Annotated in this window: 99 protein-coding genes, 2 riboswitches and 2 other annotated features (2 of these 103 cut by a window edge); of the genes, 33 read left to right on the forward strand and 66 right to left on the reverse strand. The window is 34.6% G+C overall.

From position 1 onward, the window contains the following. The 6 genes in view from SUCMO_RS0105870 to SUCMO_RS0105895 are tightly spaced (at most 36 nt apart) and all read left to right on the forward strand, a layout consistent with a single transcriptional unit that may run on beyond the window. On the forward strand, window positions 1-536 hold the 3' portion of the coding sequence (locus tag SUCMO_RS0105870) for a PHP domain-containing protein (RefSeq protein WP_019879647.1). Its footprint begins 307 nt before the window's first position; only the last 536 of its 843 coding nucleotides appear in the window; its start codon lies off the left edge, out of view; its stop codon occupies window positions 534-536. 15 nt (window positions 537-551) lie between these two features. Further along, complete coding sequence (locus tag SUCMO_RS0105875; RefSeq protein WP_019879648.1) at window positions 552-1,397, forward strand: Asp23/Gls24 family envelope stress response protein; 846 nt, start codon at window positions 552-554, stop codon at window positions 1,395-1,397. Between the two features lies 1 nt (window position 1,398). Further along, window positions 1,399-1,737, forward strand: a complete 339-nt coding sequence (locus SUCMO_RS0105880; RefSeq protein ID WP_019879649.1) for a DUF3870 domain-containing protein — start codon at window positions 1,399-1,401, stop codon at window positions 1,735-1,737. A gap of 19 nt (window positions 1,738-1,756) precedes the next feature. Further along, window positions 1,757-2,833: a M42 family metallopeptidase gene (locus tag SUCMO_RS0105885; protein WP_019879650.1), complete on the forward strand. Its 1,077-nt coding sequence runs from the start codon at window positions 1,757-1,759 to the stop codon at window positions 2,831-2,833. 36 nt (window positions 2,834-2,869) lie between these two features. After that, entirely contained in the window at window positions 2,870-3,286 is a 417-nt protein-coding gene (gene ndk, locus SUCMO_RS0105890) for a nucleoside-diphosphate kinase (RefSeq protein WP_019879651.1), read from the forward strand. Between the two features lie 21 nt (window positions 3,287-3,307). After that, window positions 3,308-3,811 (forward strand): cob(I)yrinic acid a,c-diamide adenosyltransferase, encoded by a 504-nt coding sequence (locus SUCMO_RS0105895; protein ID WP_019879652.1) that lies wholly within the window; start codon window positions 3,308-3,310, stop codon window positions 3,809-3,811. 66 nt (window positions 3,812-3,877) lie between these two features. Here SUCMO_RS0105895 and htpG read toward each other — a convergent pair whose 3' ends face one another. Then, on the reverse strand, window positions 3,878-5,788 hold the full coding sequence (gene htpG / locus SUCMO_RS0105900; protein ID WP_019879654.1) for a molecular chaperone HtpG: 1,911 nt from the start codon (window positions 5,786-5,788) through the stop codon (window positions 3,878-3,880). A gap of 97 nt (window positions 5,789-5,885) precedes the next feature. Next, window positions 5,886-6,176, reverse strand: a complete 291-nt coding sequence (locus tag SUCMO_RS0105905; RefSeq protein ID WP_019879655.1) for a YerC/YecD family TrpR-related protein — start codon at window positions 6,174-6,176, stop codon at window positions 5,886-5,888. Window positions 6,177-6,382: 206 nt separating this feature from the next. Beyond that, window positions 6,383-6,491, forward strand: a riboswitch (SAM riboswitch). Between the two features lie 83 nt (window positions 6,492-6,574). On the opposite strand from SUCMO_RS0105905, the gene SUCMO_RS0105910 reads away from it, so the two are divergent. The 15 genes from SUCMO_RS0105910 to SUCMO_RS0105980 all read left to right on the forward strand — a co-directional run bounded on the left by SUCMO_RS0105910 (window position 6,575) and on the right by SUCMO_RS0105980 (window position 20,146). Next, entirely contained in the window at window positions 6,575-7,633 is a 1,059-nt protein-coding gene (locus SUCMO_RS0105910) for a methionine ABC transporter ATP-binding protein (protein ID WP_019879656.1), read from the forward strand. After that, window positions 7,602-8,261, forward strand: coding sequence for a methionine ABC transporter permease (locus tag SUCMO_RS0105915; protein WP_019879657.1), 660 nt, complete (start codon window positions 7,602-7,604; stop codon window positions 8,259-8,261). The genes SUCMO_RS0105910 and SUCMO_RS0105915 overlap by 32 nt, the downstream gene beginning before the upstream one ends. Window positions 8,262-8,274: 13 nt before the next feature. After that, the gene (locus SUCMO_RS0105920) at window positions 8,275-9,084 is read left to right on the forward strand and encodes a MetQ/NlpA family ABC transporter substrate-binding protein (protein WP_019879658.1); all 810 of its coding nucleotides are present in this window, start codon (window positions 8,275-8,277) and stop codon (window positions 9,082-9,084) included. Window positions 9,085-9,155: 71 nt separating this feature from the next. After that, window positions 9,156-9,262, forward strand: a riboswitch (TPP riboswitch). Between the two features lie 76 nt (window positions 9,263-9,338). Continuing rightward, complete coding sequence (gene thiW, locus SUCMO_RS0105925; RefSeq protein WP_028953910.1) at window positions 9,339-9,833, forward strand: energy coupling factor transporter S component ThiW; 495 nt, start codon at window positions 9,339-9,341, stop codon at window positions 9,831-9,833. Between the two features lie 8 nt (window positions 9,834-9,841). Then, window positions 9,842-10,687 (forward strand): hydroxyethylthiazole kinase, encoded by an 846-nt coding sequence (gene thiM / locus SUCMO_RS0105930; RefSeq protein WP_019879660.1) that lies wholly within the window; start codon window positions 9,842-9,844, stop codon window positions 10,685-10,687. Then, complete coding sequence (gene thiE, locus SUCMO_RS0105935) at window positions 10,675-11,316, forward strand: thiamine phosphate synthase (protein ID WP_019879661.1); 642 nt, start codon at window positions 10,675-10,677, stop codon at window positions 11,314-11,316. The genes thiM and thiE overlap by 13 nt, the downstream gene beginning before the upstream one ends. A 133-nt stretch (window positions 11,317-11,449) precedes the next feature. Next, a complete protein-coding gene (locus SUCMO_RS0105940; RefSeq protein ID WP_019879662.1) occupies window positions 11,450-12,016 on the forward strand; it encodes a hypothetical protein in 567 nt (188 codons plus the stop codon). 16 nt (window positions 12,017-12,032) lie between these two features. Continuing rightward, a complete protein-coding gene (locus SUCMO_RS0105945; RefSeq protein WP_019879663.1) occupies window positions 12,033-13,637 on the forward strand; it encodes a peptide chain release factor 3 in 1,605 nt (534 codons plus the stop codon). A 19-nt stretch (window positions 13,638-13,656) separates the two neighbouring features. Further along, window positions 13,657-15,261, forward strand: a complete 1,605-nt coding sequence (locus SUCMO_RS0105950; protein ID WP_019879664.1) for an ATP-binding protein — start codon at window positions 13,657-13,659, stop codon at window positions 15,259-15,261. Between the two features lie 17 nt (window positions 15,262-15,278). Then, window positions 15,279-15,983: a response regulator gene (locus SUCMO_RS0105955; RefSeq protein ID WP_019879665.1), complete on the forward strand. Its 705-nt coding sequence runs from the start codon at window positions 15,279-15,281 to the stop codon at window positions 15,981-15,983. Between the two features lie 11 nt (window positions 15,984-15,994). Next, window positions 15,995-16,729, forward strand: coding sequence for a WecB/TagA/CpsF family glycosyltransferase (locus SUCMO_RS0105960; protein WP_019879667.1), 735 nt, complete (start codon window positions 15,995-15,997; stop codon window positions 16,727-16,729). A gap of 66 nt (window positions 16,730-16,795) precedes the next feature. Further along, window positions 16,796-17,431: a phosphatidylserine decarboxylase family protein gene (locus tag SUCMO_RS0105965; protein ID WP_019879669.1), complete on the forward strand. Its 636-nt coding sequence runs from the start codon at window positions 16,796-16,798 to the stop codon at window positions 17,429-17,431. A 2-nt stretch (window positions 17,432-17,433) separates the two neighbouring features. Beyond that, on the forward strand, window positions 17,434-18,123 hold the full coding sequence (pssA, locus tag SUCMO_RS0105970; RefSeq protein ID WP_019879671.1) for a CDP-diacylglycerol--serine O-phosphatidyltransferase: 690 nt from the start codon (window positions 17,434-17,436) through the stop codon (window positions 18,121-18,123). Window positions 18,124-18,198: 75 nt separating this feature from the next. Continuing rightward, on the forward strand, window positions 18,199-19,482 hold the full coding sequence (locus tag SUCMO_RS0105975; RefSeq protein WP_019879673.1) for a glycosyltransferase family 2 protein: 1,284 nt from the start codon (window positions 18,199-18,201) through the stop codon (window positions 19,480-19,482). A gap of 85 nt (window positions 19,483-19,567) precedes the next feature. Further along, the gene (locus SUCMO_RS0105980) at window positions 19,568-20,146 is read left to right on the forward strand and encodes a hypothetical protein (protein WP_019879674.1); all 579 of its coding nucleotides are present in this window, start codon (window positions 19,568-19,570) and stop codon (window positions 20,144-20,146) included. Here SUCMO_RS0105980 and SUCMO_RS0105985 read toward each other — a convergent pair. Further along, the gene (locus SUCMO_RS0105985; RefSeq protein WP_019879676.1) at window positions 20,133-21,137 is read right to left on the reverse strand and encodes a tyrosine-type recombinase/integrase; all 1,005 of its coding nucleotides are present in this window, start codon (window positions 21,135-21,137) and stop codon (window positions 20,133-20,135) included. The two genes, SUCMO_RS0105980 and SUCMO_RS0105985, sit on opposite strands and share 14 nt — an antisense overlap. A gap of 339 nt (window positions 21,138-21,476) precedes the next feature. Here SUCMO_RS0105985 and SUCMO_RS0105990 point away from each other — a divergent pair, with 339 nt between their 5' ends. The 3 genes from SUCMO_RS0105990 (at window position 21,477) to SUCMO_RS0106000 (ending at window position 28,724) form a co-directional block, all read left to right on the forward strand. Further along, the gene (locus SUCMO_RS0105990; RefSeq protein WP_019879677.1) at window positions 21,477-22,349 is read left to right on the forward strand and encodes a coiled-coil domain-containing protein; all 873 of its coding nucleotides are present in this window, start codon (window positions 21,477-21,479) and stop codon (window positions 22,347-22,349) included. 304 nt (window positions 22,350-22,653) lie between these two features. Further along, window positions 22,654-27,249 (forward strand): glutamate synthase large subunit, encoded by a 4,596-nt coding sequence (gltB, locus tag SUCMO_RS0105995; RefSeq protein WP_019879679.1) that lies wholly within the window; start codon window positions 22,654-22,656, stop codon window positions 27,247-27,249. After that, the gene (locus SUCMO_RS0106000; RefSeq protein ID WP_019879681.1) at window positions 27,249-28,724 is read left to right on the forward strand and encodes a glutamate synthase subunit beta; all 1,476 of its coding nucleotides are present in this window, start codon (window positions 27,249-27,251) and stop codon (window positions 28,722-28,724) included. Before gltB ends, SUCMO_RS0106000 begins: the two co-directional genes overlap by 1 nt. 80 nt (window positions 28,725-28,804) lie before the next feature. Here the strand turns inward: SUCMO_RS0106000 and SUCMO_RS0106005 are convergent, their stop codons facing one another. From SUCMO_RS0106005 to SUCMO_RS10450, 13 genes are all read right to left on the reverse strand, one after another. Beyond that, complete coding sequence (locus tag SUCMO_RS0106005; protein WP_019879682.1) at window positions 28,805-29,134, reverse strand: histidine triad nucleotide-binding protein; 330 nt, start codon at window positions 29,132-29,134, stop codon at window positions 28,805-28,807. 22 nt (window positions 29,135-29,156) lie between these two features. Continuing rightward, window positions 29,157-30,458 (reverse strand): tRNA (N(6)-L-threonylcarbamoyladenosine(37)-C(2))-methylthiotransferase MtaB, encoded by a 1,302-nt coding sequence (mtaB, locus tag SUCMO_RS0106010; protein WP_019879683.1) that lies wholly within the window; start codon window positions 30,456-30,458, stop codon window positions 29,157-29,159. Window positions 30,459-30,470: 12 nt separating this feature from the next. Then, entirely contained in the window at window positions 30,471-31,196 is a 726-nt protein-coding gene (locus SUCMO_RS0106015) for an RsmE family RNA methyltransferase (RefSeq protein ID WP_019879684.1), read from the reverse strand. Window position 31,197: 1 nt separating this feature from the next. After that, complete coding sequence (prmA, locus tag SUCMO_RS0106020) at window positions 31,198-32,136, reverse strand: 50S ribosomal protein L11 methyltransferase (RefSeq protein ID WP_019879685.1); 939 nt, start codon at window positions 32,134-32,136, stop codon at window positions 31,198-31,200. Window positions 32,137-32,247: 111 nt separating this feature from the next. Beyond that, a complete protein-coding gene (gene dnaJ, locus SUCMO_RS0106025) occupies window positions 32,248-33,381 on the reverse strand; it encodes a molecular chaperone DnaJ (RefSeq protein WP_019879686.1) in 1,134 nt (377 codons plus the stop codon). A gap of 25 nt (window positions 33,382-33,406) precedes the next feature. After that, window positions 33,407-35,242, reverse strand: coding sequence for a molecular chaperone DnaK (gene dnaK, locus SUCMO_RS0106030; RefSeq protein ID WP_019879687.1), 1,836 nt, complete (start codon window positions 35,240-35,242; stop codon window positions 33,407-33,409). Between the two features lie 39 nt (window positions 35,243-35,281). Beyond that, window positions 35,282-35,833, reverse strand: a complete 552-nt coding sequence (locus tag SUCMO_RS0106035; protein ID WP_019879689.1) for a nucleotide exchange factor GrpE — start codon at window positions 35,831-35,833, stop codon at window positions 35,282-35,284. 22 nt (window positions 35,834-35,855) lie between these two features. Next, window positions 35,856-36,875 (reverse strand): heat-inducible transcriptional repressor HrcA, encoded by a 1,020-nt coding sequence (hrcA, locus tag SUCMO_RS0106040; RefSeq protein ID WP_019879690.1) that lies wholly within the window; start codon window positions 36,873-36,875, stop codon window positions 35,856-35,858. Between the two features lie 101 nt (window positions 36,876-36,976). Then, window positions 36,977-38,104 carry a radical SAM family heme chaperone HemW gene (hemW, locus tag SUCMO_RS0106045; protein WP_028953912.1) on the reverse strand — a complete coding sequence of 376 codons (1,128 nt, stop codon included), beginning with the start codon at window positions 38,102-38,104 and terminating at the stop codon, window positions 36,977-36,979. 1 nt (window position 38,105) lies between these two features. Next, window positions 38,106-39,902 carry a translation elongation factor 4 gene (gene lepA / locus SUCMO_RS0106050; RefSeq protein ID WP_019879692.1) on the reverse strand — a complete coding sequence of 599 codons (1,797 nt, stop codon included), beginning with the start codon at window positions 39,900-39,902 and terminating at the stop codon, window positions 38,106-38,108. Window positions 39,903-39,993: 91 nt separating this feature from the next. Continuing rightward, window positions 39,994-41,055 (reverse strand): DNA polymerase III subunit delta, encoded by a 1,062-nt coding sequence (holA, locus tag SUCMO_RS0106055; protein ID WP_019879693.1) that lies wholly within the window; start codon window positions 41,053-41,055, stop codon window positions 39,994-39,996. A gap of 63 nt (window positions 41,056-41,118) precedes the next feature. After that, entirely contained in the window at window positions 41,119-43,452 is a 2,334-nt protein-coding gene (locus tag SUCMO_RS0106060) for a DNA internalization-related competence protein ComEC/Rec2 (protein ID WP_019879694.1), read from the reverse strand. Continuing rightward, entirely contained in the window at window positions 43,446-44,042 is a 597-nt protein-coding gene (locus SUCMO_RS10450) for a ComEA family DNA-binding protein (RefSeq protein ID WP_019879695.1), read from the reverse strand. The genes SUCMO_RS0106060 and SUCMO_RS10450 overlap by 7 nt, the downstream gene beginning before the upstream one ends. Before the next feature lie 122 nt (window positions 44,043-44,164). Here SUCMO_RS10450 and SUCMO_RS0106070 point away from each other — a divergent pair, with 122 nt between their 5' ends. The 4 genes from SUCMO_RS0106070 to SUCMO_RS0106085 all read left to right on the forward strand — a co-directional run bounded on the left by SUCMO_RS0106070 (window position 44,165) and on the right by SUCMO_RS0106085 (window position 48,713). After that, window positions 44,165-44,722, forward strand: a complete 558-nt coding sequence (locus SUCMO_RS0106070) for a nitroreductase family protein (protein ID WP_019879696.1) — start codon at window positions 44,165-44,167, stop codon at window positions 44,720-44,722. A 93-nt stretch (window positions 44,723-44,815) separates the two neighbouring features. Next, window positions 44,816-45,835 carry an ABC transporter substrate-binding protein gene (locus tag SUCMO_RS0106075; protein WP_019879698.1) on the forward strand — a complete coding sequence of 340 codons (1,020 nt, stop codon included), beginning with the start codon at window positions 44,816-44,818 and terminating at the stop codon, window positions 45,833-45,835. A gap of 110 nt (window positions 45,836-45,945) precedes the next feature. After that, a complete protein-coding gene (locus SUCMO_RS0106080; protein WP_019879700.1) occupies window positions 45,946-47,616 on the forward strand; it encodes an ABC transporter permease in 1,671 nt (556 codons plus the stop codon). Window positions 47,617-47,627: 11 nt separating this feature from the next. Then, on the forward strand, window positions 47,628-48,713 hold the full coding sequence (locus SUCMO_RS0106085; protein ID WP_019879701.1) for an ABC transporter ATP-binding protein: 1,086 nt from the start codon (window positions 47,628-47,630) through the stop codon (window positions 48,711-48,713). A 103-nt stretch (window positions 48,714-48,816) separates the two neighbouring features. Here the strand turns inward: SUCMO_RS0106085 and SUCMO_RS0106090 are convergent, their stop codons facing one another. Together SUCMO_RS0106090 and SUCMO_RS0106095 are read right to left on the reverse strand one after the other, a co-directional pair. Continuing rightward, the gene (locus tag SUCMO_RS0106090) at window positions 48,817-49,674 is read right to left on the reverse strand and encodes a 2-oxoacid:ferredoxin oxidoreductase subunit beta (protein WP_019879702.1); all 858 of its coding nucleotides are present in this window, start codon (window positions 49,672-49,674) and stop codon (window positions 48,817-48,819) included. After that, the gene (locus SUCMO_RS0106095; RefSeq protein WP_019879703.1) at window positions 49,664-51,409 is read right to left on the reverse strand and encodes a 2-oxoacid:acceptor oxidoreductase subunit alpha; all 1,746 of its coding nucleotides are present in this window, start codon (window positions 51,407-51,409) and stop codon (window positions 49,664-49,666) included. The genes SUCMO_RS0106090 and SUCMO_RS0106095 overlap by 11 nt, the downstream gene beginning before the upstream one ends. Window positions 51,410-51,610: 201 nt before the next feature. Here SUCMO_RS0106095 and SUCMO_RS0106100 point away from each other — a divergent pair, with 201 nt between their 5' ends. Next, window positions 51,611-52,387 carry an EFR1 family ferrodoxin gene (locus SUCMO_RS0106100; RefSeq protein WP_019879704.1) on the forward strand — a complete coding sequence of 259 codons (777 nt, stop codon included), beginning with the start codon at window positions 51,611-51,613 and terminating at the stop codon, window positions 52,385-52,387. A 66-nt stretch (window positions 52,388-52,453) separates the two neighbouring features. Here SUCMO_RS0106100 and SUCMO_RS0106105 read toward each other — a convergent pair whose 3' ends face one another. The 19 genes from SUCMO_RS0106105 to zapA form a co-directional block, all read right to left on the reverse strand. Continuing rightward, on the reverse strand, window positions 52,454-54,028 hold the full coding sequence (locus SUCMO_RS0106105; RefSeq protein WP_019879705.1) for an ABC transporter permease/substrate-binding protein: 1,575 nt from the start codon (window positions 54,026-54,028) through the stop codon (window positions 52,454-52,456). A gap of 1 nt (window position 54,029) precedes the next feature. Next, window positions 54,030-55,157 (reverse strand): ABC transporter ATP-binding protein, encoded by a 1,128-nt coding sequence (locus SUCMO_RS0106110; RefSeq protein WP_019879706.1) that lies wholly within the window; start codon window positions 55,155-55,157, stop codon window positions 54,030-54,032. A 112-nt stretch (window positions 55,158-55,269) separates the two neighbouring features. Next, window positions 55,270-55,887 (reverse strand): GntR family transcriptional regulator, encoded by a 618-nt coding sequence (locus tag SUCMO_RS0106115; RefSeq protein ID WP_019879708.1) that lies wholly within the window; start codon window positions 55,885-55,887, stop codon window positions 55,270-55,272. A 79-nt stretch (window positions 55,888-55,966) separates the two neighbouring features. Further along, a complete protein-coding gene (ftsZ, locus tag SUCMO_RS0106120) occupies window positions 55,967-57,076 on the reverse strand; it encodes a cell division protein FtsZ (RefSeq protein WP_019879710.1) in 1,110 nt (369 codons plus the stop codon). 63 nt (window positions 57,077-57,139) lie between these two features. After that, a complete protein-coding gene (locus SUCMO_RS0106125) occupies window positions 57,140-57,469 on the reverse strand; it encodes a DUF1290 domain-containing protein (RefSeq protein WP_028953915.1) in 330 nt (109 codons plus the stop codon). Between the two features lie 2 nt (window positions 57,470-57,471). Continuing rightward, a complete protein-coding gene (locus tag SUCMO_RS0106130) occupies window positions 57,472-58,170 on the reverse strand; it encodes a DUF881 domain-containing protein (protein WP_028953916.1) in 699 nt (232 codons plus the stop codon). 32 nt (window positions 58,171-58,202) lie between these two features. Then, the gene (locus SUCMO_RS10455) at window positions 58,203-58,949 is read right to left on the reverse strand and encodes a cell division protein FtsQ/DivIB (RefSeq protein ID WP_019879713.1); all 747 of its coding nucleotides are present in this window, start codon (window positions 58,947-58,949) and stop codon (window positions 58,203-58,205) included. 24 nt (window positions 58,950-58,973) lie between these two features. Beyond that, window positions 58,974-59,900 (reverse strand): D-alanine--D-alanine ligase family protein, encoded by a 927-nt coding sequence (locus SUCMO_RS0106140; protein WP_019879714.1) that lies wholly within the window; start codon window positions 59,898-59,900, stop codon window positions 58,974-58,976. Beyond that, window positions 59,897-61,288 (reverse strand): UDP-N-acetylmuramate--L-alanine ligase, encoded by a 1,392-nt coding sequence (gene murC / locus SUCMO_RS0106145; protein ID WP_019879715.1) that lies wholly within the window; start codon window positions 61,286-61,288, stop codon window positions 59,897-59,899. The genes SUCMO_RS0106140 and murC overlap by 4 nt, the downstream gene beginning before the upstream one ends. A gap of 16 nt (window positions 61,289-61,304) precedes the next feature. Then, window positions 61,305-62,408, reverse strand: a complete 1,104-nt coding sequence (gene murG, locus SUCMO_RS0106150; RefSeq protein ID WP_019879716.1) for an undecaprenyldiphospho-muramoylpentapeptide beta-N-acetylglucosaminyltransferase — start codon at window positions 62,406-62,408, stop codon at window positions 61,305-61,307. A 17-nt stretch (window positions 62,409-62,425) separates the two neighbouring features. Further along, window positions 62,426-63,790, reverse strand: a complete 1,365-nt coding sequence (murD, locus tag SUCMO_RS0106155) for a UDP-N-acetylmuramoyl-L-alanine--D-glutamate ligase (RefSeq protein WP_019879717.1) — start codon at window positions 63,788-63,790, stop codon at window positions 62,426-62,428. 70 nt (window positions 63,791-63,860) lie between these two features. Further along, window positions 63,861-64,817 (reverse strand): phospho-N-acetylmuramoyl-pentapeptide-transferase, encoded by a 957-nt coding sequence (mraY, locus tag SUCMO_RS0106160; protein WP_019879718.1) that lies wholly within the window; start codon window positions 64,815-64,817, stop codon window positions 63,861-63,863. 13 nt (window positions 64,818-64,830) lie between these two features. Beyond that, window positions 64,831-66,192: a UDP-N-acetylmuramoyl-tripeptide--D-alanyl-D-alanine ligase gene (locus SUCMO_RS10460; protein WP_019879719.1), complete on the reverse strand. Its 1,362-nt coding sequence runs from the start codon at window positions 66,190-66,192 to the stop codon at window positions 64,831-64,833. Further along, window positions 66,179-67,657: a UDP-N-acetylmuramoyl-L-alanyl-D-glutamate--2,6-diaminopimelate ligase gene (locus SUCMO_RS0106170; RefSeq protein WP_019879720.1), complete on the reverse strand. Its 1,479-nt coding sequence runs from the start codon at window positions 67,655-67,657 to the stop codon at window positions 66,179-66,181. Before SUCMO_RS0106170 ends, SUCMO_RS10460 begins: the two co-directional genes overlap by 14 nt. An 86-nt stretch (window positions 67,658-67,743) precedes the next feature. After that, window positions 67,744-68,148, reverse strand: a complete 405-nt coding sequence (locus tag SUCMO_RS0106175; protein ID WP_019879721.1) for a septum formation initiator family protein — start codon at window positions 68,146-68,148, stop codon at window positions 67,744-67,746. Window positions 68,149-68,172: 24 nt separating this feature from the next. Further along, complete coding sequence (gene rsmH / locus SUCMO_RS0106180; protein WP_019879722.1) at window positions 68,173-69,102, reverse strand: 16S rRNA (cytosine(1402)-N(4))-methyltransferase RsmH; 930 nt, start codon at window positions 69,100-69,102, stop codon at window positions 68,173-68,175. Between the two features lie 107 nt (window positions 69,103-69,209). Then, window positions 69,210-71,567: an endonuclease MutS2 gene (locus SUCMO_RS0106185; RefSeq protein ID WP_019879723.1), complete on the reverse strand. Its 2,358-nt coding sequence runs from the start codon at window positions 71,565-71,567 to the stop codon at window positions 69,210-69,212. After that, window positions 71,567-74,017 (reverse strand): U32 family peptidase, encoded by a 2,451-nt coding sequence (locus SUCMO_RS0106190; RefSeq protein ID WP_019879725.1) that lies wholly within the window; start codon window positions 74,015-74,017, stop codon window positions 71,567-71,569. Before SUCMO_RS0106190 ends, SUCMO_RS0106185 begins: the two co-directional genes overlap by 1 nt. A 19-nt stretch (window positions 74,018-74,036) precedes the next feature. Continuing rightward, entirely contained in the window at window positions 74,037-74,291 is a 255-nt protein-coding gene (gene zapA, locus SUCMO_RS0106195) for a cell division protein ZapA (RefSeq protein ID WP_019879726.1), read from the reverse strand. Window positions 74,292-74,477: 186 nt separating this feature from the next. Between zapA and lexA the strand changes: the two genes are divergently transcribed. Together lexA and SUCMO_RS10465 are read left to right on the forward strand one after the other, a co-directional pair. Continuing rightward, the gene (gene lexA / locus SUCMO_RS0106200) at window positions 74,478-75,137 is read left to right on the forward strand and encodes a transcriptional repressor LexA (RefSeq protein ID WP_019879728.1); all 660 of its coding nucleotides are present in this window, start codon (window positions 74,478-74,480) and stop codon (window positions 75,135-75,137) included. Between the two features lie 81 nt (window positions 75,138-75,218). After that, a complete protein-coding gene (locus SUCMO_RS10465) occupies window positions 75,219-75,581 on the forward strand; it encodes a hypothetical protein (RefSeq protein WP_019879730.1) in 363 nt (120 codons plus the stop codon). Between the two features lie 74 nt (window positions 75,582-75,655). On the opposite strand, the gene SUCMO_RS0106210 is transcribed toward SUCMO_RS10465, so the two are convergent. The 4 genes from SUCMO_RS0106210 to dcuC are packed head-to-tail and all read right to left on the reverse strand — an operon-like array spanning window position 75,656 to window position 79,253. Beyond that, the gene (locus tag SUCMO_RS0106210; RefSeq protein WP_019879731.1) at window positions 75,656-76,030 is read right to left on the reverse strand and encodes a RidA family protein; all 375 of its coding nucleotides are present in this window, start codon (window positions 76,028-76,030) and stop codon (window positions 75,656-75,658) included. A 19-nt stretch (window positions 76,031-76,049) separates the two neighbouring features. Beyond that, a complete protein-coding gene (locus SUCMO_RS0106215; RefSeq protein ID WP_019879732.1) occupies window positions 76,050-77,222 on the reverse strand; it encodes a MalY/PatB family protein in 1,173 nt (390 codons plus the stop codon). A gap of 24 nt (window positions 77,223-77,246) precedes the next feature. Further along, entirely contained in the window at window positions 77,247-77,846 is a 600-nt protein-coding gene (locus SUCMO_RS0106220; protein ID WP_019879733.1) for a DUF1847 domain-containing protein, read from the reverse strand. Window positions 77,847-77,888: 42 nt separating this feature from the next. Then, window positions 77,889-79,253, reverse strand: coding sequence for a C4-dicarboxylate transporter DcuC (gene dcuC / locus SUCMO_RS0106225; RefSeq protein ID WP_019879734.1), 1,365 nt, complete (start codon window positions 79,251-79,253; stop codon window positions 77,889-77,891). Between the two features lie 230 nt (window positions 79,254-79,483). Here dcuC and SUCMO_RS0106230 point away from each other — a divergent pair, with 230 nt between their 5' ends. Then, complete coding sequence (locus tag SUCMO_RS0106230; protein WP_019879735.1) at window positions 79,484-80,176, forward strand: helix-turn-helix transcriptional regulator; 693 nt, start codon at window positions 79,484-79,486, stop codon at window positions 80,174-80,176. 227 nt (window positions 80,177-80,403) lie between these two features. On the opposite strand, the gene rplT is transcribed toward SUCMO_RS0106230, so the two are convergent. From rplT to SUCMO_RS0106295, 13 genes are all read right to left on the reverse strand, one after another. Next, entirely contained in the window at window positions 80,404-80,757 is a 354-nt protein-coding gene (rplT, locus tag SUCMO_RS0106235) for a 50S ribosomal protein L20 (RefSeq protein WP_019879736.1), read from the reverse strand. Between the two features lie 25 nt (window positions 80,758-80,782). Beyond that, on the reverse strand, window positions 80,783-80,980 hold the full coding sequence (gene rpmI / locus SUCMO_RS0106240) for a 50S ribosomal protein L35 (RefSeq protein WP_019879738.1): 198 nt from the start codon (window positions 80,978-80,980) through the stop codon (window positions 80,783-80,785). Between the two features lie 14 nt (window positions 80,981-80,994). Further along, the gene (gene infC, locus SUCMO_RS0106245) at window positions 80,995-81,498 is read right to left on the reverse strand and encodes a translation initiation factor IF-3 (protein WP_019879740.1); all 504 of its coding nucleotides are present in this window, start codon (window positions 81,496-81,498) and stop codon (window positions 80,995-80,997) included. 29 nt (window positions 81,499-81,527) lie between these two features. Beyond that, window positions 81,528-81,640: a sequence feature (ribosomal protein L20 leader region), on the reverse strand. Window positions 81,641-81,682: 42 nt separating this feature from the next. Beyond that, entirely contained in the window at window positions 81,683-82,264 is a 582-nt protein-coding gene (locus tag SUCMO_RS0106250; protein WP_019879741.1) for a peptidylprolyl isomerase, read from the reverse strand. Window positions 82,265-82,269: 5 nt separating this feature from the next. Then, complete coding sequence (thrS, locus tag SUCMO_RS0106255; RefSeq protein WP_019879743.1) at window positions 82,270-84,180, reverse strand: threonine--tRNA ligase; 1,911 nt, start codon at window positions 84,178-84,180, stop codon at window positions 82,270-82,272. A 53-nt stretch (window positions 84,181-84,233) separates the two neighbouring features. After that, window positions 84,234-84,457, reverse strand: a binding site (T-box leader). Between the two features lie 54 nt (window positions 84,458-84,511). Continuing rightward, a complete protein-coding gene (locus SUCMO_RS0106260; RefSeq protein WP_019879744.1) occupies window positions 84,512-84,961 on the reverse strand; it encodes a hypothetical protein in 450 nt (149 codons plus the stop codon). Window positions 84,962-84,976: 15 nt separating this feature from the next. Next, window positions 84,977-86,740, reverse strand: a complete 1,764-nt coding sequence (locus SUCMO_RS0106265) for a tetratricopeptide repeat protein (RefSeq protein ID WP_019879745.1) — start codon at window positions 86,738-86,740, stop codon at window positions 84,977-84,979. 107 nt (window positions 86,741-86,847) lie between these two features. Next, on the reverse strand, window positions 86,848-88,038 hold the full coding sequence (locus SUCMO_RS0106270; protein ID WP_019879746.1) for a coenzyme F420-0:L-glutamate ligase: 1,191 nt from the start codon (window positions 88,036-88,038) through the stop codon (window positions 86,848-86,850). Between the two features lie 92 nt (window positions 88,039-88,130). Beyond that, window positions 88,131-89,351, reverse strand: coding sequence for a Zn-dependent hydrolase (locus SUCMO_RS0106275; RefSeq protein ID WP_019879747.1), 1,221 nt, complete (start codon window positions 89,349-89,351; stop codon window positions 88,131-88,133). Between the two features lie 63 nt (window positions 89,352-89,414). Beyond that, the gene (locus SUCMO_RS0106280; protein ID WP_019879748.1) at window positions 89,415-90,596 is read right to left on the reverse strand and encodes an LL-diaminopimelate aminotransferase; all 1,182 of its coding nucleotides are present in this window, start codon (window positions 90,594-90,596) and stop codon (window positions 89,415-89,417) included. A gap of 32 nt (window positions 90,597-90,628) precedes the next feature. Then, entirely contained in the window at window positions 90,629-91,465 is an 837-nt protein-coding gene (gene dapF / locus SUCMO_RS0106285; protein WP_019879749.1) for a diaminopimelate epimerase, read from the reverse strand. A gap of 95 nt (window positions 91,466-91,560) precedes the next feature. After that, window positions 91,561-94,887, reverse strand: a complete 3,327-nt coding sequence (locus SUCMO_RS0106290; RefSeq protein ID WP_019879751.1) for a UvrD-helicase domain-containing protein — start codon at window positions 94,885-94,887, stop codon at window positions 91,561-91,563. Between the two features lie 4 nt (window positions 94,888-94,891). Next, window positions 94,892-97,873, reverse strand: coding sequence for a PD-(D/E)XK nuclease family protein (locus SUCMO_RS0106295; protein ID WP_019879753.1), 2,982 nt, complete (start codon window positions 97,871-97,873; stop codon window positions 94,892-94,894). A gap of 710 nt (window positions 97,874-98,583) precedes the next feature. On the opposite strand from SUCMO_RS0106295, the gene SUCMO_RS0106305 reads away from it, so the two are divergent. Then, window positions 98,584-100,236: a glutamine--tRNA ligase/YqeY domain fusion protein gene (locus SUCMO_RS0106305; RefSeq protein ID WP_019879754.1), complete on the forward strand. Its 1,653-nt coding sequence runs from the start codon at window positions 98,584-98,586 to the stop codon at window positions 100,234-100,236. A 57-nt stretch (window positions 100,237-100,293) separates the two neighbouring features. On the opposite strand, the gene SUCMO_RS0106310 is transcribed toward SUCMO_RS0106305, so the two are convergent. The 12 genes from SUCMO_RS0106310 to SUCMO_RS0106365 form a co-directional block, all read right to left on the reverse strand. Next, window positions 100,294-103,473, reverse strand: a complete 3,180-nt coding sequence (locus SUCMO_RS0106310) for a type I restriction endonuclease subunit R (protein ID WP_019879755.1) — start codon at window positions 103,471-103,473, stop codon at window positions 100,294-100,296. Then, complete coding sequence (locus SUCMO_RS11195) at window positions 103,473-104,705, reverse strand: restriction endonuclease subunit S (RefSeq protein ID WP_019879756.1); 1,233 nt, start codon at window positions 104,703-104,705, stop codon at window positions 103,473-103,475. Before SUCMO_RS11195 ends, SUCMO_RS0106310 begins: the two co-directional genes overlap by 1 nt. After that, a complete protein-coding gene (locus SUCMO_RS0106320) occupies window positions 104,695-106,176 on the reverse strand; it encodes a type I restriction-modification system subunit M (RefSeq protein WP_019879757.1) in 1,482 nt (493 codons plus the stop codon). The genes SUCMO_RS11195 and SUCMO_RS0106320 overlap by 11 nt, the downstream gene beginning before the upstream one ends. 12 nt (window positions 106,177-106,188) lie before the next feature. After that, a complete protein-coding gene (locus SUCMO_RS0106325; protein ID WP_019879758.1) occupies window positions 106,189-107,769 on the reverse strand; it encodes a restriction endonuclease subunit S in 1,581 nt (526 codons plus the stop codon). A 175-nt stretch (window positions 107,770-107,944) separates the two neighbouring features. Beyond that, window positions 107,945-109,333 (reverse strand): adenosylmethionine--8-amino-7-oxononanoate transaminase, encoded by a 1,389-nt coding sequence (gene bioA / locus SUCMO_RS0106330; RefSeq protein ID WP_019879759.1) that lies wholly within the window; start codon window positions 109,331-109,333, stop codon window positions 107,945-107,947. Next, window positions 109,330-110,058 carry a dethiobiotin synthase gene (bioD, locus tag SUCMO_RS0106335; RefSeq protein ID WP_019879760.1) on the reverse strand — a complete coding sequence of 243 codons (729 nt, stop codon included), beginning with the start codon at window positions 110,056-110,058 and terminating at the stop codon, window positions 109,330-109,332. The genes bioA and bioD overlap by 4 nt, the downstream gene beginning before the upstream one ends. Further along, window positions 110,055-111,251, reverse strand: a complete 1,197-nt coding sequence (gene bioF, locus SUCMO_RS0106340; RefSeq protein WP_019879761.1) for an 8-amino-7-oxononanoate synthase — start codon at window positions 111,249-111,251, stop codon at window positions 110,055-110,057. Before bioF ends, bioD begins: the two co-directional genes overlap by 4 nt. Further along, entirely contained in the window at window positions 111,232-112,017 is a 786-nt protein-coding gene (locus SUCMO_RS0106345) for a 6-carboxyhexanoate--CoA ligase (protein ID WP_019879762.1), read from the reverse strand. The genes bioF and SUCMO_RS0106345 overlap by 20 nt, the downstream gene beginning before the upstream one ends. Beyond that, window positions 112,007-112,501 (reverse strand): hypothetical protein, encoded by a 495-nt coding sequence (locus SUCMO_RS0106350; RefSeq protein ID WP_019879763.1) that lies wholly within the window; start codon window positions 112,499-112,501, stop codon window positions 112,007-112,009. Before SUCMO_RS0106350 ends, SUCMO_RS0106345 begins: the two co-directional genes overlap by 11 nt. Window positions 112,502-112,525: 24 nt before the next feature. Then, window positions 112,526-113,497, reverse strand: a complete 972-nt coding sequence (bioB, locus tag SUCMO_RS0106355; protein ID WP_019879764.1) for a biotin synthase BioB — start codon at window positions 113,495-113,497, stop codon at window positions 112,526-112,528. Window positions 113,498-113,651: 154 nt separating this feature from the next. Further along, on the reverse strand, window positions 113,652-114,788 hold the full coding sequence (locus SUCMO_RS0106360; RefSeq protein ID WP_019879765.1) for a DUF362 domain-containing protein: 1,137 nt from the start codon (window positions 114,786-114,788) through the stop codon (window positions 113,652-113,654). A 299-nt stretch (window positions 114,789-115,087) separates the two neighbouring features. Then, window positions 115,088-115,343, reverse strand: the end of a protein-coding gene (locus SUCMO_RS0106365; protein WP_019879766.1) for an aspartate ammonia-lyase. 1,160 nt of this gene lie beyond the right edge of the window; 256 of the gene's 1,416 nt are visible here — the last part of the coding sequence; the start codon falls outside the window, past its right edge; the stop codon is at window positions 115,088-115,090.

Genomic DNA, 115,343 nt, shown 5'->3' on the forward strand with positions numbered 1-115,343 from the left:
GAGTCGAAAAAATTCTTCTTAAGCTTAAGCAATTAGGTTATGGACTAGATAAGGCCGATATTTTAAGCGTAACACGTGAAGTTATTTCTTTGGGACGTCCCCATATCGCCAAAGCCTTAATTAATAAAGGGTATTTCGCAAATAAAGCAGAAGTTTTTGACAAGCTATTAGCCAACGGGGCACCAGCTTATGTACCCCATGTTAAATTGGAGGTGGGTGAAGCCGTGAATCTAATAAATAACGCGGGCGGAATAGCTGTTTTAGCTCACCCAGGTTTAATAAAAGATGATATGCTAGTTGAAAACCTATTGGATAATTATAATTTTCAAGGCTTGGAAGTATATTATCCCCAACATACACCAATGCAAATAGCCAAATATCTAGCTTGGGCTAACATTAGGAATTTATTAGTTTCTGGAGGATCGGATTTTCATGGTGTTTCAGGTCGCTATCCCAGTAAATTGGGTGTATTTTCAATATCAAATGAAATAAACAAAGATTTGATTGCCTGGAAAACGCCTAAACTAACATCTTGAAATTAGGAGGGATATATGGATGTTTATGCTTTAGTAGGTCAAAGTGGAACAGGCAAAAGTCATCGTGCATTGATGGTAGCCTACGAAAATTATGCCGATGGTATTATTGATGACGGGCTTTTGATAAAAGATACTAAAATTTTAGCAGGATATTCTGCTAAAAATGAACAAAACAAAATACAAGCAGTTAAAAGAGCTATATTTTCAGAAGAAAACCACGTACAAGAAGTAAAGTATGCTCTTGAGACAGGAAATTTTAAGCGAATATTAATTTTAGGTACTTCCATAAATATGGTAAATAGAATTGCAAATCGTTTAAATTTACCTAAACCAAGTAAATATATATTTATAGAAGATGTTGCATCCTCGAAGGAAATAAGTAAAGCAAGACATGCTCGTCTTAAAGAAGGAAAACATATAATTCCTGTACCAACAATGGAACTGAAACCACATTTTTCAGGGTACTTAATTGACCCGTTGATTGTGTTATTTAAAAAAAATAAACTTAATAGAAAAAAGCTAGGAGAAAAATCAATTGTACGACCTGCTTTTAGTTATTATGGGAAAATTTTAGTTGAAGATGCTGCTCTAGAAGATATAATAAAACTTGAATTAAGAGAAAATTCAGCAGTTGATACAGTTAGCAGTTTAGAAATTATGCGTTGGGACGAAAACAGTTCTTTGGCAATCAAAATTACTTTGAATATAATCTATGGTAAGTATTTACCTGCGGTTGGAAAAGAGATACAATATACGATAAAGGACAAACTTGAATATTTTACGGGCATGTATGTACATAACGTTGATATCGTTGTGGACCGTTTAATTAAAGAGTCTAATAATACAATGGAGGAAATTTAAAATGCAAGACAAGAAAGTACTTTTTTCAGGATATGCTAAGTTGCCTACAGGAATTACAGCGAGTGAGATGTATAAAGTAATAGGCATTATAGTAGTTGTCGATATGAAAACTGGATTTATTGAAAATGCTGATTGTACACTCGCTACAAAAACAGCAAGAGATCATGTATGTAGACACATTGTGGGTTATAATCTATCTAATGGACCAGAGGGTTTACAAGAAATTTTAGAAGATGTTTATCAAGGCAGTGCAAAGAAAGCAGTAACAACTGCTATTAGAATTATTTATGACAAATATAAAAGCTATAAAAATGGTGATACACAAGAGCAATTGTCTTAGTAACAAGAAAGGTTGAAATATGAATTTACAATTAAAAAGATTAAAAGAACTATCTGAAGTTGCTGGAGTTTCTGGGAATGAACATCGTATAAAAAATTTACTGAAAGACAGATTGCTTCCAGTAAGTGAAGAAATTTTTTATGATAAATTAGGCAGTGTTATTTTTAAATCTAAAAATAATTCTGACGAGTTGAAAATAATGTTAGCCGCACATATGGATGAAGTTGGCTTTATGGTTAAAACAATTACTGCTGAAGGGTTTTTGAGATTCACCTGCCTAGGTGGTTGGTGGGAACAAGTAATGTTAGGTCAAAGAGTCATTGTGCATGCAAAAACTAAAGATATTACAGGCGTAATAGGTTGTAAGGCACCACATATATTAACACCTGAAGAAAGAAAGAAAATAGTTGAAAAAAAAGATATGTATATTGATATTGGGGTAGAATCACAAAAAGAAGCTGAAGCACTAGGTATCTATCCCGGAACGTTTATAACTCCATCTGTCCAATTTGAAGTTATGGCTGATGAAAACTACTTGCTAGGAAAAGCGTGGGATGATAGGATAGGTTGTGCTATTATGGCTGATGTAGTAGAGGCTTTGTCAGAAAAAGAACATCCAAATACTATTTATGCAACTGCTACGGTTCAAGAAGAGGTTGGTTTGCGCGGGGCTCTAACAAGTGCGAATAAAATATCTCCTGATGTAGCTATTATTATTGATACTTGTGTTGCTGGAGGTGTGCCTGGAGTTACTAAGGAACAAGCGAGTGCAGAAATCGGCAAAGGTGTTGCCATTACAATTTACGATGCTAGCATGATTCCTAATACAAAATTAAGAGATCTTGTTTTAGATATAGCTAAAGCAGAAAAAATAGATCATCAAATAAGTTTTTCAGAGGGAGGAGGCACAGATGCAGGGCGTATTCATATGCAAGACATAGGTGTTCCTAGTATTGTTTTAAGCATTCCAACTCGCTATATACACAGCCATCAGGGAGTTATTCATAAGCATGACTACGAAACTGCGATTCAATTAATACTAGCTGTGATTGGCAAACTAGATAACATTTGCTATAATACTATAGTACAGTACTAGCTGTACTGATATCGATAATATAGGAGGATGTATTTAATGCAAAAAACTTTAGTACTTGTTAAACCTGATGGTGTAAAAAAATCTTTGATTGGCGAAGTGGTAGCACGTTTTGAACGTCGGGGTTTAAAAGTTTGTGCCTTAAAATTAATGCAATTAACTGAAGCTCAAGCTAAAGCTCATTACGCAGAGCATGCAGAAAAACCATTTTTTGGTGAATTGGTAGATTTTATTACTTCTGGACCAGTAGCAGCGATGGTAATTGGTGGCGAAAACGCTATTAAGGCTGTACGTACTATGATGGGAACTACTAATCCGGTTGATGCTGTCCCTGGATCTATCCGTGGCGATTATGCTCTTTCTATTGCTGAAAACATAGTTCATGGATCAGATAGTGAAGAAAGTGCTGCAAAAGAAGTATCAAACTTCTTTAAACCAGATGAGATTTTATTTTAAATAAATAAAAGTGGTGATGAAATGAAGGTTTATACAAAAACGGGTGATAAAGGTACGACCAGTCTATTAAGTGGTGAGCGTGTAGAAAAAGATACTTTGCGTGTTGATGCTTATGGAACTGTGGACGAACTAGATTCTGTTTTAGGTATGGCTAGAGCTTTTGTAAAACGTGAAGATGTGCGTGAAACTATTTATAGCTTACAAAAACTTTTGGGAATGCTAATGGCTGATGTTGCTAGTTTAAAGCTAGAGCAGCCATATATTACTACTGAACATGTAAATATTTTAGAACAAACCATCGATAAATTTGATGCATTACTACAGCCTCTAACGAAGTTTTTAGTGCCAGGAGATACACAAGGAGCGGCAATGTTAGATTTAGCAAGAACTGTAACCCGCAGAGCAGAAAGACGTTTAATAACTCTTTCAAAACAAGAAGCGGTTAATCATAATGTGCTTGTTTGTCTAAATCGCATATCTGATCTTTGCTTTATTCTTGCACGTGTAGAAGTTGAAGTAAAATAAAAAGGAATTGTCGTAAGAAAGCTTTTGGGCTCTCTTAATGACAATTCCTTTTTTCGTTATTCTGTTTTACTTCATTAACTTTGCTATTAATTTAGCAAAATCTACGGGATTTTCTACCGTTAACCCTTCTAATAATGTTGCTTGTCCATAAAGTAATTTGCAATAATCTACGAATTGTTCTGATTGCGCATCAACTTCAAAGGTTCTTTTTAAAGTCTTAAATATTTCATGGTTAGGATTTAATTCTAAAATTTTTGTAGCTTTTATTTTGCTATCTTGAACATCAGCCAAAATTTGTTCCATCGAAATGCTAATACCCGAATCAGAACTAATAAGGCAAACAGGACTTGATTTTAGACGATTGCTAATTCTAACTTCATCAACTTTTTCTGTTAGAGCATTTTTTATTGCTTCTAATAAATCTTTATTTTCATTAATAAGTTTGTCTTGACTAGCTTTATCTTGTTCTGTTTCAAATTTTGAAAGATCCAATTGACCGCGGCTTATAGACTGAAACTTTTTACCAGCATATTCAGCAAGCATGTCAATTGCAAATTCATCTACTCGATCTAAGAAATACAATATCTCTAAGCCCTTTTCTTTTAAAACTTCAATTTGTGGTAAACTGTCAATTGCTTGGCGATCTTTTCCAGTAGCATAATAGATAACATCTTGTTCTGGTTTCATATTAGCCACATATTCAGCTAAAGTGATCAACGAGTCTTCAGTGACACTTCTCGAACTAGGAAATAGAAGAAGTTCTCTTAATTTTTCGTGACTAGAATAGTCTGCATAAATTCCATGCTTAATAGCTTTGCCAAATTCTTTGAAAAATTTAAGATACTTATCCCGTGAATTTTTTAGCATGACCTCTAGATTTTTTAAAATTGTTTTTTCCAAATTTTTTCCGATTTTCTTCAAAGTCTGATTTTGTTGTAAAATTTCTCTAGAAATGTTTAATGAAACATCTGGAGTATCAATTATACCTTTTACAAAACGTAGGTATTCTGGCAAAAGTTCTCGACAATCATCCATAATAAAAACATTCTTAGAATATAATTTTATGCCAGTAGTATGTTCTTTTTGATAAAAATCATATGGGGCATGTTCTGGAATATATAGTAAAGTTATATATTCAAAAACCCCCTCAGCCCGAGTATGAATTACATCCAAAGGATCTTGCCAATCTAAAAAAAGATGTTTATAAAGCTGGTTATACTCATCCGGTTTTATATCATTTTTATTTTTAGTCCATAAAGGTGCCATCGAATTTAGTATTTTTAATTCCTGTTTAGTTTCAACTGAATCAGATTCTTGAACAGGGATGTCAAACAACATTTTTATTGGAAAGCGAATATAATCAGAGTATTTTTTTACTAAAGTTTGCAAAGTTTGTTGATTGAGATAATTTTGTTCGTTGTTACTATCTAACGTATGTTCTTCTTTTAAATGTAAAGTGATAGTTGTTCCGCAACTCTCTTTACTAGCTGGTTCAATATTATATTTGCCATCGCCAGTTGATTCCCATTTAAAGGCTAAATCGGTTCCAGCTTTTTTAGTTAAAAGCGTAATTTTATCTGCAACCATAAATGCAGAATAAAAACCAACCCCAAATTGCCCGATTAATTCAGTCGCATTAAGATGTTCATGATTTTGCAATTTGTCAATAAATTCTTTGGTTCCCGATTTGGCTATTGTACCAATATTCGCAATTAATTCTTCTTGGGTCATTCCAATGCCGTTATCGCTAATAGTAAGGGCTTTGTTTTTTTGATCTGGGACTAAGAATATCTCATAATTAGCATCCTCCGGAACTAAATTAGTCTCCGTTAATGCTGCAAATCTAAGCTTATCAATAGCATCGGAGGCGTTAGATATTAATTCTCTGAGGAAAATCTCACGATTGGTGTAAATAGAATTAATCATTAATTGCAACATTCTTTTTGTTTCAGCTTGAAATTCATAAGTAGTTGACACAGTATCACCTCAAATAAAATATAACTAGCACTCTAACTCCGCGAGTGCTAGTTATATGATACACACATTAACGAAAAAGGTCAAGAGGTAAGTTTGTTTATGAATCTTTAAGGCGTTCTAATACTAACTTATAACCATCTGCACCATAATTTAAACAGCGCTTAACTCTGGAAATTGTCGCTGTACTGGCGCCAGTTTGCCTTATTATTTCTTCGTAAATATAGCCTTCTTGTAGCATTTTGGCTACTTGCAAGCGTTGCGCTAGAGATTTTAATTCTCCTACCGTACCAACATCTTCAAAAAATTTATAGCACTCTTCTACATTTTTTAAAAGTAAAATACTTTTAAAAAGCTGATCTATTAATTCATCTTTTAATCTACTATCCATAATAATCATCCTTTATAATTTATCTAAATAAATTTTATATTAAATCCGTAATTTAAGCAATCCTTTAACTGTTTAAAATGCAAAACAATTTATAAAAAATATTTAACTTTTATATTGACAAAAATAAAAAAAAACTATACAATAAACAACATAGCAAAATAAATGCAACGATTGTTTGTAAACATTGTAGTTGTATTTTATAAAGAAATTCATCCAGAGTAGCTGAGGGAATGGCCCGATGAAGCTACGGCAACCATCCAATAAGGAACGGTGCCAATTCCAACGGAATACAGTATGTGTTTCGGCAGATGAAGATGATTAACGTAATAGTTAGCAATCTCTTCATCTGTATGAAGAGATTTTTGTTTTTTTAGTCAATAAAAAAAGAGGTGAGGATTTTGATTAAGATTAAAAATTTAAAAAAGACTTATGAAAGCAAATCAGGCAATATTTATGCTCTTAAAGATATTTCCCTGGAAATAAAGAAAGGTGAAATATTTGGAATTATAGGTCAAAGTGGTGCGGGAAAGAGCACATTAATCAGATGCATCAACAGGTTAGAAGAACCAACATCGGGGAATGTAGTGGTTGCTGGACAAGATATTACCCAACTCAGTGAGTTCGAATTACGCAAAGCTCGATATGAAATAGGAATGATTTTTCAGCATTTCAACTTACTAGCTTCACGAACTATCTATGAAAATGTTGCTTTCCCTTTAGAAATACAAGGTGTAAGCAAAAGAGAAATTGAAGAAAGAGTCAAGCCGCTCTTAGAACTAGTTGGTTTGGGGGAAAGGGCTAACTATTACCCTTCGCAACTCTCCGGTGGTCAAAAACAACGGGTTGGTATAGCAAGAGCTTTAGCTTCTAATCCGAAAGTTTTATTGTGTGATGAAGCTACTTCAGCATTGGATCCACAGACAACAAAATCAATTTTAGAGCTCTTAAAAGACATTAACAAGAAATTTAATTTAACCATTGTGCTAATAACTCATGAAATGCAAGTAATTAAGGAAATTTGTGATAAGGTAGCAGTGATTGAGGGAGGAACAATTATTGAACAGGGTGAAATACTTGAAGTTTTTACTAACCCACAACAACAAACTACTAAAGAATTTATTAGTGTAATTAATAATCAAGAATTACCTGCAGTTGTTAAGCATTTAAAATTATCGCCTACACCAATCGAAAATGGCAATTTAATTTTGCGCTTAGCTTTTATCGGCTCATCTACTGAAGAACCGATAATCTCTGGAATAATCCGTCGTTTTGATGTCAATACAAGTATTTTATATGGTAATATTGATTATATCAAAGACGTTCCCTATGGAACACTTGTGGTTGAACTTGCTGGTGAAGGAACTAATATACAAAAAGCCCTAATTTATTTGAAAGAACAAAACTTGAAAACGGAGGTAGTTGGTTATGCCAGAAGAACTAATACAGCTACTGCTTGAATCTTTAGCAGAAACATGTTACATGGTTGCAATATCTACATTCTTATCAACTATGTTTGGAGCACCCTTGGGAATCATTTTAACTGTTACAGATAAAGGGCATATTTTAGAAAATAAAGCATTTAATAATATTTTAGGAAATATAGTTAATGCGACTCGCTCGGTTCCTTTTATAATCTTAATGGTAGCAATTATTCCACTAACTCGAATGATAGTTGGCACTTCTATCGGAACTACAGCGGCAATAGTCCCCTTAACCATATCTGCAACGCCCTTTATTGCTAGAATAATAGAGGGCGCTTTAAAAGAGGTACAATATGGAGTTATTGAAGCAGCTCAAGCTATGGGAGCAACACCATTACAAATAATTATCAAAGTGTTAATTCCTGAAGCAATGCCGGCTATTATTTTGGGGATTACTTTAGCGATTATTAGTCTAATCGGCTACTCTGCAATGGCTGGTGCTTTAGGTGGCGGCGGTTTAGGTGACCTGGCAATAAGATACGGTTATCAACGTTTCCGTATAGATATTATGATTATCACGGTTTTGATTTTAATTGTTCAAGTCCAATTAGTACAATCTTGTGGTGATTATTTAGCAAAAAAATTCAATAAAAATAAATTATAAGGGAGATATTTAAATGAAAAAATATTTTATAATCTTTTTGGTTTTAGTTGCCAGCCTATCTTTAACAGCTTGCGGAAATAATTCTTCAGAAAAAAAATCCAATGCTCAGCCTTTAAAAATAGGAGTTACAGCTGGACCACATGCTGAAATCATGGAAGTTGTCAAAAAAGAAGCTGAAAAAAACGGTTTAAAAATAACTGTAGTTGAATTCAATGACTATATCCAGCCCAATGTTGCGCTAAGTCAAGGTGATATTGATGTGAATAGTTTTCAACACAAACCATATATGGATTATATAGTTAAAGACCGAAAATATGATTTACACTCTGTAGCTAACACAGTTATTTTCCCGATGGGCTTGTATTCAAAAAAAATAACTGACTTAAAAAACATTCCGGAAAACGCGGTAGTTGGAATACCTAATGACCCTACTAACGGAGCGCGCGGTTTATTGCTTTTAGAAAAAATCGGCTTAATAAAACTAAAAGAAGGAACTGGAATTAAAGCTTCTCCAGCAGATATTATAGCGAATCCCAAAAACATAAAAATTAAAGAATTAGATGCAGCAATAATTCCTCGTTCTTTAACGGACCTAGATCTTGCAGCCGTGAATACCAATTATGCAATGCCAGCTGGTTTGAATCCAGCCAAGGACGCTCTTTTTTTAGAAGACAGTAATTCACCTTATGTAAATATTATAGCTACTAGTGGCAAAACCAAAAACGACCCAAGAGTTCAAGAATTAATAAAAGCTTATCATTCTCCGGAAGTTAAAAAATTTATTGAAACAAAATATCAAAAATCAATTATTGCCGCTTGGTAATATCTTAATAACTTGACATAAGTATCCATCTATGCTATTTTTAAGTTGTTTAAAAGTTTTAAAAAATTAAATAAAAAGACTAGGGGATCTGGTGTACCAGCTGAGATGAAATTTAAAATTTCGAACCCTTTGAACCTGTGCTATTAGTATAGCCGTAGGAAAGTCTAAATATTTTATGAATTGTAAAATATTAGAGAGTTGCCTACATGGCAGCTCTCTTTGTTTTATATTATTTTTTAGAAAGAAGGATTTATATGAATGTACGGAAATTTATTTTACTCTCTTTGTTAGTTGCTATTGGCTTTGTTTTATCACCGATTTTAAGAGTTCCAGGAATGGCTCCCATGCAGCATTTTATCAATGTCGTTACCGCCGTATTGCTTGGTCCGAGCTACGCTTTTTTGGGCGCTATAGCCATATCTGTTTTGCGAATGATGCTTCTAGGTATTAACATTTTGGCTCTTACTGGTTCAGTTTTCGGAGCTGTTTTAGCAGGTCTTATTTATAGACGTACAACTAAAGTTTGGGGTGCTGTTATTGGTGAAATTATTGGCACTGGAATTATTGGCGCGATAGTTTCTTTTTATGCAGTTAGCTTTTTATATGGAAGTAAAGAAGTAGCCTTATTCACTTTTGTACCTTCTTTTATTCTAGGAACGCTTATTGGTACAACAGTTGCCTACGTTTTTCTAGAAAAATTGTTATCTAGTGATATGCTTGAAAATATACATAAACAATTAGAAAGGTAGGGTACAAAATGTTTTTGGGAAATTCTACTTATAAATTCGCTGAAATAAAAGAGCTAGTTGATAAATCAAAACCTCTAGTCCATTGCTTGACTAACAATATTGTAATTAATGATACAGCTAATATCATCTTAGCTGTAGGCGCTAGTCCCATTATGGCTGAAAATCCAGCAGAAGTATTCGAAATTGTTAGCCAAGCAGACTCTTTACTAATTAATATTGGTAATATCAACGAAAGTCGTATAGAGAGCATTTTTATTGCTGGTTTAGCGGCCAAACAAAGTGGAGTTCCTATTGTTTTTGATCCAGTAGGTGTCGCTTGTAGTAAATTTCGCATTGAACTAGCAGAAAGAATCATTCATGAACTACAACCTCAGATTATTAAAGGAAATATGTCCGAAATAAAAAAATTAGCTCTAATGGAATCGCAAAGTCGCGGCGTAGACGTTGCCTTATGCGATACTATAAATTCATCTACAATTGAAGTTAACCTACATATAGTTTCAAAACTTGCCGAAAAACATAATTGCACTGTTGTAGCTACTGGAATGCATGATCTTATTGCTAACAGTACAGAACAATATGTTCTTTCTAATGGTTCTAAACTCTTAGAATCTGTAACAGGAACTGGCTGCATATGTGGAGCTCTAATAAGTGTTTATGCAAGTACGCGCGAGTATACTGCGGCTAGTTTATTAGCAATATCAATACTAAATATTGCCGCTGAACTGGCAGAACATGATGTAAGGCGTGACAATTTAGGTATTGGTAGCTTTAAAATAAAACTTTTTGATTATATTTCAAAGATAACATTAGATACTATAAATAGTAGGAGGAAAATAAATTGGATAAAATAGACTATAGCTTGTACTTAGTAACAGATAGCAATCTATTTGTTGATGATACTGCTTTGCTTTTTGCAACAGAGCAAGCACTTAAATCTGGTGTAACTTTAGTACAGTTACGCGAGAAAAATTTAACAAGTATAGAATTTTATAGATTAGCTATTAAAATGCGAGATTTAACTGCTAAATATAGCCGGCCTTTAATAATTAATGATCGCCTGGATATAGCGTTAGCAACTGCTGCAGATGGGGTTCACTTGGGACAAAGCGATTTACCGGCAGATGCAACTAGGAAAATTGTCTCTAAAGATTTTATAATTGGAGTTTCAGCAAAAACTCTAGAACAAGCATTAATAGCAGAAGCTGCCGGAGCTGATTATTTAGGAGTTGGGGCTATTTTTCCTACAACTACCAAAGTAATCACTAAACCAACGTCGATTGCTACTTTAAAAAACATTGTTCAGACTGTGAAAATTCCTGTTGTTGCAATCGGCGGAATAAATGTTGCAAATCTGGATAGTTTAATAGCGAGCGAAATTTCTGGAATTGCAGTTGTTTCAGCTATTTTGACTGCGAAAAATATTGGGCAAACAGTAACCCAACTGAAAAGTAAAGTAGCACTAATAAAAAACAATCTCTAAGCTTGTTGACACTATAATCAGGTAATGTTAAAATTAACAATGAATTTATTTTATTAAAATTAAAGTATTAGCCTTTGCGGATTGCCGTAAAGGCTAATAGCATTATTAGATTATTTTAATAAGGAGTAACTTTATGATTTGCACATTGAATTTGCGTTGTAGTGATTGCAAAAAGCTTTTCACAGCCAAAAAACATCTATATTATCGAAACAATTTTGCTACACAAAATTTTGCAGACATTCAATTGATTTGCGATAGTTGTTACAACAACTGGGAATCTTTCTGGGAAATTACTAGTGCCAGTTTTAGAGAAGAAAACTGCTACTATTATGTTGATATTCTATTAGCTAATGGAGAAGAGTATGTCAATCTTGATTGTACACCATTAGATGATATTATAGTTACCAATATTGATATGCCTTTAGCGGCTAAAAAACATTTATTTGCTCTTTATCAGTTATGGCTAGATGAAAAAAGAAAGGATCTTTTAAAAGAATGTATTTTTAATGAAGAATTTATGAAAACAACATTTACTTGTACAACTTATGGTGGAATTGAGTTTAAAGATATTGCTTTTCGATTTAATCGTAAAGGTGAATTAGAAGTTGAACGTGAAGTAGATACGAAAATATTAGAGCAAGTTGCTGAAGCCTGGCAATTATACGAAATAACTGGTAATAATCATTTTAAAAGTAAATAAAAAAGCGGAGGAATAAATGACAGAACTAATAAATGAGGTAAATAGACGAAGAACTTTTGCAATTATTTCACATCCTGATGCCGGTAAAACCACCTTGACAGAAAAGCTACTTCTGTACGGAGGCGCGATTCATTTGGCTGGAACTGTAAAATCGCGAAAATCTCAAAAACATGCCGTTTCTGATTGGATGGAGATAGAAAAGCAACGTGGAATTTCAGTCACATCAAGTGTTTTGCAATTTGATTATTCTGGTTTTAGAATTAATATTCTTGACACTCCTGGACATCAAGATTTTAGTGAAGATACTTACCGTACATTAATGGCAGCAGACAGTGCTGTAATGTTAATTGATATTGCAAAAGGTGTGGAAGAACAAACAAAAAAATTATTTTGGGTTTGTAAAAAACGTAAATTACCGATATTCACATTTGTAAACAAAATTGATAGGTTTGGCAGAACACCATTTGATCTAATGGATGAATTGGAGAAAGTACTTACTATAAATGCCTACCCAGTTACTTGGCCAATTGGCATTGAAGGAAATTATATTGGAATATATAATCGCCTTACTAAAGAAGTTGAACTATTTGCAACTGATAATCGGCGCGGACAAAAACAATTACTTTCAACTAAAGGGTCTTTAGAAGATGTAAAGATGAAAGATTTAATTGGACCAGAGTATTATGAGAATTTGCTTGCCGAAATAGAGCTTTTAGATATGGCTGGAGACTCTTTTGATGTTGAGAAAATTAAAGCTGGAGAGCTAACCCCGATGTTTTTCGGCAGTGCAATGACTAATTTTGGTGTTCAAGCATTTTTGGATAAATTTCTCGAACTCTCACAACCGCCATTGCCACGAGTAACAAAAAATGGTTTTATAGAACCAACTGATGAAAACTTTTCTGCATTTATTTTTAAAATCCAAGCAAATATGAATCCAGCACATCGCGATCGTATAGCCTTTATGAGAATTTGCTCAGGAAAATTTGAAAAAGGCATGAGCGTGTATCATGTCCAAAGTGGTAAAGAAATAAAACTTTCGCAACCGCAACAATTTTTAGCGCAAGAACGAACTATAGTTGAAGATGCTTATTCTGGTGATATAATTGGTGTTTTTGATCCGGGAATTTTTGGTATAGGTGATACTTTGTGCTTAAGTAAAGAAAAACTTCAATTTGAAGATTTTCCTGTTTTTCCCCCTGAACAGTTTGCACGTGTCCAACCCAAAGATACAATGAAAAGAAAACAATTTGTTAAAGGCATGATACAGCTGGCGCAGGAAGGTGCTGTTCAAGTATTTCGTCAACCTGACATAGGAATAGAGAGTTTTGTAGTTGGTACAGTTGGCAGTCTTCAACTAGATGTGCTTGAATATCGCTTGAAAAACGAATATGGAGCAACGTTATTAATAAATAATCTTAGCTATAGTCTATCACGTTGGATTTTAGGGGAAAAGAAAGATATCGATGCGATTAAAGGTATTGATAATGGTATGCTTCTCGTAGATACAAAAGACCGTCCGGTTATTTTAGTTAATAACGAATGGAGTCTTAATTGGCTTATCGAAAGAAACCCTAATTTAGAATTTTTAGTAGTTCCAACTGATGCAAGAAAAATATAAGATTTAGGTGTTGACAATTATGCTTACACAATCACGTGGAATAAGTTTATTTAAAAGAATTACGATGTTGGTAACTTTTATGATTTTATGTTCTCTATTAGTAAGCAGCACTTTAATTACGAAGCGTGTCCCCGATGTTTTTCAAGAAAAGCTAGGAAGCAGTGCCATGAGTGTAGCTGCAGTTGTATCTAATAACCAAAAAATTATCGAACTAATAAATTCTACACGCATCGAAGATTATATTCTAATGGAAGAGATAGTAAATGCTACTTCTAAAGCTACTAATTCTAATATAGCTGTTTTAAATATAAATAAACAAGTTATTTTAGAAAAAACCGCAACTGCTAACAAAGCAGAGTTTAATAAACAAATAATAGAAGCATTTAAACGTGATGATTTTTATGATAATATTGTAGATAGCAAGCAACGTTTGTTTTTTGCCGATCAAGTAAAAAACACAGTATATGGACCTCATGGTGAGAAGCTTGGTTATGTTTTTGTGGCATTCCCTAAAAATGTACTTTCGGACTTAACTAATGAAACAATTATATTGATAATAATTTCAAGTATAATTGGTTTATTTGTAGGTGTTGCTGGGGCTGTATATACTGCCAAAAGCATTAAAGATGTATTGTTAGGGCTAGAACCAGAAACTGTTGCTCAGATAGTTCAGGAACAACGGGCTATTTTAAATTCAGTTCGCGAAGGAGTTATAGCGAGTGATCGACATGGCAGAATAACTCTTTTAAATGCTGTAGCACAAGATATATTTGCGCAAACTGGAATTAAAGAAAAAAATTATCTAGGAAAGAACATTAATATATTTTTTAATGATAGCTCTTTTTTGGAAGTATTAAGTAAGGGGAAAAGTATTTACAATGTAGATGAAAATATCTATGGTACATTACTGATTCTAAATATCTTACCCGTTAAGGTTAATAATGTAGTAGTGGGTGTAGTTGCAACATTTAGAAAGAAAACTGAAATCGAAGAGTTAGCCGCACAACTTACAGGTGTTAAAACCTATGCTGAGGCATTACGCGCAAATACGCACGAGTTTATGAATAAACTACATGTAATTTTAGGCTTAATACAACTACAAGCTTATGATGATTTAAAGAACTATATAAAAGAAATTGCGGACTATCAGCATGGTGAAATAACAAGAATTAATAAACATATAAAAAATGCTATATTAAGTGGTTTTATTTTAGGCAAAAGTAATCGAGCAAAAGAATTGGGTATTGAATTTATATTAGCTGATGATAGTGAATTGCATGCAAATATTCCCCACGATTTGACCCATAAGATAATTTTAATCCTAGGAAACCTTATAACCAATGCTTTTGATTCAATAACGCTTAATAAAACTTCGGAACAAATAGTATTTTTAACTATTAAAAACTATCAAAATGAGATTTTTATTATGATAGAAGACTCCGGTCCAGGAATGACGGAAGAAGTCTTGCAAAAAGCTTTTGACAAAGATTTTTCAACTAAAGGCCAAGAGCGAGGCATTGGTTTATATCTTGTTAAACAAACAATTAAAGAATTAGGTGGCAATATTGAAATAGATTCTAAACTTGGACAAGGTACAATTTTCACAATAAAATTGCCTCTATAAATAAAGGAGTGTTAAGTGTGATTAGAATTTTAGTAGTAGAAGACGACCCGATGGTAGGTAAATTTCACGAGCATTATATTAAGCAATTAAAAGATTTTGAATTAATTGATACAGCAAGAACTAGTGAACAGGCACTGAAATTTTTAGAAAAACAGTCATATGACTTAGTTTTGTTAGATATTTTTATGCCTGGAATTGATGGTCTTCAATTATTGAAAGAAATTCGTAATAAAAATTTCAATGTTGATGTAATTGTCATTTCGGCAGCTAATGAAAAAGAGCAGATTCAAACTGCTATGCGCTTTGGCGCAGTTGATTATATTATTAAGCCATTTGAGTTTGAAAGATTTAATTTAGCGCTAAATAATTATAAACTCCGAAGGACCAATTTGGAAAATTTAACTCAAGTGAAGCAAGAAGATTTAGACAAAAATTTAACAATTAAGGAAACCCCTTCCGATACAAATGTTCCTAAAGGACTAGATAAAAACACCTTAAAATTAATTTGGGAAATAATTTTAAAACAAGAAAACATGTTTACTACTGATGAAATAGCCTCTTCGGCTGGAATTTCCCGTGTTTCTATAAGAAAGTACTTAGAATTCTTCAAATCTTTAAATGTTCTGTCTTTAGAACTACATCGAGGTTCTGTAGGCCGACCAATCTATAAATACAAGTGTTTAGATAAATCTTCTTCAATAATTAATCATTATGTAGAGTAAGGAAAAAAATTATGTTAGCTAAAATATTAGGTATAAGTGTTGCTTGTTATACCATGCAAGAAACTATTGATTTTTTATTAAAAAGACTTTTGAATCAGCAAAAGACTTTCGTGGTAACAGCTAATGCTGAAATTATAATGCTCGCCCAAAACAATAAAGAGTTTAATAGAATAATAACAAAAGAAGCAGAACTAGTATTACCAGATGGGGCAGGAGTGGTCTTAGCTGCACGTTATTTAGGATATCATATGCCAGAACGTGTTGCAGGGTGTGATTTAGTATCTGAAATTTTAAAAGTAGCCGCGGACCAAAATTTAAAAGTTTATTTTTTGGGTGCTGCACCAAAAATTGCACAAAAAGCTAGTGAATTATCCATTGAAAAAAATCCCGGTTTAAAAATTGCGGGAGTTCGCGATGGATTTTTTTCTGATGCAGATGTTCAGGATATAATAGATGCCATCAATGCTAGTGAAGCTGATATCTTGCTAGTAGCATTGGGGGTACCTAAACAAGAAATTTTTCTTAATCAGTATCGTGAACAATTAAAACCCAACTTACTGATTGGAGTTGGTGGCACATTCGATGTAATGGCTGGAAATGTAAAACGTGCACCAGTTTTTATGCAAAAAAACAATTTAGAGTGGCTATATCGTTTTTTAATGCAGCCTAGCAGATTCTTAAGAATTTTAGCAATTCCTAAATTTATTTTTAAAGTATTTTGCAGTAAATTATTAGACAAACAATAATATATATACTATAATAATATCTTGATATAAATATTTTAAAAGTAATATGAAAGGTAAGGTGAGTGAATGGTAAAAGCTCCCATTGTTAAAGACGGTCATTTTATTATAGCTTTTTTCTTGGTTTTAACAACAATAACTGCTATTTTTGGCGATATATATTGGAGCATTATCCCCGGTGTATTGGTATTATTCTTTATGTTTTTCTTTAGAAACCCAAATCGAAAGGTAATTTTAGATGATAAACTATTATTGTCGCCCGCAGATGGGATGGTTATGGGTGTCGAGGATATTTATGATGAAGAATTTCTTCAAGAACCAGCTACAAAAGTAACAATATTCTTGTCTGTGTTTGATGTTCATATTAATAGAAGTCCTATGCGTGGCGAAATTAAATATCAACGTTACACTTGTGGCGGATTTCGTCCAGCATACAAAAAATCTGCTTCCTTTGAAAATGAGCGTCATGCCATTGGAATTGATAATGGAAAAATAAAAATTCTAGTAATTCAAGTAGCTGGTTTATTAGCTCGAAGAATTGTTTCTTGGGTAACTTTGGGACATAATATCGAACAAGGACAGAGATATGGGATGATCAAATTTGGTTCAAGTACAGAATTAATATTGCCTAAAAATGTTACAGTTTTAGTAAAAAAAGGAAAAAGAGTTATTGGTGGTAAAACTGTAATTGGAAGGATTGATTAAATTTGCGAAGTGTAATTCCTAATGCGTTAACCTCATTAAATTTGATTTTCGGAGTGTTATCAATTTTATCAACTATTAAAGCTGACTATTGTTTGGCTGGTATTTATATTATTTTGGCTATGATTGCTGATGCTTTAGACGGGAGAGCTGCGCGTTACTTCGGTGTAAGTGGTGATTTTGGTAAAGAACTTGATTCACTGTGTGATTTAGGCTCTTTCGGAGTAGCACCGGCAATTTTAATTTATCAGCATTCTTTATCTACCAATGGTAATATTGCCATTGGAGTAATACTAATGTTTGCTGTTTGTGGAGCGATGCGTTTAGCACGTTTTAATGTTAACGTTTCAACTGTACAAGGCTTTTTTATGGGGATGCCAATCCCTGCAGCAGGATGTATGATAGCTACATTTGTAATTGCAGATTTGCAAGGTCTAAGTCCTACTATAATTTTGTATTCAGTCTTAGTTTTAGGATATTTAATGGTAAGCAATATAAAATACCCTGATTTTAAGGGCAAAGGAAATCCTATTAAGCCTGTATCAACAATAATTACAACTTTTAGTATGCTTTACATTGTTTATTTGCTTGGCATAGAAAATATTTATCGAACAATTCCTTTTTTAGTGTTTCTGTCATATTCGCTATTAGGGATATTTAATAGTGTCTATTGCTTAGTATTTGCAAAGCGCTAAATTTTCTTTGTAAATAAAAAAAGAAAACGTATGGAATACCATAACGTTTGCCAAATTAAAGGGGAGTTTATTTTAATGGTACATTTTTTTGACTTGATAATGTTGCCACTGCAGTTTTTAATTGTTTTTTTCACTTTGTATTATTTCACAATATCTTTCTTTGGAATGTTTAAAAAACAGGAAGAAAAAATAAAAACACCTAAAACTACTTTTGCGGTTATTGTAGCTGCACATAATGAAGAGACTGTTATTGGACAGTTGGTAGAAAATTTGCATGTGTTAAATTATCCAAATGAACTGTACGATATCTTTGTTATTGCTGATAATTGTAAAGATAATACAGCAAAAATAGCTTCAAGAGCAGGCGCTTTAGTTCATGAGCGGTTTAACGATCAAGAAAAAGGCAAGGGTTTTGCTATGGAGTGGATGTTTGATCGATTGTTTAAAATGGAGAAAAAATATGATGCTGTAGTTGTTTTCGATGCAGATAATTTAGTTCATCCAGATTTTTTAAAGGAAATGAATAATCGTTATCTCAAAGGTGAGAGAGTTATTCAAGGTTATTTAGATTCCAAAAATCCGAATGATACCTGGATAGCAGGGGTTTTTTCTATTTCTTTTTGGGTTGTAAATCACGTATGGCATTTAGCAAAATATAATCTTGGCCTGACAAGTGTTTTAGGCGGTACGGGTATGTGTATTTCTACTGAAGTTCTACGTGAACACGGTTGGGGTGCAACTTGTTTAACCGAGGATATGGAGTTTACCATGAAAGCTTTGCTTAAAGGAATTCCTACAACTTGGGCACATGATGCTATTGTGTATGATGAGAAACCTTTAACTTTTATTCAATCCTGGAAACAAAGAAAACGTTGGGCTCAAGGGCATTTTGACGTTGCGGGTCGTTACTTTTTTAAAATTTTAAAAGCGGGACTTTTAAAAAGAGATATTGTTTTATTAGATGCTTTAGTGCATTTATTCCAGCCGTATTTTCTTTTTATCTCAACAACATTTGTTTTATGTAGTTATATATATAACTTTATTCCTTTTTATACAAATGTTTTATATCAAATATTACCATGGGAAGTTTGGACTATCATTGCCGTTGGACAATATATTTTCCCAATGATTATTTTAGCTAAAATTCACGCTTCATTGCGTTCTTGGTTATATTTAGCCTTATACCCGCTATTTATTTATAGTTGGATTCCAATTACGGTATTAGGATTCATTCATCGACATGATCATGAATGGAGTCATACAGAGCATACACGTGGGATATCATATCAAGACGTGCTAATCCCCTCTTCTTCCGAAATTGGACCTAAACAAGTTGTATTTAGTAAAAAAGAAGTTTAGCAATTTATAAAAAAACGAGCCTTTTTGTAAAAACACAAATTACAAAATTAAAGGCTCGTTTTTAAATTAATTTAAGGAGTTCAAAATGCAAATTTATAACACTATTTTACAAACAGGAATTTTGCAAGGCTATAATTTACTTGTTATTGATTTAACGAATTGCAAATTAAGTAGAATAAAAAAACAAGATCTAAAAAATATGATAACTGCACGATTGCAATTGGAAACTTGCGCATTTTTTTTGATAAAACTAAACAAGCACAACTTAGAAGATAAATTTTGTTGCAAAAATCTAGAAATAATCAAAGAATATAATTACCACGTAGTTATAGAAACTGTTTATACAAATGTAGTAAATTTAGCGACTATTTTGCCTTATGCACAAACTTTAATAATGAGATTAAGTATTAATAATCAGGAACATTTTCATAAGGAATATCTGGAATATCATCGGTTGCTCTTCTTGTTAGAAACTAGAAATTCTAATTTAGAAATTGAACTCGATTTACCTTTAGAATTGCTAGAAGATAGAAGTTTTCTAACTTTTTTGGGGGAATGTCAGGAAAAAGTGTCAACACGTGTTTATGTACCTAGCTATACGAATGCAGTACAAGTTTTAAGTCGACTTTTTTTGAGAATTAGATTTTTACTTAAAGAGTTTTGATGGGTATATTTTGTGTATATCGCTTGCTTAAAATATCTTGGATATGGGCATATTTACTAGTAGTCTTGGGATCAACATGTCCCAATTCTTTTTGTACTACAATTAAATCATGTGTAGCTTGATATAACAGCGCACCAGTAGTATGCCGGAGTAGGTGACAAGAACGCCCACTATGATCGCCTTTCTCTTTTATTCCGGCACAAATAAACCAATAATCAATAACATCTCTAATAGCACAACGGCTAAGCCGTTTACCAGTATTATTATTACTTAGTGATGTGAATACAGGGGTTCCTAGAGTATCTTTTGCCTCACAACTAAGTTGACGTAAATCTAAATATGTTTTTAATAGATTTAAAACATCTTCTCGTGGTGCAATATAGCGATCTCGCCCCTTACCTTTTACTAACACTAAGCCTTTAGAAAAATCAATATCTTCACAGCTTAGTCGATGGGTTTCAACTGTGCGCAAACCTTGCAGACCCATAAGTGCGATTAGACTTTTAGCCCGTAAAAATTCTTCTTGTTCTTTCGCGATTTCACTATGCTCTGGAATTATATGAAAAAGATTCTCCAATTGCTCGACACTAATATATTTAGCTCCCTCAATATTAGCGGCTTTGCGTTGTTTCGGAGCTTTAACACCCAAAACAGGATTTTCTGGAATTATTTTTCGAGATAATGCAATTTCATAAAATCTTCTTAAAGCTGATAATTTTAAAGCTATAGTAGGGATTTCTAGTTTCAAACTTACTAGATAGTTACGATATTCAATTAAAATGTTTTTATCAACATTTAAAGGTTGCAACCCTTCGATCAAACACCATTCTAAATACTGACTAATATGTGAATAATATGTAATCAAAGTATCTTCCCGAGCAGATCCATCAGCTATATAACGTTTTAAATATGTTTTGTAGTTAGCAAGAAAATTTTCACGAACTAATAATTCTTGCTTAAAAATTTGTACTTCACGAGTTTCAATATTCATTTCCTTTTCTCCTTCATTTTTTCACAGGATAAAACATAAGCGCCTCTTTTATAGAGGCTTTTATAAGAGAAATTCAACTCCTTAGAATTCCCATTATGAGGAGTTAAATATATTATAAAACAGAACTCGATATTTTAGCAAGTTCTGTTTTATAATATATTTAACTTTAAAATTAAGTGGAATATATAATTTTTTTTGACCCGCATACACATTAGCGCTCCATATACCTGGTGTATTCATCGTATACGATGTGTACATAGATATTTAAAATAATTTACTTGTTTACATAACGTATACGGTGGTATACTAATGTAAAGACGACATGTAAGGAGATTTGAAATGCAAAAAAATGAAATTATAACTATCCGCACTAATAGTGATGTAAAAAAGATGGTGGAAGAAGCTAAATTAAACAGTGGCCAAACCGCAGGTGAGTGGTTAGAACAAGCTGTAATAGCTTGGGCTGAAAAGCACAATAATTCGGTTGAAGAAAAACCTCTCGACAGTATGCACATTTTGGCTGGACGAAAAGCAATTGCCGAAGTAAGTAAAGTTTTGGAAGCTTTAGAAATAGCAGGTAAACAAACCCTTGAACTTTGTAGGCAAGAAAATATTATTTGGCAAGCCAAATACCAAGAATTAGAAGAAGCGTTAGCTGCTAAAGAAATCGAAAAAGCAAATTTAATTACTGATTTGAATAACAAAGAAATCGAACAGAAAAAAGAATTTGCCGCACAAGCGAAGCTGATTACCAAACTCCAAGAAGAATTGCAAAATCAAAAAGCACAAAAAAGCGCCTTGCAAGAAGTCACCCAATGTTTGGAGCAAGAACGTTCTATAAGCCTAAGGCTACACAAAAGTAAAGAAGAGTTGGAAAAAAAATTCCAAGATATTGAGAGCAAGTATAATAAATTAGTGTTGGAAAATGAAAATCAGATAAACAATCTAGAAAAACTTCAAGAAAAAACTACTGTTCTTGAGCAAGAATTAAAAAAACTACAGCTCGATTTGAGTAATAAAGAACGCGAAAACATAACTTTAAACCTAAATAATAAATACCAGGAAAATACATTAGCACAATTACGTGCTAGTATTGATACTCAAAATTTGCAAATTAAAGATTTACAAGCAGAAAATTTTAATTTGATAACTAAAAAAAGTGAACTAATTGGCGAAATTACTAGTCTAAAAACACAATTAAATAAATCCTAACTCTCGAAAATACCGTACAACTGTATGGTATTTTTTATTTTAACTCAATTTGTCACAGTATTATATTACAGTATTTGCTGTTTATTTACAAGTTTTCATAAACTTAAAGAGAAAACTTTTCGAAAATTCAATAAGGTTTTATTTGGAAACCTACAGACTGTTAAATATTAAAGTTTTTACAGTATATATAATGTATACAACTTGACCAATTATTTCTTATTAATTATAATATAAATGTTATATTTTCTAGAAATAGTTTCGAACGTTATCTTTGAAAAACCATTTATAATTCGGGAGGCTTATAATGTATAAATTAAACAGAAGTCCAGAAAAACAAGGTCTCTATGATCCCTGGTTCGAGCATGATGCTTGTGGTTTAGGGGTTGTAGCCAACATCAAGGGTAAAAAGTCAAATAAAATTTTGAAACAAGCTCTCACAGTACTATGTAATTTAGACCATCGCGGCGGTCAAGGAGCAGATAAAAATACTGGCGATGGTGCCGGAATCTTGTTTCAAATTCCGCATATGTTTTTCCATAAGGAATGTGCCAAACTAGAAATAGAATTACCAAAATCTGAAGAGTACGCTGTAGGTATGCTTTTTCTTCCACCTGATATAGTTGAACGCGAAAATTGCCAACGCCATTTCGAAAGAATTGTTAAAGAAAATGGGCAAATCATTTTAGGTTGGCGTCAAGTTCCAGTTAACTCTACTGTTTTAGGTGAAAAATCGCGAGATAGTCAACCTTATATTGCCCAAGTATTCATTAAAGCAAACGACAGTATTCTAGGAAAATTGCCTATTGACAATAATATTTTTGAAAGAAAACTATACATGATACGACGCGAAGCTGAAAATTATATAAAAAAGGGAAATCTTCGCGGGGGAAATTATTTTTATATAGCAAGTTTATCTTCAAGAACGATTGTCTATAAAGGAATGCTAACCACTCGGCAGTTAGATGAATTTTATATCGATCTATCGGATAATAGTATTTTAACAGCTATGGCACTAGTACACTCTCGTTTCAGCACGAATACTTTTCCAAGTTGGGAGAGAGCACACCCTTATCGCTACCTAATGCATAATGGCGAAATCAACACATTACGGGGTAATATAAATTGGATGCGGGCACGTCAAAGCTTATGTGGTAATAAACTTTGGGGTAAAAATATTAAAAAAATTATGCCCATAATCGATGAAAGCGGTAGCGACTCTGGAATGTTTGATAATTGCTTGGAATTTTTAGTTATGTCAGGCAGAAGTTTACCCCATGCAGTTATGATGATGATTCCTGAACCATGGGTAAATAATCCCCACATCGACGAAGACTTAAAGGCCTTCTTTAACTACCATGATTGTCTAATGGAACCTTGGGATGGCCCAGCAGCTATGGCTTATACTGATGGTAAGACAATTTGCGCAGCCCTTGACCGCAATGGCTTAAGACCTTCTCGTTACTATATTACTAATGATGACATGATTATTCTTGCTTCCGAAGTAGGTGTTGTTGATATCGCTCCTGAAAACATTGTATCTAAAGAGCGACTTCAGCCTGGTAAAATGTTAGTTATCGATACAGTGTTAGGTAAAATTGTTAGCAATGAAGAAATAAAAAAACAGTTAGCAAATGAACAACCCTATAAAAAATGGATTGATGAAAATATGATTCAGCTAGAAGATATTAAGGCTGATACACAATTGCCAAAACCATGTATTGAAACTTTACGGAAAAGACAAATCGCCTTCGGATATACATTGGAAGAAATAAACAAAATTTTAAAACCTATGGCTTTAGAAGCCAATGATCCTACAGCTTCTATGGGTAGTGATATGCCGCTTGCAGTTTTATCACCTAAACCACAACTTCTTTATGATTATTTCAAACAACTTTTTGCACAAGTAACTAATCCACCTATCGATGCTATTCGCGAGAAAATTTACACAGATACCAGCACAACTATTGGGCCCGAAAAAAATCCAATAGATCCCAAACCAGATAGCTGTCGCCAAATAGCTGTGGAATCACCAATTCTTTGTAATGAACAAATGGCAAAATTTAAAAATATTAATGATGTCAACTTAGATGGTTTTAAGTCGATAGTTATACCAACACTTTATAAAGTTGATGGTGGTGGTAAATCCCTAGAGACTGCTTTGCTTGAATTGTGTCAAAAAGCCGACAAATCAATCGCGCTTGGCAAAACTATATTAATACTTTCTGATCGTGGTGTTGATGCTGAACATGCTTCCATTCCTGCTTTATTAGCGGTAGCCTGTTTACATCATCACTTGATAAATAATGCTACAAGACTTCACGCTAGTATTCTTTTAGAGTCTGCAGAACCTAGAGAAGTGCATCATTTTGCACTATTGCTCGGTTATGGAGTTAGTGGTATTAATCCTTATCTAGTATTTGAAACTTTAGACAATATGTGTCAAGCAAATATATTAAAAAATATCGAGTACGAAATAGCTGTTAAAAATTATATTAAAGCTAGTACCAAAGGAATTGCTAAAGTTTTATCAAAAATGGGTATTTCCACCATTCAAAGTTATCGCGGCGCACAAATCTTTGAAGCAATCGGCATCAGTACAAAGGTTATCAATAAATATTTCCATGGGACTCCTTCCAGAATTGAGGGTATCGGTTTGGATGAAATAGCCAAAGAGGTTGCTTTACGTCACGAAAAAGCCTTCAAGAGCGAAGATTACCAAGATTATCTTTATGACTCTGGATCTGCCCATCAATGGCGTAACAACGGTGAAAAACATATTTTCAATCCAGAAACTATTCTTACTTTGCAAGAAGCCTGCCGCACAAATGACTATACTTTATTTAAAAAATTCTCAAGTATGATTAATGAAAGAACTAACAACACGCAGACCTTAAGAAGTTTGCTCGAGTTTTCTCCACAACGTTTACCGATCGATATTGCTGAGGTAGAAAGCATCTCTTCTATTTGCAAAAGATTTAAAAGTGGTGCGATGTCTTATGGTTCATTAAGCCAAGAAGCACATGAGTGTCTAGCACTAGCAATGAACGCTATCGGAGGCAAAAGCAACACAGGCGAAGGCGGCGAACATCCTTCACGTTATCAAAACATTCCAGGCAACAATCGCCGTAGCGCTATTAAACAAGTAGCATCCGGACGTTTTGGAGTAACAAGCAGTTATTTAGTAAATGCCGATGAAATTCAAATAAAAATTGCCCAAGGCGCTAAACCTGGGGAAGGTGGTCAATTACCCGGAACAAAAGTTTATCCATGGATAGCGGAAGCTAGAGGTACAACGGCTGGGGTAGAATTAATTTCACCACCCCCACACCACGATATTTATTCTATAGAAGATTTGGCGGAACTCATTTTCGATTTGAAAAACGCAAATCCTTCGGCCAAAATAAGCGTTAAATTAGTTTCAGAAGTTGGAATCGGCACAATAGCCGCAGGGGTTGCAAAAGCTAATGCTGATACAATTTTAATAAGCGGTTATGATGGCGGCACTGGAGCTTCGCCGCGTACTAGTATTCGTCATGCTGGTTTACCTTGGGAAATAGGTTTAGCAGAAACGCACCAAACTTTATTGTTAAATAATTTGCGCAGTCGTGTACGGCTTGAAACAGACGGAAAACTAATGACAGGCCGCGATGTAATAATTGCCAGTTTATTAGGTGCAGAAGAATTTGGGTTCGCTACCGCTCCACTGATTGTTATGGGCTGCATAATGATGCGCGTTTGCAACTTAAACACTTGTCCGGTAGGAGTGGCCACTCAAGATCCTAAATTAAGAGCAAATTTTAAGGGAAAACCAGAACACGTAATAACCTTTATGCATTTTATTGCCCAAGAGGTACGTGAGTATATGGCAGAACTAGGCTTTAAATCAATAGATGAAATGATTGGAAGAACCGAAGTTTTAGAAGCCAACACCAATAAACATTGGAAAAGTAAAGGTTTAGATCTAAGTTTACTTTTGCATAAACCAGATATTGATAGACATACTATTCAATATTGTGTTTTTGAACAGGACCACGGATTAGAAAAAACTCTCGATTCTCGAGAACTTCTGAATATTTGTAATCCAGCTTTGAAAAACGGTAAAAAAATCAACGTTACTTTGCCAATCAAAAATACTGACCGTGTAGTAGGCACAATGTTAGGTAGTGCTGTAACAAAAAAATATGGTTCTGAAGGCCTGCCCGAAGATACAATACAACTAAAATTCATCGGTTCTGCTGGACAAAGTTTTGGTGCATTTTTACCTAAAGGAATAACGCTTGCCTTAGAAGGAGACGCCAATGATCACGTTGGTAAAGGTCTGTCCGGTGGGAAAATAGCAATTTACCCACCTACTGATGCTAAGTTTATTGCCCGGGAAAACATTATTATCGGCAATGTTGCTTTTTATGGTGCTACTTCAGGTAGAGCTTATATTGCTGGAATAGCTGGCGAGCGCTTTGCTATTCGCAATAGTGGTGCAACTGCAGTAGTTGAAGGAGTCGGCGATCATGGTTGTGAATACATGACTGGCGGCACGGTTGTGATTTTAGGAAAAACAGGTAGAAATTTTGCCGCAGGCATGTCGGGCGGAGTCGCTTACATCTATGATGAAGATAATAGTTTTTCAAATTTATGTAATACTGAGTTGGTTTTACTTGAAAAACTAGAAGATCCTACCGAAAAACTATTAGTACAAAAGCACATTTATCGTCACCAATATTATACTTGTAGCAAAGTTGCCGATGAGCTTTTAGCAAATTGGAGCGAGTGCTCGCAAAAATTTATAAAAGTTATTCCTAAGCGTTATAAAATTATAACAGAAAAAATCGCAACCTATATGGAGGCTGGATTAAGTGAAGAATTGGCAACTATCAGAGTTTTCGAGGAGGCTGGTAAGTAATGGGTAAAGCAACAGGTTTTATAGATACCAAAAGAGAAGATTTAAACAATCGCCCTGTTAAGGAGCGAGTTAAAGATTGGCAAGAAGTCAAACAAGACCATTACAGCAAAGAAATTCTTCAAGCTCAAGCAGGTAGATGCATGGATTGTAGCATTCCTTTTTGTCATACAGGTAGCATAATCAATGATGCTTTAGTTGGTTGTCCGCTACATAATTTAACCCCAGAGTTTAATGAATTCGTCTATCAAGATATCCCAGAGTTTGCTTACATTAGACTTTGTAAAAATAATAACTTCCCTGAGTTTACAGGAAGAGTTTGTCCTGCTCCATGTGAGAGTTCTTGTAGTGCTGGCTTAATTACTGATCCAGTTAGCATAAGAAATATTGAGTTACACATTATCGAAGATGCTTTCAAAAGCGGTTTGGTAAAAGCAACACCGCCACAAGTTCGGACCGGTAAAAAAATTGCTGTAATCGGCTCTGGTCCAGCTGGATTAGCCTGTGCAGATCAGCTAAACAAAAAAGGACATACAGTAACTGTATTTGAACGTGATGATCGCGCTGGCGGTTTATTAATGTACGGAATTCCAAATATGAAGTTAGATAAAAGTATAATCCAAAGACGAATTAATTTGTTAACCGACGAAGGAATAGAATTTGAATTTAATACCGAAATCGGTATTAATATTCCGACAGAAACAATATTGCGCACTTTTGATGCTGTAATAATATGTACCGGCAGTACTATTCCAAGAAAAATGGAGATCCCTGGCTGTGATGCCACAGGTGTATATTTTGCGAAAGATTATTTACACAAAGCCACTAAAAGCTTGCTGGATAGCAATTTCACCGATGGCAACTTCATTGATGCTCGCGATAAAGACGTGATTGTCATCGGTGGTGGCGATACTGGTACAGATTGTGTTGCAACAGCAATTCGCCAAGGTTGCAAAAGCATTAAGCAATTAGAAATCATGCCTTGCCTCCCCAACAGTAGAGCTGCCGATAATCCATGGCCACAGTTTCCTAAAATTCATAAAATCGACTATGGACAACAAGAAGCTTTAGAACTATTCAACAATGATCCTCGAGAATATTGTGTTTTAACTAAAGAATTTATAAAAGATGAAAAAAATATACTCGCCGGAGTAAGAGTTGCGCGAGTAAACTGGATTAAAGAGGCTTGTAAAATGAATTTACAAGAAATAGAAGATACTGAGAAAATATTGCCCGCGCAATTAGTTTTATTGGCAATGGGTTTTATCGGTCCAGAACAAACTATTTTAGATGCCTTTAATCTTGAAAAAACAGTAAGCGGGACTATTGCAACTAAGGAGAATTCTCATCAGACCAGTCATGATAAAATTTTTGTAGCTGGCGATGCTAAAAGAGGTCAAAGTTTAGTTGCTTGGGCAATTATCGAAGGTAGACAAGCAGCACAAGAGTGCCATGAATATCTAAAAACCATAAAATAATTTAAAAAATAATAGAAAAAGCAACAAAGTAAAATTATCTTTGTTGCTTTTTTTATGCTCAAAATGTAAGTAGCTTAATTTCAACCAGCTGGCCAAAGTAGTTCTCTTCCTGCTAATAGGTGTATATGCAAATGCTCTACTGTTTGTCCACCATCTTTCCCTGTGTTAATAACTATTCTAAAACCATTTTCTTCAATGTTAAATTTTTTCGCTATTTCCCTTATTTTAGAAAAAATATTTCCTGCTAACTCGGGAGATATCTCCATAATATTATCTAAATGCAATTTTGGTATTAATAATAAATGCACTGGCGCTTCTGGATTAATATCTGGAATAACGATAATGTTTTCATCCTCATACAACACATTACTCGGAATTTCCCCTGCTACAATTTTACAAAAAACACACATTTAAATCACCTCACAAAATATTTTATTTTAAAACAGCCATTAACCCATCTTTAAAAACATCTTGAGTTATAACTGAATACAACTTGTTTTCTAAATTAACAGAGTCCGAATTTACATATACTCTAATGTAGTTAGAAGTATAACCAGTAAAATATCCATACTTCTGTTGTTCAAACAACACAAATTCCTCTTTATTCTTATTCATGTTTAAAAAACTTTCATGAGACTTTTGGTCTAAAAAAGTTAATTGCTTAACTCTTTGCTGTTTGATTTCTTTAAGAACCTGTTGCGGGTATTTTTCAGCAGGTGTATTTTTACGCCTAGAGAAAGGGAAAATATGAGTCTTAGAAAACTGAAGCTCTTCCATAAATTTATAAGTTTCTTGAAATAAATTTTCTGTTTCCCCTGGAAATCCCGCTATTACATCAGTCGTAATTGCAATTTCTGGCACTTTTTTTCTGATTTTTTCTATTAATATTCGATATTCATCGACTGTATAGGGGCGATTCATTTTTCTCAAAATGCTATCACTGCCAGATTGCAAAGGTAGATGTAAATGTTTGGCTAAACGGCTTTCTGTAGCTAATAGTTCTAACATTTCATCTTCAATTTCTATGCATTCTAATGAACCAAGACGTAGTCTTTCTAGTCCAGGTACAGCTAAAGCAGTTTTCACAGCGTTGACAAGACTTATTTTTTCGCTAAAATCTTTTCCATAGGCCCCTAGATGAATTCCCAATAATACAACTTCTTTATAACCACTAGCTACTAAATTTTCTATTTCTTTTTTTATACTAGTTAGGCTACGAGAGCGTAGTCGTCCCCGCGCATAGGGAATAATACAATAGGTACAAAATTGATTACAACCTTCTTGAATTTTTAAAAATGCTCTAGTTTTTTCCGAATGCATTCCTGTTGGAATATCCTCAAAATTGTGAATCATATTTATGTCACTTACTATATTTAAGGGTTCCGTAGAATTTTCTTGCTGATATTCAACTATAAGCTCAGCTATTTTATGTCTATCCTTATTACCAATAATAAGTGCCACACCAGGAATTCCCTCGACCTCACCAATTGCAGTTTGAGGATAACAACCTGTTACAATTATCATTGCGTTAGGATTTTCACGAATAAATTTTCTAATAGTTTGTCGCGATTTTTGTTGCCCAACATTAGTTACGACACAGGTATTAATAATATAAATATCTGCGCCAGCTTCGGGAGCCACAAACTCATAGCCAGCTTTAATTAAAATTTCCTGCATACTTTGGCTATCCGCTTGATTGACTTTACATCCTAAAGTATAAATTGCAAATTTCAAAATATCTACCTCTTAAAATTCTTTTTCGTATTTCAATGCTGCAAGCAACATCAATGGCGCTGTTTCCGTGCGTAATATTTGCTTGCCCAGTGTTACACATTTAAACCCTTGAGCAACCGCCTGTTCAACCTCTTTGGGTGCAAAACCGCCTTCGGCACCTACCAAAAAAGTTATATCTTGATTTAAAGCATTACTTTGCAAACAAGCCTTTAAAGAATAACTTTGTTCTTCCTCATACGCCAAAATATCCAAGTTATTTACTGTGTGCTCTGTTAAGAATTCTGACAAACTTTTAATCTCGTGTACTCGCGGAACAACCTCGTGTTTACTTTGTTTAGCAGCCTCATAAGCAATTCTCTGCCAGCGTTCGACTTTTTTAATCGCTTTATCTAAATCATAATCAACGATACAGCGTGATAATTTAAGTAAATAAATATCCGTCACACCAAGTTCAACAGCTTTTTGAACCACGTAATCCATTTTATCACCTTTGATTAAACCTTGTGCTAAAACGACTCTATTTAGCTTAACAAACTTATCTAATATTTCCAGCGATTTTAATTCTATAATACCTGCCTTGATGCTACTAATTTCAGCTAAGGCTAAATATCTGTCGCTCGTAACTATCTGCATCTTTTCACCAGTCTGCATTCTAAGAACATTGGCAATATGATAGGCGTCAGTACCCTGTAAAAATATTTTTTCACTATATTCTTGTTGGCTGAAAAATCTATACAAACTAATCTTCCTTCCTGGACATTTCTACTACCGCCCATCCCGATTGTTCGATAATTCGATGGATGTTAAAGCCCAAATTTGTTGCTTTAGTAGTTACGTCTTCTAATCTCTCTATTATTATACCACTAGCTAAGAATTTTCCTGCTGGTTTTAGCTTTAATAGAATATCGGGTAAAACCATAATAATTATATCGGCGATAATATTAGCTACAATAACATCTGCTTGCCCCTGAACATTATTTAATAAATCACCCTCAACAACTTCAACAATATCAGCAACATTATTTAAGGCGACATTCTCTTTTGCAACCCTAACAGCCGTCGAATCAATATCTACCGCTATAACTTTAGCTGCACCAAGTTTAGCTGAAACCACTGCTAATATTCCGGAACCTGTGCCGACATCAAATACCGTATCATTGGGTTGTAAAACATCTTCTAATGCTTTTATGCACAAACAAGTTGTGTGATGAGTTCCAGTACCAAAAGCCATTCCCGGATCCAGTTCAATTATTAAATCCTTATCTAGAGCTTCATAATCTTCCCAGGTTGGTTTTATTATTATCTGTTGCCCAACTCTTATTGGATGAAAATACTGTTTCCACGCATTAGCCCAATCTTCTTCACAAATTTCTCTAAAACAAGTATTACCTCTTTTACAATTGCAAAAATGTGTTTCAATTTCGTGCAAAGCAATTTCTAACTGTTTCATTTTTTCAAAGAAATTTTCATCAGCTGGTAAGTAAGCCTTTATTGTTACTGTTTCAATATCTTCTTGTTCTGGAATATCACATAATTCCCATGATGTTGACTTTCTTAGATTATTAATTAAAACGGGGTCTTCTACAACTACACCACCAACACGCATTTCATGAAAAATATTAGCAACCGCTTCGCTTGCTTCATGCGTAGTTAAAACACTTATTTCCATCCAATTCATTTACATCCACCAGCCTTATTAATTATGTAGGGTTATTATATCACAGTTTATATCTTGGTAAAAATAGAAAGGGCTGCAAGAAAATAGTAGTTTTCTTATACAGCCCCTTTATTAATCTAGTAAATCTTTAATTTTTTTCCAAAAACCTTTTTCCTCTGGATTTAAAGCTTCACCATCACTAGCAGCAAACTCATTTAATAGTTTTTTCTGTTTATCAGATAGCCCTTTAGGAACAATTACTTTAATTCTTACCATTTGATCACCACGATTTCCACCACGCCTCAAGCTCGGAATACCTTTTCCTTTTATTCTTAATACCGAATCAGGTTGTGTGCCTTCAGGAATTTTTAAGGTTACTTTGCCATCCAAGGTTGGAACCGTTATTTCAGCACCTAAACTAGCTTGAACAATATTGATCGGTACTTCACACCAAACATTTTGCTCTTCACGTTTGAAAAATTTATGGGCTTTAACAAATAAGTAAACGTATAGATCACCACTTGCTGCACCACGTTCTCCGGCTTCGCCTTCACCAGAAACTCTCAAACGGGTCCCTGTATCTACCCCAGCAGGAATTTTAACTGTAATATCTTTCCCTTTACGTAATCTTCCTTTACCTTGACATCTTTTACAAGGATCTTTAATTGTTTTTCCTTCACCGCGACATTTTGGGCAAGTTGTAACAGTAGCCATTCTTCCAAAAAGTGTATTTTGCATTACCTTAACTTGACCAGTCCCATTACACTCACTACAAGTCTCTACCTTGCTATTTTCATTGGCACCAGTACCATTGCAAGAATCACATTTTTCTTGTTTGTTTACAGAAATTTTCTTTTCTACCCCAAAAGCTGCTTCTTCAAATGTTATTTCCAAATCATAACGCAGATCTGCTCCTGGTTCTGGGCCGCGATGGCGCGAACGCCCTCCACCGCCACCAAAGAAATTTTCGAAAATATCTTCAAATCCCCCGCCAAAACCACTGAAATCAAAACCCTCTGCACCAGAGAATCCTGAACCACCCTCAAAAGCTGCGTGACCCATTTGATCATAACGGCTCTTTTTTTCAGGATCAGACAATATGGCATATGCTTCAGATAGTTCTTTAAATTTTTCTGCAGCTTCAGGATTATCTTTGTTTACATCAGGATGATATTGTCTAGCCAATTTTCTGTAGGCTTTCTTTAATTCATCATCAGAAGCACCCTTGTTTAAACCAAGGACTTCATAGTAATCTCTTTTACTCACAACTACACCATCCTAAATTTAAAAGTTATTTCTTTTTATCCTCATCTACAACCTCAGCATCTACAATATTATCATCTGATTTTTTATCGTCTGCTGAACTTGTCGCATCAGTAGGACCAGCTTGCTCTTCATTTTGTTTATAAAGAGCCGCTGATAACTCATATAGTGGTTTAGTTAACTCTTCAGTATCTTTTTTAATTGCTTCAACATCGTCAGATTCTAAAGTTTTCTTTAAAGTTTCGACTGCAGTCTTCACTTTTTCAACTAAAGCCTCTTCTCCTTTGCCTTCCATATCTTTGATTGTTTTTTCAGCTTGATACACAAGTGAATCTGCTTGATTTCGAGCTTCTATTACTTCTTTACGTTTTTTATCTTCTGCAGCGTTAGCTTCAGCTTCTTTTACCATTCTTTCAACTTCTTCATTAGATAATCCGCCAGAAGACGTAATTGTAATTTTTTGTTCTTTACCAGTTCCTAAATCTTTCGCTTTAACGTTAACAATACCATTTGCATCAATATCAAATTCTACTTCAATTTTAGGTACTCCACGAGGTGCTGGTGGAATTCCTGATAACTCAAATCTTCCTAAAGTCTTATTATTTGCAGCCATTTCGCGCTCACCTTGTAGAACATGAATATCTACAGCTGGTTGGTTGTCTGCAGCAGTAGAAAACACTTGTTTGCGGGAAGTTGGAATAGTTGTATTTCTTTCAATAATCTTAGTAAATACCCCGCCTAGAGTTTCAATTCCTAAAGAAAGCGGTGTAACATCAAGCAATAAAACATCTTTTACATCGCCAGAAAGAACTCCGGCTTGAATAGCCGCACCGAGAGCTACACATTCGTCTGGATTTACACCGCGATGCGGTTCTTTGCCAATAAACCTTTTAATTGCTTCTTGAACTGCAGGGATTCTTGTTGAACCACCTACTAAAATTACACGATTTATATCTTTAGGTGATAATTTAGCGTCATCTAAAGCCTTGCGAGTTGGCTCCATTGTTTTCTCAACAAGATCTGCGGTCAACTCATCAAATTTCGCTCTAGTAATACTAATATCCATGTGTTTAGGACCACTTGCATCGGCTGTAATAAATGGTAGATTAACATTAGTAGTTAATACTCCCGAAAGTTCAATTTTAGCTTTCTCTGCCGCTTCTTTCAAACGTTGCATAGCCATTTTATCCTTGGATAAATCAATACTTTCTGCTTTTTTAAATTCCGCAACCAAGTAATCCATAATTCTTTGGTCGAAATCGTCACCACCAAGTAAATTATTACCATTTGTCGCTAATACTTCAAATACACCATCGCCTAATTCCAAAATCGATACATCAAAAGTACCACCACCTAAGTCATAAACTAAGATAGTATGGTCATCTGATTTATCTATTCCATAGGCTAAAGCCGCAGCTGTAGGCTCGTTGATTATTCTTAGAACTTCTAAACCTGCTATTTTACCTGCATCTTTAGTAGCTTGTCTTTGACTGTCCGTAAAATAAGCTGGTACTGTGATTACAGCTTGTGTTACTTTTTCTCCAAGGTATTTTTCAGCATCTTCTTTTAATTTTTGCAATATCATTGCCGAAAGCTCTTGTGGCGTATATTCTTTACCTGCTTTATTTTCTTTATAAGTAGTGCCCATATGTCTTTTGATAGAAATAACTGTTCCCTCTGGATTTGAAACAGCTTGTCTTTTAGCTAATTGCCCAATTAAAGTTTCTCCCGTTTTAGAAAAACCAATTACGGATGGAGTAGTTCTTGCTCCTTCCGGATTAGGAATTACTACCGCTTCTCCACCTTCCATTACAGCAACACATGAATTTGTTGTCCCTAAGTCTATACCTATTACTTTTGCCATTTTAAATATCCCCCTCTAAATACTCATAAATAAAATTTTTTAACCTACTACTTTAACTTTAGAATGACGCACTACTTTATTTTTATAGCGATAGCCTTCTTCGAAAACCATTTCAATACTTCCTTCTTCTAAATCTGGATTATCACCTCGCATCATAGCTTCATGAAGTTCTGGATCAAATTTTCCCTCAGTAACAATTTTCTCAACACCAATATTGGTAAATGCTTGCTCAAATTGCTTCAAAATCATATCCAAACCGGTTTTGATATTTTCATCAACAGTATTTGGTAAACTATCTTGAGCTCTCTTAAAACTGTCTAAAACTGGTAAGATTTTACTAATTACATCAGCAGTAACAAAAGTGGCTAATTGCTCTCTTTCTTCCTGTGTTCTTCTCTTATAATTATCAAAATCTGCTTTTAGGCGCATAATACTATTTTGTAATTCTTCGACTTTAGAATTATCTTCATCTAGAGCAAAACTTAAATTTTGTTCTTCTGTAGTGGTTTCATTCATTTCTGAATCAGCTATAATTTCTTCTGAAATTTCAGTATTAGCAATGTTTTCTTTGATATCATTTTTTTCTTGCATATCTTCACCCTTAACTTTTTATTTATCGTAAAATTTTCCGTAGATAATTTTCCAGAAAATTCATCACTGCAATTATCTTCGCGTATTCCATCCTCGTCGGGCCTAATACTGCTAATGTACCGGCAAATTGTCCATTTATATTGTAAGTTGCACGAACTACACTACAGTCTTGTATTCCAGAAAATTTATTTTCTGCACCGATGCTAATTTGAATACCAAAGTTTTCGTTAGATGAATTTAAAATATCCTTTAAAAGTCTACGCTCTTCTACGATTTGCAACAACTCACGCACTCGATTAACACTATTAAATTCTGGGTTTTTCAGCATTTGTGTTGTTCCACCAAGATAAACTTTTCCCTCATGGCGTTGCTCATGAATTTGTTTCACCAAATCCAAAAGCCCCTGATGCAAACCTTCATCAAAGACTATATCACGGTATGTCTCTCGAATTGACTGTTGTTGAATGTCTTGCAATGGAATACCTGCAAGCTTAGTAGTAATACGTTGTGCAACACTATCAAGATCACTAAAAGCTACACCTTCAGGCAATTTTACAATACTATTTTCAACTACACCATCTTCTGTTACTAAAAGTAAAATCGCTCGTTGCGAATCTAATGGTAGAAATTTTATGTAGTTAAATTTTATATGATTTTCCTGATATGCGGTGACCACGGACAAATTATTCGTCATTCTAGAAAGTATTTTAGCCGTCAATTGAAAAATTTCATCCATTTGCAGTAATCTTGACTTATACCATTGCTCAATAAGAATTTGTTCATTTTCATTAATTAAGTCTGGTTCCCCTAGTGAATCTACATATAAACGATAACCTTTTGAGGAAGGTATTCTTCCCGCAGATGTATGAGGTTGTTCTAAATATCCCAGGGCTTCCAAATCAGACATTTCATTTCTTATTGTAGCAGGACTAATGCCTAGGGCAAAATTACGTGCAATAGTTCGTGAACCAACAGGTTCTGCAGTAGCTACATAATAATCTACAATCATCTGTAAGATTCTTTTTTTTCTTTCTGTAAGCATCGCATAACACCTCTTACTTTGTTAGCACTCATTTTGTTAGAGTGCTAACACCTGTGTATAAAATAACATTGTTAAATAAAATTGTCAAGAGCAAATTTTATTTAATTAATAAAATCTCTAAAAACTAAATTACTATATTTAAAACCGCGCTCTGTCAGAGCTAAAATGTTTTTTTCAGGAAAAAACAAGAGGCCTGCTTTAAGATGCCTTTCAATTATTTCAGCGTATCTTACTAGTATATCTTCTGAGAACTTGTTGGCATAAGTAATACAGTTTAAGCCTTCAACTAGACGTAAATTCATAAAAATATATTCACTTTGGTAATCGGCAGCAGTTATATTTTCTACTTCACGAATAGTATTGTGAAGATTTGTTTTCAACATAAGATATTCTTCCAATACAAAGGTATTAGTTGCTCTTTTGTGCCCATAAAAAGAGCAAGCACCTAAACCAAACGCAAAGTAATTTCGATAATGCCAGTATACCTTATTGTGCCGGCATTCATAATTTGGTTTAGCAAAATTAGAAATTTCGTATCTTTTAAATCCATTATTCTCTAAAACTCTAGGAATTAAATCATACATTCGCTCTTGGATTAGATCATTTGGCTGGAAATTATCATCTCCAGCCGCTAATTTATAGAAAATAGTGTTTTCTTCTATTTTTAGAGCATAAGCGGAAACATGGGTTGGTTCTAGTTCAATTGCTAGCAGTAAATCTTCATATACATCATAAATACTTTGTTTGGGCAGAGAATTCATTAGATCAATATTAATATTCTTAAAACCTGCTTCTTGTGCCCACAAAATTGCCTGAATAGCTTCCTCTCTGTTATGAATTCTGCCTATATTTCGCAAAAGTTTATTATTAAAACTTTGAACTCCAAAACTAAGACGATTTATGCCTATCTCTTTAAAACCACGTAATTTATCTTTTGAAACAGTACCAGGATTTGCTTCTAAACTAACTTCGCTAAAAGACCACCCGTTGTTTAATAAAGCGCTAAAAATGCTTTCTAGTTGTGTGAGCGACAATAAAGAAGGTGTGCCACCTCCAAAATACAAAGTGGCACCCTCCTCTAAATTTATTTTCGTACTATTTATTTCACAGATAAGACTTTGAACGTATTGCTCAATCAGTTCTTCCTCTTTGTATGTAAAAGATGGAAAATCACAGTAAAAACATTTTTTTAAACAAAAAGGAATATGAATATATATTGCTTGAATCATATTAATCCATTTTTAAAATTGCCATAAAAGCTTCTTGTGGTAGTTCTACACTTCCCACTTGCTTCATGCGTTTTTTCCCTTCTTTTTGTTTTTCTAATAATTTGCGTTTACGACTAATATCGCCACCATAACATTTTGCTAAAACATCTTTGCGCATTGCCTTTACAGTTTCACGAGCAATTACCTTATTGCCAATTGCAGCTTGAATTGGAATTTCAAACATTTGGCGTGGAATTAAAGCTCTAAGTTTTTCAGCTAATTGTCGTCCACGATACTGCGCACTATCACGATGTACAATTGCGGACAAAGCATCCACCGGTTCACCGTTTAATAAAATATCAAGTTTTGCTAATGCTGAAGGCTTGTAGCCAGTTAATTCATAATCTAAAGATGCATAGCCTCTAGTAGCCGATTTCATTCTATCAAAATAATCATAAATAATTTCGCTTAAAGGCAGTAGGTAATGTAACATTACTCTGGCTGTATCAACATAAGTCATATTTTGATATTCCCCACGTTTTTCCTGTGACAACTCCATTACTGCACCTACGTATTCTGAGGGCACAATTATTGTTGCATTTACATAAGGTTCTTCAATGCGATCTATAACTGTAGGGTCAGGCATTTTAGATGGATTATCAATTACCTCCATCTCACCATTAGTTCGATAAACATTATAGATAACGTTTGGTGCTGTTGTTATTAAGCTTAAATTATATTCGCGCTCTAACCGTTCTTTAATAACATCCATATGCAATAACCCCAAAAATCCGCAACGGAAACCAAAACCTAAGGCAATAGAAGTTTCTGGTTCAAAAGATAGGGATGCATCGTTTAATTGTAGTTTTTCTAAAGCGTCTCGTAATGAATCATACTCAGAATTTTCTACAGGATATAGGCCACAAAACACCATTGAGGTGGCTTTTTTATATCCTGGAAGCATTTGAGGTGCGGGGTTATTATTGTCTGTAACAGTATCCCCAACACGGGCATCTTTGACATTTTTTATGCTAGCAGCAAAAAATCCTACTTGACCAACACTTAATTTTTCAACATTAACTAAATTAGGCTTAAACACCCCAACTTCAGTTACTTCAAAAACTTTTTCTGTTGCCATCATTTTGATCTGCATACCTTTTTTTATTTCACCATCCATGACTCTAACATAAAGAATTACTCCTTTATATGCGTCAAAATGTGAATCAAAAACAAGAGCCGTAAGTGGCTGCTGCAAATTCCCTTTGGGTGGCGGTACTCTTTTTACTATAGCTTCAAGAACATCTGCTGTACCCATTCCAGTTTTAGCACTAACTAAAATTGCTTCACTTGCATCAATTCCAATAACTTCTTCAATTTCTTTTTTAACGCGCTCGGGGTCTGCACTTGGCAAATCTATCTTGTTTATTACAGGAATTATTTCCAAGTCATGTTCTAAAGCTAAATATACATTCGCTAAGGTTTGCGCTTCTATCCCTTGTGTTGCATCAACAACTAGCAAAGCTCCTTCACAGGCAGCTAAAGCCCTAGAAACTTCATAGGTGAAATCAACATGCCCAGGAGTGTCTATTAAGTTCAACATATATTCTTGATTATCATTTGCTTTATAGTTAATTCGAACAGCTTGCGCTTTAATGGTAATACCTCTTTCGCGTTCTAAGTCTAGCTTATCTAAAACCTGCGATTCCATCTCTCTACTAGATAGTGTACCAGTACTCTCAATAAGGCGATCCGCTAAAGTTGATTTCCCATGATCAATATGGGCGATAATAGAGAAATTACGAATTTGTTCTTGTTGCATTAAATTTATCCTCTCCTATGTTATAAGACAATATATCATTTCCATTATATATCCTTATATTATATCATTTTTTAACTGTTTTAGCCAATATTTAGCGATTACAGAATTTTATTAGTATAAATTGAAAATCAAGATACTCTTTAAATCCGCTCCGCAAGGAAAATAAAAATTCTACCATTTCATTATGTAGCTCTTTAAGTTCTTCAATACTTAAATAAACACTTTCTGTTATTAATTTATTCACTATATAGCTAGAAAGTTTATATTCCTTAGCAAAATCGTTAAGGTTCATTCCGTTTTCCTGAGCCCTTTTTAAATGAATAATTTTTTTTATTTGAGCCGCTAAAGGCGATATTATAGCTTCAATAGGAAAATTTTCCCTAGCGAGTTCATGCCAAATTCCCAAGACATTATTAGTCTCTTTTTTTTGCAAATACTCTACTAATCTATATACCGAAACTTGCATACTTAGCTGTGATATTTCTAGAAGTTTTTTACGAGTTATTGTTTCTGTCGGATTTGTATACAAGGCAATTTTGTCAAATTCATTATCTAAAATACTCAAAGCTATATTATCTGTATAGTTGCAATATTGCCAAATACTTTCATATGCTTCTTTTGTAAAATTTAACTTTCTTCGTTTTATTTCTTGTGTTAACCAACCCTTTATTTCATAATATCTAGGTTTAATACAGCTAAAGCAAGTAGCTCGCTGTTCCAAATCCTTATATACTTTATTTTTTTGATAGTCTTTAAAATTTTTTAAACCTTTTTCTAAGTTATCGATTATAAAAATAACATAGCAATCTTCCGGAATATCATTTATTATAACTAAAAATTTTTCGAGCAACTCTTCAGAATGTTTTTTAACTGTAAAGATACTACTATCTCTGATAATAAATAATCTTACTTCAGAAAAAAACCCACCTGAATACAAATTTTCTTTAAAGTGTTCTAGGTTTTCAGCATTAATTTTTTCATAATGGTAGATGTTAGATTCTTGGTTGGAATTTAATGTTTCTCTAAATAAAAGCTCCTTGTACAGTTTCAATACTTTATCTTGATAGTAGGTTTCATCGCCTAAAAGAATTGTGCAGTTTTTCAAGTCATTTCTTGTTTTAAATTTATCTAAAAGTAGATATATATTATCCATAAAAACCGCTCCTCTTTGATTAATGCATTATATTATAGCAAAATTAATCTTACATAACAATTTTTAATAGTTCAAATATTTATTAACAGTCATTCTTTCATTATCAAAAGATATTGTAATTGCACCGTTGAGATCTGTTCGATAAATTTTGCTGTTAATTAAACTTAATCGTGTTAATGTTTCTTGATGTGGATGACCAAAAGGATTCCTACGACCGGCAGATATAACAGCAACTTGAGGATGTGTAGTATTTAATAAATATTCAGACGTAGAGTTTCGCGAACCATGATGGGCAACTTTTAGTACATTAATTCTTTCTTTGTTTAGCTTTAGGTTCTGTTCTAGTTCAGAACTAATGTCACCTGTAAATAGTAATTTGTACTTATCAAAAAAAATTTTTAAAACTAAACTATCATTTTCATCTTTAGTTTCATTAGCTGGGCAGTGAAGAAATTCAAAGTTAAGATTGTCAAGCACGAATTTTTGATTGTTTTCTGGAATTACTACTTTTGCTTTAGGTGAAAAAAGCAAAAGCCGTTTAATAAAATCATTGTCTCTAGAGGCCTCATTAGCTAAAATAATATTTTGAATTGGTATCTCTTTAGCTAAAGCAAAGCTACCACCAACATGATCATAATGATTATGTGATAATAACAAGTAATCAACACTTTCTATTCCGTGATATCGCAAGTAAGGTACAATTACCTCTTCCCCAATATCTAGCTTACTATACTCTAGACCGCCGGTGTCAATCAAAATACTTCTTTTATTTTTACTTATAATTAAACAAGCATCGCCTTGCGCTACATCAATAAAGTGCATCTGGGCAAAACCATCTCTTCGATAAGAACAAAATAACATTGAAAGCAGAATTATGACAAAAATAATTTTACTAAATTGCGCAAATATTACATTAGGCGTTTTAACCGTAAAACCTATTACAGCTAAATAGTATATTAAATACAAAAATTTAGGAATATCCCCAGTGTATATATTTAACATTGTAATCCCTGCCAAAATAGAATTAAATTTTATAACTATACTTAAAATTATACTAATTACAATTATCAATACTTTTCCTAAAGGGTATAGCAAATAGAATAGAAAACTTGTAAAAAAAATAAAAACTATACTAATTTGTAATATCGGTAATAAAATAAAATTGCTAAAAAACAATGTTAAGGAAATCTGGTGAAAATTAGAAAGAATAATAGGTAATATTAGTATTTGAACACTTAAAATTGCTGCTATAGGTGCCCAAAAAAATTTTTCACACCCTATTATCTCATTAAAGTTTTCAAGGTGCGGATACAAAAAAATCAAACTTGCAGTTGCTAAAAAAGATAGTTGAAAAGTGATATCTAGCATAAATAAAGGCTTATAAGCTAAAAAAATGACAGTCACAAAAGCAAAAGTAGTGGGCAAAAATGCTTTACGCTTTATTATTATTCCTAAAATTAATAGAGTATTTAAAAACAATGCTCTTAATATAGGCGTATCCATATTTGTTATACTAACATACAGCCAGCTAATTAACAAAGTTAAACAAGCCGGAATTATATGGCTAGAAAAAATTTGTTCTAATATATGATACAAAGTAAACGAAATTATCGAAAGGTGTGTCCCCGAAATACACAAAATATGTATTAGCCCAGTTTTAGAAAAATCGCGATAAATTTCTCCTGAAAGATTGGCATCAGGTCTCACCACTAATGTTTTCAAAATCGCTATCTGGTTTTCTGGTAAAAAATCCTCCAGTTTTGCAAAATATTTATCAACAAGTATTGAAAAATAATTTAGTTTAAACTCAGAACTAGAATTTTTAAAGTTAATATCAGCATTATCGACTCGAACCTTACCAATAATATTTTTTAATAAATTGCGTTTATGATAATCCATATTGCTAGGATTATTAAAACTCTCAAATCTACTTATTTTACCTTTAAAAGCTAGCTTATCTATATTATTCATAGAAAATTTCTGTATATGTTTTTTCGGCAGATATACTTTAACCTTAAAATCATTTATTAAGTGTAGTTTAGAATCATTAGTATTGGCAGTCAACTTGCCTATAAAAGTATAGTATTCATCATATTCTTTAATAGTTTTTTTATCTACATTCAGTTCTAAGTAAAGTAACTTATCATAAATAGGTTGAAGTTTTTGCTCCAATTTCATTAAAGAGTCATTCCAACCTATAAAGAAGGCTATTAAAAAAAATAATGTTAAAGTCACTAACTCCCAATGTTTTTTAGCAAAAAATGCGCCACTGAATATTGTTATCGCAATACAAACTACTATTGCTCCAAAAACATCGCCACAAAGACCACTGTATATTCCAACAATAAAGTTTGCTGCAAGAATTATGAAAAATTTTTGAATATTGGAATCTACCAAGTTATTAGCTCTTCAATTTTTGCTAATTTGGCTTTTCCGATTCCTTTAACTTTTAATAATTCTTGCTTATTAACAAACGGACCGTATAATTCTCTCTGACGAACTATTTCTTTAGCAATAGTTGGCGTAATACCTTTCAATGTTACTAATTCATTGGAGCTTGCAGTATTAATATTAATTTTTTCGTAATCATTTTCTTTAATAGTTTTGATACTTTTACTTATTTTCTTTAAAGGTACTTTAATTTGCATTCCATCCTTACAAATCCTCGCTAGATTGACATTAGACAAATTTGCTTCAGGCAAAACTTCGACAATTGTATCGAATACTTCTTGAACCCGAGTTCCTTTAGCAACAGAATATACTCCTGGATTACGAACTGCGCCACTTACACAAATTTTTATTGCTTCTTTCCTTACTACATTTTCAAAGCTGCTTTTTTTCGTGCTTTCTTGTAATTCTTCCGGAATTATTGTTTCACCTACTTTACTTGCATCTCGACTAAAAAGTAAGTTAATCCCCAAAATTAACAACGCTAAACAGGCAATAAATGTTAAATAGCGCTTTTTTTGTTCAGTTTCCTTGAACATTTAACACTCACTTCCATTAAAATAATTGAATTTTACAACTTTATTCTATCACATATATTTTAAATATCTAGAGCTTGTATGATATAATTTATTTATAATTTATAGAGAAAAGGAGATTCCTAATGAATGAAACTTTAAAGACAATAGCTAGAAGACGCTCTATTAGAAAATTCAAAGCACAACAAATACCTCAAGAACTTATATCAGAAATACTAAAGGCTGCTATGCTAGCTCCAAGTGCTCACAATGAACAGTCTTGGTTCTTTACCGTAATGCAAAATCGAGAACTAATTAAAGAGTTGAACCAAGCTTCGAAAAACGCTGCTAAAAATTTTCATATTGATGACATCCGTAAAATAGCAGAGCATCCAACTTTAGACATCTTTTACGGAGCACCAACAGTTATTATTATTTCAGGTAAACCCTCGGCTCTATTAAATGAAATAAATTGTGCTGCGGCAACTATGAACCTGTTAATAGCCGCTGAAAGTCTGGACATAGGCAGCTGTTGGAATGGGATTGCTGGAATTCTGTTCCACCAAGAGCCTAAAAAATACGCTTCTTTATTTAAATTACCTGATGGTTATCAGCCACATTATGCTATCGCATTAGGCTATAAAGACATGCAACCAATTAATGCCCCAATCCAAAAGAATATTATGGTTAATTACTTTAATTAGCTACTTTTGTTTAATTAGAGATTGCATAAGTTTTTAGAAAAATATACAATACTCTATATAGGGAAATTATTTTAAAATTAAGGAGGCTGTCTAATGAAAAAACTCGTAGCATTATTAACACTCTTAACTTTGGCACTCTTCGTATTTGGTTGTGGTGGTGAGAAAAAAACAGCACCTTCACAAAAACTGACTATTTATTCGGGATTAATGGAAGACCACATGATTAAATCTATTAAAGAATTCGAAAAAGAAACAGGTATAAAAGTTGAAGCAATTCGCATGAGTTCCGGCGAAATTTTGGGACGCTTAAACGCCGAAAAAGCTGCTCCAAAAGCTTCTGTTTGGTTTGGTGGTCCTGCTGATGGTTTTATTCAAGCTAAGGAAATGGGCTTACTACAAGCCTATAACCCAGATACTGCCAAGTTAATCCCAGATAAATACAAGGATAAAGATGGTTATTGGTATGGTATTTATATCGGCTACCTCGGTTTCGCCTCTAACAAGGCTCTTTTAGCTGAAAAGGGAATTAATGCACCTAAAAGTTGGCAAGATTTGTTAGATCCAAAACTTAAGGGACAAGTTGTTATGGCTGATCCTGGTTCTTCTGGAACTGCATACACCATGCTAGCTTCAATCATTCAAGAAATGGGGGAAACTAAAGGCCTTGAGTACATGAAGCAACTTAATGGGCAAATTAAAACTTATACTAAGTCTGGCACTGCACCTGGGCGAATGGCTGGACAAGGTGAATGTACTGTAGGTATAACTTTTTTACATGATGCTATAAAATATCGCCAAGAAGGAATGAAAGATATCATCTTAACAGCTCCAGTTGAAGGTACTGGTTATGAAATCGGTGCTGTAGCAATGGTTAAAGGTGCCCCAGATAGTGAAGCGGCTAAGAAATTCATTGCTTGGGTTCTTACTAAAAAAGCTCAAGAAATCGGACAAAAAGCTGGTTCCTATCAATTTTTGACAAACCCTGAAGCAGCAGCACCTGAACAGGCTGCTGAAATAAAAAACACTAAACTAATTAACTACGATTTAAAATGGGCTGGTGAAAATCGTAGCAAACTAGTAGAAAAATGGAGTAATGCAGTAAAAAAACAATAGCAAGCATAGACAATAATTTCCCTAACAGTTATCTAAAAAGTTAAAAAGGACTAACTAAAAAATAAGTTAGTCCTTTTTTATAGGAAATTTGCATAAATGAGGTTAAGATAATGCAGCAAACTATTATAGAAAGCAAAAAAATTTTTCGCGATAAAATTTTATTGTTTTGGTTATCGGTAGTAATTATTTCTCTAGTAATTTTTATTATTTGGCCATTATTTGAAGTTTTAAAAGAAGGATTCACAACTTTCGACGGTGCTTTAACGCTACAATATTATAATGAAGTATTTACAACCACTGACAATTTAGAAGTTCTTTTTAATACTATTTTTCTAGGAGTATTTGTTGCTATAATTTCCACTGCAATAGGTTTTTTATTTGCCTATGCAGATGCATTCGTCGATATGAAAGGGAAAAAAATTTTTAACATTTTAGCTATATTACCAATCATTTCACCACCTTTTGCTCTAGCAATGTCCTTTATTATGCTTTTTGGTCAAAGAGGGTTTGTAACTCACACTCTTTTAGGCATTGCGGATGCAAATGTCTATGGATTTTGGGGTTTGTCGATTGTTCAAATTCTTACATATTTTCCCGTAGCTTACTTGGTTTTAGCTGGCCTAATGCGACAAATTGATCCCTCTTATGAGGAAGCGGCTCGTAATTTAGGCGCTAGCAGCTGGGCAACTTTTAAAAAAGTTATTTTCCCATTATTATTACCTGGCGTTGCAAATAGTTTTCTTTTGGTATTTATACAAAGCGTGGCTGATTTTGGCAATGCAATGGTAATTGGTGGCAATTTTACTACTTTAGCCGTAAAAACATATCTACAAGCTATGGGTAATTACAATATTAAAGGCGGTACAGCCTTGGCAAGTGTTTTATTAAGCATTTCTGTTTTAATGTTTGTTTTACAAAAATATTGGTTAAGTGGGCGTTCTTACGTCACTGTCACAGGCAAGCCCTCAAGAATTCGCACTTTAAATCGCGATGCACTTATTGTTAATTTAGTTACTAGCCCGTGCCTATTAATTAGCCTGTTTATTTTTATTTTATATGCTTTGATTCCACTCGGTTCTCTAGTTAATCTTTGGGGTATTGACTATACTTTTACACTAAAACACTATGAGTATGTTTTTGATCTAGGACTAAAACCTATTTTTGACACAACATTATTATCGCTAATCGCTATGCCTATAACTGGGTTATTAGGGATGATTATAGCTTTCTTAATCGTCCGTAAACGCTTTTTAGGGCGCTCGTGGGTAGAGTTTATTTCACTTCTTTCCATGGCTATTCCTGGGACAGTAATTGGCATGGGTTATGTATTGGCTTATAACAAGCCCCCCCTAGTTTTAACTGGAACTTATATTATTATTGTTCTTTCTTTTGTGTTTAGAAGTATGCCAGTTGGTATTCGTGCCGGCATGGCCTCACTTGAACAAATTGATCCAGCTATTGAAGAAGCTGCTCAAGATTTAGGTGCCAACACATATAAAGTTTTTACATTAATTACCATTCCAATTATTAAAGCTGCTTTTTTTAGCGGTTTAATTTATAGCTTTGTACGTTCAATGACGGCTGTAAGCGCAGTAATTTTTTTAGTTTCCGCTAGCTATCAACTATTAACGGTTTCTATCATGTCTCAAGTTGATGTAGGAAGAATTGGTGTGGCTGCCGCCTATTCAACTTTATTAATTATAATTGTTCTATTAGTCACAGGAGCATTAAAATTTTTCTTAGGAAAAATGGGTATAAACACTTCAGAAATTAATGGATAGTGAGGATTAATATGATTACTTCAAAAAAAGTTACGATAAATGGATTGACTAAAATATATTCGCAAACTAATAAACACCATGTTATTGCTGTTAATAATGTTGATTTAGCTATTGAACCCGGTGAATTTATTACTTTATTAGGACCTTCTGGTTGCGGCAAAACAACTGTTTTGCGAATGATTGCTGGTTTTGAAATTCCTAATTCAGGTACAATTGCGATTGGCGAGGAAGTTGTTAATAATTTAACCCCAGATAAACGTGACACAGCTATGGTTTTCCAGAGCTACGCTCTTTTTCCACACTTAAATGTTTTTGACAACGTAGCTTTTGGTTTACAACTCAGAAAACTACCTAAAAATCAAATTGAAGATAAAGTTTTAGCTATTTTAAAATTAGTTGGTCTAGAAAATATGCATCAACGTGCAGCAAATCAACTTTCTGGTGGACAACAACAAAGGGTAGCTTTAGCTAGAGCTTTAGTTATGGAACCCGCTGTGCTTTTATTTGATGAACCGCTTTCAAATCTAGATGCTAAATTACGTGTCTATATGCGCTACGAAATCAGAAGAATCCAGCAAAAACTCGGCATCACAACAATTTACGTTACTCATGATCAAAGTGAAGCAATGAGCATGAGTGATAGAATTGTAGTAATGAACAAAGGGGAAATAGAACAAATTGGTATCCCTCAAGAAATATATCGCAAACCTAGTAGTGCATTTGTTGCTGATTTCATTGGAATTGCTAATATTTTGCCCGTGAAATTGTTGGAAAGCACCACAACTACACAAAAAATTATTCTACTAGACACTGAATTGCTGATTCCCTACAATCCTCAACTCGATATGCAAGCTCCAAAAATAGTTTTGCGTCCTGAAGCCATAACGCTAGTTAAATCCAATAATGAAAAAGCTATATTAACTGCTGAAGTAATTAGTTCTGTTTTTATGGGAGACAACCAAGAATATCTTTTAAAAATATCTGATCAAAAACTTCAAGTAATCCAAAGTGATCCTGAGCCAGAGAAAATATTTTCTGCTGGCGAACTTGTAGGTTTATATTTTTCTTTAGATAAATTACACTTTATTGATAAATAACTTTTTAAAACAGGAAATTCTCATAAAAAAAAGAAGCCACCCCTAAGAAGTTCTAAATTAGAATTTCACAGGGGTGGTTTCTTTTTTTCGAATTGGACTTTTATTAAAACTCTTTTAATAATTCTAAGCAATCAGCCATTGCTAGATGTTCAATGCTACTAATTTTATTGTTATCCTCAAGGCCTACAGCCTTTTCATAATTAGTTTTGCTTATATCTTGATATATTAGACCTGTTATTAACCCCCTGTTTTCAGCAACAGCCTGAAACGCCTGTAAGCGATTATGAGAATCATAATTTAGTAAACTACTTATTGGGATTATATTTTCTTTATACCATTCATAAGTATTAACTTTATTAAAGGTAACACAGGGTGTTAAAACGTTTATAAAGGAAAAGCCTTTATGCGCAATTGCTTGCTTAATTAAATCAACCAACTCTGCTCCTTGAGCCGCAAAAGCTTGTCCAACAAAGGTAGCTCCCGCTGCTAAAACCATTTCTAAGGCTGGCAATGGATTTTCCACATTACCTTTTGGGGTAGTTTTAGTTTTAAATCCCAAATCACTACGGGGCGAAGTCTGGCCTTTAGTAAGGCCATAAACATGATTATCCATTAAAATATACGTCATGTTTATATTGCGTTTTATAGCATGTAATGCATGACCTAGGCCAATTGCAAAACCATCGCCATCTCCACCACAAGCAATTACTTCCAACTCTGGATTAGCTAACTTAACGCCTTGGGCAAAAGGCAAAGCCCGTCCATGTGTAGTATGCACCCCATAAGCATAAATATAACCCGAGATTCTGCCTGCGCAACCAATTCCAGATATTATGGCCACATCTTGAGGTTTAAAATTTAATTGCTGTAAAGCTTGTTGCAATGAATTATGTGTTCCGTAATGTCCACAGCCTGGACACCAATTAGGCTTTACATTATTTTTAAAAGGATTAGTTGTCATTTGCCAACACCTCCATACATTTAGTTTTTAAAACCTGTGGTGTAATTATATCTCCATCATATTGTAAAATCGATTTAATTTCTGGACAATTTTCTACATTGCCTCTTATTAAATGTTTTAACTGTCCTGTTGCATTATGCTCTAAGACAACAATTTTTTTAGCACCTTTAAAGCATTCACTTACTTTTTGAACTGGGAAAGGTGCTAGCAAGCGTATTTGCATATGTCTTGTCGTTATCCCAACTTCTGCCAATAGTTTTTCGGTTTCTTTGATGCAAGCCAAGGTTGCGCCAACGCCTATAATAAGTAAATCTACATCTTCTCCCATAGATTCATTAGTTGCTTTCGAATACACTTGCAAAAAATTTTCCAACTTTTTTAAACGCTTTTCGGATTGAGCTACACGCATTGTTTTGTTTTCAGAAGGTTTACCATATATATCGTGCTCTAAACCAGTAGTTAAATACACACCGTTTTTTGTTCCCGGCAAAACTCTTGGAGATACTCCTGTCGTAGTTTCTATATTATATCTAGGGAAATAATTAGGCGCTGAAAGTTCTGGCAATTTATCTGCAAGCAATTTGCCCCTTTCTATTTTTAAATTTTCTATATCGATATTATTAATAGTTTGCTTAGCTAATGATAATTGTAAATCAGTTAATACAATAACGGGGCATTGATATTGTTCCGCTAAGTTAAACGCTTCAAATGAATCATAAAACGACTCTTCAATCGAGCTAGGGGCAATAACAATTTTAGCAGTATCCCCATGTGTATTGTATAGTGCTGCTAATATATCAGACTGTTCATGTTTAGTCGGTAAACCAGTACTCGGACCACCTCTTTGCGTATTATACACCACGAGAGGCGTTTCAGTCATGCAAGCTAAACCAATTGCTTCTGCCATTAAGGATAGACCTGGTCCAGATGTAGCGGTTAAAGCTCTTGCTCCAGCATAAGCTGCGCCTATTGCCATCGTACAGGCCGCTATTTCATCTTCTGTCTGAACTACGATTCCTCCATAAGCGGGTAATTTTTTAACTAAATATTCCATTATTTCCGAAGACGGTGTTATTGGATAGGCAGCCATAAATCTTGCGCCTGCAACTAACGCACCCAAAGCTAAAACTTCATTTCCTAAAACAAATAATTTATTTATTCTAGATTCACAAATAGGCAAGTTTGCCTGACCAATAAGTTTACTATAGTTAGCAAAAATATAATCGTATCCCAGCTTTAAAGCAGTTAGGTTTTTTTCGATTACTTCTTGTCCTTTAGTTAAAAACTCTTTTTCAATGCTTTCTGTTATTATTTCTAAAGAAATTTGCAAAAGTGCGGCACTGCAACCTAATGCAAATACACCTTTCTGTTTAATTAAGTTCTTAGCTTGCAATAGTTCCGTAAATGGAATCTGAACAACTGTTGCTTCCAAATTTTCTATGCTAATTTTACTTTCTACTAAAATCAAGCTATTAGAGTGAAGTTCATTTTTTGATAACTCCAAACTATCTTTATCAAAAGCAATCAAAAAGTCAAGTTTATTGTTAAGCGTACCAACATCCTCATTTGCAATACGCAAACTATAATGGGTGTGTCCTCCTTTAATCCTCGATGAAAAAGCTCGAAATGCATATAAATAATAGCCTTGCGAATTTAAAACCTTCGACCATAAATCACCAGAACTTTCAATACCTTCCCCTTGTTCCCCACCAATGCGCCAAGATAATTCTTGCATATTCTCACCACCTAAATTATTTTTCTTAAGCTCATTATATCATTTTAATTTTAAAATAAAAGCTATCTTAAGCACATTAATATTTATTTATAATTTTTTTGTTAGTCCCCTAAAATTGCTTGCAATATAGCTATAACTAGCCTACAATTAGTAAATAATAAATAAATTTAGAGAGGTGAAAACTACTTTTAGTAGTATTATATGACTAAAATGTTTTATTTTACTGGTACTGGTAATAGTTTATATGTCGCTAAAAAATTAAGTAATGAACTTGAAAGTGATTTAGTAGACATTACCACATTGATATCGAATAATGTTATAACGATACCCGATGCTTGCGTAGGATTAGTTTTTCCACTATATGCCTTTGGAATACCTGAAATTATTGAACGTTTTCTAATTAAATTAAATTTAACAAATAGCAATGTATATTTTTTTGCTATAATTACTTGTGGTGGATCTGGCTATGGTATTGTTAAACAGCAACTTGACAACATTTTGTCTACCAAAAACTTCAAATTGAGCTATACTGCATTTCAAAATATGCCTAGCAACTATATAAAACTATTTAAACCACCTACTGCCGCCCAAGCTCAAAAAAATATTGCAAACCAAGAACCACATCTTAAACAGATTGTTCTTGATGTAAAAAAACAAGTTCGAAGCCAAATTTCTAATTCTCCCCTAAGTTTCATATATAGTTTTTTTTATAAAAACTGGCGACACAACTTGAAAAATTCCCATCAAAACTTTTTCGTGCAAAGCTCTTGTACAGGTTGTGGTTTGTGCGTGAAACTATGTCCTGAAAAAAATATTTCCTTAAAAAACAACTTGCCACATTGGCAAATCCAATGCCAAGATTGTCTCGCCTGCATAAATCTTTGTCCGGAACAAGCAATCCAATCAAACTACTTAACCAAAATCTACGGTCGTTATAGAAATCCTTTTATTTCTATTGATGAACTTATTAAAAACTAAAACATAAATTATAGTTCCCACAAATAACAGAAGGTATTGTAGTTAAACCACAATACCTTCTGTTATTTATATCAAACCATTCTTTTTCAAAAACTCTCTAGCAACAGCTTCTGGCTGTTTTTGTTTTTCATCAACTTGATAGTTTAATTCAATCATTACTTCTTCGGTTAATACTCCAGCTAAAGAATTTACTACCTCTTCTAATTCAGGGAATTTATCTAAAGTATCTTTTCTGATTAATGGTACTGCATAATATGGTGGAAAAAACTTTTTATCATCTTTTAAGGTTACCAAATCAAATTTTTTCAGTAAACCATCGGTTGAAAAAGCATCGATTATTTCCACATCATTATTTGTCAAAGCACTATATCTAGGAGAACCATCTAAGCCAATACTATCTTTAAAAGTTAAATTATATTTTTGTTTTACTCCTGGTAATCCATCTTTGCGATTTAAAAACTCTAATGTGGTTCCAGTTCGGAAGTTAGCACTATTTCCTCTTAAATCACTAATTTTTTCCAAATTATATTTAGTTGCTAATTCTTTAGTTACAGCAAGTGTATATGTGTTATTAAAAGCAATTTGAGGCATAACTACAATATTATACTGGCGCTGTAAAGTATTCTTGGAAATATCATAAACTTTTTGCATATCACTTATTGGTGGATGTCTTAAAATATTCCCATAAATAGTTCCAGTGTACTCAATATACATATCAATATTATTGTTTTTCATTGCTTCAAAACAAACTTGTGTTCCACCCAAATTTATTTCTCTTTTAACTTTTATATCTGTTTTTGCTTCTACTAAATCAGCAAACATATGTCCTAAAATTTGTTGCTCAGTAAAATCTTTGCTACCAATAGAAATCTCTTTAATAGCTTTCGGCGTAAAAGTTGCCAAAGTTGCTGGCATTAAAATAACACCAAATAATAAAGTTGCTGTGGCCACCGTTATTTTTTGTTTAAAACGAGTTTTAGCAATCATTTCTAAGGACTTATTACCAAGATTTTGTAAACTTATCGGGGTAACTAGCTTTTCAATATTTGCGGCCAAATAATCCACGAGTAGTGCTAAAGCGCAAGCTGGCACAGCTCCTGCTAATATCTGCCCAGTATTTACAGTTCTAATTCCAGAAAAAACTAAGTAGCCTAAACCACCAGCGCCAATAAAAGCTGCAATGGTCATAAGACCCACCGCTGTAACAATTGAAATTCTAACGCCAGCCATAATTATTGGTAAAGCCATAGGAATTTGAACTTTTCTTAGAATTTGCCAATTCGTCAAACCAATACCTTTGGCTGCTTCTATGGTTTGCGGATTAATACTAACTAATCCCGTGTAAGTATTTTTGATTATCGGCAATAAAGAATATAGAACAACAACTACTACTGCAGGAACCTTCCCGATTCCTAATAAAGGAATCATAAAGCCTAATAAGGCCATACTAGGGATAGCCTGTAAAACACTCGTTACACCTAAAATTGGTTTGTTTAATTTATTTACATAGCAGATCAAAATACCAATTGGCACCCCGATTATAATTGAAAAAAACACAGCTATCAAAGTTAAGTAAATATGTTCTATTAAAAGTCCATATACTTGTTGGTAATTTTGAAAAATATAATTGTAAAAATTCATCTTACCCCACCTCCGTCAACAAATATTGTTGGCTTAAAGTTGCAAGAAGATTAGTTTTCGTTATCAAACCCTGCAAAACATTATTACAATCTAAAACCGGAATGTTTTCTACCTGATACCGATCTACTAATTTTAAAACTTTAATAATCGAAGTGTCCCTACATACCGTCGGATATTCTCTGACCATAAAATCTTCGACTAAAGCTGTTTTGTTAAAATCTAAAGGCAAATTTCTCGGATAAAATATTCCAAGTAATCTGCGCGTATGCACATCTGTAACTAACATATTATCCAAACCATTTTTTCGCATTATTTCTAGGCATTTTAATATTCCAAGCTTTGGAGTGCAAGTAAATAAATCTTCGCTCATAAAATCTGCTGCCTTAATAAAATCAGCATTAAGCCATATTCTTTTTGCTCCGACAAATTCGGTTACATATTCATTAATTGGTTTTTTCAAGATGTTTTCTGGCGTATCATACTGAATTACTTCCCCCTTATTCATAATACAAAGCCGATCAGCTATCTTTATTGCTTCATCCATATCATGGGTAACGAAAACAATAGTTTTCTTAAACTGTCTTTGAAGATTAATTAACTCATCTTGCAGACTCAAGCGTGTTATCGGATCTAATGCCGAAAAAGGCTCATCCATTAAAATAACATCTGGATCCATAGAAAAAGCTCGCGCGAATCCGACACGTTGCTGCTGCCCGCCACTTAATTCACTAGGATAGCGTTTTAAAAAAACCTCTGGCTCCAACCCCACTAACTCCATTAATTCGCAAGTTTTATGCAACAACACTTCACTGTTAGTATTGCTAAGCCTACTAATAATTTCAATGTTTTCTTGAACATTCATATGCGGAAACAGACCTGTTTGTTGAATTACATACCCTAAATTTCGCCTTAAAGCAATAACATCTTTTTTACTAATATCTATTCCGTTAATAAATATACTCCCACTAGTAGGCTTAATTAAACGATTAATCATTTTCAGACTAGTTGTTTTCCCGCAACCACTAGGACCAACTAAAGTAACTATTTCACCTTTATTTATCTTTAGAGAAATGTCCTTTAGCACTGTAGTGCCAGAGAATTTTTTTGTAACATTTCTGAATTCAATCATATAATCACCTCACATATAATTATTTCCAACAACTTTATTTTATACTCAAGTTGTTGCTTTTGTCAAGTCAAGCATAAAAAAACAAGAGAGATGCTTAAAACATCTCTCTTGTTTAACCGTTATATAAAAACATATTAACTCTACTATAAGCATTTTCATCACCAATACAATAAACAATGTCATTTTTCAAAAAAGTTGTATATGGTCCTGGTGAAATAAGCAAATCTTCCCCCCGCTTAATAGCTATGATTGTCGCAGAAGTATTGTGCCAAAAATTTATTTCCGAAGCGCTTTTCTCTAAAAATTTCATATTAGCCTTTATCTTAATTTCAAAAGGTGTGAAAGGATTATTTGCAGTAAATCGCTCCGTTTTATCCACTAACTCTCTAATTTTATCTTGAATATTCTCAGCTATTGTTATTTCTTGGTTTACCAAATATTCAATTTCTTGTTTTAAATTTCCAAGTGTTTGCGAATCTTCAAAACGCGATAAAAATTTTACAGCTGCTTCATAAGAAGTTATTTGCACGCCACTTCCTTTAGTGCTTTCTACAACTCCTAGATCTACTAAAACACTAATGGCTCTCCGTGCCGTTTCTGGAGAAACTGCATATTGTGTTGCTAAACTAGAGCGCGCATAAACCTTTTCCCCAACTTTATACTCACCTTCAACAATTCTAGTTGCGATATCTAAGGCGATTTTTTTATAAACAGGACTAGTTATTTTCATCATGCACCTTTATTATTAATAAATTTAAGTTGTATTAGAAAAAACTGTTAATGATTATCTATCACTAACAGTTTTTTTTTTACAAATCGCGTCTTAGCCACTCTGGGATAGTAGGGATATCACTGTCTATTATTTTGGGTTTTACAAATGTTTCCCCTAAATCTTTAGTTTCATTTTCAATTACTTTAGGATTTACTTTATCATTAACTATTTTTTCTATTACTTCTGGCTTTCTCTCATCGCTAAAACCAGTAACAATAATTGTAATTTTAACACTCTCACCTAAACTATCATCAGTGATCGCTCCAAAAATAACATTTGCTTCTGGAGAAGCTACTTCTCCAAGCATATCACCAGCTTCAATAACATCTGACAAAGTCATCATATTAGAAGCTGCGGTTATATTCATGATAACACCTGTAGCTCCGTCTAAAGAAGTTTCTAAAAATGGACTATTAATAGCATTATTTAAAGCCTCTTCAATTGCACGATCCCCAGAACCCATGCCAACTCCCATTAATGCAGATCCTGAATCTTGCATTACTGTTTTTATGTCAGCAAAATCAAGATTTATAATTCCTTCTTTAACGATAAGATTTGACAATCCTTCTACCCCGTGAGTAAGGCTAACATCTGCCATTTTGAAAGAGTCAACAAGGGTTGTTTTCTTATCAGAAATTGCTCTCAATTTTTCATTAGGAATTATAACAATAGAATCAACTACTTGACGGAGTTTTTCTATACCACTTTCTGCTTGTCTACTACGCTTTGGACCTTCAAATTTAAAAGGCTTTGTAACTACAGCCACTACTAGAGCACCTAGTTCTTTAGCACATTGAGCAACTATCGGTGCGGCACCAGTACCAGTTCCGCCACCCATACCAGCAGTTACAAAAACCATATCTGCGCCACGCAAACACTCCATAATAGACTCTTTAGTCTCTTGGGCAGCTTTTTCACCTATTTCAGGATTAGCGCCTGCACCTAAACCTTTTGTTAGTTTTTCTCCGATTTGTATCTTTAGAGGTGCTTTACTTGTTCCCAAAACTTGCGCATCTGTATTTATAGCTACAAACTCAACACCTTCAACTGCTGATTCTATCATACGGTTTACGGCATTATTTCCACCACCACCAACACCAACTACTTTAATTTGTGCTTTGCCAAATTCTTGTTCTACTTCTAACATGGTAGTCCCCCTCAACGCTAATCTATAAAGACATTATATCATTAATATAGCAAATTAGTCTATTTATTTATCTAAAAACTTTCTTCTAATAATAGCCAAGTTTTGAAACACTCTTAATCCAAAAGCTAAAAGCGCTACAAAGTATAAATCTATCCCCAATCTTTCCCCAATATAAGCCAATCCTGCTGCTAATGCTGCATTTATAAAAAATCCCGTTAAAAATACTTTGTTATTATAATTACCTTCAAGTCCAGAACGAATTCCGCCAAAAACAGAATCAAAACCAGCTAAAAGGGCTACTGATAAAAATTTTGCGTAAGCTATCGGTAGACTTATAGGTAGATAAGAGCCAATTAAAACACCTAAAATAATTCCCAGCAAAGGATAGATTATCATTATTCTTTCCCTCCTTTAACTGGTTTTGCGTGTTCATATCTAAAAGTTCCTTTATATGCTGGTACTTCTAAACTGCTGTCTACAACATTAATATTTACTTGAATGCCCCAAAATTTGAGTGTTTCCACAACCCCGCCTCTCATTTTTAAAGCCGCATCTAAAGTTTTCGGATCGCCAATTGCCTTTATAACATACGGTGGTGATGAGCGTTGATTGTTCACTGAAACAGTAGGGCCAGCACAACGTATTTCTGAAGTCGCGATAAGTCGCTGCTCATTAACTGAAAGAGCCTCTGCTCCAGCTGCTTTAAGTTCGTTAATTACTTTTAACAAATCATCGTCGTGAATAAGGTATAGATTCTGATTTTCACCTGGTTTTCCAGGTAATTTACTATCATCTAAAGTAACAATTACACCAGGTCCCTGTAAAGGTGTTAGATTGGCGTGCATTTTCAGTTGCGCTAATTCGCGCTGAAAAACTTGTTCACCTGCTTTATCCTTTAATTTTTGCATGTCTATAAGCAGCTGATTACGCTCTTTTTCCGTTTGTTTCAATCGATCGGATAAATCTTCTAACCGCTGATAAGACAATGAATCTTTTTCTAATCGCTGGGTAATTCGAAACTGTGCTACCAACATCATCCCCAGCAACACACACACCACCATTATCGTCAGCTTTGCTTCTTTTATATTTGTCAATTATATCACTTCCATTTATTTTAACGCTTTTCTTATTTTGCTTTTAATTTGATAAAAGGTCTGGAGTAGGTTAAATCAATATATTCAATTGCCATTTTTTTCGCTTGAATTTCTTGCATAACCAACTTAAAAGTTTCACTTTTATCTGGAATATCCGTAGCTTTTCCCAAAATTATTTTCACTCTATTTAAAGTTAAAATACTAACTATCTCATTATTCATGTTGATTTCAGAAATGCTATTATATACATCTTCGTCTAAACTACTTATGAATTTAATTATATTTACTACTAAATCAACCTTAATCTGCTCACCGACATATAATTCCGATATTTTAATCCCTGTAATAATTGGAATGTTGGGGTTCTTTACATTACTAGTAACACGTAAGATAACTCCCTTTGAATCAACTTCATAAAAAGCATGCTTACTTTGTAAGCATAGAATTGGTTTATTTTCTTGAATTGTAATTTTTACTTTCTGCGGAAAAGCATATTCAACTTTAACATCTTTAATACGCAAATCTTCTTTTAAATTGTTTTTTATCTCATCATTGTTATTTAAAAACAAATTAATGGGCTCTCTAATTCGAGCAATTAATAAAACATCTTGTTTGGTTAAATTTACAGCATTAATTACTTCAACACTGCCAAAATACATAAATGGTTGTGCAACCATATACCTAAAAAGAAAAAACAGCGCAATTAAAGCCAATATTACTAGTATTTTAAACTTATGATTGCGTCTGCTTTTTCGCACTTTTTGAGAGGTGGATTGCATATATACCTCCTAATAAGCGATTTTTTATTTTATGGATAATAAAATTTTCTCACAAAGTTCGGTAAATTCTATACCTATCGCTTTAGCGGCCTTAGGGACCAAACTAGTAGCTGTCATTCCTGGAGTAGTATTAAGCTCTAGAATATATGCCTTGCCTGCTTTTGTCAAGATAAAATCAGCCCTAGCAACTCCAGAGCATCCAAGCGCAGCAAAAGCGTGTTTGGCAATATTCTGAATTTGCACTGTAAGCTCTAAATCTATCTGTGCAGGAACAATATATTTTGTTGCTCCCACAGTATATTTTGAATGATAATCATATACTCCAGAATTAGGTACTATTTCAACAATAGGCAATGCTTGTAAATCTTCATCCACCGCTGCTATACCTACTGTTATTTCTCGACCTTCAATAAACTCTTCAATTAAAACTTCTTCAGCATATCCAAATGCACCAATAAGAGCTGCATTCAATTCTTGTTCGGTTTTCACAACTTCTACACCAATACTAGAACCTTGAGCAGGTGGTTTGACAACAACAGGCAAAGAAAACTTCTTCATAATTTCTTTACAAGAAGTATCAATATCTTTTTTCCTAACAATTAAAAATTCTGGTGTTAAAATGTTTTCAGCAATAAAAATTCTTTTTGACATTATTTTATCCATGGCCAAAGCACTTGCCAAAACTCCTGAACCAGTGTACTTTATTCCTAACATATCTAACAAGCCTTGCATACTTCCGTCTTCTCCGTATAAACCATGAACAGCATTAAAAACTACATCAATATGATTTTCACGTAACTGACTAGCAAAATTATCTGGTTGTAAATCGAGCTTTACGACATTGTAGTTTTTTGATAACAAAGCCTGATATATAGCCTCTCCCGTTTTTAGCGAAACTTCACGTTCTTTAGATGGTCCACCTAAAACTACCGCTATTTTTTTTTGTTTCATAAAGCACCCTCTCCATTTCTCTCAGAATACATAGTCGCTAATTCTTCAGCCACCGTGTAAATGTTCCCCGCTCCCATGGTAATAATTAAATCTCCTGGTAAAGTTTCATGGTACAAGCGCTCTGGAATTTCTTCAATTTTTGGTATATATTCTACTCTTTTAGCAAATTTTGCAGCAATTTCCTTTGCCAATTTACCTGAACTTACACCTGCAATTTCAGATTCACCCGCCGAATAGATATCTGTTAGAACTAATAAATCACAATCCTCAAATGCGCAAACAAAATCATCAAACAGCAATTGTGTTCTAGTATACCTATGTGGTTGAAAAACACATACTAATCTTTGTGGCTGAGTTTGCAAAGCTGCCTGCAAAGTTGTTTTAATCTCTGTCGGATGATGTCCATAATCATCTACAATAGTCAATTTTTCATCTTTGTATTTCAACTCAAATCTGCGTTTAGCTCCAGTAAAACATCCTAATGATTCACAAATACTTTCAATTTCAATGTCCATATTTTGGCTTGCTGCTATTGCTGCTAAAGAATTTAAAATATTATGTTGACCAGGAACTTTTAAGACTACTTCACAAATATACTTATTATGAATATATAACTTATAACTGGTACTATTCGGTTTATAAACTATTTCTTTAGCCTGAAAATCAGCTGGATAATCAATTGCATATGATATAATTTTAGTCTTCGCCTTTTGAGCTACTTCTCTTGCCACCTTATTATCAAAACAGACAATTGCCACACCATCATCATTTACGTTGTCTAAAAATTCAGTAAAAGCTTTTTGGATATTCTCTTTTGTTTTGTAAAAATCCATATGATCATCTTCTATATTAGTGACAACTGCTATATATGGTTGCAACTTCAAAAAAGAACCATCACTTTCGTCAGCTTCAGTAATTGCGTAACATCCCTTGCCATAGTGTGCATTACCAGCTAGTAAAGCTACATCACCACCTATCAAATAGGTCGGATCCTGTTTAGCACTGCTAGCAATATAAGAAATCATTGATGTTGTTGAAGTTTTACCATGTGCACCAGCTATAGCAATTCCTTGCCTAGAATTGACAATATAGGCCATGATATCAGAGCGATGCACAACTTTTATTTTATTTTCTAAAGCATGACTGTACTCAACATTATCTTTGTGGATAGCTGTAGACACGACAACTAACTCCACTTCTTTTAAATTACTACTTTGATGTCCTATAAAAACTTGTATGCCCTCTGACAGCAATCTATCTGTAACAGCAGTGCGTTTATTGTCAGAACCTGACACAAACTTGCCCATCTTTTTTAAAACATGAGCTAAACCGCTCATACCAGCCCCACCAATTCCAATAAAGTGAACATTTTTTATATTTTCAAACAAAATCTTACCTCCAAGCCTATTTTTTAGCAATTCTTAATGCGGCTAAAGCTATATCTTCAGCTGCATTGGGGTTTCCAAGTTTTTTTGCTTTCATTGCTAAATTTATTAATTTTTTATCATTATTAATTAGTTCTATTATTTTATCTAAAAGTAACCCTTTTCCCAATTCAGAATCTAAAACCATCAGTCCTGCACCAGCTTTAACGACTGCTTGAGCGTTAAGTTCCTGGTGATTTGCCGTGGCATAAGGGTAAGGTACAAGAATACTTGCAACACCTAATGCGGTTAGCTCGGCAATTGCAATCGCTCCTGCACGAGAAATTGCTAAATCTGCAATATTTAGTGCCATATCCATCTCATGTAAATATGGTAAAATTTTTATCTTTGTTTTATCTAATTGTAAGTCTGCGACGCTATTTAGTACATTTTCATAGTCCAATTTGCCAGTTATGTGGATAATTTGTACCCCTTCAATTTTATCAATATTTTTATAAACATCTACCATTGCAGTATTGATACTTTTAGAACCTCTACTCCCACCTGAAATTAAGAGAGTTTTCCCTTGATCAGAAAAACCAAAAAATTTATAAGCATCTTTTTTATCTACTTTCAAAATACTGGGGCGTATAGGATTTCCCGTAAAAATATTTTTTTGAGCATTTCCTAAGTTAAATGCAGCTTCACTATATCCCAAAAAAACTTTATCAACAAATTTACTTAAAATTTTATTGGTAACACCCGCAACTGCATTTTGTTCTTGTATGCATGTTTTAACACCACATAAACTAGCAATTAAAACCACAGGGCCACAAACGTATCCGCCAGTTCCAATTACTAATTCCGGTCTAAAATCTTTAATATAGCGATAAGCCTGAAAACAACTCTTGATTGCCGTAAAAATATTTTTTAATAACTGTAACCCGATTTGTCTTGAAAATCCCTCAACCTGCAAATATTTAATATTATAGCCTAATTTCGGTACTATAGAACTTTCTAATCCTTCTTTTGTCCCTACAAAAAGTATTTCCGTGTCTGGTTGTAGTTCCAATATTTTTTGTGCTATTGTTACCGCAGGATATATATGTCCTCCTGTGCCACCACCAGAAATTATCACTTTCATCGATATCAATACCTCGTTTATTTTTTAAGTAAATTTCTTACTAACTCCTTAAAATATTGTCCGCGTTGTTCATAATTTTTAAAGCGATCATAAGAAGAACAAGCAGGCGATAACAAAACAATATCGCCTTTTGTTGCAATTTTGCTTGCAAAATTTACTGCATCTTCAAAGCTGGCAGCAATTGTAATATTTTGAACATCATATTTTAGTGCATTTTCTGCAAATCTTTCCTTGGCATTGCCAAATAAAAATAAGTGGTTAGTTTTAGCTTTAGCAATTTGCATCATTAATCCCAAGTCCGTTTTTTTATCATATCCACCAGCTAACAAAATAACTTTTTGGTTGAAAGCCTCTAAAGCTTTGATTGTTGACTCTGGATTAGTTGCTTTGGAGTCATTATAATAATCAACGCCATTCACAGAATCAACAAATTCAATCCGATGTTCTACGCCTTTAAAACTATGTAATGTGTTTTTTATATCCTCTACTTTTACCCCTGATATATAGGCAATAATTACAGCTGCTAGAACGTTTTCAATATTATGTTTCCCAAATATTTGCAAGCTATCTTTATGACCAAAATCTACAGTACTTTCTCTATCTTTAAAAATCAAGTGCCCCGCATCATTAACAAAAGCTCCTACTTCAAGAACTCTCTCACTACTAAAATAATAAATATTACTGTCTGCGGTTTCCCCTAATTGTCTTAATTGCTCATCTTCATAATTTAAAATTAAAAAATCGTCGTCATGTTGATTTTCAAAAATCCTAGCTTTGGTTTTGATATAACATTCCAAGGTCTTATGTCTATCCAGATGATCTGGTGTAATATTTAAAATTGCACAAATATTAGGTTTAAATTTATCAATACTCTCTAGTTGGAAACTAGATATTTCTGCAACTAAAATATCGCTAGCGTCTGTTAAAGTTTGTGCTTGTTTAGACAAAGCCTGACCTATATTCCCGCCTACAGCAATTTTATTTGGTAAACTTTTCAGCATTTCGCCAACTAAAGTTGTGGTAGTTGTTTTTCCATTTGTACCAGTTATTGCAATCAATTTGCCTGGATTCAATATTGCTGCAATTTCTATTTCACTAACTACTGGTTTGCCGATTTTTTTAGCATACAAAACCTCAGGTTTGTCCTGAGCAATTCCTGGAGAAAGAACCATAACATCAATATTATCAGCTATATGTTCAAACCCTTCACCCCAAATTATTTTGCCGTTAGCCTCATTTATAGCTAAGACAAGCTTTTCAGGCAGAATGCATTCCTTAGCGTCATAAATATATACGGATGCACCTTGTTCTAAAAGAACTTCAGCTACACCTAAGCCGCTTACTCCTGCTCCATACACTAAGATTCTTTTTTTCTTAAACATTATCTCACTTCCAAATTTTATATACTTATCAAAATCAAATTATACTATATAACATGTAAGCAAGCAATAATTAGCATCTGCTTATCCAAAAAATTGCGACTCCCAAAAGAGCGAAAAATATATTTAAAAAAACAAAAACTCTTACTACCTTTATTTCACGCCAACCTATTAACTCAAAATGATGATGAATAGGGCTCATTTTAAGAATACGTTGTCCTGTTAATTTGAAAGAAGTAACTTGAGCTATTACCGACAAAGCTTCAATAACATATATCCCCCCTAAAATAATTAACAGTAACGTTGTATTTGTTACTAAGGCTAGCCCAGCTATAACTCCTCCTATAGCCAAGGATCCTGTATCGCCCATAAAAACTTTGGCCGGATAACTATTGAATTTTAAAAATGCCAAACATGCCCCTAATAAACTTATAGCGATAATTGCCAAATTAGTATCTACTAAAGAATAAGCTATTATAAAATATGCTAGCGCTACTGGTAAAGTTGTTCCTGCTAAAAGTCCGTCTAATCCATCTGTCAAATTCACCGCATTAGTGGTACCGATGATAACCAAAAAAACAAAGGGATAATATAGTACGCCCATGTCCCAATATAAATTTAAAAGCGGAATCCACAATGGCTTTTGATCAACAAAGTATCCAAATATCATTGCAATTAACAATTGCCCTAAAATTTTTTCTTTTGCTTTTAAACCTAAATTTCTTTTCAATACTACCTTAATATAATCATCCAGAAAACCTAAAATAAAATGCCCTAAAAAAAGCAACATTACTAAAATAACATTCTTATCTATGCTAGTTAAAAATATAGTTGGCAACATAATTGCAGGCACAAACAAAATACCACCCATAGTTGGGGTTCCCGCCTTTTTTAAATGCGTACTCGGGCCTACTTCTCTTATACTTTGACCAAACTTTAGTTTGTGTAAAAAGGGAATTAATTGGGGTCCTAACGCTAATACTAATGCTATAGCTAATACTAATGCTTGCAAAAACAACAAAATATCCACACTCCATTTACTCTTAAAAAATCATTTCAATAAGCTCTTCCATTTTCATACCTCGCGAGCCCTTAAACAATAAAACATCATTTTTTCTTAAAATTTCTTTAACTTCGTTTGCTAAACTAATTTTATCAAAAAAGTGCTTACTAGCTCTACCTTGAGCAATTAGCATTCTACTTATTTCTTGAGCTGCTTTTCCATAGGTATACACCAGGTCTATATTATTGTTTATGCAATATTCGCCAACCTGTTTATGCAACTCTTCTGAGAACTCACCTAGTTCTAGCATGTCTCCAAGAATAGCAATACTTCTCCCTTGCTTTGATAATACTTGTAGGGTTTCGAGCGCCATTTGCATGGAAACTGGGCTTGCATTATATGCATCATTAATAACCAAAATATTATCATCTTTTTTTATAATACTTTGTCGCATAGAACTTAATTCACATTCAGCCAATCCAGTTAATACTTTTGATAATTCCAATTTAAAGAAACTAGCTACAGCTAATGCCGCTAGTGTGTTAAGTACATTATGACGTCCTAATAAAGGAATCCTAACTGTATACTCCTGGCCTCGGATTCTATCAACACAAATAAACTTAGTTTCTCGCGAGTCCACTATAATATTGTAAGCAGAAATATCTGCGGCCGAATCCATACCGAAATAAATCTTAGGCGAAGCTGGATTCATATTACGTGTATATTCATTGTCATAATTTAAAATAACCAGATCGTTTTCGCTGAAATCTTTAAACACTTCTGCTTTGGCTTTAGCAATATTTTCTATGCTGCCTAACAGTTCTATATGTGTAGGTGCAATTGTAGTTATTATTGCAACTGTCGGTTTGGCTATTTCTGCTAATTGCTCGATTTGCCCCAAACCACGCATCCCCATCTCAACAATGGCAACTTGGTGTTCTGATGTAATTTCAAAAATTGTTTTCGGGACACCTATTTCATTGTTAAAATTGGCCTCATTTTTTAAAACGAACCAACTATTTTGCATTGCACAGGCCAAAATATCTTTGGTGGAAGTCTTACCATTAGAACCAGTAATAGCAACTACTGGTATAGAAAATTTTTGCCGATAATATTGTGCTAACCTTTGATAAGCGGTTAAGCTATTTTGCACCAAAATAACTTTTTTATAATCCGATTTTTCTACCCCAAGGCAATTTTCTGCAATTATTAATTTCGCCCCTTTTTCCAAAGCCGGTCTAATAAAATCATGTCCATCAAAATTCTCACCTTTAAGTGCTATAAAAGCAGCTCCCGTCATAACGTTTCTGCTGTCAGTGCTAATAGTTTCCAAGGTTTCTTCCGCCATTTCTTTAGGAAAATCTAACCCCAGAGCGGTATATATTTCTTTATTTGTTAACATAACCTAACTCCTCTAAGACTCCTCGTGCTACTTCACAATCATCAAAGTGTATTGTTTCATCTCTTAAAATTTGATATGTCTCATGGCCTTTTCCTGCAATTAAAACAATATCTCGTGCTTTTGCTAGTTTGAGTGCCGTTGCAATTGCTTGCCTTCTATCAAGTATCTTGTGACAATTTCCTGAATTGGGCTTTTTTAAACCTGCTTGAACATCTAATAAAATTTGTTCTGGGTCTTCTTTTCTTGGATTATCCGAAGTTATTACAATTATATCAGCTAATTTTTCTGCAATAGCAGCCATTTTAGGTCTTTTAGTCTTATCACGGTTGCCACCGCAACCAAAAACTACAATTAATCGTCCCTTGGTAATATCTCTAGCAGTTTTCAGAACATTTTCAAGACCATCTGGGGTGTGTGCATAATCAACTACTACAGTAAAAGGTTGTCCTGCTTTAACTAACTCAAAGCGTCCTGCTACAGATTTAAACTCTCTTAAAGCCATTACGATTACATCTATTGAAACTCCACAGTTTAAAGTTGTAGCCACAGCTGCCATTACATTGTATACATTAAAAAGACCGGTTGTAGCTACGCTTGTTTCCAGCAATCCTTGGGGAGTATTCAATTTTAAATGCATTGAATCCATACCCAACTCATAGGCAACTGGGTAAATATCACTATTCGATTGTAAAGAATAGGTTCTTTGAAAACTAGCACTTGATTTTTCAAGCAATATTTTTGTACTGCTGTCATCATTATTGAAAATTGCAACTGTATTATCTTTTTGCTCAAGATTTGAAAACAATATCGCTTTAGCCAGAACATAATTCTCAAAAGTCTTATGATAATCCAAATGGTCTTGCGTAATATTAGTTAATACTCCTATATCAAAACAACAACCAGCTACTCTATTTAATTCTAAGGCATGAGAAGAAACTTCCATAACTACATATTCGATTCCTGCTAATTGCATTTTGTATAAAATTCTCTGCAAATCTATTACATCTGGTGTTGTATTTTTGCTAATAATAACCTGGTTAGCATAGCGCACCTCAATTGTGCCTATTAACCCAACTTTATATCCAGCTTTACATAAGATATGTGCAATTAAGTTAGTGGTTGTTGTTTTTCCATTAGTACCTGTTACACCTATCAACTTCATTTTTTGTGCGGGATAGTCAAAAAAATATGGAACTATTTTTTGCATTGCCACTCTAGTGTTTGGAACTTGATAAATATAGTTTTGAAAATCCGCTGATTTTTTTTCAACTAAAATTGCCGCAGCTCCATTGGCAACGGCTTTATCAACAAAATCATGTCCATCAACATTTGCTCCTGTTAAGCAAATAAACAAGCTTCCTGGTTTGACTTCTCGTGAATCATATACAATATCTAGTATTTCAATGTCCTGTTCCGGAGATATCTCAATATCAACTTTTTTTAATAGTTCACTTAATTTTTTCATACTATTCCTCTTTTTCTCTAAAATTGAAAGAGCAGCCTTCCAAGGCTGCTATAGTAGCACCAGAATTGACTTTTAAAATCGCTTCTTTAGTTTTTATTATTCTCTTTTGTTATATATAAATTATGTTTAGCAATCGTCATACCCAAAGAATTAATTGCTATTTTATTAATCCTTTCTGGTGAGTTTAACTTACTAACTTCAAGTTTCAACAAATCATTTCGCGCAATCAAATCCGCTTCTTGCTGACGCAAATTAACCAGTTCTATGCCCAACATTGCTAAATTACCACTTCTAACTACCATAGTGAAAGCGAAAACAGCAAAAGTTATAGCCACAAGAAAAATCCGCTTTGCTAAAAGGGTTGCTTCTTGTTTTTGTTTTCTTTGCAATTGGTCTTTTACTAAAAAATCGCCCTTATTACTGTGTTCAGGCAAAGCTTTAGCTAAATTTGTTGTATTATATTCAGTTTGAACATATTTCTTTGCTAACACAATGCCTTCCCCCTCAATAAAGTTTTATAATTTTTCAGCTACTCGAAGTCTAGCACTTCTAGAACGATGATTCTCTTCAATTTCCTCTTTTGAAGGTTTGAGAGAAAGTCCTTTTTTTAATTTTGCACTATTATTACACATACAAACTGGAAAATTTTTAGGACAAATGCACCCTTTTTGCAACTCCGCAAATACCTGCTTAGTTATCCGGTCTTCTAAGGAGTGAAAAGTAATAACCGCTATTTTCCCACCAGGTCTTAAAGCATCTACTGCAACTTTAAAAGTGTTTTCTAAAATACCTAATTCATTATTAACTTCAATTCGCAAAGCCTGAAAAGTCCTTTTAGCTGGATGTGGTCCATCTTGTCTAGCACCTTTAGGTATAGCTTGCTTAATAATATTCACCAAATCATATGTAGTTTCAATTTTTTTAGTATTTCGTGCTTTAATAATAAATTCCGCTATTCTTTTTGCCCATCTCTCTTCTCCATATTGATATATAATCTTGCTTAGTTGCTCTTGACTATAATTGTTAACAATATAACCAGCATTTCTAGAGTTTTCAACTGACATTCTCATATCTAAAGGTGCATCATGCATATAAGAAAACCCTCGTTCAGGAGTATCTAGCTGATAAGAAGAAACTCCCAAATCAAAAATTATACCAGTCACATTTTCAATATTTAAAGATTTTAGCACTTTAGCCAAATTACTGAAGTTATCTTGTACTAAGTAAACTTTACACTTTAAATTTACCGTAACACGTCTAGCATTTTCAATAGCCGCAGAATCCTGATCTATACCAATTATAATTCCCTCTGCATCCAACTTACTACCGATAGCCATAAAATGGCCTGCACCACCTAAAGTACAATCCACATAGATACCTTTTTTATCTGTAACTACAGCATTTACGCTCTCGTCTAACAATACACTAATATGTTTAAAATCCATTACGCTCCTCGCCGGTTAATAAATATAACCTAAAAAAATTATACCAAGAATATCACTAATAATATAGTAGTATTATAAGCTTATTTTAGCAGAAAAGCAAAGAATTTTTATAAGCTTACTATTGTTGCTCCAGAACCACCCTCATTTAATGGAGCTTCCGTGAAATCTTTTATGTTCATATTAGTTTTTAAATATTCTTCAATACCTTTTTTCAGCTGTCCCGTACCTTTTCCATGAATTATTCGAACTTGGTGAATATTTACAAGCAACGCATCATCAAGATATTTTTCTAATTCGCCAATTGCTTCTTGAACATTTAAGCCCCGCAAATCAATTTCTGTTTTGAAATTTTTTAGTTTTTGTAAATTCTTTTCTGATACTTTTCTTGTTTTTGGGAGCGGCTCTTCAAGTTTACTTTGACGGACCAACTGACAATCAGTCATTTTTACATGCATTTTTAAAATGCCGGCTTGAATTTGCACTTCATCGCCCTTTATAGCCAAAATAATTCCTTTTTGTCCCAGTGTATTTACAAAAACTGGTAAATTAACTTTAGCATTTTTAGGATTTAGACTCTCGCCTGTAGCATCCTTATGCGGTTCAATAACCCATTCATTAACTAAGCTGGCTCTTGCTTCTTTGATAACAGTGTCTTTATTTTGTTTATTACTCTCCTTTTCCAATGATTTTATTTTTTTAATAATTTCTTCTACTTCAAGCTTTGCTTTTCTTTTAATTTGTTCTGCCTCACGCCTTGCTTTTCCCAGTAAATTGTCTTCACGTTCTTTTAAAGTTTGCTTATCTGCTAGAAGTTTGTTTTCCAAACGTCTAATGTTTTCTTGCGTTTCTTTAATTTCTTGATTAGCAAGTTGCAAACTAGCTTTTTCGTCTTCTAATCCTTGCAATATCTCAGTAAATTTTACTTGCTCAGCATTTAAGAAAGAACGCGCTTTAGAAATTAATTCTGATTCTAAGCCTAATTTCTCGCTTATATAAAAAGCATTACTACTACCTGCTACACCTAAAATTAATTTATAAGTCGGCCTTAACGACTGTTTATCAAATTCTACACTTGCATTTAGCATTTCGTTATTATTAAGTGCCATAATTTTCAACTCATTATAATGAGTGCTAACTAAAGTGTGCGCAGCTTTTTTTTGTAAATAAACTAAAATAGCCTTTGCTAAAGCAGCACCTTCAGATGGGTCTGTTCCCGCACATAGCTCATCTAAAAGTACTAGACTATGCTCATTAACAGTCGCTAAAATTCTAATAATATTAGTCATATGAGCCGAGAAAGTGCTTAAACTTTGTTCAATACTCTGTTCATCACCAATATCGACAAAGATTTGGCTATAGTAAGGCAAGCTCGAGTATCGCTCAGCGGGGATAAACATTCCCGACTGTCCCATTACAGCAAACAATCCTACAAGTTTTATACTAACTGTTTTGCCACCGGTATTTGGACCTGTTATTAGTAATGTTTTTACATTTTTATCAAGTTTTATATCGAGCGGAACAACCATCTGGGGATCAATCAATGGATGTCGCCCTTTTACTATATTAATAGTAGTATCTTCGCCAATTTCCGGGCAATTAGCCGCTAATTTTATAGCTAGTTTCGCTTTAGCAAAAATTAAATCTATTTTTGCTAAAACCTCTAAATTCGTCTGTAAACTTATACTTTCTTGGGCAACTACTTGTGAAATAGCAGTTAAAATTCTCTCCACTTCCTGTTTTTCATCAAGCAATAGCTTTTTTATGTCATTATTTAAGTTTACAATAGCCATTGGTTCAATAAAAACAGTAGCTCCACTAGAGGACTGATCGTGTATTATGCCTGGAAAAAATTGACGATACTCTTGCTTTACAGGAATAACATAACGATCTGCCCTAATAGTAACAATTTGCTCTTGAAAATATTTTTGATATTCACTAGAGCGCAAAATCCCTTCAAGTCGTTCTTTAACACGATTTTTAAAAATATTTATTTTGTTTCTAGTACTAGATAAAACAGGGCTAGCCTCATCTTTTAATAGTCCAGAATCATTAATACTCTTAGTAATCAGTTTTTCCAAAGCAGGCAAAACAGTTAATTGCTCCGCCAAAGCTCTTAATAAAATTGAATTTACTTCCGCATTATTCAGATAGAGTTTGACCCTACTTGTTGCTATCAAAGTATTATAGACCTCTAATAATTCTGTTGCATCTAACATCGCCCCAATTTTAGAACGCAACAAAACTTCTGTAATATCTCTAAAAGCACTTATTGGTAAATCTTTTTCTAATAAAAGAAACTCTTGTGCTTCGCTGGTCTCTTTTAGCAAATTATTAATTTCACTCAAATTGAAGCAGGGTTGCAAGTTTACTGCAAGTTTTTTCCCTAAACTCGTCAACGTAAATGCGGCAAGTTTTTGGCAAATCTTATCGTAACCCAGAACCCTTAAAGCTGTTTGTGTTATCACTATAAAACACCTCTAAAATAATGGCCTTTAGTATATTTATTGTTTGTTTCTGGCATAGGTTGCTTATCTACCAAAGCCAATTTATATTCTTTTACATGCTTTTTTATTTCATCAAAATTCATATACCTTGCATCAATACGCAAATAGTTAATACCTAACTCTTGGATTTGCTGACTATAACCTAAAACACTTAATTCTTTAGCATTAAGAATGTGCATTCTGCAAAACTGATCTGTAACTACAGGCAGTTTTTCATCCATTCTATCTAACAAAAACATAGGTTTGCTACAAGCTCCATAGCAGTCTTTTTCATGAATTCTCCCCATAAAACTACCAGCTATACAGTATTCCGAAACCATCATTTCAGTACGGCCTTGAACTAAACATTCAAGCTTTATCTTGGTCCTGCTCGCTAATTCTTGAATCTGCACTAAAGTCAATTCTGGAGACAATAATATCGTTTCTAAACCTCGATTTTCCCAGTATTCAATAGTTAATGAATTATATGTATTAAAGCCGAAATCAAGCCACAATGGAATTTTATATTTTTCGGCTTCAGCAATCAAACTCAAATTGCCAATTAAAAGCGCATCCGGTTTTAATTTAGACATTTTTCGCAAGCGATCTTGCGCATAGGCTAAATTAAACTCTTTGACAATTCTTGGTGTACCTAAAACAGCCTTGACACCTGCTTTTTTTGCAATACGCACAAAGCTTTCACAGTCTTCAATACGTATTTCGCGGTGATTAAAATTTTCTCCACCTAAAATCACAACATCCGCGGCTTGCAAAATTGCAAATTTAGCTTTATCCAAACTATCAACATGAACTACTACTTTACTATCAATTGCTAACCGTTGTTTAGGTGCTGGCAATTTGTATTCTTGTGATTTTCCAATTTTATTTTCTGGATAAGAACTTATTCTTTTAACGTAAAGCTCTTCACTTGCTCTCCGTCTTGTATCATTGATCTCACTGATGGGAAACATTACATTGTCATCTGCTTGCAGTTCCCATTGTTCCAAAGTAAAAGCCGTATTTCCTAGCCGGATTAATTGCTTTTCAACTGTTTCATTTGTTAGCGGACGTTTTTGTGCAACTTGACCAAGAAAATCACTTATTGCAGTTCCACTATTTCCTTCTTTATCAAAAAATGTTATTTTAAGCGGTTCTCCCACTTTAGCTTCTACAAACGCAGTTACAGGTATTTTTTTCATACTACTTTCACCATAAAATCTACCCGCGATTTTCATAAGTTTGCTATCAAAAGTTCTAAAAACCCTGTCGCTATCACGCACTGCAGCCGGGATAATAAAAGTCGCTTCCTGACCTTTAAAAGCTTCTGTTACCTCTTCGCCATTTACTTCTAAGTAGGCAATATTCATGCCCACACGACCACCTACTGTAACCCAAAACTCAATCCCATCGCCAACTTGAATATCTTCTTCCAATTTTATAGTTACTAAATTAGAGGCTCGCTCATATCTGAGAACTCTGCCAATTTGGACACCACGATTATTAGGTCTTTTATCACTTATCATTGTTTTACCTGGACGTTCTTTTAAATATGCCGTAGTAAAATCACGATTGAAAATTTGAGTTAAATTTCGCTTATCAGCTTCGGGAACTTGAAAATTATTTTCATAAAAGCTATCGATTGCTCTTCGATATGCCTCTACAACTATTGCGACATATTCTGGTCGCTTCATTCTCCCTTCTATTTTAAAAGACGTTACTCCTGCACGAATTAATTCAGGGATTATTTCTATAGTATTAAGATCTTTAGGGCTAAGCAAATACTGACCATCTTCAGAGGATAATAATTCTTGATCCTGATCATCAATCAACTTATATTGCAGTCGACATGGTTGCGCACATCTTCCACGATTACCGCTTCTGCCACCTATTAAACTACTCATGAGGCATTGTCCAGAGTAACATACACATAACGCCCCATGTACGAACACCTCTAATTCTAAGCTTGTTAAGCTTCGAATCTCTTCTAGTTCTACCAAGCTACATTCGCGCGCTAAAACAACTCGCTTAATTCCTAATTTTTCGGCAAATTCAACTCCTGACGAATTCATAATACTCATTTGTGTACTAGCATGTAAATGTAAATTCGGTGCTACTTTTTTAGCAAGTTCAATTACTCCAATATCTTGGACAATGATTGCATCAACGCCAATCATTTCTAAAAACTGTAAGTATTCTACTAATGGTGTTAGTTCTTTATTATCAATTAAAGTATTCACTGTAACGTATATCTTAATTCTATATAGGTGTGCTAGGTCAACGGCTCTTATTAGTTCTTCATTATCAAAATTGCTAGCATACTGCCTTGCTCCAAAGCTGCTACCACCTAAATATATAGCATCTGCCCCAGCATTAATTGCTGCCTGCAGTGCTTCAAAACTCCCTGCTGGAGCCAATAATTCCACTTTATTCATAAATTGTTTTTTCTCCTAACTAAAATAATAATTTTTCTTCCTTTAACAATTGCGTTAAGTTATCATATTCTTTCTTTAACGCCAGATAATCATTCGCAATTTCTAAAGCACTTAGCACGGCAATCGTTTTGTAATTCAAACCTGGTTGCTTTTCTTGTATTATCGCCATTTTACTATTTAATAAATCCCGCATTGCTAATAATTCCGACTCCGCTAGCTCTGTTTTTATATTATAAGTTTCAGATAACAACTCTACACTTACCTTCACGCTCATGTCCATCACTCCTCGTATTTTGCCTTACTACTTATTTTAGCAGTAAAAGCTTTTTTTTACTATATGCTAATTAAAAAACCTTCCTTAGCACGAACAAGTGTTTTTATTTTATAGTTATTATGCTATAATAAAAGCACAATAAAACTCTGACAATTGCTCTTTGAGTTGTCGTGGAAGGTGGATAATATGGCCATTAAAATAAATATAACTATTGATCCAGACATCGAAAATACAAAATTAACACCTAGGCAAAAACAAGTTCTGCAAGTAATTCGAGAATTTATCAAAGAACGTGGTTATCCGCCTACCGTAAGGGAAGCAGGCCAACGTTTAGGACTAACTTCTAGTGCTAGTATCCATGCGCATATGTCTTCATTGGAAAAAGCAGGATTCATAAGTCGTGATCAAACTAAACCACGAGCTTTGGAAATAAACCCTGAATATACAAATTTCTCAACAAATACTATAACAATTCCCTTAGTTGGTCAAGTCACTGCCGGTTTACCAATTTTAGCAAATGAAAATATCGAAGAAGTGTATGCCTTTCCAGCAAATCTCTTGTCTGGAAAAAATCACCAGGACTTATTTATGTTGACAGTTATCGGTGACAGCATGATCAATGCAGGAATTTTTGATGGCGATATTATTGTAGTGCGCAAACAAACCATGGCTAACAATGGAGAAATAGTCGTAGCCCTAATCAACAATGAGGAAGCGACTGTTAAGCGTTTTTACAAAAACTCCAAAAAGATTATTCTCTACCCTGAAAATGATGCCTACCAACCAATCGAAGGTACGCAAATAACCATTCTTGGAAAAGTTATCTCTGTTTTTCGAAATCTATAATATTATGTTCTACCACAAATTATGAAAAAATGATATAATGTATTGGTATTTTACTAAGTTAGAAAGGATGTATTTTATTTCATGGAAAAAGAAAAAGTAACTATTAATGTCGCAAAAACCCTCTATCATAATACTTATCGTTGTACTGTTATTAATGAGCAAAATGAAACTAAAGCTCTTTTAAAGGTTGTACCTCAATTACCTTTGTCTCGCGAAGAGGTGCCTGAAAACGCGCCTGAAGTTCCGCCTTTTTTGTTAGTAGTCGTTGAAGATGCTGATATCGACCAAAACAATTTGATTCATTTTGAAGAAAGTGTTTCTGTTGCACTACTTAACCGTTTTGCCACAGATAGTACTGTTCCTCATAGTTGTCAATTTTTTTATCCAAGTCCAGCATTTTTCTTTAGTGATAAGAATTTACAAAATCCGACACCGATACAATAAATACTGCCTGTATTTATTGCCAAATAAACAGGTGCTGTCTCAAAATTTAATTTTGAGACAGCACCTGTTATTTTTTATTTATAAGCAATACATTCAATTTCCACTAAAGCATTTTTAGGTAATCTAGCAACTTCTACAGTACTTCTCGCTGGAGGATTAGTTGAAAAATACTCGCTATATACAGAATTCATCGCTATAAAATCATCCATATTTTGCAGAAATACGGTAGTTTTAAGCACTTTATCTAAGCTTGAGCCATTTTCCGTCAAAATAGCCTTAATATTTTCAAGCGAAGCTTTAGTTTGCGTTTCAATACTATTCGCTAACTCCCCCGTTGACATTTCGATTGGTAATTGCCCAGAAACAAATATCAACTTTTCAAGCTCTGTTGCTTGAGAATAAGGGCCAATAGCGGCTGGGGCTTTTGCTGTATTAACTATTTTTTTCATTTCATCACTCTTTCTTAATTTATAAATTTAATTTATCTACAGCTGCAGCGATTCTCTCTAGAGCAGCTTCTAAAGTAGTCCGTGGACAAGCAATATTCATACGCATAAACCCTTCTCCACCTGATCCAAATGTCGAACCTTCATTCATTGCGACCTTTGCTTCTTTCAAAAAGAAGTCATTTAGTTGTTTAGGTGGCATAGCTAAGGCTTTACAATCTAGCCAAACTAAATAAGTTGCTTGATGATTATACACCTTAATCTGTGGAATATTATCTTGCAAATATTTTCGCAAATAATTAAGATTATCCGTTAAATAATCTAATAGTTGGTCGGCATAATAATCACATTCATTATAGGCAACTTCTATTGGCAAAGTTCCAAATATCGTTCGACCATAAGCTTTATTATCTTCAACAGCTGCATAAAATCTTCTATGGATTAGTTTATTAGGAATAACAACTGCTCCAGAACGCATACCGGCAATATTAAATGTTTTACTAGGATTAACACAAACTATGCAGTTTTCAGCGGCTAGAGAACTAACTTTACCAAACGGAATGTGTTTATTACCTGCATAAACAATATCAGAATGTATTTCATCAGAAACAACTAAAACACTGTATTTAGCACAAAGTATTGCTATCTTTTCTAACTCTGCTAAGCTAAAAACTTTTCCTACAGGGTTGTGGGGATGACATAATAAGAAAATTTTTGTACGAGGATGACTCAATTTGTTTTCTAAGTCTAACCAATCAATTTGATATTCACCATTTTCATCTTGAATCAATTGATTAGCCGCTATATATCGTCCATTGTCTGGAATAATTGCATGAAAAGGATGATAAGCTGGCATTTGAACTACAACTCGATCACCAGGACAACTAAAAGCACGCAAAGCAAAAATTATTGCCGTAACAACTGCCGGTGTATACTCGACCATATCGGCGCTGATTTCCCAACCAAAGCGCTTCTTTTGCCAATTTACTATCGCTTCGTTAAAATTATTGGCATTAACTGGATAACCAAAAATTCCATGCTCAACTCGTTTTTGCATTGCTGCAATTATTTCTTGTGGACATTTAAAATCTGTATCTGCAATCCACATTGGAATTACATCAGTTGGGTGTGTATCCCACTTTTTACACTCAGTATTTCTGCGGTTGACAATTTCATCAAAATTATGTTTTTTCAAATTAATTCCCTCCCATACTTTTTCTTATACTTGCCCTTCGGGATTAATACCTAATTTTCTACGCCAGTATCTGGAATATACTACCCCTAAAGGATTATGCGCTAAAACACGATCCTTAGCTACTAAACAAGAAACCGGTACGTTGCTGCCTTTACTAAATAGCATATCGTGCCCTACACATAAACCTACGGTGAAGTTAAACTCTGTGGCTGCTTTATTAAGTACTTCTGCTTGCATCAATGGATTGCACATTGTTTCTCTGCTGTCCTTGTTAATCTGCTCTAACGCCAACTGAGATTTAGGCACTCCACAAATTTTACAACACACACTTTCAACTTCAAAAAATTTGGCTAAATAATCTTGAATCAGACCTGCTTCTTGTTTTAAGCCTATACAAAAAGCCAAGCCAATTTTTTTAGCCCCTAATATTTTAACAAATTCCACACTTTCTTCTAAGCGAGTTAAATTATTATAAAATCTCCCTTCAGTGCAAGCTGCAGCTTGCATGATTTTCAAATTTAAATTATCATCTGAATAGGCTTTTTCTACTTCTGCTGCTGTTATCTTCGTACAATTTTGTCCTTGAGTATAACAACGCGAATGCGAACATTTTGCACATTTCAATCCCTATCACTCCTTTATTTTTTTAACTTTAGTTTATACCGCTTAGCCCATAATTACAAACAAAGAATTAACTATCGCTGCAACTAGCATTGGAATGGCCGTACGCTTAACTACCTGCACTGGCGACACACCAGCAATACCTGCAATCCCAATAATAGCCGCTGTAATTGGCGAAACCACCCGACCGAAACTGGTCATAATCTGCATTGGTAAAATAAGCGTAATAACATCAATTTTTAAGTATGTGGCTATCTTCGGTGCTAAAGCGGCAAAAGAGAAGAACGCGGCATTACCTGAACCCATTAAAAAGGCACTTAAAGCAATTACAAAACATACTACCAAAATCATTGGTTTAGCGCCCAACCCTGCATTTTGTGCACTTTGAATCAAAGTATCTACGGCGCCTATTTTCAGTAATCCCATTGCAAACATCTCACCTGCAATAATCAAAGAAATTACCGCGGCAAAATTTTTACCCATACCTTCATAAAAATACTTCAATGAAGTAAATACTTCCTTTAAATTTAAAGTTCTAACCCCTTCAAAAATCATACTAATGATTGTACTTAAAAACATCGCCGTGACAACATCCATTTTTACACTGCTTTTAAATATTGGACTAAAACCTAAAATAAATACCATTGGTAAAATAGGCAATACAGCATAAACTAATGGTGGACATTTTTCTTCCGAGCCAACTACGATTTCTGGATTTTCTGAGCCTGGTACAAAACCCTCTTTTTTATCCCACCATTGTTGGACAAAATAATGGGTAATAGCTACAGCTAAAGTTATTGGCAAATATACCGGTAATTGATGCTTAACAAAATATACAGCTGGTTCTAACCCTGAAGTATTCGCAGCTAAAATTGCATTGCCTGAGCCTGGACCGACATCTATAAACTGACAACAAGCAATAACACCTACTGCAGACATTTTACTTACCCCTGAGCGAATTAAAATAGGATACATAGTAACCATTAACAACAAACCTAACCCTGCGTGACTGGGAATAAATAAAACTAAAAATTGTGTTACCAAAAAAGCTAAAACCAATAAAACATAAGGTGATTTTATCTTTTTTAACGGTGTGCCCACTATCGCAAATAAAGCTTTACTGGCGCCCACATAATCCATGTAACTGGCAAAACCCGCGATTGACATAATTGTCAACCCCAAACCTGCCACACGCGAACTACTAATAACTTTAAATACATGAAAAATATCCAAAACACCTGAGCCAGTAGCCTGTTTTGCCGGTAAAATTCCACCTTTAACACCAATAATAGTCGCAGCAATCAACAAAACTACACTTGCGACAACTAATATCGTTTGCGGATAATATTTTTTTATAATCATATAGGCCACCCAAACTACTACCAAACCTGCGATAATTAATCCTAACATTAATTTGCCCCCTCTAAGTAAATTTCTGCAGTTTTTTTATCTCTCTAATAAAAAACTTTCAGCTTGTGCTAAGTTTACTAAATTCTTCAGGAATTTGTCAATAGTTTTTTTTCACCATGATAATTTTTTATCTCTAGGACTTTTAGAAATTATAGACATATGTTATTATATTTATGCCATATATTAAATTTTTGTTTTTCACTGCATTAATACAATTTCAGGAGGTTAATATGCGCGAGATAGAAAAGTATATTCCCCTAGTAGATTTCTTAGCCAAAGCCCTAGGCCCAAATTTTGAAATAGTTTTACATGATGTAAGCAATCCAAACAATTCGATTATTGCTATTGGAAATAATCATATAAGTGGTCGCGAAGTAGGTGGATCGGTCACAGACTTAGCCTTAAAAATTTTAAAAGAGGGCCTTTCTAACGACAAAAATTATATAGCAAATTACAAAGGTCGCTTAAAAAATGATAATTTGACTAGATCTTCTAGTTATTTTATAAAAAACGAAAAAGGCCAAATTGAAGGAGTTCTCTGTATAAATATGGATGCAACAAAACTCCTTGATACACGTCAGTACTTGGATAATTTTATAAGCAATTTTACCGCTAGCGAAAATCCTTCCATTACAAATAGCATCAATAACGATACACAACTTAGTGCTTTAGAGGCTACGGTAGAAGTATTTGAAAACTTACATGCTACTATTGACGATGTTCTGCAAGCTATTATTGATAAAGTGCTAGCGGAATTTCCAGTTTCTCCTGAGCGAATGTCGCTTAAAGAAAAAATGGATGTTGTCAAAAAACTTAATGATCATGGTCTATTTCTTTTAAAAGGCGGATTACCTGAATTAGCACAACGTATGAAAGTTTCTGAAACAACTATCTATCGATATTTGCAAAAAATTAAAGAATAATAGAAAGAATCAAAAGACTGTTGAAATTTTTTGCTTAATTTCAAACAGTCTTTTCAACTTATCTGTATTAAATTCTTCCTCTAATTGATGTCCAAATTCATCATAAGATGTTTTACCATAGTGAAAGTCAAAAAAGTGTAGTGCCCCTCACTCGTTAGATTTTAGGTCTAACTTTCGGGGACACTACACTTTTTATTTATTTAAAATTTCAGTTGAAACCCTGGAATTTATTTCGCAGATTTAGCAATCTCTGCTAATTTTGCAAATGCAGGCATATCATGTATTGCCATGTCAGATAACACTTTACGGTCAATAGCAATTCCTGCTACACGTAAACCACTCATCAAACGGCTATAACTTACACCATTCATACGCGCAGCTGCATTAATACGAGTGATCCATAATCTACGGAATTCACCTTTTTTCGCTCTACGGTCACGACGTGCATAGTATAATGCTTTCATTACCGTTTCATTAGCTTTTTTAAATAACTTGCTTTTGCTACCACGGTAACCACGTGCTAATTTTAATATTTTTTTATGACGTCTATGTGCAGTAACACCTTTTTTAACTCTTGCCATGTTATATCCTCCTTAAGAAAATTAATTATGCGTACGGTAACATTTTTGTTACGCGATCTAAGTCTGATTTGCTTACAAGTGCAGCTTTACGCAACCCTCTTTTACGAGCTGGTGATTTTTTTTCTAAAATATGTTGTTTGAAAGCTTTTGCACGTTTGAAGTTACCAGCTCCAGTAACTTTAAAGCGTTTAGCAGCGCTTCTGCGTGTTTTAATTTTTGGCATGACTGTTCCTCCTTTTATTTATTAACTTTTGGTGCTAAAATCATAATCATGTTTTTGCCCTCAAGTTTTGCCTCTCGTTCAACATTTGCAATATCTTTGAGTTTTGTTGCCATAGCTGTCAACAATTTTGCGCCCAACTCAGGGTGAGATAACTCACGACCTCTAAACATAATTGTAAACTTAACCTTGTCACCATCTTCCAAAAAGCGTATCGCACCTTTGGCTTTAACTTCAAAGTCATGTTCCTCAATATTCGGTCTTAACTTAACTTCTTTAATACTAAAGGTTTTTTGTTTTTTACGAGTTTCTTTATCTCTCTTTTGTTGTTCATAGCGATACTTACCATAGTCCATAATTTTACAAACTGGTGGTTTGGCATTTGGTACTATTTCTACCAAATCTAATTGTTTCTCTTGTGCTAACTTCAAAGCATCTTTGACATTCATTACTCCTAATTGTTCACCGTCATCTGTATTGACCCGAACCTCACGAGCACGAATTTCCTCATTAATACGCAAATCTTCCTTGCTAATAAGAAATCACCTCCTAAAATATATAAAAGCGGGTGAAAACACTTCACCCGCTTAATACAACCACAATTGATGTATTAACCCAAACTACTTAATAGTTAGGTGAGAAGCGTAACTTCTACTTTATTATTTACTCTGATAGTATAACCCATGTAATTTGTCTTGTCAATAGTTACTTTGAACTTTTCAATTTTTGAATTCTTATTGTTTTAACTACCACTTTTTCTAAAGGTTTATCACTTGGATTTGTTTTAACTTTGCTAATTTTCATAACTACATCCATACCACTTATAACCTTACCAAAAATCGTATGATGATTGTCCAACCACGGAGTAGGCGCAACAGTAATAAAAAACTGTGAGCCTCCGGTATTAGGACCAGCATTTGCCATTGATAAAATCCCTACTTCACTATGCTTTAAGTCCTTATGAAACTCATCTCTTATAGAGTAACCTGGACCACCAGTACCATCTCCATTCGGATCGCCACCTTGAATCATAAATCCATCTATAACTCGATGAAAAATAGTTGCATCATAAAACTTTTTTTCTGCTAGTTTTATGAAGTTGTCTACTGTTGTTGGAGCTTTATCTTGATATAATTCTACTGTGAAATTGCCCAAATTCGTTTCAAAAACTGCCGTAGGATTTACTTTACTTACTTCTTTAGTTTTTTGTTTATCGTCAGACGATGAACAACCTGCCAAAAGCAATGCCAAACTTAGTAAAAAAATATAAATTATTTTTTTTCTCATATAAATTACTTTTTCTCCTTAATTTCTGCCATCAACATTTCAATAAAATTATCAATCCCTTGACTTCCTAAATCTCCTTCGCCACGTTTCCGAACTGCAACAGAATTAGTTTCTATTTCTTTATCACCAATAACAAGCGTATAAGGGGTTTTTTGAACTTGTGCTTCACGAATTTTATAGCCAATTTTTTCATTACGATCATCAACATAAGTTCTTACACCTAATTCAAAAAGTTTTTCATTAAATGTTTGTGCAAATTCGACATGTTTTGTTGTAATCGGCAAAATACGAACTTGAATAGGCGCCAACCATACTGGAAAAGCTCCAGCATAATGTTCGATTAGTATCCCAATAAATCTTTCAATGCTACCATAAACCACGCGATGAATCATTACTGGACGATGTTTTTGTCCATCTTCACCAACATAATTCAAATCAAATTTTTCTGGTAACAACATATCTAATTGTATTGTACCACATTGCCAAGTTCGACCAATAGAATCTGTTAGGTGAAAGTCGATTTTAGGTCCATAAAAAGCTCCATCTCCAGGGTTAATTTTATATGGCATTCCATAATCTTCTAAAGCATCTTTTAATGCATTAGTGGCAACTTCCCAAACTTCATCATTGCCCATAGCTTTTTCAGGCTTAGTGCTTAATTCCGCGTGATATTTCAAACCAAAAACGCTGTAAACAGTATCAAATAGATGAATTACACCTTGTATTTCGTCTTTTATTTGCTCAGTAAGCATAAAAATATGAGCATCATCTTGTGTAAAGGAGCGAACACGCATCAAACCATGTAGCGCGCCAGACAGTTCATGTCTGTGTACTAAGCCCAATTCACAAGTACGCATTGGAAATTCTTTATAGCTATGTGGTTTCGCTTTATAGACTAAAATACTGCCCGGACAATTCATTGGTTTTACAGCATAGTCTTCCCCGTCTATTTGAGTAAAATACATATTATTACGATAATGATCCCAATGTCCAGATTGTTCCCAAAGATGTCTTGATAAAATAACCGGAGTTTTAATTTCTTGATATTTAAATTTAAAATGCAGTTGACGCCAAAAATTCTCTAATTCATTTCTTATTGCCATCCCGTTTGGATGGAAAAATGGAAATCCTGGGCCTTCTTCTTCTAAGGTAAATAGTTCTAGCTCTTTACCTAATTTGCGATGATCTCGTTTAGCTGCCTCTTCTAACATTTTTACATGGGCTTCTAATTCAGGCTTGCTGTTAAATGCTAAACCATAAATTCTTTGCAACATTTTATTTTTTTCACTACCACGCCAGTATGCTCCAGCAACACTTTGTAGCTTAAATGCTTTTATTTTACTTGTACTAGGAACATGTGGTCCCATGCACAGGTCTATAAATTCGCCTTCACGATAAATTGTAATAATTGAATCTGCTGGTAATTCATTGATTATTTCAACTTTGTAAATTTCCCCAGCTTCTGTAAACATTTTTAAAGCTTCTTCACGACTAACTTCAATTCTCTCTAAGGGAATATCTTCACTAACTATTTTTTGCATTTCCTTTTCGAGTTTTTGCAAACTCTCTGGAGTAAACACTTCTGGGCAATCGATATCATAATAAAATCCATTAGCAATCGCTGGTCCTATCCCAAACTTCGCTTCTGGATATAAGCGTTTTATCGCATGAGCCAATAAATGCGCTGTGCTATGCCGCAATACATGCAATCCTTCATCATCTGTCCCTAATAAAAATGCAATTCGTGCATCTTCGTGAACTTCACGCGTCATATCTAATTTTTCCCCATTAACAATACCTACTAAAGCTGTTTTTGCCAATCTAGGTGCAATAGACGCCGCAATTTCAGACAGCTTTACACCTTTTGGATATTCTCTAGTTGCTTCATTCGGGAAAGTAATTGTAATCATAGCCATATTAAGCACTCCTTATATAATATATTTAATTAAAATAAAAAAATCTCATCCCAAAAAGGGACGAGATTATCGCGGTTCCACCCTTGTTAGTATTGAAAAACCAATACTCACTCTAGTAGCTAGTAACGCCAGCCTAAACGGTATAACTTAGTGCTCCAGCACATTCGTCAACAACTCCGAGGTGGTAAATCAACTCTATTTATCCATTGTTTTCAGCCACGCCAACGGTCTCTTTAAAAAATAGTTATAGCCAATTCTTCCTCATCTTTGTTTTTATTTATTAAACTATATTTATGGATTATACTCTAATGTTTTTACAAAGTCAATATCATTACTTTTTAATTTCAAGCAGTCCTGCACTTTCAAAAAAACTTACCTTATAAATAACTTTATCAATTTTGTATTCCCACTCAAATACCCCTAAATAAGTATTTTCCGTTTTAGCTTTTCCAAATTTTTTATTTAACACCCTTACTACGGAAGGAGTGTAATCCGGATCATAATCATCAAAAACAACCAAAATTGTCTGCATAACCCCTTTTTCAGAATAAGCATCAAAGGTTAAATTTTTTAAACGGCCTTTAAAAGTGGCATTATCTGTTATATCTCCATAAATATCGGTAAACGATTCGATATCTCTAGTTGCTTGAACTTTTTCCCCCGGCAAAATCATTTTCTTTAACAAATATTCATAATCATCTGCATAACTTGCATAACAAATTCCTTGAAAAGTCAATCCAAATATACAAACAAGCAGCAAACCTATTTTTCGTAGCCGCATATAGACAATCGCTCCTTATCTAATTTGACCTTGTCTTTCAACTTGATTATACCAAAACATAGCCTGATTAATATTTTTTTCTAATCCTAACCCAACCTCATACATATGACCTAATTTCGCTTGTGCATATACATTGTTTTGCATAGCCGCACGTTTATACCAATATGCCGCGGCTTTGTAATCTTGTTGAACCCCTTTACCATTTTCATACAATAATCCAATTTGAAATTCTGCATCCACAAAACCTTGTTTAGCCGCTTCTAAATACCAAAATAAAGCTTTTTCATAGTCTTGTAGTAAAATGCTACCTTCTTCATACAATTCTGCCAATCTAAATTGAGCAATCGGATAAGAATTTTGTGCGGAATTAACTAGAAAATACATAGCTTGTTGTATATCTTTTTTTACACCTCTACCAGAAGCATATATTAAGCATAATGCAAATTGAGCCGGAGCATAGTTTTGTTCTGCAGCAGCTAAATACAATTTCAATGCTTTTTTATAGTCAGACTTCACTTTTCTACCTTGTTCATAAATATTGGCCAAATGATATTGAACCTCTGCTAAACCCATTTCTGCAGCTTGCTCATAGTAAGCTAAAGCTCGAGAAAAATTCGCCTTAACCAATTTGCCTTGCTCAAATATTCTGCCTAAACGAGAAATCGCTAAAACGTTACCATTTTTACCTGCACGCTCATATAACTGCAAAATACGATTTATACTTTTTTCACCAGTGTTAGTTTCTTCTAAAATTCTAGCTAAACTATACATTGCCGCAGAATGATTCTGCTCAACTGCTAGTTGATAGTAATTAGCTGCCTCCTCATATTTTCCCTCACTCCGGTAAATTTCCCCCAAACTGTACTGAGCTAGGCCATTTCCTTGAGCAGCAGCCTGTTCATACCAATTTTTGGCTTGTTCTTGATCGGCAACTACATATTGTCCACTGGCATATAAATTAGCTAAAATTAATTGTGCTTCAACTTGGCCTTGTTCTGCAGCTTGTCTATACCAATAAATTGCTTTATTCTGTAGTTCTTGATCCTCAGAGCTTATGTATATATTGGCTAATGTTATTTGCGCTAAGCTTTTGCCTTGAACAGCTGCCTTTTCATACCAATATTGTGCTTCTTGTAAGTCTTCACTTACGCCCTTACCATGCTCAAACATATACGCCAAATGAAATTGGGCATCTGGATTGCCAGCCAAAGCAGCTTGACGATAATATGCATAAGCAAGCTGATAATCACGTTCAACCCCTGCACCACAGTCGTACATAAATCCCAAACTAGCTATCGCATCTATATCTCCCTGAGCAGCAGCTTGCTCATACCAGTATTTAGCTTGTGTAAAATCTTGCTCCAAGCCGCGACCTAAAGCATAAATGTGTCCAAGGCTACTTTGTCCATAAGAACTCCCATTCTTAGCTGCCATAGCAAACCAGTAAGCGGCCTGTTCAAAATCTTGATTTACTAAAACTCCATCAGCATACATACAACCTAATTGCACCTGAGCTTCAACAACATCTTGAACAGCTGCTTTTGTGTACCAATATGAAATTAATTCCGCTCTATTTTTTAAATCTAACTCTGATTCATATATTTCTGCTAAGCAATATTGAGCCAAAGCATTATTTTGTTTAGCTGCTCGCTCAAACCATTTCAATGCTTGCTTTTTATCTTCAGCTACTAATTTCCCTTTTTCATACATTAAGCCTAGACAAAATTGGGCTGTACTATCACCTTGTTCCGCTTGTTGTTGTATTGTGGCAATATTCATCTTTAAACCCACTCCTCATTCTAAAAATACTGTCTATGTGCATAATACTAGCACATTTCCCACAATAATTAAAGGGCTATACTTTTACAAAATATAGCCCTTTATAACTATTTTGACGCGTAATTATCAAAATAACCTTGAATATAAATAATCGGTGTTCCCTTGTCACCACTGCCACTAGTTAAATCGCATAAACTTCCCAATAGGTCAGTTAATTGGCGCGGCGTGGTTCCTAATGAAGCTTCTTGAGCTGTTAAATCTTGAGCTTTTTCATTTATTTTTTGACGCATCGCTTGTTCTAGCTCTGCATTATTTAAATGATTTAATTCTGTATCTGCTATATATTTGATTTTTATCTCATTGGGCGTTCCCGCTAAACCCTGTGTGAAAGCTGGTGAAACAACGGGATCAGCCAATTCCCAGATTTTCCCAATTGGATCTTTAAACGCCCCATCACCATAAACCATTATTTCTAATAATTTACCAGTTTTTAAAAACATTTCGCGTTGGATTTCCTCAACAATCGGTTGACAGTCTCGTGGAAATAATTTAATTTTATCTTCACTAGCTTTATTAGAACCAAGTAAACCTACCTCTAGATTATATCCTGCCTTATCCCGTTTTGTAGAACAAATTTCATCTAGTGAAAACACACATTTCGCGCCAGTTCTAGCCAGAATTTTTTTGGTGCGTTGCCGTTCATGAATATTAGCAACTAAAATATTATCCGAATAGTTGAGAGCCACACGAGAATCATTAGCTAAAATAACTTCAATTTGATTTTCTTTAGCTAAACTTTTATAGTAAGCTACATAATCAATTCCCGTAAAAGGGTGCTTCACAACTTCACCAAATATCTTGCGATAATCAGCTTCTGTTAAAACCTGATTATAGGGGTTAATATTTGCTTGATCCATTAATTCAATATCCATTAAGTGATTGCCCACTTCATCGGCTGGATAGTTCAAAATCAAATATATTTTTTTACCGGTCAAAGCAATTGCTTTCAACAAGGAAGAAAATCTATTACGACTTAAAATCGGAAATAAAACTACTAAACTATCGCCCATAAATTTTTCATTTATCTCTGTGGCAATATCTTGCAAAGAAACATAGTTCCCTTGCGTTCTAGCCACAATTGACTCAGTTATCCCGACCACATCGCGATCAGCAAATTCAAAGCCCGCTTCTTTTTGTGCTGCTAACAGCGAGTCTACTACGATCGCAACAATATTATCGCCTTCTTTTAAAATAGGTGCGCGCACGCCTCTAACTACTGTTCCAATTTTTCTGCTCATATCTAGCCTCCATCAAGCCGTTATTCATCCAATTTACTAAAAGCTTAGCATAATGCCTTTAGTAGTGCAAGTTATATAGCCTCTTGAAAAATTTATATTTTACTTAGATTTTTTAAAGTCTGCTCTAAAACAGTCAGTCCTTTTGCTATATCAATTTCCCGCGTAAACTCTAGAGGTGAATGACTAATTCCTGCCACACTAGGTAAAAATAACAAGCCAGTAGGCACTTTTTCTGCTAATACTTTCGCATCATGCCCAGCCCAACTTGGCAAACGCCTAAAAGAGATTTCTTGTTTTTCACATACATCTTGAAAAACAGCAGTAATTTCTGGGGACAATTCTATCGGAGCAATTTTATGTTCCGCTACTATTTTATAGGTCAAGTCACAACTAGCACTTACCGCATCTAAAATTTTTATAATTTCTTGATAGGCCTGCTCTAAAATTATCTGACTCGCCGCCCGAGTTTCTATGTGCACCTTAACTTGTCCAGCTATCACATTTACTGCATTGGGGAAAATATCTAATTTACCAACTGTTGCCACAAATTCACCAGCACTGGCCTTTGCCAATAAATTCACTTTACTTATCACTTCTGCCGCGCCTAATAAGGCATCACGCCGCCCTTGCATTTTTGTTGTGCCTGCGTGATTAGCCTGCCCCTGCAAAACTATCTCCCGTCTATCAATGCCTACAATTGTTTCTACTAGACCAACACTCAACCCTTGGCTAATAAGCTCTTCACCTTGCTCAATATGCGTCTCAATAAAGCACTTCACTACACTCATATCCCAAACAGCCTCTTTAAATACCCGCCCTGCAAGTCCTGCACCCTGCAAATAACTTTCAAAGCTTCTCCCTTCCGAGTCCATAATGTTTGCTTCGGAAAGGTTTTGAAATTCACCAATTAAAGTTCGACTGCTCATACAGCCTATATTAAATAATGTACCTTCTTCTTCTACCATAGCTATAACTTTAACTGTTCTTTCGGGCCGAAATTTTTCTGTTGCCCATTTTTTTATACAAGCCAAAGGCATAGCTATGCCTAAAGCTCCATCGTAATTGCCCCCGTTAGGCACAGTATCTAAATGCGATCCGGTTAAAACAACTGGTAATTCTGGTTTAGTACCTAAGTAAGAGCCAATTAAGTTCCCCATTAAATCAATTTCCGTATTCATGCCACAAGCTTGCATATATGCTGCCAAAAAATCGCGTGCTTGCAAAAATTCTGGCGAATAACTTAAACGTGTAGTCCCGGCTTCTGTACCTCCGAAATTCTTTAATTTTTCCAAAATAACACTAACTTCACACATACAAACACCCCTTTACAAATATAATGGGCGGGATTATCCCGCCCATCTTCGCTTATGCTTATATTATAATAAATCTTTTATTCTTTGCATAGCTTCTATTGTATTTTCTCTATTACCAAAGGCAGTTAAGCGGAAATAACCTTCACCATTTTCCCCAAAACCAGCTCCTGGAGTACCCACAATACCTAGATTAACTAGTAAATGATCAAAGAATTCCCAAGATTTCATTCCATTTGGACATTTCAACCAAATGTAAGGTGAATTATCTCCACCTACAAAACTAATCCCTTTTTCTTTCAAAGTATCTGCAATTATTCTAGCATTTTGCATATAATACTCAACTTGTTCATGTACTTGTTTTTGACCTTCTGGCGTATATATAGCTTGCGCTGCTTTTTGAATTACATAAGCAGTACCATTAAACTTAGTTGATTGACGACGATTCCAAAGTTTATTTAAAGATACCTCTTGCATTACTAATTCTTCCGGCACAATTGTATAACCACATCTAGTACCTGTAAAACCTGCCGTTTTAGAAAGTGAGCAAAATTCAATCGCACATTTTCTCGCACCTGCTATTTGATAAATACTTCTCGGCAAGCTCGCATCATGAATATAAGCTTCATAAGCCGCATCAAACAAAATTATCGCTTGATTTGCTAAAGCAAATTCCACCCAAATTTCTAATTGTTCTTTGCTGTAAACAGCTCCTGTAGGATTGTTAGGCGAACAAAGATAAATAATATCACCCTTTAAATCCGCACTAGGCATTGGCAAAAAGTTGTTTTCTGCCGTACCCGCAACATATACTATTTTGCGACCACACATAATATTAGTATCTACGTAAACTGGATACACTGGATCTGGAACAATAATTGTATTATCATCTGAAAAAATATCAGTAATATTGGCAATATCACTTTTCGTCCCATCACTGATAAAAATTTCTCCTGGTGCAACCTCAACCCCAAAAGCAGCATAGTATTTACTAATATCTTCTCTTAAAAATTCATAACCTTGTTCTGGTCCGTAACCACGAAAAGTTTCAGCACTAGCCATCTCGTCCACGGCCTTGTGCATAGCACTAACAACCTCTGGCACTAATGGTAAAGTAACATCGCCAATACCCATGCGAATTATCTTCTTTTCGGGATTTTTAGCAGCTTCTTCGCGAACTTTACGATTGATTTCTGAAAACAAATAACTATCTTTCAAATTTAAGTAATTAGCATTAATATAAGCCATAAGCACACTTCCTTTTTAATTTCTTTATTATTTTATAGGGATATTTCCCCGTCAAAAACATGAGTCGCAGGCCCTTGCATTAAAACTCGGCCATCTTTTTTATAAGTAATTTCCAAAATACCGCCGCGCAAATGGACGCGAACTGGTGTATCGTAAGCACAAAATCCATTTAACACACTTGCAACTACACTAGCACAAGCGCCAGTCCCACACGCAAGAGTTTCTCCCGAACCGCGTTCCCACACCCGCATTTGAATGTTGGTAGCATCAATAACCCGCACAAATTCCGTATTAATTCTTTCTGGAAACAGTGCATTATTTTCAAATAACGGTCCAACCTTTTCAATTTCAATCGCATCTACATCAGCCACATATACTATCGCATGTGGGTTCCCCATCGATACACAAGTTACCTTGTACTCAGTATTGGCAATCAGCAATGGCTGGTTTATAAACTCTGGTAAAGCTGAAGCTACAGGAATTAAGCTACTTGATAAAATTGCCTCACCCATGTCTACTAGGGCACTTACAACTTTATCAGCCTCTACCTGCAATTGCAAAGTCTTTATGCCCCCTAAAGTTTCTAGCGTAACTACCTTCTTATCTGTGAGCTTATTATCATAAACATATTTACCAATACATCTAGTCCCATTGCCACACATTTTTCCCTCTGACCCATCAGCATTAAACATCCGCATTCTAAAGTCAGCTACTTCTGAAGGCATAATGATAATTAAACCATCTGCGCCTATCCCAAAGTGTCTATCACTTACCTTTATTGCAACCTCATGGGGATTTTCTATTTGCTCTTCAAATCCATTTACATATACATAATCATTGCCAGTGCCGTGCATTTTGGAAAATTTCAATTTAATTACCTCCTAACTTAGCGTCAAAAAAGACAAAGATGCCTTATTTTAGACACCTTTGTCTAAAATAATTATAAGTATTTTATATACACTTGTCAAGAATCCGCTCGAGTTGCTTTAGGGCAATAGTAATTGCATGTACACCTGTGACAATTACCTGTTTGTTCTATAAACTCATTATTTTTAGTTGCTAAAATCACTTCATCAATTAAAGCCTCAAGTTGAGCCGTATAGTTTCGCCAATTAATTAAATACTCAGCTTGGTCATTAATATGATGAATTGCCACTTTTTTCACCGTTTTTTTCAAAATTTTCTCTATAACTCCAGCATATAAGGCCACCTGCAAACTATACTTTTCTAACTCCGTCTCGCCCAATTTACCTGTTTTATAATCAATTATGCCTAAGGTATTATCAGGATAAACAAGCAGACAATCAATAACCCCAATTAAGGCTATTGCCAATTTACTATCATAATAATTAAAGCTATATTCGCGTTGTTTAATATATTTAGCATCCGCTAAATATACGGGGCTTGCTAGGTACTCTCTTGCTAATTCTTCCGCTTTAACTAGTAGTTCTGGAGAAAATTCATTTTGCCAAAGCTGATCATTGTTATCTACAACGGCCTTCGTTTCTAAAAACTTATGTACTGCTCGCCCTAGCTCAGCCCCCTCAAAAGTATCTTTCCCTACTGAAAATTCCTGATAAATAAACGCTTTATCTATTTCGGGAATTTTCAATAAATGTTTATAGCTAAAACTCAAAGGACAATTTTGGTAATCCAATAAAGCTGTAGCCGTTAGATACTCTAACTTACTATTTCTAGGTAAAGACAAATCCTGCACTTGCCAACAAGCTTGTTCAAATTGTTTAGTATCAAAAATATTCTCTACAGGCTTATACAAACTTTCACCACTATTAGGAAGCTCTGCTAAATTTTCATACAGCTGAGCTGGGACATATTGCGTTATCCAATTTAAAGCATTGTCTTTAACATCACCTTTGCCCAAACAACCACTTAAAATAATTTGTTCCTTAGCCCTAGTTATCCCCACGTAAAGCAGACGTTTAATTTCTTGCTTTTGCAAATAATTGCTAATTTCTTTATTCTTAAGATACTTTAGCGGTTCAAGTAACTCTCCCTCTGGCGAAGTAACTTTAAAAGCAAAGCCTAACTCTGTAGAAAAATTCAGCAATTCACCTTTCTTACTCCGACTGTTTAAGGCCTGCAAATGTGGGATAAATACATAATCGAATTCTAAGCCCTTAGATTTGTGTATCGTCATAATATTAATGCTATCTAGATTATTGCTTAGAATGTTCGGAATACACTCCTCGCTCAAATCAATATTTTGCAAATAATCAACAAAATCACTAAGATAGCCAGAATTGTTGTTAGCAAACTCTGTAACTAAATCCTGTAAATATTCCAAGTTGCTAATGTTCTGCACAGGATTAGGCTGACTTAACAAAAACTCCCGCCAATTATACAACTTTAAAAATTCCCTAAACAGCTGCGGCAAATTTAAAAATCTGGCTCGTTCAGCTAAAGTTTCTAATAACAGTTGAGCTCTTTGTAAGAATTTTTGTTGTTGGCAATCTGCAACTAATTGCTGATATTTGCCATTAGCTAAAGTTTCCCATATCGATTGCGTAGACTCATGCAACTCACTAATTGTTTGATCGGTAATTGCAAAAAAAGGCGAACGGAGCGCGCCTATTAATTGCAAACGCGCATAGCGATTATTAATACACTGAAAAATATTTAAAATATCACGAATATAAGGATCTTCGAAAAATCCTTTTTGATCTAATACACTGTATTTGATGTTTTTATTATTCAATATCGCTGTCAAAGCGGTAATTTGCGATTTTTTGCTAACTAATACGGCTATTTCATGGGCGGGAACCTGATTTTCAAGTAAGAATTGTATATAGCTTACCAGCTGCTCTAATTCCCTTAATTTAGCCTGCTCATTAGTTAAATTCTCTTGTTCCGTCTTAACACAATTTACTTTTACAGCTATCTGACTGCTAATTTTATTAGCTAAAGATTTATGGAAATTTATATTACTTGGATTTTCAGCAGTTAAGTTATCAAACAGTGTATTTACAAACTCAATAATCCCAGCATTGCTGCGAAAATTTGTATCTAAATTTATCACAACATCACCCTTAGACAAAAACTCCTGTTGTGCCTCTTGAAATAGATTTACATTGGCCCCTCGAAAGCCATAAATAGATTGTTTTTCATCCCCAACTAAAAATAAATTATTAGCCGCACCAGTAGTTAATAATTTAACAAACTCGCGTTGCTGTTCATTTACATCTTGGAATTCGTCTACCATGATATATTTATATTTTTGTTGATAGTTTTGGACAATGTGCTTATTCTCGCGCAATAATTTCAAAGTAGCTATTTCTAAATCATCAAAAGACAAATAGCCATTCTCTTTTTTATATTTCTGCCAACTCTGCCAGTAATTAAATACAAAACTAGTTAAAGCGGGGTGTAATTCACGCATCCTTTGCGCACAAACTAGATAATTTATTTGGCTTACCACTGCCTCATAAGCGTTTTTTATCAACTTGGCAATATTATTGCGTTTTTCCATTTTCTGGATTAGGGCACCACTTTCTGAACTTGCAAAAGCTTCAAAAGAACTTCGCTCAGCTAGTAACCACTTACAACCGCCCCCATCTACTAATGCTAATAACATTTGTTCGGCAGCCGTAAGTTTTTTCTTAGCTCGAAGCTTATATTCTTCTTGCGCAAGCGTTTCTAAGGCCTCTTGCAATTCTTGCAAACTATTTAATAAGTCCTGCTCGTTAATCGTAAAATCCTGGAACATTGCGCCAAAATCTTCTATAGCATCTGGAACATAAGCCGCTTTATTTAAAACATACTGCATCAATTCTTCTATTTTGCCGCCATATTCGCGATATAAAACCGCTAAATCTGCATTGCGCTGGTTAAATAAAGTTTTAAGATATTGCCTTTTAAAACTCTCTAGAACATGTTTTTCTGTAAGTGCTGTCAACAACTGAAAATTAGCATCTAAGTCTGCTTCAATCGGATTTTCGCTAATTATTTTATTATATAAACTATGAATAGTGCCAATATGAGCCCCTGATAACTCTTGTAGTTTTTTCTGCCAAAATAATTTATCCCCATTAGGCGCCATCAAACGGTTGGTTAATTCTTGGTAAACTCTTTCAGTCATTTCTTTACCAGCTTTTTCGGTAAAAGTAATTGCTAAAATTTCATTTGCTTTAATTTGCTTACTTTGCAAAATGTTTAAATAACGTTCGACTAATACGCGGGTTTTGCCAGCACCCGCTCCAGCTGTGATTAAAAGATTTTGATCTATGCATTCAATTGCTTGTAATTGTTCCGCGGTAAAACTTTTAGTTTGCATTATTCTACTCCTCTTCTTCAATTATTGTGCTATAACGGCAAATATGTACGTAATCACAATAACTACAGTTGCGGATTTTCAGGGGTTGCGCTAAAAAACTGCCTTGATGAATTTGACTAACAATAGCTTCGACATTATAGCTAGTTTTAGCAAGCAATTCCTCACTATAGACAATATTATATTTATACTTATCACTTTTGAAAGAATAATAACTGGCCGTAAATTGCCTGCTTGCTATTTCTTGCGGTAGTAATGTTTTCAAGGCACACAAATAGATCGGTAATTGCAAGGAATTGCCTAGCTCAATATCCTTTTCTTCGGGAGCTTCCCCTAGTTTATAATCAACAATGCGTACTTGCTCACTTTGTAAATCCAAGCGGTCAATTACGCCATTTAAACAAATTTTCCCTACACTAGTTTCCAATTCAAATGCACTTAAAAATCCCTTAGGCGCAAAACGCAACTCAGTATATGCTGGCAAAAGCGGATTTGTAGCTTCTTGCAAACGATAATCTTCCTCAAACCACAACTTCAGTTTACGCCAAAGCAATTGGGCTTTTAGCTCCCAGGCAAAATTATTACCCACGCGTTGCTCAGTTTGATAGCGCTTTTGGATTTGCCAAAAAAGCCCTTGCAACTCTTGTAAACATTGAGCTTTATCAGGATATTTTTGCCCTAAATAGCGGTGCACAAAAGTCTCTAATACTTCATGCACAAAAATCCCTTCTAAAATTCTTGAGCTTTCTAGCTTAGCCTGTTCCCAAGCTTGTTCCTGCCAAACATACCTTGCAAGATATTTAAACGGACAACTACGATAAGTTTCTAATTGCGCTACGCTAAAATTTAACTTCGTAATTTTTGCCGTGCTGATATTTTCAGCCTTTGTTTTTTGACTAATTGCACTAAGGAAATCTGAACCAACCTTTTGCACTAACCATTGTTCAGCCAAAGCAAATTCTGCACTACTTGACCTTTGCCAGACTAAATATTCTTGGAGCGTGCGCTGCGAAAATATTCTTTCACAATTATTTGGTAAAAAAACATCCCGTTTTTGTACCTGAAGATTCGGCAACACTCTTTTCAGTTCGAAAATATACTTAGACACTCCTTGCCGTTCACTTTCTAGATAGCTGATATGCAAACTATTTGTTGCCATTGCTAAGGAACTAGCAAAGAAAAAAGTATCTTCATATACTTGTCTCTCTAAGGCCTTTAAGTCCTCTATTGCTAGTAAAGAACGTTCTCGCGCATTTAGTAGCCAGTTTTCCACGCGTTTTTTTGGAAACATATTATCATTTAACCCTAAAATATAGACATTAGCAGCATTAATCCCTTGCGCATTAGCAGCTTGAATAATTCTCACGCCTCTTGGTTCGCCTTCTTGCAAGATTAAATCATGCTTGGTCGCGAGTTGCCTTAAATACTCTAAGAAAGTTGTCAAACTAATTTTTTCCTTATCTAAAGTTAATAAACTGTAAGCATTTTTTAATTCTTCAAAAACACGTTGCAAAAAAGTAAAACTCAATAAGCTACCTTTAAAATATTCTAAACTAATTTGCTGCGCTTTAAATTGCGCCCCTAAAATTTTCAAAAAGCCAAAATTCGCAATAGTTGTTTCGATAAAATTTTGGTAAGTGGAAATACTAGCTTTTTTGGGAACATTAGCTACTACCGTGGCTACTTTTTCTAAAGCTTTGCTTAATGCTAATTTATCACTATCTACAGCAATTTTCTCAATAATTTCTGCAAACCCATTAAAATCTTGCTCATAAAAAATTTTCTCTAAACTACCTTTATCATATTCTAAAGTTGCAGCCATTAAGGGGGAAAACATAACTTTTGCCAAAGTCTGTTTTTCAAATTTATTAGCGGCTAATTTAAGGATATCCATAATTAAAGTCATAAAAAAATGATTTTTCACGGGACAAACCTCGGGTAAACTGCTACTTATTTGCGCATCTTGAAATACTTCTAACAAGCCTGGATAATCTGCTAAATCGCGTACCACTATAATAAAATCTGTAGCCTTGGCCCCAGCTAATATCTTTTGCTTTATTGCCTCAACGACAAACTTCATCTCCTGCTTTTTACTCAAAAAAGCATTTAATTCAACATTAGGCGCTACAATGGCGTTATCTATTTCCTGATTAAAATTATAAAAAGCCTGTGTTAAATAGCGTAAATCAGCTTTCTGAGGAATTGGTTCAAAATTCAAGATACCTTCTTGTGCATGTGGAATAGCAACAAGATTGTCAATTAAAGTTTTCAAACTGCTAAACACTTCTTCTCTTGCCGTTTCATAAGTTACCGCAATATGTACTTGGGTAAGTTTGCTTAAACGTCGAATAATTGCCAATTCTAATTTGTTAAAATTATAAAAATCACTTACATAAATATTTTTCCAAGGTAAAAAATCTTGGGCTATAGCTTGTTCATCTAGCGAAAGAAGTAACCGTTCAGCTAAGATGTAATACAAATATATGTCTCGCTCACCTAATTCAAACAATTTATCATAATAAGCCAAATAAATGCACGCCAGTTCTTGGTATTTTTTACTCTGCTTAGCTCCCAACTGTTCCTCTTGCAAATTATCGACAATTAAAAGAAAGTCTTGCGCAGAAATTTGCATACTCATTAATTCTGCAAACAAACTAGCTAAATTCTTCACAAAAAAGTTGTTTTGATGAACTTTAGCAAAATATTCTATTTTCCCTGTTTCAAAAAGCTCTACAGCACATCTTTTTATTAAAACTTCGCGTGCAAAACTGGAAATTGGCGGTTTTATCGCTGTGCTAAACAACTCGATTATTTCTTTAACTAAGGTATCAAAGTTGCCCACACGAATATTGTTTTTTTGACGAACTTCTTGCATTACTACCGTACTAGGTAACACGTAAAAGCTTTCCCAATATTGATTTTTCAAAGCTTGCTCTGCAAATTTATCTCTAGCATTTTCACCCAAATGCAGTTTATAAAAATTTAACATCCTTGACCTCCCGCTATTTATTCCTCTATAAACAATATTTCTTCTGTTTTCCCATATTAAAATTATACTCTGCTAACATATAATGCACAATCAACATAAAAATAAAGATAGACATCCATATCCAACGAATGTCTATCTTTATTTTTAAATTTAAAATTGCATTCCCACAAATTCACTTTCAGTGACTGTTCAGGAAAAAAGCAACATACCAGCCTTGTTTTTTCGCATTCAGCTTTCTAAAAACTATAGCTAGAAGTAGCTTGGCCTACCACTTTGGTAAGTAGATTAAGAAACAAGGTGCAAGTTATATTATGGAAATAACTAAAAAACGTTCCCAACTAAACAATAAAATTATCTTTTTCCACCAAGGACTGCAGAAAAAACAATATTTACGTTTAATCACTTTTAGTATTTCCCAACTGCCAATCATTTCAGTTTTAAAATTCACAAGCTGCTTTATTATTAAAGCACTGCAATTTTACTGAATTTTAAATAAAAGTACTTCGAATATATTATATTCCTTTATTTTAATTTTTACAAGGGCCATAATGCGAAATTTCCAAAAAAACTAGCCTTTTTCAATTTTTTCCTTAACTTTGCTAATAAATCAAGATACATTTTAATCTCTTCTCAAATATGGTATAATTTATAGATATAAAAATTATATTGAATTAATAATCTTAGTTTTAAAAATTTGCGAGGTGTATTGAATGGAAAAGTTTAATGAAAACTCTAATTTCATTAAAGCTATTATGAAAGAAGATTTAGAATCTGGTAAACACCAAGAAATAATTACACGTTTTCCTCCGGAACCAAACGGTTATTTACATATTGGTCATGCCAAAGCAGTTCTAACAAATTACCTTTTAGCTAAAGAATTTAACGGTAAAATGAATCTACGTTTTGATGATACAAATCCAATTAAAGAAGAAGAAGAGTTCGTTCAAGGAATTATTGACGACATTAAATGGCTAGGGGTTGAATATAGCCAACTGCTATTTGCTTCTGACACTTTTGAACAAATGTATAACCACGCGCTTGATTTAATCAAAAAAGGCAAAGCCTATGTTGACGATCAAAGCCAAGAACAAATGCGGGAAACGCGCGGCACTTTAACAACGCCTGGTATAGAATCGCCATATCGCAACCGCAGTGTCGAAGAAAATTTACAATTATTTGAAGAAATGCGCCAAGGTTTACATCCTGCCGGTAGTCGCGTTTTAAGAGCTAAAATCGATATGGCTTCACCTAATATGAATTTGCGCGACCCTGCTATTTATCGTATTTTAAACACCAAACATTTCAACACTGGCGACAAATGGTTTGTTTATCCAATGTACGACTATGCCCATCCCCTAGAAGACGCTTTTGAAGGAGTTACCCACTCGCTTTGCTCGTTAGAGTATGAAGATCATCGCCCACTTTATGATTGGGTAATTGAAAACTGTGAAACTCCAGCTAAACCACGTCAAATAGAGTTTGCTCGCTTAAATATGACTAATACCGTAATGTCCAAACGCTATTTAAAACAATTGGTAGATGAAAAATATGTTGAAGGTTGGGACGACCCTAGAATGCCAACTATTGCTGGCTTACGCCGTCGCGGCTATACGCCTGAGGCAATCATTAATTTTGTCCAAGAAGTCGGTCTCTCTAAAGCTTATAGCATTGTCGATGGCCAAATGCTTGAACATTTTATTCGTGAAGATTTAAAATTAAAAGCGCCTAGAACAATGGCTGTTTTAAAACCTTTAAAAGTCGTAATTACCAACTATCCAGAAGGACAAGTTGAATATTTAGATGCCGAGATCAATCCTGAAGTTCCTGAGATGGGCACTAAAAAAATTCCGTTTTCTCGCGAAATTTACATTGAACAAGATGATTTTATGGAAAATCCAATTCCTAAATATTTCCGTCTCTTCCCTGGAAATGAAGTCCGCTTAAAGCATGCTTACTTTATTAAGTGCAATGACTTTATCAAAGACGAACAAGGTAATGTTGTCGAAATCCATGCCACCTATGACCCAGAAACTAAATCAGGCTCTGGATTTACTGGTCGTAAAGTTAAAGGTACTATTCATTGGATTGATGCAACTAAAAATATCCCTGCTGATTTTCATCTGTATGAGCCTCTGTTGCGGGACAATGCCGAAAATGAAGATACGCCATTTTTAGAAAGACTAAACCCTAATTCTGAAGAAATTGTTCAAGGTTTTGTCGAAGAAGACCTTGCTACTTGCCAAGGACAAGATAAATTCCAATTTTTCCGTCATGGCTACTTCAATGTAGACCCTAAACGTTCTGTAAATGGCAAACTGTCATTTAATCGTATTGTTTCCTTAAAATCTAGTTTTAAATTTTAATTAATATAAAGAGGAGTTGTACCAATCAGGTGCAACTCCTCTTTTGCTATCTTCCCCCTAATGTGATTCGTTCTGGCACATCAACTTAGTTTGCTCAAGCACAATATCCACAGCCTTAGCTGTTTTATCTGGTGGATAACCATATTTTTTAAGCAATCTTTTAATAGTCATCTTCATTTTAGCTTGAACACTATCTCTAATCGTCCAATCAACGCTGATGCTATTTTTAATTGAAACAGTTAAATCTCTAGCGATTTGCTTTAAAATATCTTCGCCCATAATTTCTTTAGCAGACTCATTATCTGCCAAAGCATCATAAAAAGCTAACTCATCTGGCGTAAGACCTGAAGCTTCACCACGTTTTTCGGCTTCACTGATTTCTTTAGCTAGTTCTATAAGCTCCATAATGATTTGTGTGGTTTCAATAGCTCTATTTTGATATTTTCTAATAGCTGCTTCAAGTAATTCGGAAAACTTTTTAGACTGGACTAAATTTCTTCTTGAAAAAGATTTGATATTACCTTTTAAAAGTCTACTAAGAAGTTCAACTGCTAAATTCTTCTGTTTCATCCCTTTGACTTCTTCAAGAAATTCGTCTGAGAGAATAGCAATATTAGGTTTAGCTAAACCTACACATTCTAAAATATCAACTACTTCATTTGAAGATATCGCCTTGGAAATTAACTGGTTAAGCTCATTATCTAATTGAGTGGTCGTTTTCTTTTTATGATCTTCACTTATTATTTTTACCAGGCTAGCTTTAACTGCTTTGTGAAAGCCAACTTCAACGTTAAGTCTTTCCGCAATTTCTGTAGTTGCGCACAATGAATACGCTCTTGATAACTCATTAACAAGTTTTATGTAATCGTTTTTCCGTTCTTCACGAAGACCAATAATATAGTCCATGGTTTCAACAATCGCCTGCATTTTTTCACTCGGCTTACCATTAAAGAATTTGCTGTAGTCATGCCCATGAAGTAATTCTTTAATAAGGTCATGTTTTTCAAGTAAAACTTGCGCTGCAAGTTCCGTATCCACCCCTGTAGTCTTTTTATCGCTTTCAGTGTACTGATTTAAAGCTTCTTTTAAATTCTCAGCAATACCAATATAGTCAACTACCAGACCACCCTGTTTATCTTTAAAGACCCTGTTTACCCTGGCGATGGCTTGCATTAAGTTATGACCGCTCATGGGCTTATCAATATACATAGTGTGCATGCTGGGTACGTCAAAACCTGTTAGCCACATATCGCGTACAATGACAAGTTTTAGCTCATCATTTTTGTCTTTCATACGCTTTGCAAGAGTTTCTCTTGTAGATTTGGTTCCAACGTGCTTTTGCCACGCTTCAGGATCAGATGAACTGCCCGTCATAACAATTTTAATTTTGCCAGACATCACATCATCACTGTGCCAATCTGATCTAAGGTTGATGATTTCAGCGTAAAGCTCTACGGCAATTCTTCTACTCATTGCTACGATCATACCCTTACCACCAGCATCTACCTGAGCTTGCTCTCGCTTTTCAAAATGCTCTACAATATCGCTTGCTACTTTTTGAATACGCTCTTTTGCGCCGACAACAGCTTCAAGTCTTGCCCATTTGCTTTTTAATTTTTCTTTTTCAGTGAGTTCTTGATATTCCGTTATTTCATCATATTCCATATCCACTTGTGGCTTTATTTCTTCTGGAAGTTCTAGCTTAGCAATCCGACTTTCATAGAAAATTTTAACGGTAGTTCCATCTTCAACGGCTCTAGTCATATCGTAAATATCTATATAGTCTCCAAATACCGCTTTAGTGTTTTTATCAGTCAGTTCTACTGGAGTACCAGTAAACCCAATATATGACGCATTTGGCAGGCTATCACGCATATATTTGGCGTAGCCATATTTAGTATCCGCCTCACTATCATCTTTTACAACTTCAGCCCCAAAGCCATATTGACTTCTATGCGCTTCGTCAGCCATTACGATAACATTTTTTCGATCTGTCAGTACTGGAACAAAATAAGGGACACTTCTCTCAGCAACCAAAAATTCCTCTACTTCTTCTTTGGCTTTATGCATTGCGGGAGCAAATTTATGAATAGTGGTAAAAATAATGCCACCGCTGGTCCGATTGTTTAAAAGTTCTCTTAAATGCTCTCTGTCATTGGCTTGAACTGGTGTACATCTGATTAAATCCTTAGACTTAAAAAAAGTACTGTACAGCTGATCGTCTAGGTCATTTCTATCCGTAATAATAATTATTGTAGGGTTTTCAAGTTCTTCATTGATCACAAGTTTTCCTGCATAGAAAACCATCGACAAGCTCTTACCGCTCCCTTGAGTATGCCATACAACCCCGATTCTTCTATCCCCTTTTTCCTGGGTGGCTCGTTCTGTACTATCTACGGCCTTATTTACGGCGTGGTACTGATGATAACCAGCCAAAATCTTCATTGAATCTGCCCCATCGCTTTGAAACAAAATAAAGTGTTTGATAATATCTAAAAATCGGTCACGTTGAAACATTCCTTTAATAAGCACTTCAAGCTGAGGAATTGAAATAGGCGCCGTTCCCTCTCCATCGATAGTTCGCCAAGCCATAAAGCGGTCTTCATCGGAAGTCAAAGTGCCTGCTCTTGCATTGATTCCATCACTGGTTACCATAAAGGCATTATAAGTAAATAGAGAAGGAATAACGCTTTTATAGGTTTGAAGCTGGTTATAAGCATCGCTGATATCTACATTTTCATCTATCGCACTTTTAAGTTCCACTACTACTAGAGGTATACCGTTTACAAAGACAATGAGGTCTGGTCTTTTTTCAACACCATGCTCTACAATGGTGAATTGATTAGCCACCATTAGTTCATTGTTGAGTGGCTTTTCATAGTCAAAGACATAGACTTTTTCTGTTCTATAGCTTGCATCTGCCTGCTTAACCGATACGTCAATCCCATCGGTAATCATTTTCTGAAAAGCCTTGTTGTTCATTAGTAGACTCGGACTTTGAGGAATACTGATTTGCCTAAAAGCATCTTCAATTGCTGAGGATGGCATCTTGGGATTAATCCTCCCAAGAGCATCTTTTAATCTTTCCGCTAAAATAACATCACTATAATCCTCACGCTCTGGATATTCCCCTTCAGGCGCAATATCAGGGCCAAAGACAACTTCGTAGCCTAGTTCTTCAAACCATTCAAGAGCTGCTTCTTCAAGCTGTGATTCATAAAAAGCATTCTTTGCCATTACTGCACCTCCTCAATTGTCACTCGGATTTCACCGGACATTAGTTTGGGGAGTAGTGTGTCGCGAGTTTCGATTAATATACTTGTTTTTTTCTGATTTTCTAAAATTTTCACAAAGATTGGTTCTATAATTTGAGTATACTTTAACATAGAATTTTCATTCGGGATGATTAACTTAATCTTAGAAAATTGTGATTTATTAAGATTTAATGTAGTGCTTCCACCACTCCCCAAATCTTTAATTTTATCACTAAAACTTTTCATACATTGATAAATATAATAATGTTCGATACCATCTTTGCAGATTATACTATTAATTTGTTGGTTTGTTTGACTTTCTGTTGAGGTTAGTGATACCAGCCCTGGTGTTGCAATACAACTTACAACGACACTGTTTTTAGGTAAAGTTTTTTTAGGCTGTGTTTTTACACCTTTATTCGTAAGATATCTTTCTGTTTTTGTAATATACACATTCCCATGCATATCAGGTATTGTTATAAATGGTACATCGCCACCAAAATTGTCCTTATCCTTTGTTGAAGGCGTTTTTCCACAAACTATTTCTTTTGAAATCTCTTCGATCGTCCCTACTCTCCACCCCTTAGGAATCATCCCAAGTTCACTCTCTTCAAACTCACCCTCTTGAAAAGGCTCAAAATCAACAAACCAACTTTTAAAGATTGCCTGTGCCATTTCTTCTAGGTTTTTGTTCATGCGATTGTTGAGTTCGATTTTGTCATCGAGGCATGAGAGGGTAGCGGCGATGGCTGTTTGTTCTGGGAGTGGGGGTACCTGAAATCTAAAAGCTCTCATTTGTTTTAAGCCCATATTCTTAATTGTAGTTCCAGAAGAATGGGTGTTCAAATATGACTTAAATATGCTGCTATGCATGACATATTTGATAAACTCTTTGCTAAAATCATGTTTTACATTAAAATAGCATGCACTTTTTCCAAGTACTATTTTTTCTCCATTGTAAACAGCTATATTACCCAAAGTTCCATTAATTGATATGAGAATTGTTCTGTCATTCAAATCTTTCTTATACTTTACGTATTCTTCATATCCAACTCTTTTTGTTTTATCATCAATTGCAATTTTTCCAACAAGATTATTTCCATTTATAAAATAATAATCGCCTAATTCGTCATATTTGGGTGTACCATGCAATCCATCGCCTAGAATATCAACAACATCATCTAATACAACCTCTCTCCACTCACTAGAACTCATAGCCAATCGCCCCCAATCGTTGCTTGATTTCCTCCTCTAAATGATGAGATTTAGCAAACATTTCGGCCAGTTCTTCTGTTAGTCTGGTCATTTTCTCTTCAAAGGGTTCAGCATCCACTTCTGCTTCTTCAATGCCTACATATCTTCCTGGCGTTAGGATATATTCATGCTCTCTGATTTCTTCAATACTTGCGGACTTGCAGAAGCCTTGAACATCTGCATATGCTTCTTTCCCATCTCGCCAGTTATGATAGGTGTCACAAACTGATTGTATTTCTTCATCTGATAGTTCTCTATGTTTTCTGGTGACCATCGTTCCCATTTTTCTGGCATCAATAAAGAGTACCTTGTCTTTTCGATCTTCTCTCTTTTTAGATAAGAACCACAGACATACAGGTATGGTTACGTTATAGAACAGGTTTGTAGGCATGGTTACTATACAGTCTACAAGACCTGCTTCAAGGATGTTTTTCCTAATTTCTGCTTCGGCTTTGGTCGAGGTACTCATAGAGCCATTGGCTAATACAAAGCCTGCTACCCCTTTAGGTGAGAGCTTACTGATGATGTGCTCAATCCAAGCATAGTTGGCATTGTTTGCTGGTGGAATTCCGTATTTCCAGCGGGCATCGTCTTGAATCAACGTGTAATCGCTTACGTTAAAGGGTGGATTGGCTAGGATATAATCTGCTCTAAGATTCTTGTGCATATCATTGCCAAAAGTATCCCCATCACGCTCGCCTAAGTCGCCATCAATTCCTCTGATGGCCAGATTCATTTTACAAAGTCTCCAAGTCGTAGCCGTATACTCCTGTCCATATACACGAATATTGTCTTTTCGACCTTGATGTTCCTCGACAAATTTTGCTGATTGAACAAACATCCCTCCTGATCCGCAACAAGGGTCATATACGCGGCCCTCAAAAGGTTCAATCATACCTACTAGCATTTTAACAATGCTCGGTGGCGTGTAAAATTCTCCCTCACTTGAGCCAAACTTCCCTAAGAAATATTCATAAACGCGTCCTAAAATATCTTGCGCTTTCGCTTCTTTACTGCCCAAATTAAATGAGAACAGGTCGATAAGCTCACCAAGTTTCGTTTTGTCTAATTCTGGTCTTGCGTAGTTTTTTGGCAGAACGCCTTTAAGATTTTTATTTTCTCTTTCGATGGCAATCATCGCTTCGTCTATGATCTGACCAATTGTGCTTTGTTTGGCACTTTTTTTAATAAATTCCCATCTTGCACTTGGTGGCACAAAGAAAATATTGTCTTCTGCATAAGCATCTCTATCCTCTTCAAAGCCATCACCTTCTTCGACTAGCTCATTAAATTTTTCTTCAAAGCTATCAGAAATATATTTCAGGAAGATAAGTCCTAAAACAACATCTTTATAATCCCCTGGTTGAATATTTCCCCTAAGTTTATCTGCCATTGCCCATAAATTGTTTTCGAATTCTAAGTTCACAGCCATTATATACCCCTCCTAAATTAACTGGTTGTATAATTTATTTTTTACGTTCTGCCACTTTGTTGTGGCTTGTTGCACTACATTTTTATAATGGTTTAACTCTTCATTATAAATTTTAATTAGCTCATGTTGTTGCTCTAAGGCTAATAGTGGAATTTCCATTTCCATGATATCCAGATGGTTGATATTCATAATGGTTGTTCCTCTTTGAAAACTTTTAATGATTGCTGTTCCAATGGGGCTTTCAAAGAAAATCTTTATATAATCTCCTACTATGGTTTCTTTAGGTCTTATGACAATCAAATTTGCTGAGGCAATAATGGTTTTATCCTGCTTTTTAAATACTGCTGATTTGATAGCCGTGCCGCGGCAGGATATAACTACGTCACCTGCATCTAATTCATATCTTTTTATTTTCCGTTCATCTTCTTCAATACTATCCATATTTGTATAATCAATTTCCCCATTATCGATATTAGAAATGTTTAAAATACCTATGTTACCAACGGTAGTATCTTTCTTTAAAATAGACTTACCTCTAAATACTTCCGCTACTTCTTTTAATTTGATTTTTTCTAAATTAGAGCTTTTGAATTTTTGAATATTTGCATCGTCATCGGATAGTAGTAGCTCAATCCGCCAATCCTCATGACTTAAGAATTCTTGAGTTTTTATTTTTTTCAGTCCTTTAGGCTCGAACTTTTCTTTTAGTAATTCTAAAGTCCCGACTTCAATTTGTTCTATCTTTTGTTTGGTTATTGAAAAGAAATATGTTTTGATTGCAGTTGTCGGTCTAAATGTGCCTTCAGGTAAAATATAAATATTCTTAACACTAAAATTTCTGGTAATATAGGTTCTTAATTTTTCAAATCCCTGAGCAGCAAAAGTTATTTTTGCGGGAATGATAATATCTAAAACACCATTTTCCTTTAAATGATTTAGCATATTTTCCACAGCAATCCCGTCACTTTCTTTGGTCATAAACACTTTTCCTAGTTCATCTGGCCTATATCCAAAAGCAGGTAGGGCGTATATATAATCAAACTTCAAGTCTAGTAGACAGTCCTTGTAGATTGATTCAAAGATCACCGTCACATGTTCATAGTCTTGAAAAGCAAATTTCAAAAACTTATACATTAAATTATATTGCGTGGTTAAGGTAATGCTTTTGTCTGTAAACGAAGTTACTAAGTCTTTTAAGCCAGCCAAATGCTTTTCCGCCTCAGGAATAAGGAAACTGTTGGGATTAATTTTCTGCACTTGCTCTTTTATGTAACAAGTTAGATACTGTGGGGCTATGATTATGCCCATTCGATCGTTTTTATAAATTTCTAAAGTAAACTGAATTAGATCTATTTCTTCAAGTGCAGCAAAGATATCAAAAAAGTCATCTCTATCAGCTGGGAAAAAGCCAAGTTCTTCTTCGGTTATCTTTTTCATAAGCTGAAATAGCTTTTCTTTATCTTGTTTTATCTTTGGTTGGTCTTTTAAAGCTTCACTGGTCATTTTGACTCTAAGCATTTCACCTAAAAGCTGTTCCCTCGAAGAAATTTGCCTGCGGTATAACTCATTTAAGGCCACTTCTATATTATTCACTTTAATCCTCCTTTCGGCACTTATCTTACACTAGCATTATAAATTATTACCATTTAGTATGTCAATACTAAATGGTAATAATTTATTGTTTATTTGAAAATGTTCTGTGCAAAACAAAATAAGCGACTACCAATTTGATAATCGCTTATTTTCAACTATTTAGTTCACAAGTTTTCTAAAAAGCACAAGGATCGGAGTAGTTTTCACCCGTTATATCTGCAAACACATCTTGGAAAGCTTTATCGAGCATTTCTAAAACTTTAACAATATCCTCACTAGTTGCCGCTAATGGCAACATTAAAATCACTACATCGCCAATATTGCGAATTATTAAACCATATTCCCGGGCCTTTTGACAGACACCGCCCCCCATCAGTTTTTCAGGTGGGAAAGGTGTTTTTTGGGCTTTATCGAGCATTAATTCTATCCCGACGATTGTGCCACATTGACGAATCTCCCCAATAAAACGATAGCTCTTAAACTTTTCTAACCCTTGACGTAAAACTTCTATTTTAGGCTGCAAATTCTCTAACACATTTTCTTCCGCAAAAACATCTAAACTCGCGATCGCCGCTGCACAAGCTAACGGATTGCCAGTATAAGAATGCCCATGATAAAAAGTCTTATATTCTGTCGGCGCCCCGAGAAAAGCTTGATATATTTCTTCAGTAGTAGCCGTAACCGCAAGTGGCATATAGCCACCTGTAATTCCCTTTGATAAAGTTATCATATCTGGAGTCACATCTTCATGCATGCAGGCAAACATTTTTCCTGTTCTACCAAAACCAGTGGCTACCTCATCGGCTATCAACAGCACGTTGTATTTTTTAGTAAGCTCACGCACCGCTTTCAAATAACCTTTAGGCTGTGTTAACATTCCAGCTGCGGCTTGTACTAGCGGTTCAATGATCATGCCCGCTAATTCTTGATGATGTTCTTTTAATACCGCCTCTAACTGTTGTAGACAGACCTGCCCACATTGAGATTTTTCATTTTCTGGAACTAAATGGCAATGATAACAAGAAGGTGAAGGTACATATTTACTCGTAAACAGCATCGGTTTAAATACGCGGTGAAATAAATCTATGCCACCCACACTAACTGTCCCAATTGTATCCCCGTGATAAGCATTGGCTAAGGCAATAAATTTTTGCTTACTTGTTTGTCCTTTATGTTGCCAGTATTGAAATGCCATTTTTAAAGCAACTTCTACTGCTGTTGAGCCGTCATCAGAATAAAAAACTTTTGTTAAGCCTTTAGGTAATACTTCAACTAACCGCTTAGCATATTCACTTGCTGGTTGATTAATTAAACCTAGCATTGTGGTATGCGCTACTTTATCTAATTGCGCTTTTATTGCTGCATCTAAGGTCGGATGCCGATGCCCATGTAAATTAACCCAGAGACTAGATACCCCATCATAATATTCTTTACCCTGAACGTCAATTAGTTTTACCCCTTGAGCTCGCTCGATAACTAATTGCTCATTTTCACACCAGCCTTGCATTTGCGTAAATGGATGCCACAAGTATTGTTTATCTAATTCTTCCCATCTATTATTCATTTTCGCTCCCCCTCAGTTATTTGTAATTGCGCTATTAGCCCATCTAAATCTAAATATTGTTCTGCATAGTCCGCCAAGGCCCTTGCCGTTAGCGGCAAATTCACTTTCGGGAATTTACCAATTATCGGAACGCCCGTTAAGCTTTGCATATACTGCAAATTACTAGTCGCCAAAATATCAGCAGTATTTTCTTCCCAAAGGTTAACGATTATTCCCAAAACTTTAAGTCCCTTACTTTGCGCATATTTAACACTCAAAACCGTATGGTTAATACAACCTAATCTATTATTGGTAACTAAAACAATTGGCAAGTTCAAATCAGCAAAATAGTCTACGACTAAATAATCATCTAACAATGGCGCTGCTAAACCGCCTACGCCTTCAACTAATACCACTTCTTTATCTGACCACTTTTGAGCTACCGCTAACATAGTTTGCTTATCTAAAGCTATTTTTTCTAATTTTGCAGCTACTGCTGGTGTTAGCGCTGCCTCTAAGCGGTAAGGTAAAATATCTGCACTAGTTAAGCCCAACTCAGGCATACAGGCTAATAAAAAATCTGCGTCTTGTGAATGTAACACCCCTTGTGCATCTTTGATGCATCCTGAAGCTACGGGTTTAACGGCTACGGCTTGTATTTTACGTTCTCTTAGCGCCGCAAGTAGCGTTCCAGTTATCATTGTTTTCCCGGCATCGGTATCAATTGCAGTAATCCCTAATTTCATTTTACCTCACCTCTTAGTAATTGTTGATAAAGCTCTGCTATTACTTCCACAGCCCAAGCTAAATCCTCCTGACTATGACTTGCATTAACTGTCAACCGCAAACGACTTTTGCCTACTTCTACACTTGGAGGTCGAATAGCTGTAACAATAATGCCTCGTTCGCGCAGCTGTTCCGAAAACTCCATTGCCAATTTTGCCTCACCTATTAAAATTGGAATTATCGGCGTTTGACTTTCCATAACTGGCAAGCCTTTGGCTTTTAAAGCTGCATACATAAACTGTGCATTAGCTTGCAACTGTTGTAAACAAGCTGGTTCTTGTTGCAATTTTCTAAGTGCAGCTAAAGCAATTGCCGCCGTTGCTGGTGCACAAGCTGTAGAGAAAATAAATGATCTCGCCGTATTAACTAAATAATCAATTACTACCTGCTCCGCCGCAACATAACCACCTTCACTAGCTAGAGCTTTACTTAAAGTGCCAATTTGCACAGGAATTTTGCCTTGCAGACCAAAAAATTCTGCTGTACCACTACCTGTTTCACCTAAAACACCGACTGCATGGGCATCATCAACAATTAAGCAAGCTTGAAACTCTGTTGCAATTTCCACCAACTCTGGTAAATTAGCAATATCGCCGTCCATGCTAAATACCCCATCTGTAATAATATACAAACAACCTGGGTGCTGAGAATATGCCGCTATTTTGCGCCTTAAATCTGGCATATCAGAATGGCGATATACCACTATTTTGGCTTTTGACAAACGAGCACCATCAATAATGCTGGCATGATTTAATTCATCACTGAAAATTACATCCTGCTCATTCGCCAGAGCGCTAATTACGCCCACATTTGCCATGTAACCAGTATTGAAAAATAAAGCTGCTTCAGTATGTTTAAATTTTGCCAGCTCTGTTTCTAACTCCTGCAACTGGCTAGAACAACCAGTAGTTAAGCGGGCCCCTGTGGAACCAGTGCCAAAATGTAAAGCTTCGTGAGCCGCCTGGATAAGTTCTGGCGCAAAAGTTAAACCTAAATAATTATTGGTTGCTAAAACTAATTGTTTTTTTCCTTGCGCATCTAAGGCATGTCCAGCATCAATAAAATCTAGCGTTTTTATTGTTCTTAGTAAATTATTGTTTTTAACAGTTGTCAAAGCCAAATTAAGTTGCTGTTTAATCTTTTCTGGTAACATCATTTGCCCCCTTAACACTTACTAGCACAGCCTGCTCTTGTAGAAAATCAATTATAAAAGCAAGGTTGGCCTTGGGCTTTACAAAAAACACACGCCCTCCAATATCTGAGCCTAATTCTTTTAAATTCTCAATCCGATAATATGTTTTTTTATCAGCCACATAGCCAGTTGTGTAATTAGGATCGTCTGACCAACAAAGTTCTGCTACTAAGCCTTGTGTTGCGGCCACTTTCGAAGCTAAAATAATTGCTTCTTGAGCATGTTCGCCCTGCAAGTGTCGTGCCTGTAACCAATTGAGATATTCTAGCTGATTTTGGGCATCCATATTAGTTACGCGCACCCCACGCTGATCGCCACTGGCCGTAAGAACTGCGCCAGTCTCCGAGTCTATCAATAAAGCACCACGCATATTCCCCGCTAATTCTTTCAGTTTCTTAAATCCACTAGCAACTGCTGGCAAACTAACCCCCGCGGCAAGCAATTTCCCAGAGGCATAAGCTTGAGCCCTAGCTAAATTTGATAAATCAGGGCTACCACAAACTTCTAGCACGGGTACAACTGCACACTTAGCTTCTGGAATTTCTTGAATTTTAATATTAATAAAATCAGCTCGACCCCGTTCATGATTTTGTGCACGGGCTAACATTTTAGCAACCTGCCCTTCTAAGTCCTGAGCATTAACTAAACGCTCCGCCCCAGAGATATGCTTTCCGCCTTGTTCATGGCTACCACCTTGAGCTGCCCGCATTTTTAAACTATACAGCATTTCTTTGCAACCCCCGCAAAGCTGTATTTTTAATTTTCTCCAACAACAAGCCCAAAGGAACACAAGTTATTACTGTATAAATCATTCCTGGAACTGCTGCCACTAACAAAGCATAGGCTGCCTTATCTAAAAATACCGCCAAACTTAACCGTGCCACACTAGAGGCAATCGGTCCAGCGATCAACATACTTAATTTATTCCGTCCGAAGGCCAACATAATCGCAGCTACAACTACCCGAAAGATCATTGCAATCATTACGTTGAAAATAGTATGGGTGCCTAAAATCAAGCCCACAGTGCTTGAAAGTATCCCCGCTAACAAGTACATTTTAATACCAAAAGCATAGCATATCGCGATTGCAATTGGCGCCGATAATTGAAATTCTGCCCCAGGAAAAATGCTGGGAATTTTTATTGCACCTGACAAAGTAATAAAAACACTTAGCAAGGCCACTTGAGTTAAATATGCTACTTTACTATTCATACTTACACCTTCAAATTTTCAATTTTATTGGGCAGTTCGTTTTAAATCAGCAATCATTTGCATATCATCTGCGGGTACGCGTCCACCTGTAGTCAAGTAGCCCCCAACTAACATTCCGTTTAAACCACCTGATAAAGCCATTGCTTGTAAATCGCGTAAATTCCGTTCACGGCCCCCAGCTGTCCGAATTGTAGCTTTTGGTAAAACAAATCTAAACATCGCAAACGCCCGCAAAATTTCTAACGGCTCTAAATCTTGCATTGCTTCTAACTTAGTTCCTGGTACTGGATGCAAAATATTAAGTGGTATTGAGGTAATTCCCATAGCTTTCAAATCAAACGCCATTTCTACTCTTTGCTCCCGTGTTTCACCTAAACCCATAATACCGCCAGAGCATACGGCAATTCCCGCTTTTTTGGCATTATCAATTGTAAACATCTTATCTGCATAAGTATGGGTTGTACAAATGTTAGGAAAATGACTTTTTGAGGTTTCGACATTAGCATGATAGCGAGTTACGCCCACTGCCGCTAAAGCTTGCGCCTCTTCAAATGTTAAGATGCCCAACGACGCACAAACTTTCATGTCTAATTCTTCTTTAATCCGTTTAAGGACAGTCAAAATTCTTTGAAAATCATCTTTTTTACCCATACCCCGACCACTTGTAACAATAGAAAATCTATTTACACCAGCCTGCTTAGTTTTACGTGCTGCTTCTAATAATTCTTCCTCTTTTAATAATTCATGTTCTGCTATACCAGTTTTATGAAAAGCTGACTGAGCACAAAATGAACAATTTTCTGGACAGCGACCTGATCTAGCATTGACAATTGAACATAAATCAACTGCATCACCATGATATTTTTGTCTGATTTTATCCGCTAAAGCTATTAGCAGCATTGTATCTTCATCGGATGTATTAATAATTTCTACACCTTCTGCATATGTAAGTTCTTCCCCATTTAATACTTTATTAGCCAATTCAATTAATCTCATATTTTGCCTCCAGTTTTTTCTATAAATTTCTTACTGCTCTATTATAACTAGATTCCGAAGATATGTAAACCTATTTTTTATTTTTAGTTTACATTAAAAAATCCTCTTACAAAAAAGTTTTTCAACTTAATATTAGTAAGAGGATTTTTTGATATTATTTATTTGTAGTACGCAATTTTTGCCAATAACGAATGAGTTTTAATAAATTGCCCGCTTGCAAACTAATCGCATTAGCTGGACAAAATTCTTGACAACAATAGCAACGAATACATTGTTCATAATTAATCTGTAATTTCTTACCACTTAACTTAATCGCTTGAGGCGGGCACTGTTTTAAGCAACGCTGACATAATATACAATTAGCTTGAATAATCGGCCTTAAAGTTAACTGTTTTTGCGCTATGGCTACCAAACTCTTGGGCAAGCGATCACTGATGCTAGTATAGTTATTGGCAGCTTGAAATTTTCTTATTAACTGCCGCTCTGCTTCAGCCAACTTCAAGTTTGGACTTATTAAGCCCTGTGCAAGTGCAAGCCTAGTAACGGGCATTTTCTCACCAGCAAAGCCCATCAAATCTGCCATTATTTTATCTACCGCTAGTGCCGATTTGCCTACCAAAATCAGCTCACTGTTTATAGGTGTGCCATTACGCGGGCCTGCCCCTTCCATCCCTACAATTCCATCGACAATACTCAGGCATGGTTTTACAGTTTGATGTAACTCAATTAGCATTTGCGCAAAATCATTTTGCTGGGGCATGCGCAAATGAAATTGCGCTTTACTTGCACCAACTACACAGCCAAACAAATTTTTAACCGCGCCACTAACTCCAGTTAGAGAATGAGTTTTCATTTTTGCTAAAGAAATAACTTTATCTACTTTCCCCAATATTTCCGCCAGGTAAAAGCGTTTTATCGTCTTGCCCTGGGGATTGCTAAACTCTCTAACACCAGTAAAATCTACTAATTCAACTGCTTCTTCCTGGCACACCGCTTCAATACCAGCTACTTTGGCAACTTGTAAAGTGCTTTGATAGCCGGGGGAATCGCCGACCAAAATTTTCACCTTATAAGGCTTAAGTACACGAATTAAAGCCCTTAAGACCTCTGGGTGAGTCGTGACAGCTCGCTCTACGCTTACAGCTTCCACTAAATTAGGTTTTATAAGTACGGTTTCACCAGCATTAAAAAAACTATTCTCTAGTGCTAATTCTTCAAAAGCAGTAGTTAGTGCTTGTTCTATAGCTACTAAATTATAATTTTGCACTTTTTTTATTACTACTTTTTCCATAAAACCCTTCTCCTTTTGACTGAAAACCCTGCCAACTTCTATTTATGTTTAAGTATTTTTCCGTACAGACTACCTTTTCTATAACAGTCTTTAATTTTAATAATTCTAGCATTAATGAGCAAATATGTAAACCTTAGCATGCTTAGCAAAAGTCAGCTAAGATTCTCGGTTTTTTCAATAGACATAGTTGCAAGATTATATAAATAAAAACCAAACCAAAACCGTACCTAATAAATTAGGCCTTAGTTCTGGTTTGGTTTTTGGCTGATTTACTCAACCATTTTAAAATTTAGGGGTATCTATATGCAGCGTTTGCAGAGGAGGCTTTTTCCTGCTATTCCTGGCTCCGTCATTTCTTTGGGACTAAGAATAACATTTAAATCTTCAGCGGTAATAATATTTTTTTCTAATACCAAATCCTTAATACCTCGCTCATTAGCTAGGGCTTCCTTGGCTAAAGCTGAACATTGTTCATAACCAATATGCGGCAACAATGCTGTAACTATGCCGACACTTTTATCTAACCAAGCTTGACACATAGCTTCATTGGCCTTT

This window comes from Succinispira mobilis DSM 6222 (assembly GCF_000384135.1).
GTDB lineage: Bacteria > Bacillota > Negativicutes > Acidaminococcales > Succinispiraceae > Succinispira > Succinispira mobilis.

Excerpts from the sequence above, each read along its gene's own strand:
- SUCMO_RS0106005 (WP_019879682.1), bottom strand. The coding sequence starts at position 29,134 with ATGTGTGTTTTTTGTAAAATTGTAGCAGGGGAAATTCCGAGTAATGTG.
- hemW (WP_028953912.1), bottom strand. The coding sequence starts at position 38,104 with ATGATTCAAGCAATATATATTCATATTCCTTTTTGTTTAAAAAAATGT.
- rsmH (WP_019879722.1), bottom strand. The coding sequence starts at position 69,102 with ATGGATTTTAAACATATTAGTGTATTGTTAGACGAGAGCGTAAATGCT.
- SUCMO_RS0105990 (WP_019879677.1), top strand. The coding sequence starts at position 21,477 with ATGCAAAAAAATGAAATTATAACTATCCGCACTAATAGTGATGTAAAA.
- SUCMO_RS0106270 (WP_019879746.1), bottom strand. The coding sequence starts at position 88,038 with ATGAGCAGAAAAATTGGAACAGTAGTTAGAGGCGTGCGCGCACCTATT.
- SUCMO_RS0105895 (WP_019879652.1), top strand. The coding sequence starts at position 3,308 with ATGAAGGTTTATACAAAAACGGGTGATAAAGGTACGACCAGTCTATTA.
- SUCMO_RS0106295 (WP_019879753.1), bottom strand. The coding sequence starts at position 97,873 with ATGTTAAATTTTTATAAACTGCATTTGGGTGAAAATGCTAGAGATAAA.
- SUCMO_RS0106260 (WP_019879744.1), bottom strand. The coding sequence starts at position 84,961 with ATGCGGCTACGAAAAATAGGTTTGCTGCTTGTTTGTATATTTGGATTG.
- SUCMO_RS0105975 (WP_019879673.1), top strand. The coding sequence starts at position 18,199 with ATGGTACATTTTTTTGACTTGATAATGTTGCCACTGCAGTTTTTAATT.
- ndk (WP_019879651.1), top strand. The coding sequence starts at position 2,870 with ATGCAAAAAACTTTAGTACTTGTTAAACCTGATGGTGTAAAAAAATCT.
- murD (WP_019879717.1), bottom strand. The coding sequence starts at position 63,790 with ATGTTTAAGAAAAAAAGAATCTTAGTGTATGGAGCAGGAGTAAGCGGC.
- SUCMO_RS0106070 (WP_019879696.1), top strand. The coding sequence starts at position 44,165 with ATGAATGAAACTTTAAAGACAATAGCTAGAAGACGCTCTATTAGAAAA.
- thiM (WP_019879660.1), top strand. The coding sequence starts at position 9,842 with ATGTTTTTGGGAAATTCTACTTATAAATTCGCTGAAATAAAAGAGCTA.
- SUCMO_RS0106035 (WP_019879689.1), bottom strand. The coding sequence starts at position 35,833 with ATGCAAGAAAAAAATGATATCAAAGAAAACATTGCTAATACTGAAATT.
- prmA (WP_019879685.1), bottom strand. The coding sequence starts at position 32,136 with ATGAATTGGATGGAAATAAGTGTTTTAACTACGCATGAAGCAAGCGAA.
- SUCMO_RS0106190 (WP_019879725.1), bottom strand. The coding sequence starts at position 74,017 with ATGAATAAAGTGGAATTATTGGCTCCAGCAGGGAGTTTTGAAGCACTG.
- SUCMO_RS0106115 (WP_019879708.1), bottom strand. The coding sequence starts at position 55,887 with ATGAAAATAACTAGTCCTGTTTATAAAAAAATCGCCTTAGATATCGCA.
- lexA (WP_019879728.1), top strand. The coding sequence starts at position 74,478 with ATGGCCATTAAAATAAATATAACTATTGATCCAGACATCGAAAATACA.
- bioA (WP_019879759.1), bottom strand. The coding sequence starts at position 109,333 with ATGAATAATAGATGGGAAGAATTAGATAAACAATACTTGTGGCATCCA.
- SUCMO_RS0106250 (WP_019879741.1), bottom strand. The coding sequence starts at position 82,264 with ATGAGAAAAAAAATAATTTATATTTTTTTACTAAGTTTGGCATTGCTT.
- SUCMO_RS0106170 (WP_019879720.1), bottom strand. The coding sequence starts at position 67,657 with ATGAAAAAATTAAGTGAACTATTAAAAAAAGTTGATATTGAGATATCT.
- SUCMO_RS0106110 (WP_019879706.1), bottom strand. The coding sequence starts at position 55,157 with ATGATTGAATTCAGAAATGTTACAAAAAAATTCTCTGGCACTACAGTG.
- SUCMO_RS0105945 (WP_019879663.1), top strand. The coding sequence starts at position 12,033 with ATGACAGAACTAATAAATGAGGTAAATAGACGAAGAACTTTTGCAATT.
- SUCMO_RS0106080 (WP_019879700.1), top strand. The coding sequence starts at position 45,946 with ATGCAGCAAACTATTATAGAAAGCAAAAAAATTTTTCGCGATAAAATT.
- SUCMO_RS10450 (WP_019879695.1), bottom strand. The coding sequence starts at position 44,042 with ATGTTCAAGGAAACTGAACAAAAAAAGCGCTATTTAACATTTATTGCC.
- rplT (WP_019879736.1), bottom strand. The coding sequence starts at position 80,757 with ATGGCAAGAGTTAAAAAAGGTGTTACTGCACATAGACGTCATAAAAAA.
- SUCMO_RS0106280 (WP_019879748.1), bottom strand. The coding sequence starts at position 90,596 with ATGGCTTATATTAATGCTAATTACTTAAATTTGAAAGATAGTTATTTG.
- SUCMO_RS0105965 (WP_019879669.1), top strand. The coding sequence starts at position 16,796 with ATGGTAAAAGCTCCCATTGTTAAAGACGGTCATTTTATTATAGCTTTT.
- thrS (WP_019879743.1), bottom strand. The coding sequence starts at position 84,180 with ATGGCTATGATTACAATTACTTTCCCGAATGAAGCAACTAGAGAATAT.
- SUCMO_RS0105960 (WP_019879667.1), top strand. The coding sequence starts at position 15,995 with ATGTTAGCTAAAATATTAGGTATAAGTGTTGCTTGTTATACCATGCAA.
- SUCMO_RS0106305 (WP_019879754.1), top strand. The coding sequence starts at position 98,584 with ATGGAAAAGTTTAATGAAAACTCTAATTTCATTAAAGCTATTATGAAA.
- rpmI (WP_019879738.1), bottom strand. The coding sequence starts at position 80,980 with ATGCCAAAAATTAAAACACGCAGAAGCGCTGCTAAACGCTTTAAAGTT.
- SUCMO_RS0106140 (WP_019879714.1), bottom strand. The coding sequence starts at position 59,900 with ATGAAACAAAAAAAAATAGCGGTAGTTTTAGGTGGACCATCTAAAGAA.
- lepA (WP_019879692.1), bottom strand. The coding sequence starts at position 39,902 with ATGCAACAAGAACAAATTCGTAATTTCTCTATTATCGCCCATATTGAT.
- SUCMO_RS0105940 (WP_019879662.1), top strand. The coding sequence starts at position 11,450 with ATGATTTGCACATTGAATTTGCGTTGTAGTGATTGCAAAAAGCTTTTC.
- SUCMO_RS0105980 (WP_019879674.1), top strand. The coding sequence starts at position 19,568 with ATGCAAATTTATAACACTATTTTACAAACAGGAATTTTGCAAGGCTAT.
- SUCMO_RS0106345 (WP_019879762.1), bottom strand. The coding sequence starts at position 112,017 with ATGCTGTATAGTTTAAAAATGCGGGCAGCTCAAGGTGGTAGCCATGAA.
- gltB (WP_019879679.1), top strand. The coding sequence starts at position 22,654 with ATGTATAAATTAAACAGAAGTCCAGAAAAACAAGGTCTCTATGATCCC.
- SUCMO_RS0105905 (WP_019879655.1), bottom strand. The coding sequence starts at position 6,176 with ATGGATAGTAGATTAAAAGATGAATTAATAGATCAGCTTTTTAAAAGT.
- SUCMO_RS10455 (WP_019879713.1), bottom strand. The coding sequence starts at position 58,949 with ATGCAATCCACCTCTCAAAAAGTGCGAAAAAGCAGACGCAATCATAAG.
- SUCMO_RS11195 (WP_019879756.1), bottom strand. The coding sequence starts at position 104,705 with ATGAGTTCTAGTGAGTGGAGAGAGGTTGTATTAGATGATGTTGTTGAT.
- bioD (WP_019879760.1), bottom strand. The coding sequence starts at position 110,058 with ATGAAATTAGGGATTACTGCAATTGATACCGATGCCGGGAAAACAATG.
- bioB (WP_019879764.1), bottom strand. The coding sequence starts at position 113,497 with ATGAGATTAATTGAATTGGCTAATAAAGTATTAAATGGGGAAGAACTT.
- SUCMO_RS0106290 (WP_019879751.1), bottom strand. The coding sequence starts at position 94,887 with ATGCAAACTAAAAGTTTTACCGCGGAACAATTACAAGCAATTGAATGC.
- SUCMO_RS10460 (WP_019879719.1), bottom strand. The coding sequence starts at position 66,192 with ATGTTAACAAATAAAGAAATATATACCGCTCTGGGGTTAGATTTTCCT.
- SUCMO_RS0105885 (WP_019879650.1), top strand. The coding sequence starts at position 1,757 with ATGAATTTACAATTAAAAAGATTAAAAGAACTATCTGAAGTTGCTGGA.
- SUCMO_RS0106105 (WP_019879705.1), bottom strand. The coding sequence starts at position 54,028 with ATGAATTTTTACAATTATATTTTTCAAAATTACCAACAAGTATATGGA.
- holA (WP_019879693.1), bottom strand. The coding sequence starts at position 41,055 with ATGGATAATATATATCTACTTTTAGATAAATTTAAAACAAGAAATGAC.
- SUCMO_RS0106320 (WP_019879757.1), bottom strand. The coding sequence starts at position 106,176 with ATGGCTGTGAACTTAGAATTCGAAAACAATTTATGGGCAATGGCAGAT.
- SUCMO_RS10465 (WP_019879730.1), top strand. The coding sequence starts at position 75,219 with ATGGAAAAAGAAAAAGTAACTATTAATGTCGCAAAAACCCTCTATCAT.
- SUCMO_RS0105950 (WP_019879664.1), top strand. The coding sequence starts at position 13,657 with ATGCTTACACAATCACGTGGAATAAGTTTATTTAAAAGAATTACGATG.
- SUCMO_RS0106360 (WP_019879765.1), bottom strand. The coding sequence starts at position 114,788 with ATGGAAAAAGTAGTAATAAAAAAAGTGCAAAATTATAATTTAGTAGCT.
- thiW (WP_028953910.1), top strand. The coding sequence starts at position 9,339 with ATGAATGTACGGAAATTTATTTTACTCTCTTTGTTAGTTGCTATTGGC.
- hrcA (WP_019879690.1), bottom strand. The coding sequence starts at position 36,875 with ATGCTTACAGAAAGAAAAAAAAGAATCTTACAGATGATTGTAGATTAT.
- SUCMO_RS0106230 (WP_019879735.1), top strand. The coding sequence starts at position 79,484 with ATGCGCGAGATAGAAAAGTATATTCCCCTAGTAGATTTCTTAGCCAAA.
- SUCMO_RS0106085 (WP_019879701.1), top strand. The coding sequence starts at position 47,628 with ATGATTACTTCAAAAAAAGTTACGATAAATGGATTGACTAAAATATAT.
- SUCMO_RS0106350 (WP_019879763.1), bottom strand. The coding sequence starts at position 112,501 with ATGAATAGTAAAGTAGCATATTTAACTCAAGTGGCCTTGCTAAGTGTT.
- SUCMO_RS0105915 (WP_019879657.1), top strand. The coding sequence starts at position 7,602 with ATGCCAGAAGAACTAATACAGCTACTGCTTGAATCTTTAGCAGAAACA.
- bioF (WP_019879761.1), bottom strand. The coding sequence starts at position 111,251 with ATGTTACCAGAAAAGATTAAACAGCAACTTAATTTGGCTTTGACAACT.
- SUCMO_RS0106100 (WP_019879704.1), top strand. The coding sequence starts at position 51,611 with ATGACTAAAATGTTTTATTTTACTGGTACTGGTAATAGTTTATATGTC.
- ftsZ (WP_019879710.1), bottom strand. The coding sequence starts at position 57,076 with ATGTTAGAAGTAGAACAAGAATTTGGCAAAGCACAAATTAAAGTAGTT.
- SUCMO_RS0106090 (WP_019879702.1), bottom strand. The coding sequence starts at position 49,674 with ATGACAACTAATCCTTTTAAAAATAATGTAAAGCCTAATTGGTGTCCA.
- SUCMO_RS0106265 (WP_019879745.1), bottom strand. The coding sequence starts at position 86,740 with ATGAATATTGCCACAATACAACAACAAGCGGAACAAGGTGATAGTACA.
- SUCMO_RS0105875 (WP_019879648.1), top strand. The coding sequence starts at position 552 with ATGGATGTTTATGCTTTAGTAGGTCAAAGTGGAACAGGCAAAAGTCAT.
- SUCMO_RS0105880 (WP_019879649.1), top strand. The coding sequence starts at position 1,399 with ATGCAAGACAAGAAAGTACTTTTTTCAGGATATGCTAAGTTGCCTACA.
- SUCMO_RS0105920 (WP_019879658.1), top strand. The coding sequence starts at position 8,275 with ATGAAAAAATATTTTATAATCTTTTTGGTTTTAGTTGCCAGCCTATCT.
- SUCMO_RS0106095 (WP_019879703.1), bottom strand. The coding sequence starts at position 51,409 with ATGCAAGAATTATCTTGGCGCATTGGTGGGGAACAAGGGGAAGGTATT.
- SUCMO_RS0106000 (WP_019879681.1), top strand. The coding sequence starts at position 27,249 with ATGGGTAAAGCAACAGGTTTTATAGATACCAAAAGAGAAGATTTAAAC.
- SUCMO_RS0106310 (WP_019879755.1), bottom strand. The coding sequence starts at position 103,473 with ATGGCAAAGAATGCTTTTTATGAATCACAGCTTGAAGAAGCAGCTCTT.
- dcuC (WP_019879734.1), bottom strand. The coding sequence starts at position 79,253 with ATGTTAGGATTAATTATCGCAGGTTTGGTAGTAGTTTGGGTGGCCTAT.
- murG (WP_019879716.1), bottom strand. The coding sequence starts at position 62,408 with ATGAAAGTGATAATTTCTGGTGGTGGCACAGGAGGACATATATATCCT.
- dnaK (WP_019879687.1), bottom strand. The coding sequence starts at position 35,242 with ATGGCAAAAGTAATAGGTATAGACTTAGGGACAACAAATTCATGTGTT.
- SUCMO_RS0106275 (WP_019879747.1), bottom strand. The coding sequence starts at position 89,351 with ATGTGTGAAGTTAGTGTTATTTTGGAAAAATTAAAGAATTTCGGAGGT.
- zapA (WP_019879726.1), bottom strand. The coding sequence starts at position 74,291 with ATGAGCGTGAAGGTAAGTGTAGAGTTGTTATCTGAAACTTATAATATA.
- SUCMO_RS0106075 (WP_019879698.1), top strand. The coding sequence starts at position 44,816 with ATGAAAAAACTCGTAGCATTATTAACACTCTTAACTTTGGCACTCTTC.
- SUCMO_RS0105985 (WP_019879676.1), bottom strand. The coding sequence starts at position 21,137 with ATGAATATTGAAACTCGTGAAGTACAAATTTTTAAGCAAGAATTATTA.
- SUCMO_RS0106210 (WP_019879731.1), bottom strand. The coding sequence starts at position 76,030 with ATGAAAAAAATAGTTAATACAGCAAAAGCCCCAGCCGCTATTGGCCCT.